Below are 107,968 nucleotides of genomic sequence, written 5' to 3' on the forward strand. Positions count from 1 at the left end.
GTTTTGAAAGGCCCTCAAAGAGGGCGCTCCAGAGCTTTAACGGCGTGAGTTCTGTGAGCATAAGCAGGCCGAGGAGCACGAGGATTACGCCCAAGGCCCGCTCCCACTTTGCTTTGCCAGACTTGCCTAGGCTTATCCTCCCGGAGAGGAACTTCCTGTTTATCCAGTCCCCCAAGTCCTTCGAGGAGACAATCAGGTAAACCGTCAGCCCCATGCCAAGGCCGTAGGTTCCCATCACGATTATTCCTTTGAGTGTGTCCCCGCTTAGTGCGGCAGTAATGACGGCGAAGCCGACGTAAGGGGCTATGCAGCCGAGCCATGTGGCCCCCAAGGCCGAGCCGAGGGCGAAGTCATACAGCTTTCCTCTCTTCGACGCCACCTTATCCGATGCCGAAAAGCTCAGGAACCTCTCAAGCTTGGCGCTTACGCTCTCGCTCAGGAAGCCCAGGCCAATCACTATGAAGCCGAGACCGCCTATGAGGTACAGGGCTCCCCTTATCTGGGCCGCGTAGGAACCAAAACTACCCGCCAGAGCGCCCAGGAGGGCGAAAGATAACACCATGCCAGCTATTATCAGCTCCACGCTCCTCCTCGCGAAAGTGAGGGAGAAAGTGCCAACTATGAGGGGCAGAACGCAGGGTGAGAAGACACTCAGTATTCCAGCCGAGAATATCGGCAGGAGAACCGCGAGGGTTAGGTTTGTGTTATCTTCCTGGGCACGGTGCGTTGCAGTTTCCGTGGTTTGAGTTTGTTCCCCTCCTTGGGGTTTTTCATCGTTTCCCACCGCGGTCTTCACGAAGAACTCCAAACCATTAGGATTGAGCGCACCGATCGCTACTCCCTTCAGGATTTTGGTGCCATTCTCGACCTTGAATATCACCATTGTTGGTGTTCCCGGAACGCCGACACTTATCTCTTCTCCCAGAGTTTTTGGCCTGTAGTAACCGGCGTTGTCGGGCTGGATGACCACAACGTCATCGTAAACCCTGTATCTGAGCGTTGTAAGGGAGCGCGCTTTGTAAACGTCGATGGAGACAAGGTTTAATCCCAAAAGGGTCTCCTTGGATTTCTCAGTCGGGAAAACGCTTGTCTTCATGTAGTTGCACGCTGGACAGCTCTCCGAGTGGTAGAAGATGAAAAAGTACTCGCCCTCGTGGGCCCTGATTAGGCTATCCAGCTCTTCCACGGTTGAGACATCGTGAAAGGTTAGCTCGCCGTATTTTACCTCACCGGCCTTAGCAAATCCAATCGAGAGCATGAAAATGAATATGATTGGGAGCAACTTCCTCATAAATATCACCCAAAATAATAAATTTACGGGATAAAAACCTTTTCTTGAAGCTTTTTTCATCAAAAAGTCATCGGGACGTAACCTTTTTCGAGGTAGTCCGCTATTATCTTCCCCACGTATTCCACTCTGGTGTACTTTTCCAGCTTTACTGCAAAACCTCCATCCTCGGCTATCCTTTTGCACGAAAGGGGAAGCTTGCCCAGCTCCCTCAGCTTCTCAATCCACTGAAGAAATTTCCTCTCCCCCTCTGCGATCTTCCTTTCGATTGGTCCAAAAAGTATCACCTCAACGTCTTCCACCCACTTGTATTTCAAAGCATTGGTGGCCCACATGAATCCTACCAGAGCTTTTTCGTCCTCACTGGAGATTATAACAAGCGCTTTTACCATCTCTACCCCTCCAGGGCCTTTATGAATTCTTCAAAACTCCTTGTTGAAATCTCCCTTTCCATAACTATGACGTTTATGTTGCCGCATTCATATTTGGCGCACAAACCGATGCATTCCTCAACGCTGACTTCATAGCCCTTCTCTTGGAGGAGCTTGACCACTTCCTCTAGGTAATCACCAGCACAGAACTTGCAAACCTTGGCTTTCATCTTATCACCCAAAAGTGTTTCGGAAGTACATCTTTTTTGGTCTCACTATTTCTAATGTGAAAAGTCTCCAAGTTTTTCAGTTTTCAAAATGTAAAGGAGATCGGAATGCTTTCATTTTTCAAATGGCATGCCAAACCTGTTATAGCTGACCTTCCCCCACTCGAAGATCTCTTCGCCGTGGGGCGGCTTATTCTCCGCTGGATAGCCAACGCCAATAATGCATAGAACGCGGTAGTTTTCTGGAATGTCCAAGAGCTCCCTCACGTATTCCTCGGCGCTCTTCTCCTCGTTGTGCATCCTGTTCCTAATCTGCACCCAGAAGGATCCCAGACCCAGGGCAACGGCCGCGAGATGTATATGCTCGGCCGCTATGGAAGCGTCCTCGATCCATACGTCGCTCTTCTCACCATCCACCGTCACGACGATGGCTAAAGGTGCCGTCGCCAGTCCAGAGGCGCCTAACTTTGCCTTTGAGAGCCTCCGAAGCTTTTCCTTATCATCAACGACTATGAAGTGCCAGGGCCTTTTGTTGTATGAACTCGGTGAAAGGAAAGCAGCCTTAAGAAGCTTTTCTACCAGCTCCCCCGGGACTTTCTTATCCTGAAAGCGCCTTATACTCCTCCTTTTTCTCAACACTTCGAAGAACTCCATGCCACCACCGACAAGAATTTCCTGGAATCCATTAATATCCTTTTCCGAAGTTGGTATTTCCCAGAACTGTCCAGAACTTTTGGTTTTCAAAAGCCTTTTTTGAGCCTCGTAGAAGCCTCCAATGGTGGGAGCATGGTGGATGTAAAGATGGACTTTTCGAGGCACTTCCCGATAATCGGTATGGATGGCCAAAGAAAGCTCGGCGAGAGCACGGTTGCAGTTGTAGGTGCCGGAGCACTGGGGAGCTGGGAGGTCTACTTCCTCCACAAACTGGGCGTTGGAAGAATAATAGTGGTAGACAGAGACTTCGTAGACGAGAGCGACCTTCCGAGGACTATATATACGAGTGATGATGTAGGAAAGCCCAAAGTGGAAGTCCTGAAGGAGCGCTTTGAGAACGTTATTGGCTACTTTGAGGACTTAAACCCGTCAACGGTGCACCTTCTGGACGAAGCTGACCTCATTATAGACGGAACGGACAACATTTACACGAGACAGGTAATAAACGACTATGCGGTGAAGAGCAACAAACCGTGGATTTACGTCGGTATCTTGGCGACTTACGGTAACTTGATGCCCATAATTCCAGGAAAGACTGCCTGTTTCCGCTGTTTGATGCCGAAGCTGCCCTCAAGACCCATGCCAACGTGCGCCGTCGCAGGGATTATGAGCTACGTTCCTCCCCTGGCTGCTTCGCTGGCCGTCACTCTAGCGGCTAAGATTCTCTTAGGTGGGGAAGTGAAGAGTGAGCTGATTTTCTTCGACACCAAGACACTCGACTTTGAGAAGGTGGAGATCCCGAGGAGGGAGGACTGTGAGGTCTGTGTCAGGCACAACTTCACGTTCCTGGAGAAGCAGATGAAGATAGAGCACATGTGTGACGGTTCGATTCAAATAACTCCCCCCGAAAGGATGAGTGTAGACCTTGATGAGCTCGCCAAGAGGCTCGATGCCCTCGGCATTGAGTACATCAAGACGTCGCAGTTCATCCAGTTCGAGGACGACTACGCTGAGATCCTGATATTCAAGGGCGGACGGATGGTAGTTAGGGGAGCGGAGGACGAGAAAGAGGCTAAAAACTTCTTCGCGCGCTATTTGGGTGGTTGAGATGATACTGGTACGCTATGGTGAGATAGCAGTAAAGGGGGGCAAAAGGAGGGAGTTTGAGAGGAGGCTCGTAGAGAACATCCTCGCTGCCTTGGAGAGGAAAGGGATTAAAGCAAAGGCGAGGTTGATTAGAGGACGAATCCTCATTGAGGCCCCCGATGAAGCGGCTGAGATTATTGCAAAAGTCCCGGGCGTTGTTTCGGTTTCGCCTGCGAGGGAGATGAACTACGAGGAAGTGCCGGACTATCTGAAAGAAGCCCTGAAAGGCCTGAATCCGAGAAGCTTTAAGGTGGAAACCCAGCGGCTGGATAAGGCGTTCCTCAAGACTTCTGTTGAGGTTAACAGGGAAATAGGGGCGTTCATTGTGAGAGAATTCGGCTGGAAAGTAGATCTGGAAAACCCCGAGCTCACGATAGGAATTGAAATTATAAAGGGAAAGGCCTACGTCTTCTTTGAGAAGATTAAAGGAGTCGGTGGGCTTCCAGTTGGCACGCAGGGGAAGGTTGTGGTTCTGCTCAGCGGGGGCATAGATTCACCCGTTGCCGCATTCCTCATGATGAAGAGGGGTGCAGAAATAATAGCGGTCCATTTTGACCAGGGAAAGAACGCAAAGAATGTTGTTGAGAAAACCGTTGAGATACTCAATGATTACTCCCCAAAAGACATTGAGCTCATTGTGGAGAACCACTTTGAAGTTCTGAGACCCTACGTGGCCGTCCTCAGCAGGATAAACATGCTGGAATGGACATGCGTCCTGTGCAAGGTCGCTATGCTGAGGAGAGCCGCGGAGATAGCAAGGGAAGAAGGTGCGCTGGGCATTGTTACTGGGGATTCCCTTGGCCAAGTGGCTTCTCAGACACTGGCTAACCTTTACTTTGAGACCATGAGCGTCCGCTTTCCAGTACACAGGCCGCTTTTAGGTATGGACAAGGAAGAGATAGTTAAGATAGCGAGGGAAATTGGCACATATCAAGCCTTTTTAGAGTACCCTTACTGTGATTGTCCCTTCAGACCAGAGAGAGTTGTAACTCAGGGGAAGTATGGGGAATTCTTGAAGATCTTGGATATTTTGGAAAAGGAAGGAATAATTTAAAGTTTTTCAAAAATCTGAGGAGAAATCTTTTAAAGTAACCGGGTGTAACTATAGGAGGGTGATGGCCATGCTGAGTGAAAGAATGTTGAAAGCTCTAAATGAACAACTTAACAGAGAACTTTATTCTGCATACTTGTACTTTGCAATGGCAGCCTATTTCGAGGACCTTAACTTGGAAGGGTTTGCCAACTGGATGAAGGCCCAGGCCGAGGAGGAACTTGGCCACGCCCTAAGATTCTACAACTACATTTACGACAGAAATGGGAGGGTCGAGTTGAAGGCCGTAAAGGAGCCACCGAAAGAGTGGGAGTCTCCGCTGGCAGCATTTGAGGCGGCATACGAGCACGAGCAGTTCATAAGCAAGTGCATAAACGAGCTCGCTGCTCTGGCCGAGGAGGAGAAGGACTACTCAACGAGGGCATTTTTGGAGTGGTTCATCAACGAGCAGGTCGAGGAGGAGGCAAGCGTCAAGAAGATCGTTGATAAGCTCAAGTTTGCAAAGGACAGTCCGCAGGTTCTCTTCATGCTCGACCAAGAGCTCGGCCAGAGGAAGCCGCAGCTTCCGGGCCTGCTCCTCCAGTCAGAGGGCTAAATCCTCTGCCTGTCTTTTCCACTGCCTCTCTTTTGCATTTTGCATTGGTTCTACCTTTTCTGGATTTCTTAAGTATACAAATTTGTGAAGAAAGGTTTTAAAAGTGTGCGTTTCTACACAAACTCGGGTAAAGAAAGGACGGTGATGGTTATGCTAAAGGTGGAAAATCTCCATGTTAAGGTTGCGGACAAGGGAATACTCCGGGGAGTAAGCTTTGAACTGGGTGGAGGAGAGCTTCACGTGGTCATGGGACCCAACGGAAGCGGAAAATCTACTTTAGCCCTCACGATTGCCGGACATCCGAAGTACGAGGTTGTCAAGGGAAGGATACTCTTCGAAGGAGCGGACATAACCCACACAAAGCCGGAAGATAGGGCTAAGAAGGGCATATTCCTCAGCTTCCAGCACCCCGTCGAAGTCGAGGGGGTTAAGGTCATACAGTTCTTCCAGAGGATGCTCAAGAACCTCAGGGGCATTGACGAGGTTGAGGCCTACGACATGATATTTAGGGCCGTTGAGGAGCTTGGCTTCGACAGCTCGATGCTCTCAAGGGAGCTCAACGTCGGCTTCTCCGGCGGTGAGAGGAAGAAGCTTGAGATGCTCCAGGCGTACCTTGTGAAGCCGAAGCTTCTTATCCTCGACGAACCCGACAGCGGTGTTGACGTCGATTCTCTCAAAGTCATAGCGGGAATAATAGCCAAACTCCACCGCGAGGGGACGAGCATACTCCTAATCACGCACTACGGCAGGATACTAGAGTACCTCAATCCCCAGAGAGTTCACATCATCAAGGACGGGCGGCTTGTCGTTTCTGGCGGAATGGAGCTTGTAAAACTCATTGAAGAGAAAGGCTTCGCGGCGGTGAAAGACAATGACAGGGCAGACAAGGCTTGAGGAGATCCTCAAGGCCGGCTCGCTGGAGGAAATCCTTGGTACGGCAGTGCCATATCCTAAGGAAATCGAGCTGAAAGGCGAGCTGACCAGGGACATGATAGAGGAGCTTTCGCGCATAAAGAACGAGCCAGAATGGATGCTCAGGCACAGGCTCAAAGCTCTTGAGCTGTTCCACAAGCTCCCCATGCCTAAATGGGTAGTCGGCGTTGAGGAGCTCGACCTTGAAAGCCTCACCCTATACTCCAAGCCCGAGATCGGCAACGAGGTCAGGGACTGGGAGGACCTGCCCGAGAACATAAGGAGAACCTTCGAGCGCCTAAACATTCCTGAGATAGAGAAAAAGTTCCTCTCTGGCTTAACGGCTGTCTTCGACAGCGAAAGCGTCTACTCCAACCTCAAGGCCGAGTTCGAGAAGATGGGCATAATCATGCTCCCGATGGAGGAAGCCGTCCAGAAATACCCTGATCTCGTAAAGAGGTACTTTGGTAGAGTCTTTCCGGCCGGAGAGCACAAGTTTTCGGCACTGCATCACGCTCTCTGGAGCGGTGGAGTTTTCGTCTACGTCCCGAAGGGCGTTAGGATACCTTTTCCGGTTGAGGCATTCTTCGTAATAGGCTCGGCTTTGGAAGGACAGTTTGAGCACACTCTCCTAGTTGCTGACGAGGGGAGCTACATCCACTTCATAGAAGGCTGTTCTGCGCCGATGTACAAGGGCTTCTCCTTCCACGACGGAATGGTCGAGATATACGCCCACAAGGGAGCGACCGTCAAGTTCACCACGATACAGAACTGGAGCAGGAACGTCATCAACTTCAACAACAAGCGCGCGATAATCGAGGAGAACGCCTACGTCGAGTGGATTGAGGGGAGTATAGGAAGTAAGATAACCTACACATACCCGTCGAGCGTCCTGAAGGGAGAAGGGGCGAGGACGGCTCAATATGTCGTTTCGCTCAGCAACGGGCCCTTCATGAAGGACACCGGGGCCAAAACCTGGCACCTCGCACCCAACACTAGCTCCAAGATAGTCTCGAAGAGCATAAGTGCCAACGGCGGAATCAACATCTATCGCGGACTGGTGAGGATCTTGAAGGGAGCTAAAAATTCGACGGCGACGGTATCTTGTGACTCACTCATACTCGACGAGGAGAGCAAGGCCTACACCTATCCACACAACCAGAACGACGAGCCAAGCGCGAGCATAATCCACGAAGCCACCACTGGAAAGCTCGGCGAGGACAAGCTCTTCTACATGAACTCGCGCGGAATAGGTGAGGAGGAAGCGAAGAGCCTTATAGTGCTTGGTTTCATTAGCGAAATCCTTGAGGGGCTGCCTTTCGAGTACGTTGAGGTGCTCAAGAAGGTCATAGAGCTGGAGTTCAGTGAGGTTGGGGGTGTTGGCTGATGCATTCCATGCTTCCAAAAATAACTCTTGAGAAGCTTGAAGCCCTTGAGTACCAGAAGTACGGTGACAGCCCGACCATAAAGAGCTACACCAAGTGGAAGCTCTTCGAGGAGAACTCACCACTTGGGCTTCCGACGGAGGCAAAGGCCGGAGAAGTGAAAATTAAGGCGCACGTCCTCCTCTCAGGAAGTGTAGCGAGCTTTAACCTTCCAGCCGGCGTTGAGCTAACTGAGGGGACGCTTGGCCTCTCAAGTCCGGAGGAGTCAAGAATCCTTGGCTTCCACTTTTATGCACTCAAGAAGTCCTACAGGCTGAGGATAACCGAAGACCTCCTCGAGCCGCTTGTGGTAGTATCGCACCTATCGGAGAAGGCCTTCATTAGCCACCACATCAGCATAGAGGCCGAGGACGTGAAGGCGCCGATAATCATCCACGATTTGAGCGAAGAAGGAACAAAATCCCTAGTGGTCGAGCTTAAAGCCAAAAACGCCGAGCTTGAGATACTCACTGTCGGGAAGCACAAAAGCTTGTCGCACTACCTCCTGAGGGCGAGCCTCAGCGAAGGAACCAGAGTCAAAGCCTTCACCGTTATCAGCGGCGGCAAGATGAGCCACCACCGCGAGGACTACTCTCTAGAAGGAGCAAAGAGCGAGCTTATCCTGAGGGGCATGCCTATAGCGGTGGGCTCTTCCGTTGACTACCTCACTAACGTCCTACTGTACGGCGAGAGAACCATCAGCGAGACCAGGGTTCACGGGTTCTCTTACCAGAACGGCTGGGCCGTCCACAGGGGCGTCGCGAAGGTCTTCGAGAGTGCGAAGAACTCGGTGAGCGAGGTAATTTCGCAGATAACCATCATGGACGAGGGCTCCCTCGGTGTGAGCGTGCCGATGCTTGAGGTCGATACCGGAGAAATCGAAGCCGCCGTCCACTCATCCGCGGTGAGGCAGTTCGATGAGGATGCCCTCTTTTACCTCCGCTCGCGCGGACTTGAGAGTGAGGAGGCATTGAACCTATTCATTCACGGCATCGGTGAGGCCTTGAGCGACCACCTGGAGCGCCTCAGGGGCAAGGCCAGGGGCAACATATTGGAGCTCATCGAGGGCCTGCTTTGACTTTTTCTTCTTTTGTTCCGTATTCACACGGAACGCGCTTATACCAGGTGACGGCAAACCTACCCTGGGGTTTTGGGGTGAAGACGCTTAAGTACTCCGGAATCGCCGGTCTGATAACCTACTGGCTCTTCGTAGCCTAGAGAATAAGCAGGAATCAGTGGTTTTCCTTCTTCCATAACCCACTCAGCGACTTGGGCGACCCATCCAAGGCGGTCTCTCCGTGGATATACAACTACGACCCCATAGTTCCCCGCTCCTTTTCTCTGGGTTTTTCTCTTACTTCGTCCCTTATCGGCTTCAGGGCCTTTGCGTACTTTTCGAGAGTCCCGAAGAGCCTTCCAACCCTCTCCTCATACTTCTCGCCCTTTAGCTCTTCGCCCTCGAATATGTCGTCCACGTTGTAGAACCGAACCTGTGCAACTGGGAGCATGCGGTAGTTAAGCGACGCGGTTCTCAGCTCCATCAGCAGCCTAACGCCGCCGGTAACGCTTGAGACGGTACATATTCCAACCGGTAAAGCCTCGTACTCGTCGTAAATTGTGTCCAGGAGTATCTTGAGCTCGCCGGGATAGCTCCCGTTGTACTCGGGTGCGACTATGATAAGCGCATCCGCTTCAAGAATCTTCTCCCGGTATTTTTTCATCTTCGGTGTGATCCTCCAGCGGTGGGTATAGGCGAGGAGGTAATCGCGGACGTCTATCAGCTCAGCGTCCCAGCCGAATTCTTGGGCCTTCTTCACGAGGTACCTCGCAACTTTCTCGCTTTTCCTACCTTCCCTTGCCGTTCCGAGAACTATCTTAACCTTCATCTTATCCCCGGACGAAGTTCGCTTTTGGGATATTTAAATTTGTCCTCCAAAATGCAATACTTTCGATTTTGGAACTTTTCACTTTGTTAGGCAAACCTATATAAGTTAGGTTTCCCAACATAGTCCCGAGGTGTTTGAAAGATGGTGAAAGTTGGAGAAATCGTCCCGGACTTTGAGGCAGATGCTTACCTTCCGGAAAAGGACGCAATAGAGAAGGTTAAGCTTTCGGACTACAGGGGCAAGTGGGTTGTTTTGGCGTTTTATCCGGCTGACTTCACCTTCGTCTGCCCGACGGAGCTTGAAGAGCTTGCTGAATACTACGAAGAGTTCAAGAAGGAAGGCGCCGAGATCCTGAGCGTTTCAACGGACACTGCCTACGTCCACAAGGCCTGGCACGACACTTCTCCCGCGATCAAGAAGATAAAGTACCCAATGCTCGCTGACCCAGCGGGAAAGATATGCCGCCTCTTCGGCACTTACATCGAGGACGAGGGCGTCTCCTGGAGGGCGACCTTTATCATAGACCCTGACGGAAAAGTCGTCCACATGGAGATGCACGATCTGAGCATAGGCAGGAGCGCGAAGGAGATACTGAGAAGGCTCAGGGCCTCTAAGTATGTGAGGGAGCACCCTGGACAGGTGTGCCCGGCTAGCTGGGAGCCCGGTAAGGAGACCCTCGAGGTTAGCCTCGATCTAGTTGGAAAGATTTAACTCCCTTTTCCATTTTGTAAATTTTGAGCCGTTTCTTTCTCACATTAAGCAGGTGACAGACATGGGCATGCCCATACCTGGGCAATTATTGCGAATTGTCTGAAACTCAAGTTCGATATCCAAACCACTGGGTTTTGCTTTTGAAGTGTCTCCCCTCCTGAACGCAGGCGTTTTCATCCCTACGTCCGAAACTTCAATTTGGCAAAGATAAACTTCATAAGTTATCCGAGAGATTTTAGACTGGCCTAAAAATTTTGGGGGTGGAGTAATGAACGCTGGCGCTTTCCTCATAACCTTCAGAGAGGCCCTCGAGGCCGCCATAATAGTCGCAATAATAGTTGCCTATTTAAGGAGAACCAACCGGACTGAACAGATAAAAAACGTCTGGATCGGCGTGGGACTTTCCCTGCTGGCTAGTATTATCCTCGGAGCCGCGATACTGGGGCTCTATGGGGGCCTAGAAGAGAAGGAGCTCTTTGAGGGCCTGGCTTCCTACCTGGCTGTGATAGTCCTCACGAGCATGATATACTGGATGGCTACCAAGGGGAAGAACATCCGGACCGAGATAGAGAGCAAGGTGAGCACCGCGATATCTCCCTTGGCATTAATCGGCTTTACATTCATAGTTGTCTTCAGGGAGGGACTTGAGACTGTCCTGTTCCTCACGCCCTTCATGACTCAAGACTTCGGCGGCACGCTCCTTGGCCTTATAACTGGCTTAGTCAGTGCATTTATACTCGCATACCTCATCTACGGAGTGGGCATGAAGATAAACCTGAGGACATTTTTCTACTACAGCTCGATACTCCTTGTCTTCGTCGCTGCTGGCATGGCAGGTTACGGGACCCATGAGCTCATAGAGTGGGCTGAGGAGGAAGGAATGGATTTGGGATTTATAGGTGAAACCGCGTACGACCTCGGCATTCCAAGCGACAGCGTGTGGCACCACAAGGGAGCAATAGGTTCCCTCTTTGCAGTGCTCTTTGGATACTCGACGAGCATGGAGTGGGGAAGGATAATAGTGCAGTTTGGTTACCTCCTCCTAGCCCTGTACCTTGTGCTCAGGGCCTACAGGAAGGAGCCTTTGTTGAATCCTGAAGATGCAGGACTCAAAAGTAGCGTTTAGCTTTTTTACTCATTTTTGTCCAGCAATGCATAAAAAGCATGAATCTGAGTTCAAGTCAGGTGAAGAAAATGGGCGTGCGGAGTTTTAAGCGGATCGCCCTGGTGGGGGCAAGCCCGAATCCAGCCAAATACGGCAACATAATCCTAAGAGATTTAATGAGAAAGGGCTTTGAGGTTCTGCCCGTTAATCCCAACTACGACGAGATTGAAGGATTAAAGTGCTACAGAAGCGTTAGGGAGCTCCCGAAAGATGTGGATGTGATAGTCTTTGTCGTCCCTCCCAAAGTTGGCATTCAGGTGGCAAAGGAAGCCGTTGAAGCCGGTTTCAGAAGGCTGTGGTTCCAGCCAGGAGCTGAGAGCGAAGAGATTAGGGAGTTTTTGGAGAGCCAAGGCGTGGAGTACAGTTTTATAAAGTGCATAATGGTGGAGACAGGGTGATAGTGATGGAGTTCTACTACGTCAGGAGGTTTGATGAGGATCTAGATTTCGTATGGGAGCGCTTTAAGGAGAAGCTCGAGGAGGGGGGGTTCCTTCTGATAGGCGAGAGGATTCCGGTTGCAATAACCGAAGGTGAAAACGGCATAATAGCGGACTATCACCTGCTATTCATCTGCCACAGTGAGCTGGTGGAGGAGCTCGTGAAGATTGACCCAAACATCGGCGCCCTCCTACCCTGTACTGGCTTTGGCTACCGGAAGGAGGACGGAAACTATCTTGGAGTCGCTCTGCCAAGCATCGCTTGGAAGGTAGCCGGGGAGAAAGTCGTGGAGCTTATGGAGCCAATAGAGGAAAAGCTCAAGAAAATCATTGACTCCCTGTGATTTTCAGTTTTTGAAGTTTTCTCTCCATCCTCTTTTCACCCTGTAAAGAATAAGGACAATAAGCTTTCGCGCTTAGTTAGTACAGGTGATTGAAATGGCGAAAGTTGTTTTGAAGATTAACAATATGAGCTGCGGGCACTGTGTGATGACCATCAGGAGGGCCCTGGAGAAGATTGGCGCCAAAGCAGAAGTTAGCCTCGAGAACAAGACCGCGGTCGTCGAGTACGATGAGTCAAAGCTCAAGATCGAGGATCTAATCAACGCCGTAGCGAAGTTCGGCTATGAGGTGGAGGTGGCTTAAGATGCCCACAGACCCAGTCTGCGGAATGGAAGTTAGTGAAGAGACCGAGTTCAAAGTAGAGTATGGTGGAAAGACTTACTACTTCTGCTCTTCACACTGCAAAGCTCAATTTGAAGCAAATCCTGAGAAATACGTCAAGGAAGAGGGAATGAAGCACGAGTACGGTATGCATTCTCATAGTCATAAACATGGCAGAGGGCACGGCTGTTGCTGCCATTAATCTTCTTTTCTTTTATCTTCTTTTCTTTTATGAGGTACTGTTGATGAATGGACATGCATTATTAATATTATAATATATTATTATCAATTGGCGGTAATGCTCTTTCTGCCGACTCTGGTTTGGCGTGGAATTCTTTGCTGATTAGCGTGACACTTTAGCTGAAAGAGTGCAATTTTGTATTACCTTTCTCTTTTTCGTGTGAACTAAACTTATAAGGGCTTTATTTTAGATTTACTACATGACCCACCATTATGGCTATGTGAGCGCTCTCTTAGCAGCACTGCTCTTTGGAATAAGCTCAACGCTGAACAAAATCTCCCTTAGAGATGTCCATCCAATGATTGTAGCAGGGAGCATTTATCTAACGGCTGGAATAGTTCTAATGCTTCTCCGTTTCACACCACTTAAGGATAAAATCCTTGAAAGGCTTGAATTTAAAGTTAAAACCCAAGGACACTTCTCAAGGCGAGACCTCCTGCTATTAGCTTTTATAGTGCTCTTTGGCTCTTTTTTGGCACCACTCTCCTTTATGTTTGGACTTGATAAAACAACAGCGGTCAATGCATCCCTTCTACTCAATACTGAAACATTGTTCACAGTTTTAATCGCTCTCTTAATCTTTAAAGAGAAGGCTTCAAGAAGAAGCATTCTCGGAATTCTCTTAATCTTAATTGGAGCTGCTGTAATCTCGACGGAAAACTTTAGGGAAGTAGAGCTGAGCAAAGGCATCCTTGGGAACATTTTAATAATCTCGGCAGGTCTTTCATGGGCGATAGACAATAATTTGAGCAAGTTGCTAAGCGTTAAGAGGGATTTGCTCTTGGTAACTTCACTAAAGGGACTGTTTGGAGGGAGTGCGCTATTAATTTTGGCTTCTCTAATTGGGATTCCCTTCTATATCCCGCTTCAAAGCTTTCCATACATTTTAACTGTCGGTGCGTTTAGCTTAGGCTTCTCCATCGTGCTATTTCTATTTGCTCTAAGAGAAATTGGGGCTATGAAAACAGGGGCAATTTTTTCAACTTCCTCACTAATTGGTGCTCTCTTTGCTTTTTTAGTCCTTGGGGAGAGCTTTACAGCAATTAAAGCATTTTTTGGCGTTTTAATGCTCTTTGGAGTATATCTGCTCTCTTTAGAGTGACTTTACTTACTTCTGTTCAGAAATCTTTATAATAATATTTCTTTGACGCTTTAGGCAACCCCACAAGGCTTAAGATACTTTTCGCACTGCTGGAGGATGAACTCTGCACGTGCGATTTATCGAACATTACCGGCCTGTCAGTTTCAGCTATATCTCACCAGCCTAGAATCTTGAAGGATAGAAAAATCGTTACATACAGGAAGGACGGAAAAAACGTCTTCTATCGCCTGGATGACGAGCATATAAGGGAGATTTTGAAGGTTGCGCTTAAGCACATGGAGGAGTAAATAATCTGGAATACAAAACTACAAAAGGTGAACAGAATGAATTCAAAAAATCGCAAGGTATTACGGGTATATAGAACAAGGCTCATGCAAAAAGGCTTACGATAAGATCATCCGATTTTACGATTGTTTTGCATTATTTGAGAAAAATATAGGGACAGGGCATTGGAGCTGTTGGACATTAAAAAGGGAAATCGTTCTGGAGATTGGCTTTGGAACTGGGCACTGCTTGAAGAAAATGGCTGAGTTAGTGGGGGAGGAAGGAAAGGTTTACGGTATTGACATTTCTTCTGGGATACTGGAAGTTAGTAAACGGAGACTTGAAAAAGCTGGACTTTTAGATAGAGTCGAGTTGTATTGTGAAACGCATCAAAATTGCCCTATGAAGACAATAAATTCGATGCTGTTTTCATGAGCTTCACCCTTGAACTTTTTGACACACCCGAAATTCCAAAAGTTCTTAACGAGATTAAAAGGGTTCTAAAACCTGGTGGGAGGCTTGGAGTTGTCAGCATGTCAAAAGAAGGTGGGAATGTTTTGCTGAGGCTTTATGAGTGGCTTCACGAAAAATTTCCCCAATATATTGACTGTAGGCATATCTATCAATAAGAGAGGCTGGATTTGAGATAAAGTACAAAGAAGAGGTGAAATTATTTGGGTTGCTCGGAGAGATTGTTATTGGAATAAAGCGTGATATACAGTAGGTATATGTGACAAACCGGAATGTTATGCCAAATTCAAAAATGCTTTTATCGGTAGGTGCTCACTTTGGAAACTTTTCTCTTTATTTCTTGTGCGCCGGTCCGGCTTGGATTTTCCATTTTGTATGAAAAATGGTTAAATATTTTTTGTTAGTTAGAAATTAATGATGGTGATTAATATGGAAGATGAAAAAAAGGCTCACAATGAGCACACCCATGAAGAGCACAAAGAAATGATGATGCACCAACATGAGGAAAGCGAAAAGCATGAACATATAGAACATGGAGAGCATGAAATGCATAGACACAAGATGGAGGAAGAAAAGCATGAACACGCTGCTCATGAACCTGAGCATGGAGAACACAAGCATTCGCATGCGGATCACCATAGAATGATGATGGAGGATTTTAAGAAGAGATTTATAGTTTCTGCCATACTTACGATTCCAATACTGCTCCTATCTCCGCTGATTCAAAAGTTCCTTGGTTTTACATTCACGTTCACGGGCGATAGATATGTTCTCTTTGCGCTATCGACAGTGGTCTACTTCTACGGTGGGAAGCCATTCCTAACGGGAATGAGAGATGAACTTAAGAAGAAAACCCCAGGAATGATGACGCTAATTGCTCTGGCAATCACAGTTGCCTTCTTTTACAGCTCTGCTGTGACCTTTGGATTGCCCGGAAAGACCTTCTACTGGGAGCTTGCGACGCTTATTGACATTATGCTTTTGGGGCACTACATAGAGATGCGTTCTGTTCTCGGCGCTTCGAGGGCTTTAGAGGAGCTAATAAAGCTCATGCCAACTGGTGCCCACTTAATAACTCCTGAGGGAATAAAAGACGTCCCAGTGAGCCAGCTTAAGAAAGGAGATATAGTCCTAGTTAAACCTGGGGAAAAGATACCCTCTGATGGCATCATAATTGAGGGTGAGACGAGTGTAAACGAGGCAATGCTCACCGGTGAGTCAAAGCCTGTCTATAAGAAACCCGGCGACATTGTTATAGGTGGTTCAATAAACCTAGAGGGCTCGATTAAAGTCAGGATCGAGAAGACTGGAAAAGAGACCTACTTGATGCAGGTGGTTGAGCTTGTAAAGCAGGCCCAAGAAACGAGGTCGAGGACTCAAAATTTAGCTAACAGGGCAGCTTTTTGGCTTACACTCATTGCAATAACCGCTGGAAGCGTAACTTTAGGAACTTGGCTCTACTTAGGGAAGCCGTTTGTGTTCGCTTTGGAGAGAATGGTCACCGTGATGGTAATTACATGCCCCCACGCTTTGGGATTGGCTGTTCCTTTAGTAGTCTCAGTGTCAACGTCAATATCAGCGAGGAAGGGAATACTCATTAGGAATAGAGAAGCCTTTGAGAGGGCAAAGGATGTTCAGGTAGTTGTCTTTGACAAGACGGGAACCTTGACCGAAGGAAAATTCGAGGTAACAGATGTAATTCCACTGGATGAGCTGGAGGAGGAAGAAATCCTGCGGTACGCGGCAGCGCTGGAGAGCCACTCATCACACCCGATAGCGCAGGGGATAGTTGAGAGGGCGAAAGAGCTCGGGCTTGAGCTCTACAATGTTGAGCAATCTAAAGTGCTGCCGGGCAAGGGTGTCCAGGGGACCATCAACGGCAAAGAGGTTCTCGTCGTAAGCCCTGGCTTCCTGGAGGAAAACGGACTCTGGGCTGAGGACGAGCGCGTTAATAAAGTTCTGGAGCAGGGCAAAACTGTTGTGTTCCTTGTACTTGAGAGAAAGCTGGTTGGTGCGATCGCCTTAGCGGACAAGATAAGACCTGAATCAAGGGAAGCCATAAAGAAACTTCACGAGATTGGGATTAAAGCTTACATGCTCACAGGAGACAACGCTAAAGTTGCAAAGTGGGTTGCTGAGGAGCTTGGTCTGGATGGCTACTTTGCAGAGGTTTTGCCCCATCAGAAGTCAGAGAAGATTAAGGAGCTCCAAGAAAAAGGCTTCGTCGTGGCAATGGTTGGGGATGGAATAAATGATGCTCCAGCACTAATCCAGGCTGATGTGGGTATAGCAATCGGAGCAGGAACCGATGTGGCAATAGAGAGTGCCGATATAATCTTGGTTAAAAACGATCCGAGAGACGTCATAACAGCGATACACCTTGCAAGGGCAACCTATAGGAAGATGGTGCAGAATTTGGCATGGGCAACTGGCTACAACACATTCGCAATTCCTTTGGCAGCAGGGGCGCTTTACAACTATGGAATACTGTTAAGTCCAGCAGTAGGTGCTTTGCTGATGAGCTTGAGCACGGTGATAGTCGCTATAAACGCGAAGTTTTTGAAAGTCTGAGGCAGTCTTCTTTTTCTTTTTTTTGAAATTTTTGGATGCTATATTTCACTTCTGTAAAGAATAAGAGCTATATCCTTTGTCAATGAGTAGTAACTGAGGCGATCAAAATGATGTTTGAAAGCGTTAACTCGGGTTTTTTAACCTACGTTTGGAGAAAGTGAATGGGGGTGGCACGACATGATTGGATTTGGCTACTTCGGCTGGTTTGGGGCAATATTCATGCTCCTGTTCTGGATACTGATAATAGTTGGGGTAGTGTGGCTCATTAAGTGGCTCGTGGAGCAGAGCTCAAGCGGAATCACAAAAACGTCAAAAAAGAGCGCCCTTGAAATACTCGATGAAAAGTACGCAAGGGGAGAGATAGACGACGAGGAGTATGAAAGAAGGAAGAGAAAGCTCTTAGAGGGCTGAAGGCTCTCTTTTAAACTATTTTGTGGCAACAATTAACCTCACGATGTCGAAGAAGAGATCTTCAACCTTTTCTATCCTGAAGCCAGCCTTTTCAATATTCTTTTGCGTTTCTCTCACCATCGAAGTGCCCACTAGGGCTTTCATTATCGGATCCATCAAGTAGAGTGGAATGTTCAAAAGCTTTGACTCACTTTTCATATGTTCCAGAAATATTGCCTTCCCTCCAGGTTTTAAGACTCTATAGGCTTCTTTCAGCCCTTTGACGGGGTCTGGAACTGTACAAAACACGAAAGTGCTCACAACCGTGTCAAAAGTGTTGTCTTCAAACTCTAAATTTTGGGCGTCCATTAGGAGGAGCTTGACATTTTTTAAACCGAGCTCTTTTCTCCTTCTTTCCGCTTTTTCGAGCATCCCTCTGCTGAAGTCTATGCCAATTACTTCGACATCTTTAGGGTAATATGGAAGATTCTTTCCAGTCCCAACTCCTATCTCGAGGACTTTTCCTTTAGCAATACTTAGGGCTTTCTTTCTGTACTTTGAGAAAGCCATCACTTCCATTGGGCTCTCGAAGAGGTCGTAAATTTTTGAAAACCTATCATATTTTTTGGCAGTCTTCTCCATTTTCATCATGTTGTAGTCGTGAAAACTTTTAATTGGGTTTATTCTTACACTTCAGCAAATTCTCTCAAAATCATTTCTCACATTGCAAATAATAAGCCTATTAGCCTTTCCCTCATAGGGTACTATGAAAACAACAGAAAGGTGATGCAAAATGGAGTGGAAGTCACTGTTGATCGGATTCATAATTGGGGCTCTCATTGCGGTCCCATACGGTCTAGCGCATTCAGGGCCGTTCAGCTGGGATGGAGACAGGAGCTTCCCAGGAGGCTTTGGTCCAATGATGGGCATTGCTCATGGACCGGGCATGATGGACGAAGACATCTATGTGGAAATGGTGCAGTACATGGAGAGTGGGGACTTCGCCGAGATTCATGAGGAGATGGAGGAGGAAATGGAGTCAATAATGGAGAAGTACATGGGAAGCTGGTGGAGGGAGAGGCACGAGTACTGCGAAAGAGTAATGGGTATTGAAGATTGGGAAGAGTAAGCGAACTTCGCTCTAAATCATTTCTTTTTTATTTAATGCTTATGGTGTTCATGACTATGTTCTATTTCGTGTTCTTTTAGCTTGAGCTTTTCTATGTTCTCCCTTGTCCTCTTGAATTCTCTCAAACAGGTAGGACAGCAGAAGAAGTAAACCCTGTTGCGATATTTGTAAACTATCGGCTCATCGACTATCTCCTTGCCGCAGTAGTCGCATTTGAATGGAACCTTGACCTTGGGAGGATGTTCTTTCTCAATGCTCTCTAGGATAGGCATTATCTCAAGTACCTCAAAACCGGCACCTTCTATTACGTTTCTCAGTCCCTCCATATCTTCGACAGCCACTTTTATGAGATACTTCTTACTCGTGAAGCGGTTGATCTCGATGATTTCCTCGAACTCTTGAAGCTTCTCTGGCTTGTCAGTTTTGATTATCAGGGCAACGACGTTGTGGGCCTTCTGGAGTTCTGGGTGGAGTTTAATCGTGTAACGCTGAATAATTCCTTCTTTCTCAAGTTTTTCTAGCCTCGTCTTAACAGTTGGCCTGCTGACGCTGAGTCTTTCCGCGAGTTCGGAGATGCTTAATCTTGAGTTGTCCATGAGAAGATATATCAGCTTCAAATCCAGTTCATCTAGCTTTGTCATGATAAACACCTACGAGTCGTTTGTTTTCAAAATATAAAAATTCTTCGGTTAGCGTTTACACTTTGGTAGAAATAATGCCCTTAAAGTGTGCTGTTAAGTAAACATCGGTGATAGTTATGAAGCTTACGCTTAAGGTTAATGGGATGACGTGTGCCATGTGCGTAAAAACCATAGAAACAGCTCTGAAAGAGCTTGAGGGGGTTAAAGACGCCAGAGCCAATTTAAACTCTGAGAATGTTTACGTGGACTTCGATGAGTCAAGGGTCAGCCTGAATCAGATTATAAAAACAATTGAAGAGCTTGGCTATCAGGTGGTTCGAGAAAAGAGAGACGCGATAATAAAGATCGGTGGAATGACCTGTGCAATGTGTGTCAAAACCATTGAAGTAGCTCTTAAAGAGCTCCCTGGAGTTTTAGATGCTCAGGTCAATTTGGCAACTGAGAAGGCTAAGGTAAGCTATGACCCAAGTTTAGTAAGCATAGAAGATATTAAGAGAGCAATTGAAGAGGTTGGCTACCAATTCTTGGGAGTTGAAGGTGAGGAAAGCCATGATGTAGAAAAAGAGATTCGAGAGAAGCACATGATGGAAATGAAGAAAAAACTTGCCGTTGCTTGGGGAGTAGGGTTAACTCTCTTCGCCTCAATGCAGCTTCACAGATTCGGGATTGAAATTCCCAACTTAATTTACGTTCAATTCCTGCTGGCAACTCTGGCAATAATCTACGCTGGAAGGGATATCTTTGGAAAGGCTCTCAATTCATTAAAGCACAAAAGCTTAAACATGGAAGTCATGTACTCCATGGGAATCGGTTCTGCCTATTTTGCAAGCATTTTAGCTACGATAGGAATTATTCCAAGGGAGTTCAACTTTTATGAGGCAAGCGTTTTGCTAATGGCCTTCCTCTTGCTTGGACGCTACTTAGAGACTTTGGCCAAAGGAAGAACGAGTGAGGCAATTAAAAAGCTCATGGGGCTTCAAGCTAAAAAGGCAACCGTAATTAGGGATGGAAAAGAGATTGAAGTTCCAATAAGCGAAGTTAAAGTTGGCGATATTGTCATAGTCAAACCTGGAGAGAGGATTCCGGTTGATGGAATTGTAATTGAAGGAGAAAGCTACGTTGACGAATCGATGATCACCGGAGAACCAATTCCAAATTTAAAGAATAAGGGCGACGAGGTTATTGGTGGAACGATTAACAAGAACTCCGTGCTTAAAATCGAGGCAAAGAGGGTCGGAAGAGACACAGCTCTGGCACAAATAATTAGGCTCGTTGAGGAGGCACAAAATACAAGACCACCGATTCAGAGATTAGCGGATAAAGTCGTTACATACTTCATTCCAGCCGTTTTAACAATAGCACTAATCTCCTTTGGATACTGGTACTTCATAGCTGACCAGCCCCTGCTCTTCGCCTTCACGACACTGCTCAGCGTTTTGGTGATTGCCTGCCCATGTGCCTTTGGCTTGGCAACTCCAACGGCTTTAACAGTTGGGATGGGCAAAGGTGCCGAAATGGGGATTTTAATCAAGAATGGTGAAGTACTGGAAATAGCGAGGAAAGCCACAATAGTTCTCTTCGATAAGACGGGGACGCTAACAAAGGGGACGCCTGAAGTTACAGATGTAGTGACTTTTGGCATGGATGAGAAAGAGCTTTTGGGCTTAGTAGCTTCAGCTGAAAAGCGCTCAGAGCACCCACTAGGAGAGGCCATAGTTAGGAAAGCTCAAGAGCTCGGATTAGAGGTTAAAGAGCCCCAAAGCTTTGAGGCAATAACCGGCAAGGGAATAAAAGCCGTAGTGGATGGGAAGGAAATCTTGGCCGGAAATAGAAAGCTGTTCAAAGAGAATGGTTATCCAATAGACAGAGAGGTTGAAAAAGCTCTCCTTAAGCTTGAAGATGAAGCTAAAACGGCCATAATAGTGGCAGTTGACAGAAAAATAGCGGGAGTTATTGGAATAGCGGACACAATCAAAGAAGGCGCGATAGAAGCGATAGAAGAGCTTCACAAAATGGGCAAGAAAGTTGGGATGATTACCGGCGACAATAGAAGAACCGCAGAAGCGATAGCTAGACAGCTTAACATAGATTACGTTTTAGCGGAAGTTTTGCCCCAGGATAAAGCAAATGAAGTAAAGAAGCTTCAGGAGAAGGGAGAAGTGGTCATTTTTGTCGGGGATGGGATAAACGACGCTCCCGCTTTGGCTCAAGCTGACATAGGCATAGCGGTAAGCTCCGGAACCGACATAGCAATGGAGAGCGGAGACATCGTCTTGATTAAAAACGACTTAAGAGATGTGGTTAGGGCAATAAAGCTCAGCCAAAAGACGCTCTCAAAGATTAAGCAGAACATCTTCTGGGCGATGTTCTACAACACCATCCTAATACCCTTCGCCGCTGGACTGGCCTATGTTCTCTTTGGAATCACCTTCAGACCAGAATGGGCTGCTGGAGCTATGTCATTGAGCAGCGTGAGTGTCGTCACAAACTCCTTGCTTTTGAAAAAAGCGAAGATTTGAGGTGGTTAAGATGATCAGGGAGTTTGATGGAGACTTTGGAAAAGTTGAGAGGGCAAAATATGCCCTCCTTTGGTTTTCTTCTCCTGGCTGTCCGCCGTGCAGGATGATTGAACCGTTTATGCACGAGCTGAGCGAGGAGTATAAGGAAGTGGAGTTCTGGGAGGTTGACGTGGAGAAGCATCTTCCGCTTGCGGAAAAGTTCGACGTCATGAATGTGCCCACACTGATTTATCTCAAAGAAGGAAATGAAATCGCAAGGCAGAATCTGGTGAGGAAGAAGGAAGAGGTCGAGGAGAAGCTAATGATGCTTCTGGGTTCTGACTCCTGAAGTTTCTGGGCTCTGCTTTTTATCTTGTTCTCTTTGATGGAAAGACAATAACTTCCCCTTCTAATTCCCTTTGAGTGCGTATGAAACGAATAAAGGTCGAAATTCTTCACGACCACCATCGACTTAGATTTGGATAAGCTCTATTTTAGAAACCCGATGAACGAACGTTTCCGGGGTTTCATTCTGGAGTTAGCAGGCCTAGTGGATTGAAATGTCAGAGCCACCAGAACAAGTTAGCGGACATCAGGTTTAAGTTCCTTCAAGCGTTTCAGCTGCCAGAATGAGCCAAGATACTGGACGTTGGCTGCGGTGTCGGAAGGCACTCAATAGAGCTCGCAAAAAGGGGCTACAAGGTTACAGGAATTGAGATATCCCAGGGAATGCTTGAAGAAGCAAGAAAACGAGCTCAAAAAGAAGGTGTTGAAGTGGAGTTCATAAAAGTAGACGCCACGAAGTTTAAGCGTGAGGAGGAATTTGACGCTGCCATATGCCTCTGCGAAGATGCCTTTTCACTAATCGGTTCAAGTGACGACCCAATAGAGCACAACTTGGCGATACTCAAGAACATTTATGAATCCCCAAAGCCCGGCGGGAAGTTTATTTTGACTGTCCTGAGTGCCCTTTCAAGAGTTAAAGGGGCATCAAACGAGGACATAGTCAAAGGAACTTTCGACCCAAACGCTATGACGTTCTTTGAAGAAATCGAGGCACCCGATGGCACAAAATTCCCGATTAGCGAACGCGTTTATGTCCAAAAGGGTTGGTTTGAAGTAAAAGCCATCTGGGGAGGCACTGCTGGAAGATGGGGAAAGGGGAAGGTGGATTTCGACGACATTGAGATGATGGTTATTAGGTGAAAAGCCCAGAAGGGAGGGGTAAAATTCGAGGCTCACATTTTCTTTTTAAAATGAAAGAGTGTATCACGTCCGTGTATAGAGCGGGGGTCAAGGTTAAGTAGTTTTCCACCGTAATCACTCCGGTGAGAGCATGCCTGTTATCGAGGTCGAAAACATTAGGAAATACTACGGCAAAGTAAGGGCCGTTGAAAACCTTAGCTTCTCCGTTGAGGAAGGGGAAATCTACGGCTTTTTGGGTCCCAACGGGGCAGGAAAAACGACAACAGTTAAAATCTTAGTCAAGATAATCAAGGACTACGAAGGCGAGGTTAGAGTCTTTGGAAAAGACTTGAGAAAGTGGAGCAAGGACTATTACCAGAAAATAGGCGTCTCCTTTGAGTTTCCCGCAATTTACTCGAAGCTCACGGCCCTTGAAAACCTTGAGTTCTTTGCCTCCTTCTACAAGAAGCACCTCGACCCCATGGATGTGCTCAAAATGGTGGGCCTTGACAAGGAAGCAGACCAGTTGGTTGGAAACCTTTCCAAGGGTATGAAGAAGAAGCTTGACCTAGCGAGGGCCTTCCTCCCTGATCCGGAGATACTCTTCCTCGATGAGCCTTTAGAGGGTCTCGACCCTGGAAGCGCAAGGAAGATTAAGGACATGCTCCTGGAGATGCGAGAGAACGGAAAGACGATTTTTCTAACGACACACAACATGTACGTGGCGGACGAGCTCTGCGACAGGGTGGCCTTCATAGTGGACGGTGCTGTGAGGCTCGTGGACAGCCCGAAGGAGCTCAAGGTCAAGATGGGTAAGAGGGTTGTGAAGGTTGAATATGCCGCCAGTGGCAACGTTGAGGTTAGGGAATTCCCGCTAGAAGGTTTGGGTCAGAACGAGGAGTTCCTCGAAATCCTCCGGAACCATGAGGTAAGAAGGATAAACACGGAGGAGCCTACGCTAGAGGAGATATTCCTAAAGGTGACGGGGAGGAGGCTCGTATGAGCTTTGCCCAGCTGATGAGGGTCGAGTTCAAGGTGGGCATGAGGAACTACACCTACCCCATATACTTCCTCGCGGCTCTGGCTTACGGCGTTGTGCTGGGAGCCTTCCCGGAGGAGTACGTCTCGACGATGGCACCGCTTTTCATATTTATCGACCCAGGTCTGCTCGGCTTTATGTTCATTGGAACCTCGATATTCTCCGACAAGAAGGACGGCACTATTGGAGCGCTCTCCGTGACACCGATGGAGTGGCGCGACTATTACCTCTCCAAAACGATCATCATGGCTTTACTGGCTCTTATCGGGGCGCTAGTGATAGTGGTTGTCGGCGCTGGCTTCAACGTCCAAATCGCCTACGTGCTCATAGGAACTCTGCTGGTCTCAGTGGTCTACACCCTCCTCGGCATAGCGATAGCTGCAAAATACAGGGATCTGGACGACTACTTCGTGCCCCTGCTGGCCGTCATGGTGCTTTCCTTCCTGCCCTTTGCGGCATACCACGGGCTCATAAGCGGCCCATGGGGGAAGGTGCTCTACATTATACCGAGCTATCCGGGACTCTATTTCTTCCACGCGGGCTTCGAGGAGATAGCGAGGGAAACGCTGATGTGGTCGGGCATTGCCCTTGTAATCTGGGGCATCGTAGCATACAACCTCGCTAAAATCCGCTTTTACAAATACGCCGTGGAGGGATTGAGATGAGTTTTGTGAAGAAGTTCCTCGCCATTTACAGGATTGACTGGAAGATGCTGAAAAGGGACCCGATGCTCGTTTACAGCATCATCATTACCATAATCCTTCTTTTCGTCGTCCGCTACTTCAAGGACCGGCTGGGGGTTCTCTATCCGCCCGCAGCAATCTTTTCCATCATCTTCATTCCCCTCATCTTCGGCATGATTCCTGGCTTCATGATGGCCAACGAAAAGGAAGAGAAAACTATAGAGGCCCTTCAGGTGATTCCGATATCGAGCGAGGCCTTCTTGACATACCGGCTCCTCTGGGCGTCTGCTGTAACGGGTATCCTCACGGGCCTAGCGCCGAAAATTCTTGACATAACGGTTCCGTGGAAAGGCCTCCTGGCGCTCATGGCACTTTTCATCATTGAAGTGTGGACCTATGCGCTGTTGATAACTGACTTCTCGGAGACTAGGATGCAGGCTTTGACAGTTTCAAAAGTCGCCGGCTGGCTGCTAATCCTTCCGCCGGCCATAAAGTTCATCGTGATCGCCAGGAACATATCAACTGATTGGAGCAAGTTCACGGCCTTTCTTCCGACCTACTGGATCCACAGGCTCTTCGAGGGGATTCCTTTCAACGACTACGGCGATTTCTGGCCGGGGCTGGCGGTTCACCTAGCGTGGCTTGTCCCACTTGTAGTGCTGTTCAAGAAGAGGGTGCTTTGAAAATCCTTGCTTTAGCTTTTATTTTGGGCTTTACAGCCCAACAGAAGAGAAATCAGAAAAGAAGGGCAAAAGTCCATTTTCACTCAAGCTTCTTGTAACAGAACCACCAGTCGTAGCACTCGATCTCGCCCTTGGCCTTGGCTTCTTCGCGCTTCTTCTTCTCTTCGATGGTGGCAGCCGGCGGGATGATGACCTTGTCACCGATGAGCTCGTTGTTCGGCCACTTGTGCGGCAGAGCAACACCGTGCTCGTCGCTGGTCTTGAGGGCCTTTACGAGCCTGAGTATCTCATCCCAGTCCCTGCCGACCTCGGCCGGGTAGTAAACTATCGCCCTGATAACGCCCTTGTCGTCGACGACGAAGACTGCCCTAGCAGTAATAGTGGAGCCGCTCGGGATCATGCCGAGCTTGTCGGCGAGCTCACCGCGGTCATCGGCTATGATGGGGAAGTCGATCTCGACGCCGAGGTTATCCTTAATCCACTCCATCCACTTGATGTGGCTGAAGACCTGGTCAACGCTCAGTCCGATGGGCTCGACGCCAAGCTTCCTGAACTCCTCGGCCCTCTTCTGCATGGCGTAGAACTCGGTGGTACAGACCGGGGTAAAGTCAGCCGGATGACTGAAGAGTATGAACCACTTACCCTTCTCAGCAAAGTATTCCGGAAGCTTTATCACTCCGTGGGTGGTCTTAACCTCAACCTCTGGGAACTTTTCTCCTATGACGACCATCTTTCTTCACCTCCAATTTTTGTGTGTCGTCTTCACTATAAACCTGTTGGGTTCGAATATATAAACCTTTTGGTTCTGCTAACGGCACCAAATTTGACTAATATCCAATCAACTTAATAAGCTCGGGGTTGTTCGTGCAAAAAATACACTCATTTTACTGCCATTTTGTGATTAAAGTGCTGAGGAAACTTGTCAGAAAGGGGGAATTCTAGGCATAATCTTACCTCAGACTTTTCTCACATCAACCCAGGTTGAATGATAGGCAGACCCGTTGCCATATTTTTCGACGGTTTCATCGCTTGTCAAAAAGTTCACGTTCCAGCCGAGCAAAGAAGGCCAGAAGGCCTTATAGAGCAGGACGACGCCTTTAGGAACGTCATCACTAAGTTTCACGGTCGTTTTGATCCTCCCATTGTCGTTGAAAACCTCTACGGTGTCTCCGTCGCAGATTTCCCTCTCCTCAGCATCATCTGGGTTCATATAGAGGCTTGGGTCTATTATCCCGTAGGTGTTGTGGTACTGGCTCGTTATCGTCATCCTGTGCGTTGGACTGAGCAGGCGGAGTGGGTAGTTGCCCTGTGGGGACTTGTATTCCGGAAACGGTGATAGACCGCGCTCAGTGGCCCTCCGAGAGTAGAATTCGATTTTGCCACTCGGTGTTTCCCACTTCCTTGGCTTTTCTGGAACCTTTACGAAGCCCTTAGCTTTCAGCTCCTTCCAGCTTAGGTTGTTGATCTCCAGAACCTTCTGTATTACCTCCTCGTCGCTCTCGTAGAGGTGAGGGTTCTCGATGCCAAGGGCTTTGGCCAAAAGCCTCGTTACCTCGCTGTTGGATTTCCCGTAAAGCTCTGCAACTGGCTCGTTTAGAGCGACGTGGCGGTGATAGTAGGAGTCAACTATGTCGAGCCTCTCAAAGAAGGTGTTCGCCGGCAGGACAACGTCAGAGAATAGGGCTGTGTCAGTCAGGAAGATATCATGAGTAACAATAAAGACATCGTTTTCTATCAGGGCTCTCCTGAGCCTGTTCTGATTCGGCAAACTTGCCAGCGGATTGGAGTTGTAAACGTAGAGGAACTTTATCTCGCCCTTCTCGATGTATTCGGCAAGCTTCATCTGCGGGATTCTCTTTGCAGGCTTCGTGCGCAGGAAAGCCCCTTCGGCATAGCTCTTGTCTATCGTTTTCATGTCGTAGATGAAGCCGAAGCGATGACCGACTAGGGCCGGGAGAATTGAGATGGCCCTCACTGCCTCTCCACCACCCAAGGACCTCTGGAAGCCGTATCCGATGTGTATAACACCTTTTTTCTCAGCGAAGTCGAAGGCAAACTCCTCAATTTCTTCGCAGCTCAAACCCGTTTCGCGCTTCACGAAGTCAAGGTCCAATTTAATTACATAATTCTTGAATTCCTTAAAACCATAAACGTTCTCGCGGACGAAGTCCTTATCATAGAGCTCATTCTCTATGATGAGCTTCGCAACGGCTAGAGCGAAGAGGACATCGGTATCGGGCATTATCTGGAAGAACTTGTCGCTTCTCTTTGCTGTCTCGGTTCTGACGACGTCGACGGTCCAGATTTCAAGGCTATGCTTTTTGGCCAGCATAAAGCCGTGAAGGTTAGTCCAGAAGGCGTTGATTCCCCAGTACACGATGAGCTTCTGCCTTTTTAGCTCCTCGGGATCCATCCCAACTGCCGTTCCATAGACGTCCCCCAAAGCCTCCTGGCCGGCCCGGTCGCAAATTCCGTAATCAAGCATCGCAGTGTTCAGGTAGTGGAAGAGCCTGAGCGGGAAGGCATAGTTCACGATGCCCCTATCCCCCGCGTACTGGTAGACGAGAACGCTCTCGCTTCCGTACTCATCTATCGTCTCCCTCAGTTTTTGGGCGACGAGGTTGATGACCTCCGCCCAGCTGGCCTCTCGGAATTTTCCACTTCCTCTCTCGCCCGCTCTAATGAGCGGAACCTTAAGCCTGTCCTCCGCGTGGAACCACTTGGGCAGAAGCGCGCCCTTTGGACAAAGGAACCCCTCTGTTATTGGATGCCTGGGATTTCCTTTGACAACTAGGCGCCCGTTCTTAACCTCACTTATCATCGAGCAGGTGTCGTAGCAGTCCCGCATGCAGGCGGAGAACGGCATAACCATCACGGGGATATCTTGATTTTTTCTGCAGCTTCCCTCTCGATGAGAACCTTGGCTATCTCCCGGGGTAGCGTCACCAGATCGCCCGCTTTAAACGGCCCGTATTCTTTCAGCTCGGCGTCGAGGATTTTGGGGAGGTCGATCTTGATTATGTACGCCTCTCTGGAAATGGTTTTCCCTAGTGGTTCTGCAGCGGGGATGCTCTCGGGAACCTCAACGGCTTCGGCTGGAACCTCGACCGGGATCTCCTCACGCTCTATGAATGCCCTCAGAATGGTGAAAATCCTCTTCTCCTCGGCTGTCATCTCTTGAGGTATTCCTTCAACGGCCAGATCTACGATTTTATGGAGCCTGATTTTGATTATTTCGCGCATTAACTTCTCGGCGATATTGAGCTGGGCGAGGTAAAGGCGCTCCTCGATGTCCTCACCCCTCTCGCGGGAGCTCTCAGCGCTGAGCTTAAGGGCTTTTATCAGACTGTCAAATTCCCTGTAGAACTCTTCGTCGAGCTCTGTGAGGTCCGGAGATGAAAGCTCCCCCTCCAGCAGTTCCCTGAGCTTAACGATGTCCACGCTCTCACCAGCCTAAATGGAGAAGGAAAAGAAATCAGTCCTCGACGCGCGGAGCGAGGAGGAATATCAACTTACCCTCGTCCCTTATCGGATACTCCATCTGGAGGGGCATCTCGTTGCCGAACCTTATGATGACCTCGTCGGCCTTTCCGATACCTTTTATCATGTCGGCGAGATAGCTGATTCCGTATGCACTCTTGGTCTCCTCCTCAACCTCGAGGTCGAGCAGGCCCTCGTCCTCAAGGGTGAGCTTTATCTCAACCTCGTTGGTCTCGCCCTCTGCCTTCATGATGAACTCGTTCTCCCTTGCTATGAACTTGAGGGCGTCGCTGACGAGGGAGGCGTCCTTAACGGCCTCCTTGAGAACCTCTCCGAGAACAACGACCTTTGCTGTGAACGGAAGCTCCGGAAGGTCGAGCTCGAGTTCCTCAACCTCGATAAGTGGCAACCTAAAAGTTCTCTTGGCGGTTCCCTCGAAGGTGATCTCGAGGAAGTTCTCGTCGCCTTTCCTGAGGATGAGGGTGTCCTTGTTCTTGCCGCGCTTGAGTATCTTCTTGAAGTGGTCCATGTTGATTCCAACTGTCTCCTCTTCCTCGACCTCATACTTGGAGAATATGCTCTCCGGGAGGTTAAGATCGATGAGAACGACCCTGCTCGGATCCATGGCGCGCATGCTTATTCCTTCCTCGGTTATCTTGAAAGCCGCCTCGTCAATCAGGTTGCTTGCGGTGGCTATAAGATCGGCGAAATCTTTGGCACCATCAAAAACTATCTCGAACGGCATTTTTATCCCTCCTTCAGTATATTGAGCATCAGCCTAACTCTTTCTTTCCCCCGGAATAAATAAGCTTTTCCGTTATCTGTATCGGGCAGTCTTTTATAGGCCTCCTCAAGCTCCTTAAGAGCCTTTTCGGCGAGGCGCTTTAAAACTTCAAGCTTCTCCTCCTCGTTCACTCGTAGGACCTCCATACGTGGCCGCACTTGGTGCACTTGTAGAATATCGTGCTCGGCTCATCGCCGGCCCTCGTCTGGAGCTCCCACCAGTAAGCCTCGTCGTTGCCGCACTTCGGACAGGTTATCTTAACCTTTGGAAGGGTTGCCAGATCCTGTTCAACGACTATTATTCCCTCATCGGGCTTGTGTTCGACCTTCTGGGTTATTCTTGTCTTCTCCCTGTCCTTCTCCTCGTCGAAGGGCTCTTCATAACCACACTTTCTGCAGACCCAGACCTTTCTCTTCCTATCCGGGAGCATAAGGTTACCGCACTCTGGACAGAACTTCATTTTCTCTCACCCCTACAGCCGGGGGTGAGGTATGTGGTTGGGGGATAAAAAGTTTTGCCAAGAATTTAGTCCGCTATCTCAAACTCCATGCTAGCGTTCACGCATCCCCGCGGCCAGCCGCAAATTTCCTTGACGACCTTGTATCTCCCGGGAGGGAGGTCAGGATAGAAACGAGGGTCTCCTATGGATTCTTTTTCAGGCAGGTATTTCAGGGTTATCCGCTGCTTCCATGAGCGGAAAGGTGTGAGGACTATGAGGTCATCTGTAAAAATCAGTCCAGTCCTAACTCGAACCCAGCTACCGTTATCCCAGCGGTAGAGGAGGTATCCCCGGCCAAGTTCAATTGGCATAAGTCCGATGTTCCTTACAGTCAGCTCGGGCCGTTCTTCCTGAGCGTAAGCTTCCTTATCGAGGCTGATCATGAAGTGTGGACCGGTAGCACCCCAGAGAAGAAGGATAAGGAGAGAGACAAGGGGACCCTTTCTCAACTCTGCCACCCCCAGCCGGTGATGTCGAACTCGGCCTCGGGCTTTACCGTCACGTTGCCCACGAAGACGCTCTTGACTATTTTGTAATGTCCAGGCTCGAGGTTGAGCTTAGACAGATCTATACTTTGCTCCCAGCTCTTGCCGGGCTCAATGATGATTGCGATCTCAATAAAGGCTATGTCCAGCTTTACCTCTTTCCAGTTGCCGTTCTCAAGTCTGTAAAGCTGGAATGCATAGCCGGTAGTTGCTTCCGAGTCAGCGTTGTTAATTACTGTCAGAACCATAGTCTCATCCGGAGCATAGCTCGTCTTGTCAAGTTTCAGAACGACATCTGGGACGTCTGGAGTACCGTCCGTTCCGCCGTTGTCCCCTTCTGCGGGGGATGAAGCCATGAAATAGGCTATGGGAATTATTAATAGTATCAGTAGCACAGGGACTGCCTTTTTCATGTGAACCACCGGAGAAGTGTCAACTTTCAGGTTTTTAACGGTTGCCAAAGCTTCAAAAGAGATTGAAGTGATCAGTTGGAGGTTATTTGAGCTTCTTTATTTTAGCAGAGATGGAAAGGAAGCAGGACTTATTCAAAGTCAATGTCCAGTTTGAACTCTGTGGCTTTATTCGTCTAATTTTAGCCCCTTATTTGAGCCACTTATTTAAAGTGGATTACGTAATGTTCACGATGTCCAGCCATATTCTACGAATGAATTAAACACAAAGGCCAGACATCACTTTAATTTACTGGAAAAGCGAGTTTATAACTTTTTCTGCGATAAAATATGATGAAAAAACGTTAAGTTTGGATATAATCTAGCATTACGGTAGATTTAGTGGATAGGCCCCAAAACCGCCCTGGAGAAATCTTGATTACTAACTTGCGAAATTGAAAAAATAAGGAAAATTATTCCTTCATTGGGAGGCCGTGGTCAAAGGAGTAGTAGACCTTCTGGTACTCCTTCCTGTACTCGGCAACTTCCTTCTCGACCTTCTTCGGATCCTCCTTGTCGATTAGGACCCGCCTCATAAAGACGGCGATGTCCTTCATATTGTCCTCGAGCATTCCAACGCGGGTCATCTCCTGAACGCCTATCCTGAGTCCGCTCGGGGTGTTAACTTTCTCGAGCGGGTCCCACGGCAGGAGGTTCTTGTTGAGGATAATTCCTGCCTCCTCAAGCAGCGGAGCAGCCCATCCGCCGGCGGCCTCGTGGAGATCGCTAACATCGACAATGACCTGGTGGCTCTCGGTGTAGCCTTTGTCCTCGCCGATGACCTTGAAGCCCTCCTCGGCGAGGGCCTCGGCGAGGGCCTTGGCGTTCTTGACAATCTGGGCCGCGTACCTCTCACCAAACTCGAGCATCTCCGCAGCGGTGATGACCTTTCCGGCCATGTGATGGAGGTGGTGGTTGCTGAGGACACCCGGGAAGATGGCCCACTGGAGCTTGGCGACGTCATCACCGAAGTTCTTGTAGAGGATTATACCGCCCTGCGGTCCTGGGAAGGTCTTGTGGGTCGAGGCGGTCATGATGTCAACGCCCTCCCTGAGTGGGTCCTGGAACTGCTTTCCGGCAATGAGACCGAGCACGTGGGCTGCGTCGTACATGACGTAAGCACCGACTTCCTTAGCCACCGGAGCAAGTTCCTTGACCGGGTGTGGGAACGGGAAGAGCGAACCACCGAAGACGACTATTCTTGGCTCGAGCTCACGAATGAGCTGAGCGGCCTTGTCAACGTCGATGTTGAACTCCTCGTTGTCAAAGGGCCAGGTATGGACTTCAAGGCCCCTCATTCCAGCGGCTCCGAAGGGCATGTGGCTTATGTGGCCACCATGGGAGGTGTGCAGAACGATAGCCTTGTCTCCCGGCTGGGTGAGACCGAAGAAAACTGCCTGGTTGGCGTTGGTTCCGGATATAGGTCTGAGGTCAGCAAAGTCGCTTCCAAAGAGCTTGCAGAAGAGGTCAACACCGATGAGCTCGACCTCATCAACGTACTTACAGCCCTGATAATACCTCTGTCTGGGCCAGCCCTCGGCGTACTTGTGCATGAAGCCGCTAGAAACGGCGCGGTTGACGCTTGGGGAGGTTACGTTCTCACTCGCAATCAGGTTTATGGTTGAGCTCCTCCACTTCTCGTGGGCCTCCAGATACTCAATAACCTCGTCTCTGTAGGTTTTGTAGCCGTTCTCCATGGGAAACACCTCGATGAGGATTTGAACGGGGGGAATATAAATCTTACCGCAGAATTGAAGGCTTATTCATGTGCTTTCTTTTCCATTCCGGCTGGTAGCCGGGAATCCTTTCGAAAAAGGATAGAAAAAAGCAAAGGATTACTTCCTGAGCTTGCTGGCAAGGTAAATAAGAATCGGCAGCACTATGAACGCCAGGAAATCACCGGTGTCGCCGGCGAAGGCCAGCACATCGGCGAAGTTCTTGACCCCTGCAAAGTAGAGTGTAGCCGGCGGTATAACCGTCAGTCCCCATGCTATCGGCTTCTTGAGTCTCATGAACTCAGCATTGTTGCTCTGCTGAGCTAGGGCGATGCCTATATAGCTCGTGGTTATGGCCAGCAACGGAATTAGGTTGCCTACGAGCTTGCCAACGTGTCCATAGAGCAGCTCGAGCCCCTGAGTGGCGATTTGCGGGGTGTTCTTTCCAAAGGCGAGAAGGAATGCTGCCATAAAGACAGCGTAAATGGCCGTTGGAATGAGGAACGCCAGGATAATGACCTTCTTGGTCTCTTCGTAGCTTCCGAGTCCCTTGTAGACGTCGGGGATTATGGTATGGCAGCCGAGGGCGAAGATGGCAACGCCGGTTATGCTGAGTATTCCCGAGAGGTCGGTGTAGAGGCCGTTTTCGAGCTCTGCGTGGGGGGTGAGCATCAGGGTAACGCCGATGAAGAGGGCGAGCATTATGTAACTCATTATGAGCTCGGTCTTTCCGCTGGCTTCGAGTCCGTGGTAAACTACGAGCGATGCCAGAACCCAGAATATGAGCGCTCCAAGCGTGTCGCTTATACCGAAGAGGCTGGAGAAGACGCTGCCCATTCCCGCTATGTAAGCGAGGAGCGCGCCGAAGCTCATTATGAATATGCTGATGTACATGAGCCAGCCTCCTGCCTTTCCGAGGGTTCTGTTGGCTATGGTGCTCATCTGTGCTCCGCCCATCTCGGCGGAGAACTTCAGCACTATGAATGCCGTCGCCAGCATCAGAAGCATCACTCCTAAGAGAACGCCCAGTGCTGGGATCAGGCCAACCTTTGAGGCTGCATAGGGAAGTCCAAGCACCCCTGCCCCTATCTGTGTTCCCACGAGTATTGCCAGGGCCTCGTTCTTTGTGATGCGTGCCTTTTCGACCTTTATCGTGGAGGTTCTCAAAGCTACCGTGGCTTTTCTTCTCCTTAGGTTCTGGATGAGGGTGACCTTTTTACGTCTCCCTGCAGCTAGTCTCCCCACATAATACCTCCCGTGTGAGGTGGTGACTTTTCTCCGGGGGGTTCCATCAGTAACGGGCATCTCTCTCACCTCTGTAAAATGTACTCATGGATACAATTTAAAGGCTCGCACGAAAATGTGAAACCTGCTTCAAAGATTATTCGGCGTAGATGGGAAAAGGGCTCAAGGTCAGGCATGATTTTTAAAGATAGCCGAGTAAGTATAATCATGATAGAGGAAGCCTCAAAACTGCTCGCCCGCTCGAGGTTTGCCATAGCCTTTACCGGGGCCGGAATAAGCGCAGAGAGCGGTGTTCCAACCTTCAGGGGCTTTAACGGCCTCTGGAAGAAGCACAGGCCGGAGGAGCTGGCAACGCCAGAAGCCTTCAGGAAGGACCCTCACCTCGTCTGGAGCTTCTACAAGTGGAGAATGGGGCTCATAATGAAAGCCAGACCCAACAGGGCTCATTACGCTTTAGCTGAGCTCGAGGAGATGGGCATTTTGAAGACTGTGATAACCCAGAATGTTGACGACCTCCATCGTGAGGCCGGCACAAAAAACCTCATCGAGCTCCACGGCAACATCTTTCGCGTTAGGTGTACTTCCTGTGGCTATAAGGAAAACCTCAAGGAGAATGGTCACTTGGAAGAGTTCCTGGTCCAAAAAGACCTGCCAAAGTGCCCAAACTGCGATTCGCTTCTGAGGCCTGACGTGGTGTGGTTTGGCGAGCCGCTGCCGAGGAAAGCCCTGGACGAGGCCTTTAAGCTCGCGGAGAAGGCAGACCTGGTTCTAGTGATTGGTACCAGCGGTGTTGTCTATCCCGCAGCTTACATCCCCCAGATCGTTAGGGAAACTGGGGGCAAAGTCATTGAGGTAAATCCTGAGGAAAGCGGGATCACGCCCATAGCCGACGTCTTCCTGCGCTGTCCGGCTGGTGAGGCTATGGAAAAGTTGATGAAGAGGATTAAGGGGCTGATATGATGGGTGGAAAGGTTCTCCTCATTGGCTTTAATGAGGATGAGGTCGAAAAGATAATGGATGTCCTAAACGGCCTGGATGTCTTTGAGGTTCCCGAGTATTGCCGGGGCTGGATCGTTGGAGAGATAGTTACTAAAGCCGAAAAGCTGAGAGGTTCGAGCTACTGGCATCTCAGAAAGTTCGTGATAATGCATGACGTTGACAACGAGACGCTGAAGGGGGTAATAAAAGCAGTCCGCTCCCTCGACCTTGGGAGGGTAATATTTGCCACCACGACGGAAACGTCCCTTACCTGGAAGCTCGAAGATTTGCTCAACGAGCTTATGGGGGAGGACGAGTACTTTCAGGCCATGAGGTGGGCGAGGAGGCAGGTGGGTGAGAGGAAAGGCCCGTTCCTCGGCCTTGGGAAGGATTAAATAGGAGAAAAGCGTAGGGATGGTGGTGACTAGATGATAAGAGTCGTGTTCTTTGACCTCGACGACACGCTCGTTGACACGAGCAAACTCGCCGAGATGGCCAGGAAAAACGCTATAGAGAACATGGTACGCCACGGGCTTCCCGTTGATTTTGAAACCGCTTACCATGAGCTCCTCGAGCTCATAAACGAGTACGGAAGCAACTTTGGGAGGCACTTCGACTACCTCCTGAGGAGGCTTGACCTACCGAACAACCCCAAGTGGATAGCCGCAGGAGTTATAGCGTATCACAACACCAAGTTCGCCTACCTCAAAAGCGTCAAGGGCGCTAGAAAAGTCCTCCTCGAGCTCAAGAAAGATGGCTTTGGCCTCGGGGTGATTACCGACGGCGACCCCATAAAACAGTGGGAAAAGATACTCCGCCTCGAGCTCGATGAATATTTTGATGAGGTCTTTATATCCAACTATCTCGGCGTTAAGAAGCCTCACAGAAAGATATTTGAGAAGGCCCTGCGGAAGTTCAACGTCGAGCCCCACGAGGCGCTGATGGTCGGTGACAGGCTGTACTCGGACATCTACGGGGCGAAGCAGGTTGGCATGAGGACAGTATGGTTTAAATATGGGAAGTACGCCAACCGCGAGCTGGACTATCTGGAGTATGCGGACTTCACGATCAAGTCATTGGAAGAGGTTCCGGAGATCGTTAGGGGGCTGAACCTTGAAGAGAAAGAGCGTGCAGATAAGGAAGTTTATGCTGATTGACAGCGCCTACAAATCAAGGATTCTCAGGGGAGACAAGGTCACAACGATAAGGTATGGGGACTACGAGGCCAAGCCTGGAAGCGAGATTTACCTAGTCATCACGCCTAGCGATACTGCCATAGCCAAGGTCAGGATAACCCGCGTCGAGAAAAAGAAAGTTAAGGAGCTCACCAACGGAGATGCTAGGCTTGACGGCTTTTCCGACGTCAGGGAACTCGTCAGAGAGCTGAGCAAAATCTACGGGGAGCTCTACGGTGACGACGAGGTTACGATAATAGGCTTTGAAGTCATCAAGCGCTTCGAGGACGGAATACCTCTCAAGTGGCTCAAGGGCCTCAATTACCGTGAACCTGGGGAGATAGCGAGACTCTACCTTGAAAATAAGGAGAAGGTCAACCTAAGCCGCGAAACTGACTTCATACTGCGCAGAATATACAACGAGGGCCTTGGAAGGGCCGTTAGAACCTTCGGGCCGAAAAAAGTTCAGCAGGCGCTGCTCAAGGCATATCATGCGCTCTACGGGGCTGGCATCATCTAAGGAAAAGCTTTATCTATGTATTTCCGTTCTTTTCTCCATGCCTATGAACGAGAGAAGGAAGCTTGGGATACTCACGGGCATGCTCATTGTAATCTTTATAGCCCAGCTTCTTGGTTTATTGGGCGATATTAACACATATGTATATGCCCACACTCCATTTGTGGACTCCCTTTGGATAACTCTAATCACAGATTCTGCCAGCTTCGGAATTTTTGCGGTTTATGTTCTTCTCTTCGTATTATGGGACCTCAGAAGAAGCAGGAAGCTAAGCCGTTCCACTTTAAATTTCATAGTCTCGATCTTTCTTGGCATGGCAATTGTAGGCGTTTTGAAAGTCTTAACTGAGGTGCCACGACCAGATGAAGCTCCTCTATCTTTACCATTCTTCCAAGCCCTGTTAAACGCTGATTATTTCGCCTTCCCCTCTGGACATACAGCGAGAGCTTCTATTCTGGCGTGTTTCCTGGGTGAGCGTTTCCCCAAATACAAACTTATCTGGTGGGGTTATGCCCTTTTAGTTGCCTTTTCAAGGCTGCTCTTTCACGTTCACTGGTTCAGCGATGTTCTCTTTAGTTTGATCCTTGGCCCGTGGGTTTTTATAGTGGTAGCGTCCACAGAAAGCATGTGGCTTCCAATCTACAGGGCCTTTATTGAAAAGCTCAAACTGGAGGTGTTTGACGTTGAATAACCTCCTTGAGGTTTTCATACTATCTCTGGTTCCCACATTCGAGGGCCGATATGCCATCGTTTACGGCATAAGTAAAGGTTATCCCTTGTGGAAGACCCTTCTGGCAGCTTCTCTTGGCGTTCTGCTTCTCTCGCTCGTCCTTCCGGCGGTCCTACCCTACATAGACAGGCTTATGATCTGGCTTGAGGGAACCTTCCTTAGAAAAATAGCACACCTATATCTCTACTACGTCGAGCGGGTCAGGAAAAAGGCCCATCCCTACGTCGAGAAGTGGGGCTTCCTTGGACTGACAATCTTTGTGGCGATACCCCTCCCCGGAACGGGCATATGGACGGGAGCTCTGGCTGCGTACCTGTTTGGCATCGAGAAGAGGCAGACGGTTCCTGCTCTAATCCTCGGCGGGTTGCTCAGCATGGCAATAACTGTACTTCCGGCGTTGGGGCTGTTTGGGTGAAAAAAAGAAAGGGCTCAGGTAAGCTCCTTCCCCATAGTCTCCTCGCCAAGGATCAGAACGTCCAGAGCGCCTATTATTGAGACCACCGCTATGACCAGAACTGCCAGGGCAGCTCCGCTAACCTCCATGATCCTCCCGGCCAGTATCGGCGCTATCCCGCCGCCTATCCTGGCCATCGCCCCAGCCCAGCCGGTGCCGGTTCCGCGCACGCTTGTGGGGTAGAGCTCCGGCGTGTAGGCGTAGATGGCGCCCCAGGCGCCGAGGTTGAAGAAGCTGAAGAGTATGGCGCTCGAGAGTATCATAGCCTCGTTGGCGGAGCTTGCGGCCAGGTAGAATGCTACCCCTGCAATTCCTGATAGAAACAGGTACGAAGAGAGAGTCTTCTTCCTCCCGATGCGCTCGATAAGATATGCGGCGCTCCAGTACCCCGGCAGCTGGGCTATGGCGGTTATGATGAAGTACTGGAAGCTCTTAAAGACGGTTATTCCAAGCGTAGCGGAGAGGAACTTGGGAAGCCAGATGAAAAAGCCGTAGTATGCGAAGGCTATGCTGAACCACGCAACGGTCAGCATGAGGGTTCTCCTTGAGTATTTCCTCCAGAGATCGGCTATAGAGGTCCTCTTCTGCTCCTCGCCGGGTTTCTGGAGCTTTACATCAACGCCGAAGATCCTCCTCAGTATTTCCTCGGCCTCCGAGATTCTTCCCTTCACGAGGAGGAACCTGGGAGATTCAGGCAGAGTCAGCAGGAGAGGCAGAATAAGGAGGATCGCTCCACCGAAGAGCAGGATATTCCTCCAGTCTGCCCTCACAAGAAGGGCCACCACTCCGATGATTATGGTTCCTATTGCCCAGAAGCTCTCAAGGATTGAGATCATTGCTCCTCTCACGGACTTCGGCATGAATTCGGCGAAGTAGGAGCTGGCAACTGGCAGAGAACCTCCGAGTCCAAGCCCCACGATGAACCTGAGGGCTATGAGCTCATCAAGACTTCCCGCAAAGGAGCTGACTATGGAGCCGAGCGAGAATGTGACGACGGCCAGGGTCAGAGCTTTTTTCCTTCCTATGCGATCCGCGAGGATTCCGAAGAGCCACGCCCCAAAAAGCATTCCGAAGAGGGCCGCCGAGCCAAGAGAACCGAGTTTGGCGAGGCTACCCTGGAAAGCAGGTTCCTCCTTCAGCAAGGGTATAATCAAGCTCGCGGCTATAGTGTTCACAGCAATGAACGCCCATATCGCTCCGAGGACTGCCAGAAGCCTGTAGTGAAAGCTCTCTAATTTGGAGTTCTCGATGACTTCCATCCTGATCACCTCAAAGACCAGCTTTTCGGCTATTAAGAAGGTAGAATGGGGGGCTTTAAGAGTTTTTAGATTGTTTAAGGGTTGAACAATGTCTGCATCAGACATCCCTTTGAAAGGTATTCCCTGGATAAAAACGGGGGATAAAAACGGGCACTTTGGCCTCAGAGATATCATTGAGAAATTTTAAAAGGATTCAGACAGAGTGGTAGTAGATTATCGAGACCTCCGGGTCGTCGTAGACTTCCTGTGGAGCAACTGCATACCCATAGGTCCAGCTCCAAGCACCATCGTTTTCGTCAATGTTTATGCTGTATCCAGATGCCCACATGTATGCTGCCCAGACGAGCTGGGAACAGTAGTAACTGTCGCTGTAGATGTCGGGCTTGCTGAGGTAGTTCCAGTTGTACGGCTTGCCATACTGGAGATAGGCGAAATATGCAGCATAATAGCGTATGGTAGCATCAGCGGTTATAACCCTGCCAATGGCAACAGTATCGTACCTGCTCAGGAACTTGCTGAGGGGGGTAAATGTCACGCCGTTACTTGTAGTTGCTTCAATGACTATCCAGTCTCCTATGCCACTGTCGTACCACCCAATTATACCCACGTGTGTCCAGAACCCGGGTATAACCCAATCGGTCACACCTTCTGAGTGGCCGAAAACAAGGTCGCCCTGCACTATGCCCGAAGGATAGGGATGCACATAGGCACTACTATCTCCACTGATGCTGGCCGCAGCTACGGGACTAACAAACGCAGCTAGTACAAGAATCACGCTCAGGATTCCGGCAACCCTTTTCATTTAACCCACCCCCAATTTAAACTATCATAGAAGTGCACTATGGTCTAATAAAGGTTTTCCTTTACCATTATAAATTGTTAGTGTACATTTCTTTGCATTGAAGAACACTTGGGGTGGCAGAAGAAGATAAACGTTTCAATTTTTCAAAACGAGTCCAAACGACTAAGTCAAGATTTAATCCTCTACACAACACTTCCACGGTTATAATAAAGGAGAACGGCAACTTGAAGGATAAAAATAAAATAATAACGATGTCACTTTGTTGCTCTCGTTATTCCCACGTCCTTCACGACCACGTATGGTGTGAAGACAGGAGTTCTGACCTCCCACCAGTGGATGTGGTGGATGTCCTTCCCGAGGGCAGAGATGTTCTCTAGAATTCTCTGGAAGTTGTCGCTCACGCGGATGTTCCTTATGGGCTTCAGCTCGCCGTTTTCGACAAGGAAGATGCCGTCCCTCGGGATGGTCGAGAAGTCGCCGGTAACGTAGTTCTGGAAGCGGGTGTACCAGACATTGGTGATGTATATGCCCTTCTTGACCTCACTGAAGAGCTCCTCCTTGGTGTAGTCACCTGGTTCAAGCAGGATGTTCCAGGCATGCGGCATGGCGAGTCCTGCGTTGGCCGTTGTTTCGGTTTCGTACTTCTTGGCTAGGCTCGTGTTGAGTAGGAATGTTTTGAAGGTTCCGTTCTCGATTATCATTGTTTCTCTCGTCGGAACGCCTTCATCGTCGAACTTTCTGGTTCCGTAGGCGTTGGGCATGTTTCCGACGTCTTTGATGGTAACGTCCTCGTTTGCTACTTTCTGCCCGAGCTTGCCAGCGAGGAAGGAGAAGCCTGCCTCGGCGGCATAGGCCGACGTCATGAAGCTCATATAACTGAGAAGATTGGCGAAGGCCAGCGGGTCAAATATCACATCGAACTTTCCTTCCGGTCCCTGCTCCGGGTTCTGTGCCATCTTGGCTATCTCACCGGCCTTTCTTCCCGCACTTTCGGGATCGAACTTCTTGAGAATCCTCACCGAGTTAGTGCCGTGGCCGCTCTCAAGGTCGCCGATGAAGGCTCTAACGCTTATCTCTATTCCTGTTCCTTCGTCAAAAGCCTCGACGCCGTTGCTCGTGGTGAGATAGATCCTGTTGTGGTCAGTGTATAAAACACCGGCGACACGCTTAGCCCTCTCCTCGAGGGCCGCGTTTATGGCCCTCTCAACGTACTCGTTCGGCTCATCGAGCTCGACTATGGCTTTATCGAAGGTCTCGGGTATATCTATGTACTCGAAGGGCCCCTCTGCTATGCCGTAGTAGTCCTCCTTCGGGGCCATGTTCTTTAAAGTCGAGAGCAGGGCCTTGAGCGTCCTCTCGATGTTCTCCTCGCTCAGCTCAGTGATGCTTGTTCCCGCGATCCTCTTATCAAGCTCGACGAAGAGCTCCACCTTCCTCTCGTGCCAGTTCTTGGCGACAGTTATCTCGTTGTTGGCGAAGCGCACCTGGCGCCTGTCCATCTCGTAGCCGAGGACGACAACATCGCCGAAGCCAAGCTCTTTGGCCTTCTTAAGGATGAATTCGTTAACGTCAAACATCTCCACCACCTCATGGCCTCCTCAGCGGTATCCCCCTGAGCCTCGCAGGGGCACCTCCCATCCAGACAGGAACGCCCTGGCCAGGCTCGCCCTTACCGCAGGTTCCTGGGAAGTACTCAACCTCTTTGCCAACGGCATCGACGCTGCTCCACAGTGCCTTGGTGGTTATCTCCAGAATCGGTCTCCTCACGGGGTGCTTAATCTCGCCGTTCTCGATGAGATAAGCCTCTCTGCCGATGTAACGCTGCTGATAGCGTCTGTCGTCTATGTTCCACTCGTTGAAGGAGACCATGTAAATGCCGAGCTTTATGTCCTCTATCAGCTCATCAAAGCTGTAATCTCCGGGGGCTAGGTAGGTGTTGGCCATTCTCACTATCGGCTCGCGGTTGTAGTTTATCGCCCTGGCTGAAGCGTTGGAGCGCTGGCCGAGTTTGGCTGCGTACTCCCTGTTTGTGAGGAACTCGGTTATAATCCCATCTTTAATTAGGTAGCGTGGCCTTGCCTTAACACCCTCGTCGTCGTAGAGGTAGAAGCCCCAGCTGTTGGGTATCGTTGGATCCTCTATGACTGTGACGACTTCGCTTCCAATCCTCTCACCCAGCATCTCTGGCTTTACGAAGCTTTCACCGGCCTGCGCCGCCTCCCTACCGAATATTCTATCTGCTTCATAGGGATGCCCGACGCTCTCGTGGACGGCTATGCCAGCTACCTCTGGGCTTATGACTACATCTACTTTTCCTTCGGGCGGTTTCCTACCCTCGCGTATGAGCCTTTGAAGAGCCAAAACGTCTTTAACCGCCCACTTCCAAGGCTCGTCCTTTTCAATGAGCTCCAGTCCACCTGAGAAGGCCCTCTGCACGAAAGGTGCCTGCTCCATCTGGCCGTTCTCGGAGACAACGAGGTTGTACATCATGGAGACGCGCGGGATGACGCTCTCAACGAGTGCACCTTCGCTGTTCATGAATATCTTGTGCCAGATCTGGTCAGAGTACCTGAGGAAGCGCATCGGTGTCTGTGCACCAGCCTCCAAAACATCCTCCTCAACTTTTTTCAGGAGCTCAAGTTTTTCCTCCACCGAAACGTCGCGGAAGTCCTTCCTCATCTTGACTTCGTAGTAAACCTCGTGAAAGTCTTCATCGCTAAAGCGAATAGGCTCATTCCTTACCTTCGAAGCTGCTTTAGCGAGCTTGACAGCTTTTTTAACCGCTTCGGCAACGCTTTCTTTGGTGAGGACGTTCGTTGAGGCAAATCCCATGCCTCCATCGACCAGAATCCTCACGCCAATTCCCCTGTCTGAGATGACTTCAAGGCCTTCAGGATTGCCGTTCTTCATTGCCAGAGAAGTGCCATTCTTCTCCTCGAAGCGAGCCTCGGCATAACTCGCCCCGAGCTCTAAAGCCTTTTCAACGGCGAACTCAACGAGTTCATGCATGCACATCACCTCAGCTTACTGCATAGGGAAGTGCGCTCGGAGGTATAAAAGTCTTTCCGCTTCGATGACGGTCGAAAAAAGGCTTTAATCTTCGGTCTGTTATGCGTACTTTTAGGAGTATGAAATCACGGAGGGTGGCGATGGACTGCATTAAACGCTTCTACCTCGCGGGATTCCTCTACATTGCCCTTTATGCAGGCTTCTATCAGGTCTACCTCCAGAGCTTAGGCCTATCTAAGGGGCAGATTGGCCTGCTGGCGGCGGTTTCTCTACTCCTTGTGGCCTTCCTTGAAGTTCCAACTGGAGTGGTGGCGGACAAGATTTCAAAGAAGACAAGTGTTCTGGTGGCGAGGGCCCTTTTTCTTGCCTCTCTTCCCCTGCTCTATTTTGCTAATTCTTTTGCTGACGTATTCCTTGCTACTATCATAGGTGCCCTCTCAACGGCTTTTACCACTGGTGCAGAAACAGGCTGGCTCTATGAGCTTTTAAAGAGAGACGGACGAGCAGATGAATATCCGAGAGTTTACGGAAGACTAAGATCCTTTGAAATGGCCGGCGGTTTCGTTGGAACTCTTACAGGGGGCATCCTTGCGGACTTTGCTGGCAGTATGAGGCTTCCAATAATCCTGAGCCTTCCCTTCGTTCTGACTTCGCTCTTAATACTCGTCACGATTCCAAAGGACACCGTGAGAAGCGGGCTTCCATACGGTCACCACCTTCTTGAGAGCATCAGGTTCGTCTGGAACTCCCGCGAAGTTCTCTGGCTTTTCATCTATGCAAACATCATTGGCCTTCCCGTGACCCTCTTCACGGCTTTCATGCAGCTCTACTTCTATGGATTCCTCGCGTCCGTTCTCGCTGTTTCGGGTGTTGTGGCACTTCACATGACCATCAACAGCATTTCATGGTACATTGACGTAGGGGATAAAGTGAGGGAGAGGCTTTACCTCTATGCGGGGGATTCTTCTTCCGTTCCTCTCACTTCTCGCGGGACTGAGCGGCTGGTTCGGGCTCATCACGCTGGTTCTTGAAACGTTTATATTCGCCCAGGCTTTCAAGGAGTGGCAGGGAAGGTTTCAGAAGGCGATCCCCGATGAGAAAAGGGCCACTGTTGGTTCCCTTTACTCCCTCATAGCGGCTACACTAATGGGGTCCTCAACGCTGTCCTTGGGTGGCTCTTTGATTATGTGGGCATAATGCGTGGGATAGTCCTCGCATCGGTGTTCTTTTTGGGGTTGAGTTCTCTGGCATTCACTAAAAAGATGAGAAATCTCTAAAACTTCTCTTCACATTCACATGGGTTCTTTCCGCAGTAGGGGCAGACGCCCGGGTATTTCTTATTCGCCGCTTCCTCCAAATCAACGCCAACTAGGTTTGCTAAACTTGAAAGCCACGCTAGAACGTCAGCGAACTCCTCCTCCATCGCCTCCATGTCCTTCTTCCTTATCGCCTCCGCTAACTCGCCGACTTCCTCGACGAACCAGAGGAAGGTCCTGTCTATGCTGCGTTTTGAGTCCTTATGAAAGTAAATCTCCCTTATCATTTCCTGGAACTCGCGAATCTCCATATCTTTTCACCCAACGAAGGGGAAAGAAAAGGGTATAAAAATCACTCGCTTGCCAGCTCTATGAGCTTCCTCATGTGGATTTCCGCCGTATCGAAGACCTCAATGCTAACGTCTCCAGCCTTTATGGCCAGGGGAAGCTCCGTGCAGCCAAGGATTACTCCTTTGACTTTCTCTTCCCTCGCATACCTCTCGATTAGTTCGACTATCCAGGCCTTGTTTCTGAAGTTTTCGAAGGCCAGCTCGTTGAAAATTATCGAGTTGAGCCTCTCCTGCTCCTCCTCGCTTGGAACCACGACTTCAAAGCCCTCCTCACGGAGCGCGTTGACGTAGAAATCGGAGCTCATGGTTGTTTTAGTTCCGAGGAGGAGAACGCGCTTTATCCCTCTCCTCTTGATTTCTTCAGCAACTGCCTCTATTATGCTCACCATCGGAACGTTTACTTCTTTCTGAACATCGGGGAAGACTTTGTGAGGAGTGTTTGCGGACATCGCTATTATTTCCGCTCCTGCCCTCTTGAGGGCCTTGGCAGCGTTGATTAGGATCTTCTTCCTCCCCTCCCAGCCTTCGGGGTTCTCGAAGAACTCCTTGAAGTTTATGGAGTAGATTATGAGTTCTGGATAGAAGTGCTTCCCAAACTTCTCGCGACTTATCTCGATGTATCTGCGGTAGTAGTAGCAGGTTGATTCTGGGGTCATTCCGCCGATTATGCCTATCCTTTTCATCAGAATCACCAAGAACTGGGAGGAAAACAAACTTTATGAGGGTTTCGGGGCATTAAACGAAAAGTTCTTCAATTGTGTAAGCTATCTCTGTTATCACTCCAAGATCATCGCCCCACTCACATACGGGAGTGCCAGTGTAAGTGCTTTCCAGTATGAATGGATCATAGGGTATTGTTCCCAGCAGAGGCACTTCAAGCTCATTAGCTATAAACCTCTCGAGGGAGAGGAGGGCCTTCTTCGGAATGAGTGGTTTGTTAAGCACGACCCAAAGGTTTGGATGCCCCAAGTGGAGGAACTTTCCCACTATCGACCCCACCCAGTCCCGGAGATTTCTGAGAGGAACGGTACTGGGGTCTATTACGAGTATCTGGTAATCCAGCCCGCTAATTAAGGGCCGGGCGGCTATCGGCAGACCCGATGGAAAGTCGATCAAAACTACACCGTAGTACTCTTTAACGTACTCAACCAAGCCAGTAAGTGCTTCGAACGAAAGCCTGCGGTGTATTTCCTCATTCGGATCGCCTGGCATGAGGTAGAGGTTTTTGATGTGCCTGTGGGGGAATATCAGCCACTTTATCTCCATCTCGTGATCCTTGAGGTAGGAATGTACTGTGTACTTTGGGTTTATTCCAAGATGAAAACCTAGGTTGGGAAAATACAGATCCGCATCAACAAGAAGAGTCCTGATCCCCTGCATAGCCAGGCGTGCCCCTATATTCGCGGTAAGGGCAGTTTTGCCCGTTCCTTCCAGGCCGGTTATTCCTTCAACCACCATTTTGGCTCACTCTGTAACAAAACTTTGCAATATTGAAACCAGACGGTAAAGTTCAAAAATTTCTTTAGTGGGAAAAACAAAAGCCCTTATCCTGACATCTCCCGGATATGGACATCCACTTGCGGAAACGGTATTTCGATGCCCTCTTTGGTGTAGAGTTCATAGATGCCCCTGGTCAAGTCTCCCTTCACTTCCCAGTAGTCCTCGGTCTTGGTCCAGGCCCTGAGCTGTAGGTTTATGGATGAATCTGCCAGAGCAGTTATGACGACGCTTGGCTCTGGCTCATTGAGAACCTTGGGATGACTCTTCATGAGCTCCATTGCGAGCTGTATAGCCCTATCAAGGTTGGTTCCATAGGCGACACCGATATCAATTCCGACCCTTCTCGTGGGCATACGGGTGTGGTTGATTATTATGGCTCCCCAAACGAGCCTGTTTGGGATCATTATTATGGTGTTGTCTGGGGTCAGTAGCTCAGTGGCCATAAGTCCTATGCTGTTAACCTTTCCGGTCTGGCCCGATATGCTCACGACCTCGTCGATGTCTATCGGTCCGAGGGCCGCAATCCAGAGGCCGGCTGCAAGATTCATCAGCGTATCCTGTAAGCCAAAGCCCAGAATCAGGCCTATCACCGCCGAGAGACCGAGGATAACCGGTCCGATAGACACCCCCAGAACTCCCACGGCTACGAGAATTACTGAAACATACAGCATGGCGCTGAAAAACCTCGCCAGAAACTCAACAACGAGCAGCGGGAGCTTGGTTTTTCTGAGGCTGTTCTTGAAGAGTCCCACTAGGATCTTGGTCACGATGTAGCCGACCACTAAGGTGACCGCTGCCGCTGTGATCTGGAATGGCGTTATCCCAATGTATGGCAGTGATTTATCAAGACTAACCGTTTATATCACCCAGGTCGTTCTAAGAAAAATTTGAGGAAGATGTTAAAAAGGTTTGCGATGTTTAAAGAATCCTCTGAAGGATCTCGTCCCAGAGCCTCTCCGCCAGCTCGCGCTTGCCCATCCTTGGCAACCTTTTGACATCTTCTTTTGTTACGAGAAGCACCTCGTTCTCTTCGCTGCCGAAGGCCTGGAGGGTGTTGGCAACAACGAGGTCGCTCTTTGCCCTCTCCATCTGCTTTCTGGCCGCACTTATCAACTCTTCCTCACCTAGACCAGTCTCTGCCTTGAAGCCCACGAGGAAAACATCCGGCTGAAGCTCCTTAACGCGGTCGATTATCTTAGGCGTCGGCTCAAGCTCCAGAACGAGCTCTTTGCCACTCTTTATTTTGACGCCAGCCCTGTTCTTAACCCTAAAGTCGCTTACAGCCGCGGTCAGAACAACAATGTCGTACTTCTTGCTCTTCAGCTCATTTTCTATCGCCTGGAGCATCTCCTCGACGGTCTCGACTTCGATCTGGTTCTCGACGAAACTTGGAACACTGCCTTTGGTTCTTATCAGCGTAACCTCCGCGCCTCTGAAGTCTGCCTCTTCGGCCATTGCCACACCCATTTTTCCGGAGCTCGCGTTGGTTATGTAGCGTATCGGGTCTATGTACTCCCTCGTTGCCCCTGCAGTTACCAGAACGCGCTTTCCTTTCAGATCTTTCTGGTGGAGTTTCTTGATGACGCGGTATACTATTTCCTCCGTCGTTGCCACTTTCGCCTTGCCCTCCTCGAAGCGCGGGCCGATGAACTCTATTCCAAGTCTCTTGAGCTTTTCTATGTTTTCAGCCACTATCGGGTGCTCGTACATCGTGGAGTGCATGGCGGGTGCTATCATTATCGGCGTGTGGGCAAAGGCAGTCGTTACGACCGTCGTAACCGGTGTATCATCTATGCCACAGGCTATCTTCGATATGGTGTTTGCCGTCGCTGGACAGACTAAAACCAGGTCTGCCTTGTTCTCGTGGTCTCCTGCCAGCTCAACGTGTTCGATGAAGCCTGTGATTTCCGTAACAACCGGGTTCCCCGTGGCGAACTCCATGGCGTAGGGGTGGACTATCTTCGTGGCGCTCTCGCTCATGACCGCGTGAACCTCAGCTCCATGTCTTATCAGCTCCCTCGCGAGCTTGACGCACTCGACGGCGGCTATACTGCCCGGAATTGCCAAAACGATCTTTTTACCAACGAGCTTCCTACTTTTGGTTGCGTAAATTAACTTAACGTGGTGTAGCATGGAAACACCTCCAGAATCAATTTGAAAGTTTAATTAAAATATTACCGCAGAATCCCACGCCTTTCCTGGGGGCTTAACTTACGGTTATGAGGCATCTTGGATGGTTCCCTCACTTGTCTGAGTTTTCAGATGTATCACCACGGCGTTATCCTCTACGACACGCTTAACCAGTCTGGCGGTGGATATCTGAACCCTGCCGATAGTCAAGTTCAGGACGGCCTTCAAGAGGTCTGGTGGTGAATTAGGGAGCATCGCTATTGTTATGTCTGTGGGATAGAACTTGCTATCCCGGTATTTAAAGAGCACAGAAACTGGATAGCTACCGGAAGGCATATCTACGCTGATTAGAAAAGCCTCGTGGATGTAAGTTTTTGTCTTCCTCTTTTCAACGACGGTTACTTCTATTTGCCCAGCGGCCACCGCGAGTTGAAGAAGGTACTTCTCCAGACAATCATCAGGAACAGAGAGCCTGAAGACTGCACTTCCCCTTGTTTCATTATAATAGACCCACTCTAGGGACATCTCGCTCCATGTTATCGTATCCATAACTTGATTAAAGCGCTCCATTGGGACCTCAAATTCGAGTGTGAACATGCCTGGGCCCCCATCTACAGGAACATAGTGTCTATTATTTTTATAATTATTGTAACATTTTCTCCTTATTAAGTTAACGGATATCACTGTATGGATGGGGAAAGCACATAGGTGTGCGTCAGAGCTCCCTCACGGCATCGTCCTCAAACCTTTTCACTTCCTCTCTTGTGCCAACCCATACAACTATCGTAGGCTCGACAGTTATCATGCCGTCCTTTATCATGGGCTTAATCTCGTGTATGGCCTTTTCAATCTTGTATCCCCTGTCCACGACCTCGATAATGATGGGCAAATCAGTAGAAAGCCTCATTACATCTGTGGAGTGAATTCTGCTCTTCTTCCCGAATCCGTAAATACCGCGGTAAACGGTTGCTCCTGCTATTCCCATCTCGAGGAGCTTCTCCACTATGGCCTTGTAGAGCGGTTTCCCCTCCCAGCGGTCGCTCTCACCTATGTAGATTCTGAGACAAAGCGTGTTCCAGTGCTCGACCTCAACCATAAGCTCACCTCCTTGCGAGAATGAATCCGATGAAAACTAGGCTTACCGTGATTATAACGTTTGCCGAGATGTTTAGGGCGGCGAGGAAATACTCCCTTTCACGTAAGAGCGAAAAGGTCTCGTAGGAGAACGTCGAGAATGTGCTCAAGGCACCACAGAAGCCTGTTCCGAAGAAAGCCCTCCAGTCTGCCGGAACATCGATTCCCCAGAAAAGGAGACCGTAGATGTAGCCAAGGATGAAGCTGGCTATGCTGTTGACGAGCAGGGTTCCAACAGGAAAGTCCTTATAAACAGGCAGTATTCCCGAGATGTAAAAGCGTGCCAATGCTCCGAGTGCACCGCCGAGTGCTATCGCAACCGCTATCCTGCCGTTCATTCCATCACCGCCGAACCATGTGTAGGGTCTCTTTTAATCCTTGTCCCCGAAGGCCATGTAGTAGTGAATCAGCTCCTTAACTTCCGAGAAGTCCCTTTCCTCCTTCCCGAGTACCTTTCTCAGTCTCTTGTTCTCCGCGATCATTCCGGAGAGCTGGATTCCGAGGTTCTGGTTGTCGAGTGCTATATAATAGGAGCGGAACTTCAGGGACGACCACTTCCCTTCAAGCTTATACAGCTCCTTTTCAAGAGCATCTATCTCCTTCTCAAGCTTTTCAAAGGCTTTCTCGTCGACATCGACTCCATCATCCACGTAGTCATGGAGGAGTATTATCCTCAGAGCCTCATCCAACCTGAAGCCGTAGCGCTCGCACAGTTCCTCTATCCTTTCGAGGGCCTCATCTGGAACCCTGAAGGTAACCCTCCGCCAGCCCCTCCGCGGCTTAACGGTTATTTTCATCTCTCTTCCCCTAGCTCTTTTCTAAGGTTTTTGTTCTCATCGCTGAGTTCCTTCCTAAATGCCATCAAAAACTCCTTATCCCTCTTTGCCTTATCTTCGAACTCGAGCATCTCGCGATAGTTCTGCCTCATCTCGCTGAGCCTCTTCTCCAGCCTGGCCCTCTGCTCCAAGAGGAACCGCAACTTGAGGGCTTTTAGGGTTCTCTCAAGCCCTTCTAGGTCTCTGAAGCGTCTCTCTATCTCCCGTTGGTTCTTCCGTATCTCAGCCAGCTCCTCGGGGCTTACTTCTATCTCCATAGCAAAACTCCCCTTGTCCGCTTTTTTCGTTCCTTCTTCCTTAGGGTAGCTCCGTTTTCGAGCCCTTTAAGCGCCTCTATAGTCATTGGGAGGGATGAAACCTCTCCTCTTGTGGGCCTTTCGAGTGCCTTATAGTCGAACTTGTTTATGAAAGAGTTCATCCTTTCCCTGAGCTTCTTCAGCTTCTCCAGCTGGACTTTTCTGAGCCTCTCCGCGCTCTGGGGATTTTTCTTCCTGAGGATTGAGTCTATCATCTCGTGGTGCCTTTTGCAGAGGATTGCCTCCGATGACTCATAAACGGGAAGGAGCTCCTCAATCTTCTCCGTGATAGCCTCCACCGTGTCCTTTTCCTTTTCCTCCACGAGAAGGCACAGGAAGCACTCGCCTTCCTTGACTTTCTCCCAGCTTTCGAGGATTTTGATATAAGTTGAAAGCATGTGCTCGTAGATTATTGCCACTCCCAGCGGGCCAAGCAGTGGGTTCGAGTAGGCCGTTTTGAGGGTTTTCCAGGCGTGGTAGGTGCAGAGACCAAGGCTCTCCTTGAACTTAACCCTAACAGTGGGGTCGTTCACGTGCTCGTAGAGGATTGTATTGATTTCAGACTCCTCGTACTCCCCGAGTATCCTGCAGACTGGGCAGCCCTCCTTCATAGCCTCCCTGAGATATATTCCCACGATATCCATCAGTACCACTTCAGGAGTTCGTCGAGGGCTTTCACGGCTCTGTACGTGTTCTGGAAGTTCGATATGCCCATCTCCAGCGAGCGCCTGAAGCCTCCGTTGGGGTTCTGCAGTGCCCTGATGAACCTGATGTGGTCTCTTATGTAGCGCGCCCTCTTGCCGAGCAGACTGAGACCTCTTATGGCATAGAACGTCGGTTCTAGATAGGGGGGCAGCGAGTAGGGCACCTCGGTAAAGCCGCCGTAGACCTCGCATCTGTAGAAGTGGGTGGTGTCTGGGACGGCATAGCCAAGGCCCTTGAGGGTGAAGAGGGCCTGGTAGGTCATGGTCGTGGTGGCCCCCTTCACCCCGAAGCCGTCTCCCTTGCGGAACCCCATCACAAACTCGCGTATCCTTTCCCTGGTCTCGCCGTCCATACGGTAACCCACGGCCGCCAGCGCCCTCGTGGCCCAGTAGGTTGCCTCCAGGGGAGTAGCCGTTCCGAACTCCTCACTTCCGCCGAGGCCAACGGCGAACTTCCCTTCTAGCGGGTTGTATTTGGAGAAGAGCAGGTCCAGCTTTTCCCTTGCCAGATCTCTCGCCCCCAGTAATGACAGTGCCTCGATGGCCATTGCAACGGCCACCACCGCGGTCTGCATCTGGGCGGAAGTGTAAAGGAACTCCACTGTCTTCTCCCTCTCGGGAATTTCGAGCCCGAGCAGGTCGTAAATCTTTACCGCGTAGTACGTGTCGTTAATGTTGGTCTCGTCCAAAACGCTCACGAAGCAGTAGCCGCCGTCCTCGTGGCGCCTCTCCTCAACGTAGCTGATGAGCGCATCAGCGTTAATAAACCTGCCAATCTCACTCAGCTTCGAGCCCATTCTACCGCCTCCTGCTATATCTGGCAGAGAACAGGCGTCATCAGCCCAAAACGGGCGGTTCGGCTCGAAGCCCGGGCGGACGCCATCGCCCGAAAAGCCATCAGAAAGGCGGTTAAAAACGTTTGTGGTTCAATCACCTAAAATTTAATAAGTTTGAAACGGTCTCTCATTTGTGGTGAAATCATGGAGTTTATCGCTTTCACCTACGTCGGGAACTTCGTGGACAAAGAAATAATAACCGACGTTCTATTCAACGTTTTCGACGATGCAAACCGCTTCTTCCACCAGAATGAGATTCCCGTGAGGTTCCTCTACATAGGAAAACTTGAGCTGGAGCCGGGTTACCTGATAAACCTCAACACACCGGAGGGCAGGATAAGGGTCTATCCGCTTGAGGCCCTCGTTGAGGTTCTCTACTCCAGACTGCTCCAGGAAATCAACGAGAAAGAGGACATCAAAATGAACAAGATATTCGCCCTCACCACCTTTCCGCTCGTTTCTAGGAATCCTTACTTTGACTTCTACGAGAAGTTTCTGGGCATTCACGAGGTCATCACCGGCCTTAGGATTATGATACTGTCGATGAAGCCCTTCGAGGTTCCTATAACCCCCGATGATTCTCCCCATGAGCGCAGGAGGAAGCTTGAGACGTTCAAAAGCAGGCTCCTCAAGGGTATCCTCCACGAGGTTGGGCACAGCTTCGGCCTTGAGCACTGCAACAACCAGTGTGTCATGCATCCCCCCACCAACATAGAGGACTGGGACGGCCGGATTCCAGGCTACTGCGACGAGTGCCTCCTCAAGCTGAGGGCCGCCTTGGAAAGGTAATCGACAAGTGTTTTAACTATGAGGACCTATTAGATGGTGATGTGGTTCAGGAGGATAGAGATTAGGGAGATTGAAGGGGCCGTAAGGGCAATGCCCCACTACTTCGCGATTCTTAGGGGAGATGAAGTGCCGAACTTCTTTCTATCAAAACGGGTTGGAGTAAAGTTTGACGAAGATGCGCCATTGGAAGAGCTTTGGGAGATTCACGAAGAGGCTATGGACAGATTGAAGGAGAACGACCTCAGCGAAAGCCCAGAGAAGAGTCTCCTCGACCTCAAAGCGGTTATAGCTGATAAGATCCTCGAGAGCTGCGAGCTCTGCGAGTTCAAGTGCCGAGCGAACAGAAAAAGGGAACTCGGCTACTGCAGGGTGAAGGAGAGCCTCGTTGCGAGCGAGTTCCTCCACTACGGCGAGGAGCCGGAGCTGGTTCCTTCCTACACGGTCTTCTTCAGCGGCTGCAACTTCCGGTGCGTCTTCTGCCAGAACTGGGACATCAGTCAGTTTCGGGCCGGAGTTGAAAATCCACCAAATGAGATGGCGGAAAAGATAACCGTGGCCTTCGCACAGGGAGCAAAGAACGTGAACTTCGTCGGCGGCGAGCCTACTCCAAACCTTCCCTTCATCATCAAGACCCTCAGGCACGTCAAAGTCCCGATTCCAGTAGTCTGGAACTCCAACATGTACATGAGCGAAGAGGCAATGAAGCTTCTCGATGGGGTTGTCGATGTTTACCTCGCCGACTTCAAGTGGGGAAACGACGAGTGTGCCCTGAAGTACTCAAAGGCCCCTCGGTATTGGGAGGTTATCACCAGAAACTTCCTCCTCGCCAAGAGGCATTACAAAGCCGAGTTCCTGATACGACATCTCGTTATTCCTGGTCACCTTGACTGCTGCACGAGACCGATACTAAAGTGGATAGCCGAGAACCTCGGGGAGGATGTTAGAATAAACGTGATGTTCCAGTACCGGCCAGAATACGAAGCAGGGAAACATCCAGAGATCAGCAGAACCCTCAAGGATGAGGAGATGATTGAAGCCGCACGGCTCGTGAGAGAATTTGGGTTCAAGAACGCACTGGTGGGCTAACCGCCAGCTCTTGCCAGTCTGAGGACATCCATGAACTTCTCTATCTCTTCGTCTGCCCCTTCCAGAAGCACTCTGTACCTCGGCATGCCGTGGAATGGTTCTGCCTCTGAAATGGTCAGCTCAATCTTTGCCCCAGATTTTCTCAGGATAATCTCTATTTCGTCTGGGGGGATTGCGGTTATTAACTCCCTCCTCATGGCATCAGTCCTCTACGGTTTGAGGTTTTATAGCTTTTCGACACCGAAAACTTTATAAAGAAATCCAACATATGTAATATTGAAATTACACATGGAGAGGTGATATGACATGAAGAAGTGGTTGGGAATTGGTTTGATGGTGTTGGGTCTCTTCGGCCTGGTGTTTGGAGCGGTAGCTGCCTACCAGGGTGTGCCAGGACCAAACCCAGAAGTTGAGAGGGGCACCACTCCTATGGCCTATGCCAAGGGCTGTGGCCACGCAAATGGTGGCATGATGGCTGCTGGTGGGGGTGTTCCCTACATGGGGCTTGGAGTTAAGTCCACGAATCTGACCGAGGTCAGCATCGACCCTGCCGAAGTCCAGGACTATCTGGGCCAGGTCTCAGTTGAGGAGTTCACTAACCCGCGCGGAGTAACCGTCCAGAAGCTCGTCTACGACGGCGACTATGTTGGCAAGGTCGTTGGTGACTACGACCTCAGCGAGCTGGACGTTTACGCCGCCTATGAGACCCTCAATGGCGTTAAGGTCTTCCTCGCCTATGAGGGCAACATAGTCGGCTTTGTGCTCATGAAGTGAGCATCCTTATCCCTTCATTTTTTAAGCTTTGAGAGGTGAGAACGTGAGAATCGTTGGGATTATTGATCGTTTTCTTTCGAGGTTCGAGCCGGGGAAGAGAGAAGAACCCTCGCCACAGCCCGAGATAGTGCTAGGAAAAGAAAAGGACGAATAAAATAGCCTCAGCTTTCTTTCACGAGTTTCTTTGCTTCTTCTAAGACTTTTGCTGCGTGTCCCTTTGCTCTAACATTAATTTTCTTCCAGACTATCTCCCCTTGAGGATCTAGAATGAAGGTGCTTCTTATGACACCCTCGTACTCTTTACCGTAGCGTTTTTTCTTACCCCATGCGCCTAGAGCTTTGATAAGCTCGGCGCTGGGATCGCTCAGGAGCTTTATCTTTAATCCATGCTTCTCTTTGAACTTCCGATGAGAGTTAACTGAATCCTTGCTTACCCCAATCACTTGGAAGCCAAGCTTCTCGAACTCGGGAAGGAGTTCTGTAAACTCTTTTGCCTCAGTGGTGCATCCAGGGGTGTTGTCTTTGGGATAGACGTAAAGAACCGTCCACCTTCCGAGAACGATGTCCTTGAGCTGGACTTCTTTTCCATCTTCGCTAAAAACCCTAACTTCAAGGGGGCTCATGCAATCACCGAGATAATTAGGTTCTCCTAATTTATTAATGTTTCGTGGGATAAGATTATTTAAGGTTAAGTTAAAGTTCCCCCTTAGGTGAACGACATGAAGCTGCCACCACACAAGACGAAGATTATAGCAACCGTCGGACCGGCGTCGCTCAATAGGAAAACCCTCAAGGCTATGATAAAAGCAGGAATGAGCGTTGCGCGCATAAACTTTGCTCACGGAGACTCCGAGCAGCACGCCAAGACGGTTGAGCTGATAAGAGAAGTCTCAGAGAGGCTTAACAGACCCGTTGCTATCCTCGGAGATCTTCCTGGAGTGAAAATACGAGTTGGTGAGATTCAAAATGATTCCGTGACGCTGAGGCGCTGGCAAACGATAACCCTTACCACCCGTGACGTTGTGGGCAATGAGGCAGAGATACCTGTGCAGTTCAAGGACTTTCCTAGAATGGTATCCAAGGGGGATGTCATCTACCTAAGCGACGGCTTCATAGCACTTCGTGTCGAGGAGGTCCGCGATACTGACGTGGTCTGTAAAGTCCTTGTTGGGGGCACACTCTTCTCACACAAGGGTATAAACGTCCCGAACGCAAGGATAGCAATAGATGCCGTGACGGAGAGGGATCTGAAGTTCCTTGGGTTTGCCATTGAGCACGGTATCGATGCAGTCGGTATAAGTTTTGTTGGCTCGGCCTACGACGTCCTCAAGGTTAGGCGCTTCGTAGAGGAAAGGAACGGAAAGATGTTTATAATTGCTAAGATCGAGAGGCCCGATGCGGTGAAGAACTTTGACCAAATATTGAGCGCTGCCGATGGGATAATGATAGCTAGGGGCGATTTGGGAGTAGAAATGCCAATTGAGAAGCTTCCGGTGCTCCAGAAAAAGCTCATAAAAAAGGCCAACATGGCGGGCAAGCCTGCAATAACCGCCACCCAAATGCTTGAGTCGATGACCCAAGAGAAGCTCCCCACACGGGCAGAGGTTACAGACGTAGCCAACGCCATTCTCGATGGAACGGACGCAGTTATGCTCTCGGAGGAGACTGCTGTGGGCAGGTATCCCATCGATACGGTGAGGATGATGGCCAAGATAGCAAAAACCACCGAAGCCTACCGCGATTCCCTCTGGTCAGCGCGCGTTGTGGAATGGAAGGGCCGGATGCCAAAGAAAGGGACGATAAAGGACACCATAACGAGGAGCATCATAGAGGCCCTCAACTCGATAGACATCAAATACATCCTAACCCCCACAAGAACTGGTGAAACCGCCCGCTTAATATCCCGTTTCAAGCCGAAGCAGTGGATTTTAGCTTTCGCCACTGACGAGAAGGTTGCCAATAGCCTCATGTTCTCATACGGAGTCTATCCATTCCTCGTCGAGGAGACCAGCGAGCGCGAGATACTGGGTCTTATCAAAGGTCTGGGCCTAGTGAACGAAAACGACACGGTTCTGCTGACGAAGGGAACGCCGATAGGCAAAACTGTGGGGACAAACACGATACGGATATTTACCGTTTGAGAACTTTTTCTTCCCATCGACATATTTTAAAAGACTCCTGCGGTTAACACTACATTCGCACAGGGGTGGAATCTATGGATCTCGATCAGATAATTGGAATAACTCTCATTTTCGGCTCTTACGGAGCTATGCTGGCTCTTCTCATGAAATCAAATTCAACAATCTCCGAGATGAAACGCCAGAGAATTGAGAAAAAACGCAGGTATGCCAAGAAAAAGATTGGTCACGTTCTCGAGGTTCAAAGGGTTACAAGGCATAGGAGGAGATGAGTATGGAACATGATGGAGAGAGAATAGAACTATCCCGCGGTCTGTCACTGATGCACCTCATGATGATGGGAATGGGAATGATGATCGGTGCCGGTGTTTTTGTTGCCACCGGTATCGCCATCGGTTTCGCCGGTCCCGGCGGCATACTCATTGCCTTTGCTCTCAACGGTCTCATCGCTTTCTTTTCCGCCATGTCTTTCGCAGAACTCGCCTCAGCACTGCCAACGGCGGGTGGTGCTTACACTTATATAGACGAGGCTTTCAAGGGCTTGGTCGGCTTTATTTCGGGCTGGATAAACTGGTTCGCTCTGACAGTTGCGGGCAGCCTCTACGCCATAACCTTCGCGACATACACGGTTTTTCTCCTCGAGGGAACTGACTGGTTCATCAGTCTAGGCTTGGAGCACGAGCTGATAATTAAGCTCCTTGCCCTTGGGATAGCCATCGTTTTTATAATCATCAACTACCTCGGCGTCTCCGAGACTGGCAGCATCGAGAACCTCATTACTCTTGGTCAAATGGGAACGCTGGCTTTCATCGGTCTGTTCTCAATTTATTACATAATAGTGCATCCAGAAAAGCTTGCCCACTTCAACGACTTCGTCCCCAACGGATGGGATAAAATTCTTATGGCGATGGGGTTTACTTACGTGGGCTTTGAGGGCTATGAAGTAATAGCCCACGCCGGTGAAGAGGCAGTCAATCCTAAGGAGACCGTTCCAAAGGCTATACTCTATTCTGTTGCCGCCGTTACCGCAACGTACCTCCTATTTGCCTTCGCTGCGATAGTCGGCGCCGAGCCCGGGAACATGCCATTGAGCCAGTGGTTCGCTGAACTCGGACCTGTGGGAATGGGCGAGGCAATAAAGGACCTCATGCCCTATGGCGGCCTTCTCATCACGCTCGCTGCTATATTCTCCTCAACTTCTGCCCTCAACGCTACTATATACTCCTCCACAAGGGTCCTCTTTGCCATCAGCAGGGATGGCAGACTGCCCCCAATATTCTCCAGAATCCACCGGGTTAGAAGGGTGCCTCACTACGCGCTCTTTGCATCCTCACTCATAGTCCTGACCGTTGCCCTCATCTTCCCGATTGAAGATGTAGCAGCGAGTGCTGACATAGTCTTTCTCCTAATTTTCCTCCTAGTCAACGCCGCAGTAATAAAGATTAGAAACGAACGTGGAGATGAGCTAGACTACGGCTTTCTAATGCCTTATTTCCCCTACATCCCGCTGTTGGCGATATTCTTCCAGGCTATACTTTCAGTGTGGGTCTTTAATGTCAGCCCCACCGCCTGGGCCATAACGCTGACATGGGTGGGTATAGGGCTCGTCGTTTACGTCACCTATAAGGGCGCCAAAGTTGAGCCAACTAAGTTCGAGAGGGAGACAGTCTTTGAGGAAGCTGGTGAGGAAGGAAGGTACAGGATAATGGTGGCTGTGTCGAATCCGAAGAACGCAAAGGTTCTGACCAAATACGCCGAGAGAATAGCGGAGGAAGTCAACGGGGAGCTGCTCATTGTCAGCGTCGTGACGGTTCCGGAGCAGACACCGCTCGAGGAGGCAAGACAGTTCGCGGACGAGGCTATAGCAGTCGTGAGGAAGGCAAAGTCTTACACTAATGGGAGAGTGAAGGTAGAGGGCCTGATATACTACGCTCACAGCGTTTACAGAGGGATAATGAGTGCAGTGAGGGACAAGAAGGCTGACCTTCTCATCCTCGGCTGGGAAGGGCGCTCGAGGTGGAGTAAGTACGTCATGGGAAGCAACCTCGACAAGATAGTTGAGAACGCTCCGTGTAACGTGTTGGTCATCAAGCCGGGCGACACCGAGGAACGCGGAGAAATTAAGAGCATTCTCTTTCCGACGAGGGGAGGAAAGCATAGCGCCATCAGTGCGGAGCTCGTCTCGATCCTCGCCGATGCGTACGGTGCAAGAGTTACTGTGCTCAGCGTCAACACCACCGGCAAGCTGGAAGAGAAGGTAAGGGCACAGTTGAAGCCGGTAATGGAGAGGATCGAAAACGCGGAGCTGAAGATAGTGAACAAAAGCGACGCGGTAAATGCGATACTTGATGAGTGCAGGAAGCACGACCTCGTGGTCATGGGGGCAACGAGGGAGGGCCTTTTCAAGAGGCTACTCTTTGGGGAAGTGCCTGAAAGGGTAGCGAGCAAATGCCCGAAGACAGTTATGCTTGTGAAGGGCAACAGAGGCATAAGGGCGAGAATAAACCGCTTGCTCGGAAGGAGGATGGAGTAAAAGCACTTTTCACTTTTTGGTTTCTTATTTCTTGTTGAAACTACCTCGCGAAAACCTCGAGCAGTCCGTCATCATCGTTATTTCAATTCTCTTAGAGTCTTATTGAAACATTAAAAAGAGTGTCCCGTCCTACTACCTTTAATTGTCTTTCAATTCTCTTAGAGTCTTATTGAAACTGTATTTTGAATACTTGTTTAGCACAGAGGGGGTGACATTTCAATTCTCTTAGAGTCTTATTGAAACGGTTCGGATACTTTATGACAGGGTCGAGGTCGTAAAGACTTTCAATTCTCTTAGAGTCTTATTGAAACCCCAACCTTGTTTATCGGCTCTTCTTTTTCCCATATCCTTTCAATTCTCTTAGAGTCTTATTGAAACACAGGTTGCAGCTGTTACGCTGCACATCAAAAACCCCTCTTTCAATTCTCTTAGAGTCTTATTGAAACCTGGAGGTCTGGAGGGAGTCTCATGAGTTCCTCTTAACTTTCAATTCTCTTAGAGTCTTATTGAAACAGGCTGGCTGCTAGGAAAATCATCACGTGGTTGAAGCACTTTCAATTCTCTTAGAGTCTTATTGAAACGTACACCCAGTGGTCGCCACGTGTATGGGTGTTTGTCTTTCAATTCTCTTAGAGTCTTATTGAAACAGGAGCTGGACGGCACGAACTACGGGGCTACGGCTGAGCTTTCAATTCTCTTAGAGTCTTATTGAAACTTCAACAGCACGACGGGGTATCCGAGATTGACGACCTTTCAATTCTCTTAGAGTCTTATTGAAACTTTGGAAGGATTATATTGCGCTCGATGACACTATAGTGCTTTCAATTCTCTTAGAGTCTTATTGAAACCACCTTCGCCGCATGGCTATACCGCCACCTGCCACGCTTTCAATTCTCTTAGAGTCTTATTGAAACTGGATAACCAATAAGCTAGTATCACTGCTTGTGAATTCTTTCAATTCTCTTAGAGTCTTATTGAAACTCGGACCCAAATCACGGGATCACCCCCAGCAGAGCCAACTTTCAATTCTCTTAGAGTCTTATTGAAACCGCAAGCTGATGGAGTTGTACGACTACCTCGTCGAGGTCTTTCAATTCTCTTAGAGTCTTATTGAAACAAAATGAATTCAAGCTCTCCTGGCGTGATTTCATCCACTTTCAATTCTCTTAGAGTCTTATTGAAACCTACATCTCGCAGAGGATTATTTACTCGGCTGGTTTTCTTTCAATTCTCCTAGAGTCTTATTGAAACGACGTTAAGACCTTCATGAAGACCCTCGAGGTAATCCTTTCAATTCTCTTAGAGTCTTATTGAAACGCCGAAGAGCCCTGATTATAGCGATTCGCTTGTTTTAGAATTTCAATTCTCTTAGAGTCTTATTGAAACGAGGCACTATAGATACGCCTGGCGCCACTATAAGCGCATTTCAATTCTCTTAGAGTCTTATTGAAACCTGGTCTATGAAGCGAGCCGTACCCCGAACGGTGCCGATTTCAATTCTCTTAGAGTCTTATTGAAACTCTCATAATGGTTGTGGATAAGAGGAGGAAGTTATGGATTTCAATTCTCTTAGAGTCTTATTGAAACCCACTATGTACGATATAGCCACCCATCACCCAATAGGGATTTCAATTCTCTTAGAGTCTTATTGAAACGACATGGATCTCTTGTGGGGGTCTGAATATAGAGTTGTATTTCAATTCTCTTAGAGTCTTATTGAAACTTTATTTGGATTGAAGTTGCCTCCAGGCGGGTTGGCAGATTTCAATTCTCTTAGAGTCTTATTGAAACGTCGTCAAGGAGAACATCAGGGAGTGGCGAGTTTTTATTTCAATTCTCTTAGAGTCTTATTGAAACATGAGAAAAGCCCTCGCTGGTGCAATAATCAAGAGCATTTCAATTCTCTTAGAGTCTTATTGAAACTTGAAACACGGTTTCGCCACGGAGGAGGATATAAAGGAGATCTTATTTCAATTCTCTTAGAGTCTTATTGAAACGGTAGAAGTCGTCTGACAAGGACGCCACGACTTCTCATTTCAATTCTCTTAGAGTCTTATTGAAACCGGGAGATGCTCAGGGAAAACGCAATGCACCTCCTACATTTCAATTCTCTTAGAGTCTTATTGAAACACTGAGATGCGGATAGCGCTTTGGGAGTATTCGTACCACATTTCAATTCTCTTAGAGTCTTATTGAAACCTCGCTTTACTAAGGACTTTAAGCGGAAGGTGGATCCCATTTCAATTCTCTTAGAGTCTTATTGAAACTTTGATGTTGTGTTCTACACTCTTGAGCACGCAGCAATTTCAATTCTCTTAGAGTCTTATTGAAACCTCCAGAGGCCTGAGTTCCGGAGACCCAGTAGTGCCTATTTCAATTCTCTTAGAGTCTTATTGAAACTTGAGCATCTGCGCCACTGCGGTGACGGTGACACCTTCCTTATTTCAATTCTCTTAGAGTCTTATTGAAACCAGCACATCGATAACAAAATTTAGAATTTCCCACCTGTAATTTCAATTCTCTTAGAGTCTTATTGAAACGACGAGAACGGGAAGGAGAAAGTCTTGATTGAGATAAAATTTCAATTCTCTTAGAGTCTTATTGAAACCTTATTCATAATATATAATATGAATAAGATTAACCCGATTTCAATTCTCTTAGAGTCTTATTGAAACTCGCTAAATACCATATATTTTCTATCTTCACGGGAGCTTATTTCAATTCTCTTAGAGTCTTATTGAAACACTTCGAAAACAAGGCGAAGCCCCTTGTGATATACTATTTCAATTCTCTTAGAGTCTTATTGAAACAGGGCAGTTTTTTCCTTATTTCGTCTTATAGGGGTATAAAATGCCTTAAATCTTATAAGTTTTTCTGCGGAGGGGTAGTTTCAGCGCTATGAGGATTCTTTCATTGAGATCTTTCAAGAACCTCCTCTAAGAATTTCAGGCCTGCACAGCTTAAAAAATCCTGTGAACAAGAATGTTTACGAGACTTCCAAAGCCCAAAGAAAAGAGAAAAATTAATCTCCAGACTTCAAAACCATGCAACAGTCAAAAAGAGCAGTTTCCCTTAGAAAATAGGCTGGAGACCGTCGCATCATGCTCTTCTCAACACTCTGAAAAAATTTCGTTACATTCCAAGATGAAAATCGTAACAAAAAGTCCGATAATTACCAGGCGTTACTAAAGACTTCCAAACACTTCACCGTCCCGCTTTCCCAAAGCTCTGGACGTTGAAGTGAGAGGGCCAAAGATGCCGCAGTATGAATCTGCTCCGAAAACCCTTCGGGCAACGATTATAAGCTCCCGTCCAAATCCTCAACCATGAGAACCTTCATCATCAAGGCGAACAAGGCACATACAAAAGCGGATTTCAAGCTCAAGGATCTTCCCGGGACAAGCGGCAGGATAGACCTCCTTTGCCGCGTGCTTAACTCTGCCTTTCTCCTCTCGCATGGCTTCAGAAAGAACGTCCGCGTGTGGCTGAGCCTCTACGGCCCGCCGAACCCGCCGAAGGCGATAAGGTTTGAGGGGCAGGGGATGAAGCCTAAAACACTCAATCCAGACGAGCTGAGTACGGCGAAGCTGATAATCAAAGCTCTGAAGGTCGGGGAAAATCTCCGCGAGCCGAGCAAAGAGATCCAGGTTCTCCCTGGGATTTATGTGAGCAATCTAACCTTTGAAGACATCATAAGGAGAACCCTGAAAGGTGCGACCCTCTACTACCTCCATGAGGAGGGCAGGCCCATCGAGAGGGTGAACTTCTCCCAGAACGTCGCCTTCGTCCTCGGCGACCATGAAGGATTAACTCCGGAGGATGAGGCCTTCCTTAGTGGGATAGCCGAAAAAGTGAGCATCGGGAGGAAAAGCTACCTTGCCTCCCATGTCGTGGCCTACGTCAACATCTTTCTAGATTCCATCACTTCTCCGCCTTGAGCCTGAGAGATGTGTGCTCCTGCTTGAGCTCCTCCAGCTTCTCCAGTATTTTCTCGCTCATCTCTCTGAGCTGAAGGGTGAGCTCCTCGAGCTCCTTTATCTGCTCTTCGAGGGCTCTCTCGCGCTCCTCGATTTCCTCCATAGCTTCGGCCAGCTTTGCTTCGTCTTCCCTCTTGTAGACCTCTATTTTGAGTCCCCCATAGTGCCACTTTATCTTTCCACCCTCAATGCTGAATGGGACGCTTATCCTCACGACGTCTCCCTTGTTCACCCCCATCTCCTGGAGCTTTTCAAAGACGTACTGGTTGAGCTCCGCTGCAGCCCTAACGACTTCTTCTGGCTCCACCCTCCCGCGTGTTATTGCAAATAGCACGCGCCTTACCTTGTATGCGTAGCCGGATGCCCGAACAAAGCCTGTGCTCAGTTTCATGACCACCACCGTAATTGTTTTATCACTCAGGAGATAAATAACTAGCGGTGAGAAAATGAACATCCTGATCTTCGGACCACCTGGGAGCGGCAAATCAACCCACTCAAGGACGATAACGGAGCGCTATGGGCTGACGTATATCTCCTCGGGGGACATGATACGGGCGGAGATTGAAAAGGGAAGCGAGCTCGGGAAGGAGCTGAAGAAATATCTCGCGAAAGGAGAGCTCATTCCGGACATCGTCGTCAATACCCTTGTGATTTCTCGCTTAAGGCGCGACAGGAACAACTTCATCATCGATGGCTACCCCAGAACGGCAGAGCAGGTTCTCGCGCTTGAGAACTACCTATACGACCACGGCATAAGGATAGACGTGGCGATGGAGATTTTCATCTCTAAGGAGGAAAGTGTTGAGCGCATCTCTGGGAGAAGGATATGTCCCAAGTGCGGTGCCGTTTACCATCTTCGGTACAGACCCCCAAAGGTTCCCGGTAAATGTGACCTATGTGGCTCCCAGCTCATCCAGAGAGAGGACGACAGGTCAGAAATAGTGGCGAAGCGCTATGACCTCTACGTCAAGAACATGGAGCCGATAATCAAGTTCTACAAGAAGCAGGGCATCTACGTTAGGGTTGATGGTCACGGCAGTATAAACGAAGTCTGGGAAAGGATAAGACCACTCCTCGACTACATACACAACCGCGAAAAGAAACGGAAAGAAAACGAGTAAAGTTTTTAGTCCTCTTCTTCCAAACTTTTTTAGGTGGTCTTATGAAGGTCAAGTTCTATGCGACATTTCGTGAACTCATCGGAAGGAAGGAGATAGAGGTTCACGACATAAAGACTGTTGGGGAGCTTATTGATTATCTAGCCAAACACTATAGTCCAGAAATAAAGAGGGAGCTCCTCGAAAGCCCCCGCGTCAAGGAGGCAGGAAAGGCCATAGACGGAATGATCCTCGTGAACGGCCACAACGTCCTGCACCTTAAAGGCCTCGACACCGAGCTGAAGGACGATGACGAGGTGCACATCTTCCCGCCCGCGGGGGGCGGCTGATGGCAGTAGCGGAGCTTTGTCTTTTTCCCCTTGGAACAGAAAGCCCGAGTGTGGGCAAGTACCTCGAACCTGTCATCGAAGTCATAAAGGCGAGTGGCCTGAAGTACCAGGTCTGCCCGATGGGAACTATGGTTGAAGGCTCCGTAGAGGAAATCCTTAAGCTCGTCAAGGCTGCCATGAGGCTATCCTAAAAGCGTGGGCAAAGCGCATCGTCATAAGCCTCAAGATAGACGACCGCGTTGATAAACCTCTCACCATAGAGAGCAAGATGGGTGTCTGAATGGCCGAGTACTTCAACAGAATTGCCGGGCGCTACGACGACTGGTACAGGACGAAAACCGGTCAGTACGTAGACAGAACCGAGAAGTGGTTAGTCTTCTCCATGCTCCAAACGAAATCAGGTAAGGCCCTCGATTTAGGCTGCGGCACCGGAAACTACACTCTCGAGCTCAAAAGGCGCGGCTTCGATGTTATCGGCCTCGACGTGAGCGAGGGGATGCTTGAGATAGCCATGGCGAAGGGCCTCAACTGCATCAAAGGCGACGCCTATAGTCTGCCCTTTCCGGACGAGAGCTTTGACCTCGTGCTGAGCGTGACCATGTTTGAGTTTATCCACGAGCCGGAAAAGGTAATCGCCGAGATCCACCGCGTCCTCAAGCCCGGCGGTGAAGTTCTCATCGGCACTATGAACGGGAGGAGCTCGTGGTTCTTCTTCAAGCGCCTAAAGAGCCTCTTCGTCGAGACGGCCTACCGCTATGCCAGGTTCTACACCCCCAGGGAGCTTGAACTTCTCCTGAAGAACGGAGGCTTTACTGAGGTCGAGAGTGCGGGGGTTATCTTTTTTCCCTCCTTCTGGCCCTTCTTAGACGTGGCCGAAAGGATTGACAAAAAATGCCACAGGAAGTGCAGAAACCTCGCCGCCTTCATAGCCGTCAGGGGAGTAAAGTCTTGAGGAGGACAAAGCTCATAACGAGGGAGGAAGCCTTCAGGCGCGCCGAGCGCATAAAGGACGAGTACAAAGCCATCTATGGCATCGAGTTTGAGCTTGAAAGGGCCTTTATTCCGCTGGAGCAGGTTGTTCCCACTCAGAGGGAGCTCAGCGAGGCCAAGCTGCTGGTCGTCCTTCAGGAGATAAAGCACGGCTACGACGCGCCTATAGTGGTCATACCATACGGCGGGAAATACTACGTGCTCAATGACCACCACAGGGCGTTTGCCCTTAAGAAGCTCGGCTTTACCGAGGTCGAGGCCATTCTTCTGAGACCAAAAAACGGCTTTGTTCCTGGCGTTGTAAGAACGGTGGAAAAAGGAGGGCTGAAAAAGCTGGAGGATGTAAAAATAGTGAGGGATTAACCCTCCCAAATCACGTACTCCTTCTTTGTAATGAACACTGGCTCTATCCTCTTCTTGACGATGACAACCTTGTCCTCGCCGTACTTCTTGTAGAGCTCCTGGATGTAGCTCTCGAAGACGTTTTCGGGCATACTGGCCTGGGCAACTATCGTGTTGTTACCCTCCTTGACACTTATACCCTCCTTGACGGGGACGTAGGTTATGATGTCCATGTGTGGCTCTAGACGGAAGTTCGGCTTGTTTATGTCCTTGCCGTTGGGGGCTATGTAGTAGACTATGCTCGCCCTGAGGTAGAGGTCAACGGTGTATTCCTGCCTGAATGCTGCTATGAGCTCAAGTTGGCCGCTCTGGCCCTCATCAAGGATGTAGCTTGGGTTAACGATCTTTCCATCGACCTTCGGCTCGCCGTTGAGCACTCCCACCGGGCCGTCCTGGATGAGGACGAAGCGGTACTTGGTCGCGTTCGGTATCATCAGGCTGATCTCAACGGGGGTCTCGTTGAGGTGGTTGATGTTGAGGTTCTCTGCCAGAACCTCCCTCTTGATGAGCTCGGTTCCGTTGTAGGCCTCGAAGACGAGGGTCGCGTCCTTAACGTCCCTGCCGAATGCTGAAATCCAGAGTCTGAGCTTCTGCTCGCCGAGTGGAAGCTTACCGCCGGCGGTCGTGCTGTAGAATGCCTTCCATGTGCCGTTCTCGTACTTGTCAATCCTGTAAACTGCGAAGGGCCTGAACTCGTAGGTCGAAACTCCGCCGTTGGTGTATACCGGCTTGAAGTTGGCGAAGAGCATCTGGGCATCCCACGGCTCGAATGAGTAGGGTACGTGGAACGCCAAGCGCACGAAGTTGCTGAAGGCTATGCTCTGGTAGGCTAACATGCCGTAGCCCTGGAAGACGTAGAGAACGTAGGGTATGTCTCCCCTGCCCTGTATGACCTGTCCCTTGGTGAGGTCAATGGTCATCACCGGCTGATAGGCGTACTGGCCTGTGTTGATATAGACGACGGTTTTGCCGCTCTCGTTGACGTACTGAATGTACTGCGGGTATATCAGCTGGAACATCGGGTTGTTCTTGTACTCGCCATAGGTTATTGCTCCACCAAGGTAGCTTATGGCGTTGAACTTGTAGATGTCCTGCTGCCAGACTATCATGTAGTTGAGCTCCCAGGCCTCGAAGTCCTGCTCGCTCTCGTTGCCGTAGTGGGCGAAGAAGTCCGCAACTATGTAGCGCCTGTCGTAGGCGTGACCACCGTCGGTGGCGGAGCGCCTGTTGCTGAGGAGGCTTGACTCGATCCAGTAGCCGTAGTCCCACCAGCTGGTGGCACTGTCAAGCGGGTGGCTGTTCTCCCTGAGCCAGGTGAGTGTGTTCACCCAGTCGGCCGGGACTGAGCCCTGGGCCTTTGATGTGTTGATGGCCACGTTGTTCATATACTGGGCACCTATGATTGGGAGCGGCAGGAACAGGAGGATGAGGAGCATCGCGTAGAGGGCCTTAGTGCTGATGCTATCTTTCATGTTTTCAACAAACAGGAACACCTCTCCAATTGCAACGCCAGCCAAGAGGAGTATAGCGCCCGAGGCCTGGAACACGAATCTAACCGCCATGAGGAGCAGGTAAACCGAGCCAATGTAGTAGGTCACGAGGAAGACTTCCTTATAACCGGTGAGGTCGCTTTTGAGGAGCTTTCTGATGAACCTGACAAGCACTATGATGAAACCAGCAAGTGAGAGCAGGAAGATAATTCCGTCTTTGGTCTTGACACTGTAGTAGCCGGCTATTGTCTTCCAGTTAGTCTTTGCAAGTTCAGCAACAGTCTGGTAGAGCGGGTTGGACTGGTACGCGGCGCCCATGTACTTCAACAGGTCAGGACCGAGGTAGAGGTAGGCGCCGAGAAAGCCAACCAGGCCGATCGCGAGAACGGTTCCAAAGCGGTGCTTTCTGTCGGAGTAGCTAAGCCCGACCCGCTCACCATACAGCATTATTGCAACGAGCACGGAAAGCCCGATGAATGCCTGAAGGGAGAATATGAGGAAGCCCCTTATTCTGACGAAGCCCGTCGGGTACAGTGCTATTCCGATGAGTAGTGACAGCGCGTAGATCGGGTAAAATTCTTTAACAAAGCGCTTGAGCTCTTCAATCTTTCCGAATACGAAGAGGATTATCGTGTGCGCTGCCGCGAAGAGGAGGAGTATTCCGACACCGAACTGGCTTCCGAGCCAGACGCCCATGTAGAGGACGCTGGTCATCAGGAAGAACACTCCTGAGAGTATCTTCTTCCAGTTCCACTCTTTTTCGTCGAGGTACATTATGAGCAGCAGCACGGCGTAGAGGAAGAACATCATGAACGGACCTTCACCACGGTTGTTGCCCGAGTAGGTCTTGCTGAAGTTGGCGTAGGAGAACATCATGAACGCCGCCGCCCAGACGCCCGCCCAGTTGGAGTGGAGCTTTCTTCCGAGGAGATAGACCGCTATGATGGTCATTGCTCCAACGAACGGTGGCCAGAGCTTGAAGGCATCCATGACGTCGTAGCCGAGCGGACTAACCAGCTTGTAGAAGAAGGCCTGCACCGCGTAGAGGCCGAGAGATTCGCTTATCTTGAGCCCAGTGGGAGGATTGGCCAGTGGGAAGTACTTGGGGAGCCACTCCTGGATGGCCAGCTTGTAGAGCTCGTAGTGGTAGAAGGTGTCCGGATCGAGGAAGGTCTTGTAGTTGGACGTAACGGCCCTTATCTTGAAACCGATGTACGCCAGTAGGAGGACTATCAGCGGAAGCCCGTAGGCCTTGAACTTCTGATAGTACTCGGGAAGGGAGGATTTCTCCTCCTTTTTCTTTCGTTTTTCCTTAACGTCGGTTTTCACCATTCAAACCACCTCATTCAACGGTAACTGACTTGGCCAAATTCCTCGGCTTGTCGGGGTCGTTGCCCCTGAGGACGGCGAGATGATATGCAAGGATCTGGAGCGGGACGACGTAAACTATGGGGGTAAGCAGCTCGTCCATTGGAGGCATCTCTATGAGAACGTCCGAGACTCTCTTAAGACTCTCATTATCGCCTAGGGCTATTATGTATGCGCCCCTCGCCTTCGATTCCTCTATGTTTGACACCATCTTGTCAAAGGTCTTTCCACTGGGGGCGATTGCAACCACTGGGACCCCGTTCTCAAGCAGTGCCAGCGGGCCGTGCTTCAGCTCACCCGCGCTCAGTCCCTCGGCATGGATGTAGCTTATCTCCTTGAGCTTGAGAGCTCCTTCCAGGGCGGTGGGGACGCCTATGCTCCTTCCGATGTAGAAGAAGTCCCTCTTTTCCTTAAGTTCTTCGGCGAGCTCCCTGAGTGCGCCGTCGTGCTTGAGAACTTTCTCAACCAGTTCTGGAACTTCTTTCAGCTTGCTCTCAAGCTCGTTCAGGTATTCCTCGCTGGCGGTTCCAAGAACCCTTGCGAGGGCTGTGGCGAGCATGGTAAGAACGGTAAGCTGGGTGGTGTAGGTTTTCGTCGCGGCTACGCCTATCTCCGGCCCCGCGTGGGTGTAGAGGGTTAAATCCGCTATTCTGGTTGCCATGCTGCCGACAACGTTGACTATGGCAAGGACTTTTGCGCCCCTAGCTTTTGCCAGCTTCATTGCCGCTAAAGTGTCTGCAGTCTCGCCGCTCTGGGTGATGGCTATGACCAGGGTGTTCTCGTCTATCAGGTCTTCCATTTCATAGCGGAATTCGCTGGCCTCTTCAACGATTGGAACCTTCTTCGCCAGGCGCTGGAGGAGGTATTTCCCGACCAGAGCGGCATGGTAAGAGGTTCCCATTGCAACGAAGAAGATTTTATCGTACTTCGCTATCTCCTTGGCGACATCCTCTATAACTCCGGCGTTGCCGTGGATTGCATCCCTTATCGCCCTCGGCTGTTCGTATATCTCCTTGAGCATGAAGTGTGGATAACCGGCCTTCTCGGCCATCTCGAGCGTCCACTCTACCTCGTAGACTGGCTTGTCAATGACTTCACCGGTCGAGAGCTTTTTAACGACGTGGGAGTCCTTCGTTATCACTGCGTATTCCCCATCGTCAAGGAAAACGGCCCTGTTGGTGTACTCCAAAAACGCAGGCACGTCGCTTGCTGCGAAGTTCTCTCCCTCACCTATGCCCAAAACGAGCGGGCTCTCGTTCCTCACGAAGTAGAGCCTGTCCGGCTCTTCCGTGTAGATTATCCCCAGAGCGAAAGAGCCCTTGAGCTTGAGCAGGGCTTTTCTCATGGCTTCTTCAAAGCTCTCGCTCGACTTAAGCTCCTCTTCGATGAGGTGAGCGATGACCTCGGTGTCGGTGTCGCTCTCAAAGCGGTGCCCCTTTGCCAAGAGCTCCTCTTTTATCTCGCCGTAGTTCTCGATTATGCCGTTGTGGACGAGGGCGATTTTGCCCGAGCAGTCGGTCTGTGGATGAGCGTTAACGTCGTTCGGAACACCATGAGTCGCCCAGCGGGTGTGGCCTATGCCCCTTTTTCCGGGCATCTCAAGAAGGCCGAGCTTTTCAGCGAGCTCGTCTATCCTCCCGGCACCTTTCTTAATGTGAAGCTTACCGTTTTCCTCGGTGACTATCCCAACAGAATCGTAACCTCTGTATTCGAGGCGTTTGAGCCCCTTAACAATAACCTGACAGGCAGATCTTTCGCCTATGTATCCGATTATGCCGCACATTACTTTCCACCCGCCTCTGTTACTCTTTCCCTAAATAAATCCCGGAAGTTAAAAGCGTTTCTCAACGGCCACATTAATCCCGGGCGACCGTTGATATATCCTTTGGTGCAACTGTCGATGGGAGGAAAAGCCTTTATACCCAGCGGTCTATCCCATTTGGGTGGGCCAATGGACAGGAAGCTTGACGAGTTCATAGCCAACGCCGCGCCGAAGGTTTCCGGAAGCGATACCCCCCGCAAAAAGAAAAAGCGCCTAAAATCCACAAGCCTGGAATCTTTTCTGCCTGAGGAACATGTGGTTTACTTCAAAAAGCTCCGGATAGGTTCGAAGAAGATAAGGAACGCAAAGATAGAGGAGTTATAGGGCCTCGGCTATTATCGCCCTGTCCTTGAACTGGAAGATAAAGGCCCTTCTGTCACCCTTCAGGTTTGCCTCGATGCGCTTCCTGAACCGCCAGTACTCGTTCTCAGGGATGCTTATCCTCAGCGTGGCCCTTCCAAAGCCTTCTCTCCTGAGGAAATCGTTGATTCTGAGCGGGTGGAATTTTGTGACTCCAACGACGGTGTAGGAGCGCTTGAAGTAGTCGCTCTCAACTCTCTCGTCGCTCGTCGCCAGAACGCGCCTCTTCTCGCGGAGGAGCATCTTCAGCTCGCCATTGACGCTATGAAATAGTTCGTTCAGCAAATCGGCGTAGTCTACCGCCTGCGGAATCTCATAGAGGTACTGCTTAGGCTCCTCAGTCCAGGTTACGATGTCCTCGAGATTGGGATTGCTCTCAAGGCGAACCCCTTTTGGCAGAACTACCGCGCTCCGCTCTGCCTTTGCCAGGGGCTCCGTGTAGAAGGTCAGCCTGTTCAGGTGGCCGAACAGGTCGATGTACTCGAACTCGCCCTTCCAGGGAACCTTTTCGCGCCTTATCTGCGGCGGAAGGTCGAAGATGAAGGAATCGGTTTTGTGCTTGTATGATTCATAAATCGCCAGGGGACTTGGAAGTAAATCCTCGAGCCTTCTCTCCGGCATCTCCGGAGGACGGGCTGGGTCAGAGAAGATCACCTCGGCATCGATGCGTTCTATCGTTTCGGGTGCGAGGGAATCGGCGTTTATGAACTCGATGTTTCTAACGCCGTACTTCTCGGCGTTTTTCCTCGCGAACTCTATCTTCTTGGGGTCTATATCAACTCCGTAGGCCTTCTCTACCTTCATCGCGTAGAAGATGAGCTGTATGCCTATTCCGCACGAAACGTCGGCTATGCTTTTAACTCCAAACTCTGCCAGCCTCTCGGCGCGGTATTTTGCAACAACTTCATGGGTGGCGTAGCGGAGGCCTTCCAGATCCATCCAGAGGTCGTCACGCGAGAACTTGTCTTTGGCCCTTATCCTCGCGCGGGCTATCTCGACTATTTCCTCCCAGTTCTCGCCAAGCTTGGCGCGAATCTTTCTCTCGTCCAGGCCCTTCCTGATCATCTCGACGGCGAGGCCTATCTGTTCCTCGGTTATCTCGCTCATGTTTCTAACCTCGGGGAGAGGCTTAAAAACGTTGCCGCGCTAATCTTCTCGGTGATATAATGGACTGGAAGAGAACAGCGTTCATTCTCATCTCTGGCCTCCTAATCATCGGCTCCTTCTGGTACCTGTACGACTTCGCCTCTCAGCCGAAGCTGAGGGATTACATAGGCGACGAGGTATGGTACGTCCCGGCCTCTAGGAACGTCCTCCACAGGCTCGGCGTGGAGCTGCACTACATCAACGAGACAACTAATTCTGCAGGGGTTAACATAATATTCATCAACACAAGCATGCGGATAAAGTACCAGTATCCCGTTGAGAAAATTGCCCTCCGCTACAACGCAACCTATGAAAAGGAGTATCTCAAGTTCCCGGCCGTTTACTTCGAGATTCCGGTTGAGAACCTTGAGCCGTTCCTCGATGAACTCTCGAGCGAGATTCCTTCGGACGCGTATTACGTCGTCCCAGGCTACTGGTATCCGGACAAGAATAACATCCAGAACTATCTCAACCTGGAGCACCCGTTCCTTGGGAAGGACCTCATAATGCTCGGCATGATTCTTGAGGACAAACCCATCAACTGGCGCCTCCCGGGCCTTATCGCCTTTGCCATTATCCAGATTCTCATCGTGCTCACCACCTACAGGATAAGCAGGAGCTATCTCGCTTCGCTCATAGCGCTTCTCTTTTCCGCTGCAGACCCGACGCTTCAGGCGACTGCAGTGGCTGCGATGCTCGACATCCACGTTGCCCTCTTTGTGGCGCTCTTCATGGCCCTGCTCGTCTTTGAGAGGAGACGTGCCTCGGGTTTTGCCATTGGTTTAGCCGCGGCCGCAAAACTCAGCGGTGCCTTTGGCTGGCCGGTGCTTTTGGTAAGGGCATTCAAACGGGAAAACAGTCTCCCGGGATTTCTCCTCACGATAGCGGTCTTCCCGGCCATCGGCTTCATTCTGCCAAACGTTCCTGCTATGGTGGCTGTTGGACCCCAGAAGTGGTTCGGGGAGTTCCTCGGTAGCTTCCGCTGGCACCTCAGTTCCAAGGGCGGCCACCCTGCGGCTTCCCCGTTCTGGCAGTGGTTCATAAACAAGAAGGCCTTTGCACTCCACTATGACCCCAATATCTTTGCCCAGACGGATCCCTTCCTTCTCCTTGGAATGGTGCTCTTCATATTCTCCATGCCGTGGTTGTACAAGAGGAAGCCCGGAATCCTTGCCCCCTTTGGCGTCTTCTGGAGCACGGTAGGCCTTTTTGCCCTTCAGTACCTCCTTGGGGGGACGACGCAGTTCAGCTTCTACGCAACCGTTCTCGTTCCGCCCGCGGCCGTGGTCATGGGCGTGGCACTGAACGAGCTCCTCAAGTGGGAAGCCTTCAGGGAGTCGCTGTGGATATATCTGGAGTGGTTGCTGGATGTGAAGGACAGAGTAAGGTCGAGGCTGGGAAGGTGAAGAAAGACTAAAAAGCGAAAAGAGTACATTACTTGCCGAAAAACTCCTCCAGGCTCGTCTGTCCCCTTCTCTTCTTCATCTCCTTTGCAAGCTTTTCCTCTATCTTCTTCAGCGTCTTCCAGGTGCGTCTTACTATTGGCGGAAACTCGCCGTGCTTGCGGTAGTATTCCTCCAGAAAAGTCCTCGTCCTCGGGTCGCTTGGATAGCCGGAGCCTATCTCGCCGTACTGATCTTTCAGCTTTTCAATCGCCCTGTCGCGGGCAACTTTGGCGAGGATTGAGGCCGCAGAAACCGGTACGAACTTGTCGTCGGCCTTGTGCTCGGCTATTATATCTGCTTCGAAGTCCAGCTTTGCCTTTATCTCCTCGCCGAAACGGGCTTCCTTAACGTCGGCGGCATCTATGTAAACGACGTCAGGCTTGACCTTGAGGGAGTTGAGCGCTTTAACAAAGTTCTCGACTTCGAACTCGTTGAGCGTGCCCTCACGGGAGTCAATCTCCTCAGGCCATAATTCCAAAATTACATAATCATCTAAAAGCTGCACTATCTCATCGAACAGTCTTTCTCTCCTCTTTGGGGTGAGCTTCTTTGAGTCCTTAACACCGAGTTCCTCGAGTTTAGGGACGTTCCCTTCATCCACTACAACCGCTGCGATGACCATCGGGCCGAGAACAGGCCCCCTGCCAGCCTCATCTATTCCAGCGAGCTTCAAGCTTTCACCTCCTGAAGAGAAGGGAGCCGTATATTACTCCCAGCATTATCGTTGCTATTCCGCTCGGCGGTATGTCTGTGAAGTAAGCGAGGATGACTGAGGACAGCTGTATTCCGAGGGTAAGGAACAGGCTAACCGCGAGTATCTTCCTGATGTTGTCGCTCACCATTAGGGCTATCGCTCCGGGCAAGACCGCGACCACCTGGAGGGTTATCAGGCCCACCGTCTGGACGATGAGCGCTCCAATGGCCCCGACGAGGACGTATAGAATCATGAGATAAGCCCTAGCTTTGCCGCCGTAGCTCTCCAGTCCCTCGGGGTCGAAACTTAGATAGAGGAAGTCGCGGTAGAGAGAGAGCATAACGAAGAAGAGAACTGTCCCACCGAGGACGAGGATGGTGAGGTCATTTAGGGTTATGAGGAAAATCTCGCCGGTAAGGTAGGAAACGATACTCTCGCTGAGAGGGAAGTAGGGCCTCGTCGCCATCACCTTGTAGAGTACACCAAAGCCGAGAACCGTCAGACCAGCCACGAAGCTGGCCACTATACCAACAGCAGAATCGGGGGAAAAACCAAGCTTTTCGAGCTGGGCGATTATGATGACGATTGCAACAGTAACAATAAGCGCAACGAGCATAATGAGTTCCAGGTTCTCGAAAAACAGGCCGAGAATCATGCCGAGAACCGCTCCAAAGAGGAGCGCGTGGAATATGGCGTGAGTGAGAAAGGCAAGCCCCTTTGTGTTGATGAGCGGGCTGAGCATTCCGAGGAGGACGCTCACCATTACGCTCGCTAGGATAGCCCTGATGAGGTACTCGGGGATCATATACCGCCACCCCCATGTCTGTGGAGGTGGGTGTCGCCCGTGATGCAGAAGAGTTTACCTTCAATGGGGATCACTCTAGCCAGCGGGCCATAAACAGTCTTGATTATTTCGTCGCGGAGAACTTTGCTGGGCGTTCCAAAGGCTATGAGGCGCCTGTTGAGAAGGAGAACTTTATCTCCAATGTCTATCAGCGGATTGACATCATGAGTGGTGATTATCATCGTTATTCCGCTTTCGTGCTTTATCTTGTCCAGAACGTTTGCCACCTCGACCCTTGCGCTCGGATCGAGGGCTGAGAGTGGTTCATCGAGAAGAAGAAGCCCTGGATCGCTTATGAGTGCTCTCGCGAGAAGAACCCTCTGCTTCTGGCCGCCGCTCAGCTCTCTAAAGAGCCTGTCTTTAATGTGAGCCAGTCCAACGAAACCGAGAGCTTCCTCGGCTTTCTGGAGAATTTCCTTTGGGATCTTGAAATGGACGAAACCTTTCCTATAGATGCCGCCCATTGCAACTACCTCAATGGCAGTAAGCGGGACCCGCTCGTTGAGGACGTGGCTCTGTGGTACATAGGAGATAAGATCCCTGGCTTCTTCAGGTTTTCTGCCGAATACTTCAAGCTTTCCCGTGTACTCCCTGTGGAACGCCGCTATGGTTCTCAGAAGTGTGGTCTTTCCTGCTCCGTTGGGGCCGAGTAGAAGCATTGTCTCTCCTTCATCCAGCTCGAAGGTCACGTCTTCCACTGCCCGCTGTCCCTCGTAGAGTATTGTTAGATTTTCTGCTTTTACTGCCCTCATGGTTATCTCCAAAGTGTACATTAGCGGGGTGCGCTTTTAAACTTTAATGTGTCATCAGTGGGCAGTTCTGAGTAATCTTCGTGCAAAAATTTTAAAAGTCTGTCGCCTAAGGGCCATTGGAAAATTTTTGCAAGGCTTAAGCTTATAAGGGCTCAATCCTAGGGGGAGGAGGTGATGCTCATGGCCTACCATAAGGGTGGTAAAAAGAAGAACAGGCAGGTTCAGGGGGATGAGGTCATTCGTGTTCCCCTTCCAAAAGAGGGACAGCTGTTCGGAGTTATCGAGCAGGCTCTCGGAGCCGGATGGATGGACGTTCGCTGCTCCGACGGAAAGGTCAGGAGATGCAGGATACCCGGCAAGCTCAAGAGGAGAATGTGGATGCGCGTCGGCGACGTCGTCATAGTCCAGCCCTGGCCGGTTCAGACGGACGAGAGAGGGGACATAGTCTACCGCTACACTAAGACACAGGTTGACTGGCTCCTGAGGAAGGGCAAGATAAGCCAGGATTTCCTCACGGGCGGCGAGCTGCTCTTCTGAGCTCTCAAAACCCTTTGAGTGATAGCGATGCGCGAGGAGTTCATCGAGCGGGAAGTCGAGGAGATGCTCGGTCTCACGGAGAGGCGCGAAAAGGACAGCGAGCTCTACAAGATAGCCAACGAGGTCTTTGACAGGACGACCAAGGAAACCCTCGCCTATCTCCACCGCAGGGGTAAGATAGAGAGCCTCTACGGCGTGATAAGCACGGGCAAGGAGGCCAACGTCTTAGCTGGAGTAGACAGCGAGGGCAACAGGGTGGCGGTGAAGATATACCGGACCTACACCACCGAGTTCCGCAGAATATGGGAGTACCTAGCTGCCGACCCGAGAGTTGGCTACTTGCCCAAGGATATGAGAAAGCTCGTCTTTGTCTGGACGAGGAGGGAATATAAAAACCTCCAGAGGGCGATTAAATACGCGGTCCGCGTTCCCGAGCCGATAATCTTCCGCAACAACGTCCTCGTCATGGAGTTCATAGGCGAGGAGCTTCCTGCTCCCCGCTTGAAGGACGTCGAAAGGGAGCTGGCTAAAGAGGACTTCGAGGAGCTCTACGACTTTACGATGGGTGTAATCGAGCGCCTCTGGAAGAGGGGAGACATGGTGCATGGGGACCTGAGCGAGTACAATATCCTGCTCCATGATGGCCCTGTGGTTATAGACTGGTCCCAGGCGACCGTGAAGAGGAATAGGATGAGCGTTGAGCTCCTGAAGAGAGACTTGAGGAACATCATCAATTACTTTGGTAAAAAGGGCGTTGATGTTGATGATTTCCACGAGAAGTTTAAGGAACTCGTTGAGAGCGGGTGAGAGGTATGGACGAGTTTGAGAGACTGCTCAAGAAGTACGAGCGCGTTGATAAGGACGGAAGACCCCTCAAGAACAATGAGGAAGAGGAGATAACCTATGCCGCCCTGGGCGAGCAGGAGGAGTTCGTTAGGATTCCGAAGGACAGGGTGGCGGTTCTGATAGGAAAGAAAGGGCGGACTAAGAAGGAGATAGAGAGACGCACGAAGACGAGAATCGAGGTAGACAGTGAGACTGGGGAGGTTTTCATCACCGCCACGAAGGAGACAGACGATCCCTTAGCAGTCTGGAAGGCTCGCGATGTTGTTACCGCCATCGGTAGGGGCTTCTCGCCAGAGAGGGCCTTCAGGCTCTTCAACGAGGGTGAGGTTCTTGAGGTAATCAACCTCACCGACATCATCATAGGCAACGACAAGAACGCTCTTCCGCGCGTTAGGGGAAGGATAATCGGTCGAAAGGGCAGAACAAGGGAGATAATAGAGGAAATGAGCGGTGCCGACGTTAGCGTTTACGGAAAGACGGTAGCTATAATCGGCAACCCGATTCAGGTTGAGGTTGCCAAAACAGCCATAGAGAAGCTCGCCAAGGGTTCGCCCCACGGGGTGGTTTACAAGTATCTTGAGAGGCGCAAGAAAGATTTGGAACTTGAAAGCGTCACCTACTACGAGGCCCTTGGCGGCTCTGAAAACTTTGAAGGCTTTGAGGAGGAGTGAAAATGGCCGAGGCAAGTCAGCTGTTTAAGGAGTTCAAGATTCAGAGCGTCAGCGAGTTCTTCAGAAGAAACGCTGCAATGCTCGGTTACACGGGCAAGATACGCTCCCTCACGACAGTCGTCCACGAGGCAGTCACCAATTCCCTCGACGCCTGTGAGGAGGCAGGTATTCTGCCGTACGTCCGCGTTGAGATTGAAGAGCTAGGGAGGGAGCACTACAAGGTTATAGTCGAGGACAACGGTCCCGGAATCCCTGAGAAGTTCATAACCCACGTCTTTGGAAAGATGCTCGCTGGAACCAAGGCTCACAGGAACATACAGAGCCGCGGTCAGCAGGGTATAGGTATATCCGGTGCGGTAATGTTCGCCCAGATAACGAGCGGAAAGGCCACGCGCGTAATCACCTCAACCGGAGGCGACATAATCGAGGCCTGGGTCAAGATCGACGTCGACAAGAACGAAGGTAAGATAGTCAAGAAGGAAAGGCACCCGAATCCAAAGGGCTGGCGGGGCACTAGGATAGAGCTTGAGGTTAAAAACGTCCGCTACGTCCGTTCCAAGCAGGGTGTCTACTGGTACCTCAAGCTCACGGCCATAGCCAATCCGCACGCCCACATAGAGCTTATCGAGCCGGACGGGAAGCTCATAGTCTTCCCGCGTTCGAGTGAGGAAGTTCCAAAGCCGCCCGTCGAGATGAAGCCCCACCCGAAGGGAGTTCTCACGGATGACGTTTACAGAATGGCCAAGAAGACGAGGAGAAACACCGTCAGGCGCTTCCTAATAGGCGAGTTCTCGAGGATAAGTGACAAGAAGGTCGATGAGTTGATAAAGTACATCGCCGCCCTCAGGCTCATTAAGACAGAGAGGGACAAAGCGGTTCAGGATCAGCTCTACGAAAGGCTGATGAATGGTGAGGTCGATAAGGTTCTGCGTTCCTTCAAGGGCTACACCAAGGTCGTCAAGCAGGTGGCAAAGCTCATGGAGAAGCCGCCAGAGAAGCTCAGCTGGCACGAGGCTGAGGAGATAGTCGAGGCATTCAAGTATATGAAGTTCCTCGCTCCACCAACCCACGGCCTCAGACCGATAGGCGAGGAGAACATCGAGAAGGGTCTCAAGGGAATCCTCAAACCTGAGTTCGTCACGGCGGTCACGAGGCCTCCGAAGGTCTACAGCGGTGGAATTCCTTTCCAGGTTGAGGTCGGCCTGGCCTACGGCGGGGAGATAAGCAGCGGCTTTGACCTTCTCCGCTATGCCAACCGCGTCCCGCTCCTCTTCGATGCGGGCTCGTGTGTGACCACTTTGGCGGCTCGTTCCATCGACTGGAAGCGCTACAAGGTTGACGACCTCGAGCGTGCCCCGGTAGTGCTCATGATAAACGTCATCAGCGTCCACGTTCCCTATACCGGAACCGGAAAGCAGAGCATAGCCAACGTTGATGAGATACACAACGAGATCAGGCTGGCGATAATGGACGCGGCGAGGAGGCTCCAGACATACCTGAGTGGCAAGCACAGAAGGCTCTACCAGGTGAAGAGGAAGAAGACCTTCGAGAAGTACGTGCCCGAGATAGCTAAGGCCCTGAGTATATTAACAGGCGAGCCCGAGGAGGAGGTTAAGAACTACTTCCTGAGGTTCATCGAGGAAAGGTTCGCCCAGAGCGAGGTTGAGGCAGAGGAGGTGGCTGAGAATGCCTAAATCCAAGGCCGTCAAGAGGAGCCAGCCAAGGGAGCGCTTCTCCTATGACCCCACTAAGGTGCTCAACAAGCTGGAGGAGTACGGAAGGCGTGTGCTGGAGGACATAAAGAGCGGTAAGAATCCCTACTTCGACATACCCATGCGCGGGCTGAGCAACGTCTACTTCGATGAGAAGAGAAGAGTCATCAAGATGGGCGACAAGCTCTCCAGAAGGTACTTCCTCAACGTCGCCCACGCGAGAAAGTTCATGCAGACGCTGCTCATAATGGCCTACGTCAAAAGGCTCGTCAGCGAAGGGAAGCACGCGAGCCTCCGTGAAGCCTACTACGCCAACAAGCACACCATTCCGGGAACGAAGGAGAACACCTTCGAGGACCAGCGCGAGAGTGACCCGATTATCGAGGATCTTGAGAGAATGCTCGGCGTTCTTCGTGAGGAGATGCATCTCACAGCCGACAGGCGCGGCTACATATACGGCGACATCGTCATACGCGACGGCGAGGACGAGTTCAACACCAGCAAGCTCGGTATGGGTGGCTGGGCAGTCCCAGGAACGGTTGAGCACCTCCAGTTCGTCGAGGTCAACGTAGATTACGCTTTGGTCGTCGAGACGGCAGCTATGGCCGACCGTCTCATCGAGGAAAAGTTCCCGAAGAAGGAGAACGCCCTAATCATAGCAACGCAGGGACAGGCCTCTCGTGGAGTCAGGAGGCTCATCCACAGGCTCCACTACGAGGAAGGACTGCCCATCATAGTCTTCACCGATGGAGACCCCTACGGTTGGTACATCTACTCCACTATAAAGCAGGGCTCCATTAACCTCGCATACCTCAGCGAGAAGCTGGCAACGCCGGAAGCTAAGTTCGTGGGCATGACCATGGACGATATAGAGCGCTATGGCCTCAAGAACGTTACCGAAAAGCTCAAGGGCATACCACCAAACAAGAAGGGCGGTCCAACGGGCGACTACAAGAGGATCATCGAGGAGATGAACTACCCATGGTTCCAGAACAAGGAGTGGCAGAGGCAGCTCCAGCTGGCCCTCAAGATGGGCGTCAGGATTGAGCAGCAGGCTCTGGCCAACAAGAGCCTTGAGTTCGTGGCGAAGAAGTACTTGCCTGAAAAGATAAACAACGGTGAGCTCCTGCCATGACGACGACGGAAGAGCTCGTCGCGCAGGTGAACAAGATACTTGACGACATCGGAATAGACATGGACGGGTTATTCGAGACTTTCGACGTCCCGTCCATTTCTTACCGTTTGAAGGAGAACCTGTCTCTCCTCCAAGAGCTTGAGGAGGATTTATCAAGGCGCGTCGGTGAGGCTACCCCCTCGGTGGGAGGCTTCGACAAGAGGAACAAGGATCCTCACATCCAATGGATATACAAGAAGAAGCGCAACCGTGTTTTGGCCCTTGAAAGGCTTCGCTCGGCCATTACCGCCCACAAGATGGCCCTAGCGTTGATAGCGGCCAACTATACTTTTACTCATGGAAAGAGAGAGCTCTCAATCAGGGAGCTCAAAAGGGAGGATCTTCCAAAGGTTAAGGTCATCCAAAAGCCCGTCCAGCTTGGACGCGTTGAGGTGCTTCCTTATTTGGCGTATTCCGGTGACGTACTTCGCCTTCTGGCAAGGGAGAGCATCGAGGTCAGGGAGGCTTTCAAGTTCATAAAGGGCAAGCTCCGTGAGAAGGGGACAGTGAGAACGAGGGGACTTCGCATCGAGGTCGAGTACTGGGAGAACAACAGACTCAAGAAGGCGCGCATCGATTTGCCCACCGATGCAGACATAGAGGCTGAGCTGAGGCAGCGCTACGGAAGAAGATTCCGCTGGAGAGTTCTCAGCTTCGTCAAGACGAAGGGCGTTCTCATAAACAACCACTACACTGTTGACAACCTTGCCTTAGCGTATTCCGTCCTCGACCCCGAAAAAGGAGCAGAGCTTCTGGGCCTCGACCTCTTCCGCTACTACTTCCTCACCTCCGAGAACGATAGGGAAGGCCTGGGCCTCTACCCGGATATAAAGCTTTGCATCGACTGCCACTACTCGATCTTCGATCTTCCCTTCAGGAACGAGCCCGGCTTCAAGACAGGCCATGGAAGCATGATGCTCATACGGAAGTGTGAGATGGAGAAGGCCCTCGTTGGCAGGAGGAGAGACATAACCAACATCCCCAACTATTTACTCGGCGGAGTTCTGCTCTACGGCATGAGCGACTACAGCGAGGAGAAGGTGGCCCAGCTCCTCGGTATTCCCGAGGACGAACTTGTCGAGGCCATAAAGAAGTTCGTGATTTCAGGCCTCCACAAAACGCTCTTCGCCGACACCAAGAAGTTCGAGAAGTTCATGCCCAAGAGCGACAGGGCGAAGCAGTTCCTAGCGCTCCTCCAGGGGTGAGGACATGAGGGTGGAGATAAAGGCCAGAAACAACGCCGAGCTCATAATGAAACTCAATGAAGTCTTAAACGACGAGGTTACCGAGGTCTACATCAACCTCCGCCCGACAAAGGAGATACTCGTGAGGATACTTGAGCGTGCGCCGAACGTTAGGAAAATCTCCTGTCCGCCGAGTCTCTATCCCAAGGTCTCGAAAAAAGCGATAAACGCCCTTGCGCAGATGGGCATAGAGCTCGTTCCCGAGGGCTATCCCCGTGGAAGGCCGCGGAAGTACGATGAGCGGACTATCCGCGAGGTTTACAACCTTATACGGAAGGGTATAACCCCCAAGGAGATAAGCTCCCGCATGGGAATTCCGCTAAGGACGGTTTACTACATGATCGAGCAGATAGGTGCTCGGCAATGGAAAGAATGAAGGCCCGCTACGGGGTCCTTTTCTCCACTCTCCTTATCACCTTAGCCCTTCTCGGAAGCACGGCCGTTTACGGTGGCGTCACGGTGTTCAACATCGAATGGCTCTTTTTCTTTGTGAACCTTATCCTCCTGGGGATGGCCGGCTACGTCATCAGGCTCGTGCTTGAGGAAAGCCTTGAAAGGGGCGGCAGGGAGACCAAGAGAGGCAACGTCTTGACCGGGGCTATAACACTCCTCGCCATCTTCGTTGTCCTCAAACTGTTCTTCGAGAAGAAACCGGAAAAGCTCTTCGAGGGCGGCGGTGCGGTTAAAAGCATTGAGGGCGTCTGGTACTACGTCACATCCGGCGATTTTCCGGTCGTCCTGAAGGAGCTTCCGGCGGTTTTTTAACTTCCTTCCATTCATCGTCTTTCTGATTCTGGTTATCACAGTGAAACGGCGGAAAAGAAGCAAGTTGCGTTCGAGATGAAGTTTAACTTCCGAAATGCGCTACGAAGCCCTTGAGGGAACCACCGCCAAAAGGGTCATAAAGATGTACAAAAACGTCGTTGCCGGTCTCATCATGAAGGGCTACCCCTACAGGAAGAGCTGGACTCATAGGGAGCATTAGAAAATGTTGAGGGAGATTTTCCCGGATCTGGAGGACCTCGATGTCCTCATACGGATTTTTGAAAAGACTAAATACGCTGGAAGGCTGAACGACGACGATGTAAAGCTCGCGAGGAAAAGCTACGAGAGGCTGATGAGCCTGCTGAGGTAGGTTTAAAAGGGGCCCCGATTAGATAACCCTAAAAAGTTCAGGGTGATACTCATGCCGATATTCGAGACCCAGGAAGAGATTCCCGAGATTAGAGAGCGCCTTCACCGTGTCGGAATAACAAATCTCCGAACGGTGGCAAAGATAAACTGGAAAGGAAGGGTGTACACTTTCCTCCCGCTCTTTGAGATAACTATCGACGTTCCGGAGGAGAAGAAGGGCATACACATGAGCAGGCTCGTGGAGAGCATAACAGAGGCGATGAGCGAGGCCGTTGAGGAAGAGGTGATGGAAGCTCACAGCTCGCTCGAAGAGCTTGGGAAGGCAGTCATTTATAGGCTCGAAGGCAAGCACCCACACAAGAGGGCTGAGGTCTGGATAAGGACTCACCTCATAATCCCTCGCGAGACGCCGGCGAGCAAAAAGACCACCTACGAGCCCTATGACGTTGAGGTCGGAGTCATCAAGAACGAGGACGGAAGCTTTGAGAAGATTCTGAGGGTTAAGGTTATCGGAAACACCGCCTGTCCGCACGCTATGGCGAACAACAACGGCAAGACGCACATACAGAGGGCGATAGGCGAGCTTGAGGTAAGAACGGCCTTTGACGAGGAGATAGCACTTGAGGATATGATAGACGTCGTTGAGAGCTCCTTCAGCCACCCGACCTACACGCTACTCAAGACGGTAGATGAGAACGCCGTCGTTCAGGGCATGTACAGGAACCCGAAGTTTGTCGAGGACGTTGCGCGCGAGATATTCGCCAAGGCGAAGAAGCGCTTTAAGGGCAGGATTCACGTGAGGGTCATCAGCAACGAGAGCATCCACAAGCACGACGTCATAGCGGAGACGTGGAGCTGACTTTCTCAATTTTCGGGGTGTTCCTTGTGAAAGTCATCCGCGACGCCATTCACGGAGACATAGTCCTGGACGAGTTTGCGCTGAGGATTGTTGACACGCCCGAGTTCCAGAGGCTGAGGAGGATAACCCAGCTTGGGCTGGCGTACCTTGCATATCCATCGGCGAGGCACACGCGCTTTGAGCACTCCCTGGGAACGTTCTGGCTCGCGAAGAAGATAGCGGAGAACAACAGGGATACAGTTGAAGGGGCAGTGGCGTACGCCGCACTGCTCCATGATCTCGGGCACTATCCATTCTCCCACACCCTTGAGGCACTCTACGGGAGCCATGAGGAGAACACGAGGCGGGCTCTGAAAGAGGGCGAAATCCGAGATGTCATAGGGGAGCGCTACTCTCTCAAAGAGTTCCTCAGCCTTCTCAAGCACCCGATAGTGAGCGGGGACATAGACGCCGACAGGATGGACTACCTCGTGAGGGATGCCTACTACACCGGCGTTGCATACGGACTCGTCGACCTCGACAGGCTTATAAGAAACCTCCGCTACGACGGCGAAAAGCTCATCATCGGGCAGAAGGGGATAATGGCCGCTCAGTCGCTGCTCCTCGCGAGGAGCATGATGTATCCAACCGTCTACCAGCACCATGTTTCCAGGATAGCGTCGGCGATGCTCATCAAGGCAGTCGAGCTTGAGAGAATACGTGAGAAAGAGGTCGCCACCATGGACGAGGTTGATTTAATCGCTCGCCTTAGGGGAAGCGAGCTCGATGAGGTCAGGGAGCTGGTGAAGGCCATCGATGACAGGAGGCTCTATAAACGCATAGTTTATACTAATGAAGAGTTCAAGAATGTCGAGGAGCTTAAAAAGGCCCTTGAAGATGAGTTCAACCACTTGGCTATCCTCGACTACCCACCGAAGCCGAAGTTCGAGGAGAAGAACGCATTCGTTGAGGGAGGCCAGAGGTTAAGCAATGTCTCCCCTCTCGTCAGGAGCCTGGTGGAGCTCAAGGACACGCACTGGCGCTGGGGGGTTTACGCAAGGGAGGACGTCAGGGAGGAGGTCAGGCAATTCGTGATGGACTTCCTTGGCTGAAGTGGTTGGATTTTCTTTTTGCTTCCAAAAACCTTAAGTAGTTTAAACGTTTTCGCCTGACCTCGATTTTGCGCTGGGAAAGATTTATAACCGCACCTTTTAAGTGAGTGGTGAACAAGCTCATCAGGTTAGAAGGTGGTGTAAATGGGAAGAAGGGAAGAGATGATTGCAAAGATTAAGGAGCTCATGACCCAGCCCGAGAGGATTAGGAACATGGGTATTGCTGCTCACATTGACCACGGTAAAACTACACTGAGCGACAACCTGCTCGCTGGTGCAGGCATGATTAGCGAGGAGCTCGCTGGAAAGCAGCTCGTCCTTGACTTCGACGAGCAGGAGCAGGCGAGGGGAATCACCATCAACGCTGCAAACGTCTCAATGGTCCACACCTATGAGGGCAAGGAGTACCTCATCAACCTCATCGATACCCCCGGTCACGTTGACTTCGGTGGTGACGTTACCAGGGCCATGCGTGCCATCGACGGTGCGATCATAGTCGTCGACGCCGTCGAGGGTGTCATGCCCCAGACCGAGACCGTTCTCAGGCAGGCCCTCAGGGAGTACGTTAAGCCGGTCCTCTTCATCAACAAGGTCGATAGGCTCATCAAGGAGCTCAAGCTCGGTCCGAACGAGATCCTCAACAGGTTTGCCAAGATCATTACTGACGTCAACAGGCTCATCAAGCGCTATGCTCCAGAGGAGTTCAAGAACCAGTGGCTCGTCAAGGTCGAGGATGGAAGCGTCGCCTTCGGTTCAGCTTACTACAACTGGGCCCTCAGTGTTCCCTACATGAAGAGAACTGGTGTCACCTTCAAGGACATTGTTGAGCTCACCAACGCCGGCGACCTTAAGACTCTCAGGCAGAAGGCCCCGCTCCACGTCGTGGTTCTTGATATGGTCGTCCGCCACCTCCCGAACCCGCTCGAGGCCCAGAAGTACAGGATCCCGCACCTCTGGAGAGGCGACATTAACAGCGACGTCGGCCAGGCTATGATAAACTGCGACCCGAAGGGCAAGATGGTCATGGTCGTCACCAAGATCATCCTCGACAAGCACGCGGGTGAGGTCGCGACCGGCCGTGTCTGGAGCGGTACCGTCAAAACTGGCCAGGAGGTTTACCTCATCAACAGCAAGAGAAAAGCTAGAATCCAGCAGGTCGGTATCTACATGGGTCCCGAGAGGGTTAACATGGAGGCCGTTCAGGCCGGTAACATCGTCGCCGTCACAGGACTGCGCGACGCCATGGCCGGTGAGACTGTCTCAGTTGAGCAGATTGAGCCGTTTGAGGCCCTCCACTACACCAGCGAGCCGGTCGTTACCGTTGCCATCGAGGCCAAGAACGTCAAGGACCTTCCGAAGCTCATCGAGGCTCTCAGGCAGCTCGCCAAGGAGGACCCGACCCTCCACGTCAAGATCGACGAGGAGACCGGCCAGCACCTCCTCAGCGGTATGGGTGAGCTCCACCTAGAAGTCAAGCTCTACAGGCTCAAGACCGAGTGGAAGCTCGATGTTGATGTCTCACCTCCGATCGTCGTCTACCGTGAGAGCGTCACCAAGCAGAGTCCGATAGTCGAAGGAAAGTCCCCGAACAAGCACAACAGGTTCTACATCACCGTCGAGCCGCTCCCAGACGCTATATACGAGGCCATACGCGAGGGCGAGATACCAGAGGGCAGGCCGAAGGACCCGAAGGCCGTCGCCAAGAAGCTAGCCGAGCTCGGCCTTGACTACGAGATTGCCAAGGGTATCGTTGACGTCTACAACGGCAACATATTCCTCGACAACACCAAGGGTATCCAGTACCTCAATGAGGTTATGGATCTTCTTGTTGACGGATTCCACCAGGCAATGGACGAGGGCCCGCTCGCCAAGGAGCCGGTCATGAAGGTTATGGTCAGGCTCCACGACGCTAAGATCCACGAGGACAACGTCCACCGCGGTCCGGCCCAGATCTACCCGGCCATCAGGACTGCCATCCACTGTGCCATGATGAAGGCAGGTCCGGTGCTCTACGAGCCCTATCAGAAGGTCATCATCAACATACCCTATGAGTACATGGGTTCCGTCAGCAGGGAGATCAACCAGAGGCGCGGCCAGCTCATTGACATGAGGCAGGAAGGAGAGGTTATGATCATTATCTCAGAGGCTCCGGTTGCAGAGATGTTCGGATTCGCCGGAGCGCTCAGGGGTGCCACCAGCGGAAAGGCCCTCTGGAGCACCGAACATGCAGGCTTCAAGCGTGTCCCGAACGAGCTGGCAGTCAACATTATCAGGCAGATCAGGCAGAGGAAGGGCCTCGACCCGAACCCGCCGAAGGAGCAGGACGTCTGCCCGCAGCAGTGAGGGCTTTCTGCCCTCTGAACTTTTCTCTTCCTCGTTTCTTCGTTGTGTCATTTTCTGAGTTTCCAAAAGTGGTTTAGAGTTCGGATCGTGGTTCTCAATCCACCGAAATTCTTGAAGATGATAATGTGCATTATGATAATGGTGATTATCATAATGAACCGCTTCGTGAACAGGGAGGTCGAGCTGAGGGCCATAAAGGAGAAGTTAATGAGTGGGAAGTTTAAACTCATCGTAATATACGGAAGGAGGCGTGTTGGAAAGACCCGTCTCGTACTTGAGGCCGTTAAAGACTTTCCTCACGTGTATTACTTGGCGGTTGAAGGCGACAACCTCAGGCACTTTCGAGGGACTGCTGAAAGGGTGTTTCTCAAGGTAAGGTACGCCCGCGAGGACTGGGAAGGACTTCTGCACGCGTTGAAGGGGAAAATAATAATCGACGAGTTTCCTAACCTGATCCAAGAAGATCCTGAAGTACTCTTCCTGTTTCAGAGGGCGGTTGGCCTTGATCTCTCGGGGTCAAAGACTAAACTGATACTCCTTGGTTCTTCAGTGAGTATGATGACTGAGAAGGTGTTGAGTTACAAAAGCCCACTCTACGGTAGGAGAACGGGCTCCATGAAGTTAAAACCGATGAAGTTTTTTTACCTTGAGGGAGTTCTTTCCCAGGGCGAGCTTGGAAGAGCTCGTTGAGATTTTGAACTTCCCTTTTGGGAGTGGCTTGAAAAGGAACTACTCAATCCGGTGAGCTTTTTTAGGGAAGAGGTTGATTTTCTCCTCAGATATGAGTTCACTGAGATCAGAACATACAAGCGCATACTTGAAGCTATTGCACTGGGCAAAACAACTCCAAAGAAGATAAAGGACTTCACTGGAATGAAACACTCTGACATAACCCCTTACCTGCGCAACCTTATTGAAACGGGATTGGTCGTGAGGGAAGTTCCAGTTACAGAAAAGCCCTCATCCAAAAGGGGACGCTACTACGTTGCGGACAACTTCTTGGCCTTCTGGTTCCACTTTGTTTACCCGAACCTGTCGAGAATCGAGGAAGGGACCTTTGAGGTTTCGGAGATTAAGGAGGACTATCCTCACTATCTTGGCTGGGTGTTTGAAAAGGTGGCAAGACAGTTTCTGGTGGGGCTTAACAGGAGGGGGGAGCTTCCGTTTAAGTTCACGAAAATCGGAAGGTGGCGGCACAAGAACGAGGAAATTGACTTGGTTGCCCTGAACGAGCAGGAGAAAAAAGCGCTCTTCATAGAAGTCAAGTGGGAAGAGTTGAACGAGAGGGAAGCGAGGGGGAATCTTGAAGGATTTGGAGCGGAAGGCAGAACTTATTGGCTTGCACAATTGGGAGAAGAACTATGGAATCATAGCGAAGAGGGTTGGGGGTAAGGCTGAGCCAAGGGCTGAAGGTGGCTCGTATGGGATTTGAAGGATTTTGAAAGCCTGCCCTGAAAATTGACAAATCCCTGCCCAACGGCGATTAGTTAAGTTTTTAAACTCATTCCTCAAGTTCACTCCGAACTCATGAGGCTCCCCCGAGAAAAAGGCGGGTTTCCCGCCCGAGGGAGCCGAAGTTCGAAAGATTTAAAAAGCCATCCTAGTCAAACGAGACTAGACCAAAATTTGGAGGTGTTTGGAAATGGCAAAGGAGAAGCCACACGTTAACATAGTCTTTATCGGCCACGTCGACCACGGAAAGAGCACCACCATCGGAAGGCTGCTCTTTGACACCGCCAACATACCGGAGAACATCATCAAGAAGTTCGAGGAGATGGGTGAGAAGGGTAAGTCCTTCAAGTTCGCTTGGGTCATGGACAGGCTCAAGGAGGAGAGGGAGAGAGGTATCACCATCGACGTCGCCCACACCAAGTTCGAGACCCCGCACAGGTACATCACCATCATCGACGCTCCGGGCCACAGGGACTTCGTTAAGAACATGATCACCGGTGCCAGCCAGGCCGACGCTGCCGTTCTCGTGGTTGCTGCCACCGACGGTGTCATGCCGCAGACCAAGGAGCACGCCTTCCTTGCCAGGACCCTTGGTATCGGCCACATCATCGTCGCTATCAACAAGATGGACATGGTCAACTACGACGAGAAGAAGTTCAAGCAGGTCGCCGAGCAGGTTAAGAAGCTCCTCATGATGCTCGGTTACAAGGACTTCCCGATCATCCCGATCAGCGCTTGGGAGGGCGACAACGTCGTTAAGAAGAGCGACAAGATGCCCTGGTACAATGGCCCGACCCTCATCGAGGCCCTCGACCAGATCCCAGAGCCGCCGAAGCCGACCGACAAGCCGCTCCGCATCCCGATCCAGGACGTCTACTCCATTAAGGGTGTCGGTACCGTTCCGGTCGGCCGTGTCGAGACCGGTGTCCTCCGCGTCGGTGACGTCGTCATCTTCGAGCCGGCCAGCACCATCTTCCACAAGCCGATCCAGGGTGAGGTTAAGAGCATCGAGATGCACCACGAGCCAATGCAGGAGGCCCTTCCGGGTGACAACATCGGATTCAACGTCAGGGGTGTCGGTAAGAACGACATAAAGCGCGGTGACGTTGCTGGTCACACCAACAACCCGCCGACCGTTGTCAGGCCGAAGGACACCTTCAAGGCCCAGATCATCGTCCTCAACCACCCGACCGCTATCACCATCGGTTACACCCCGGTCCTCCACGCCCACACCCTCCAGGTCGCCGTCAGGTTCGAGCAGCTCCTTGCCAAGCTCGACCCGAGGACCGGTAACGTCGTCGAGGAGAACCCGCAGTTCATCAAGACCGGTGACTCTGCCATCGTCGTCCTCAGGCCGACCAAGCCGATGGTCATCGAGCCGGTCAAGGAGATCCCGCAGATGGGCAGGTTCGCCATCCGTGACATGGGCCAGACCGTCGCTGCCGGTATGGTTATCTCCATCCAGAAGGCCGAGTGAAGGCCTTCTCCTTCCTTTACTTCCTTAGCTCTTAGGAGGGACGGAAATGCAGAAGGCAAGGATTAAGCTCGCAAGCACTAACATTAAGGCCCTCAACGAGGTCACCGACCAGATAAAACAGATAGCCGAGAGGACCGGCGTTAGGATGAGCGGTCCGATCCCGCTCCCGACCAAGAGGATCAGGATCACCACCAGGAAGAGCCCGGACGGAGAGGGCACCGCCACCTTCGACAGGTTCGAGCTCCGCGTTCACAAGAGGCTTGTCGACATTGAGGCCGACGAAAGGGCCATGCGCCAGATCATGAGGATTCGCGTCCCTGAGGACGTCACCATTGAGATCGAGCTCATCTCGTGATTCTCCCCCCTTTTTACGCGCCGGGGTAGCCTAGCCTGGGAAGGCGCGGGCCTGGAGAGTCCGTGGGCGTTAGCCCGCCAGGGTTCAAATCCCTGCCCCGGCGCCAAAACCCTTCTAACAAATTTTGCTTGCGCGAAGTTTGATCACGGCTAGCATGTCCTTCTATACTTGCAAGATTTTCGAAGAGGTTTTGTCGTTCAATTAGGCGGTCTTGCAGAGTTTCATTATCACAGAAAGTTTGAACTCAATGAAAGGGCATTGTCAAAGAAGCAAGAAATCTCAGCCCCCGCTCAAAACCGGCATCACCTTGATCTCATCGCCGTCGATAACCTCGGCGTCGCCTCTTGCAGGTTGCCCGTTGATGAAGATGATCTTCTCCTTGAACTCGTCGTACCTTGGAATTACCTCTCTCAGAATCTCGTCCACAGTTTTCTTGTCCTCTATCCTCACGTTGAGCTCCCTCGCCTTTGCTAGATAAGCGAAAACTCCCATTAGTCTGATCCTGATCATTTTCACCACCGCGCCAACTTGGACTCCGAAGGGTAAAAATTTGCTGGAGAAGAAAAAGAGGAAATCACTCGAGCTTGGTAACCTTCTCGAGCTCCGGGATGACGAAGTCGAGGCCGAGCTCTTTGAGGGTTTCCTTCTTCGGGATTCCGCGCTCATCCCATCCCCTGAGCCTGTAGTACTCGCTGAGAAGCTTGTCATACTTGTCCTCCTCGAGATGCATGCCCTTGTACGGGCCGCTCTTGAGGCCCTCAATGAACCACCTCTTCGGCGGATAGTCCCTCTTCCTGTCCCAGTTTCCGTTGAACTCCCTAACCCAGTAGGCCCTAATGAGGGCGTAGACCCTGTCAGCTGCCCTGTAGAGGTCGTCCCAGGTGTACTTGACGCCGGTGATGGCCTCGAGGAGCTTCGGATAGTAGTCGAGGCTTAGGCCGACCTCGACCCACGGGAGCCTACAGGCGGTAAGCATCTCGAAGAGACCGCCCCTGAGGCGCTGGAGCTCGATGACCTTGGCGGCCTTCTCCGGTTCGTAGGTGATCTTGTACTCGACCCTCTTAGCCTGCTCGCCTTCAATCGGTGCGGTACCGATCTCCCAGGCGATGACCCATGCCTCCTTGTGGTGTGCACCGATTGAACTGGTACCGAAGGCAAGCGCCATGGCCGGGTAGATGAAGCAGTTGTAACCGCTCGTCTCAAGGCCCTTGACGTGCATGGCAAAGCTGTCATCGCCGAGCTTCTGGCTCATCCTCATGACACCCTCGGCGGCGAAGTTGCCGAGTTCACCACGCCTGAATGCTATGTCCTCAATGAGCTGCTTAGCGCCCTTGAAGTCACCGAAGGTCGGACCCTCCTCAAGGAGTCCCCTTTCGACGGCTTCCATAACGAAGGATATCGAGACTCCGAGGGAGATCGTGTCGAGACCGTACATGTCGGCGAGCCTGTTGAGGACGGAAACCTCGTTGAGCTTGCCAAGGCCAAGGTTTGAGCCGAGTAGGGCAACATTCTCGTAGTCAAGCTCGCTCTCTTGGGCCTCGGCGTCGAGGACAACGTTTCCACAGGGCATGTTACAGTAGGGACATCCGCGTTGCTTGACCTTCATGCCCTCAAGGGTGTATCCGTCTATCGAGCGGGCAAACTCGAAGGAACCGTCGCTGAAGTTCCTGGTCGGCAGAGCCGAGTTCTCGTTGGTCCATTCAACTGCTGCCATGGTTCCCTGTCTGTGCCAGAACGGATAGGCCGGTGAATTCCGGATGGCCTCATAGGCCTCCTTTGAGAGTTCTCTGAGTTTTGCCTTATCCGCGACGGGTATCTCCTTGGTTCCCTTTATGACGACGGCCTTGAGCTTCTTGCTTCCCATGACGGCACCCATACCGGGCCTTCCAGCGGCCCTGCCCTCCTGGGACATGACAACGGCGTAGCGGACGAGGTTCTCGCCACCGGGGCCGATGCTGAGGATTCCGACGTTCTTGCCGTGTATCTTTTTGAGTTCCTCTTCGGTCTTGAAGGTGTCGAGGCCCCAGAGACCTTCAGCGCTGAGTATGCTGACGTTATCATTCTCTATGTATAGGTAAACCGGCTTCTTGGCCTTGCCCTCAACGACAATAGCGTCGTAGCCGGCCTTTCTCAGGTGGACGGTCGCCATGGTACCGAGGTTACCATCACCGTAACCGCCGGTGAGCGGGCTTTTCGCTGCCACAACCATCTTACCGCCGCTTGGAGTCGGAAGACCGTTGAACGGTCCAGAAGCGAAGATGAGTTTGTTTTCCGGTCCGAGCGGGTCGGCACCTTTGACTTCATCCCATAGGATCTTGATTGCGAGACCCCTACCACCGATGAACTGCTGGGCAATTTCTGGAGAATACTCCTGCACCCAGACCTTGTTGTTGGTCAGGTCAACCCTGAGGATCCTTCCCCACCATCCCTTCATTGCCATGTTAGAATCACCTCGAAAGATTTTCGGTTTGGTGGATATAAGGTATTCGCAAAAGGATGCATTTCACAGAACATGTTAAGTTAAGCCCATCTGTTAACTGTCAGGAACTTGAAAGAACAGGAACGACCAAAAGTTTATGTGGAGGCGCGTAAACTTTCATTGGTGAACTCTGTGGATGATAAGTTAAAGGCCTGCAAGAACTGCCTCTGGTTCGGCGCAATCGACTCATACTTTCCGATGCAGGGGATATGCAGAAAGCACATGAGGACCGTCCATATGAACTTCATCTGCGACGACTGGAAACCGCTGTGGAATGGATTTGAAAAAGCTTGATGAAGACAACCGCTGATTTTGTATGATGGAAATTATTATAATCGCAGTTATACCAATCGGAGTTATACTACCGCTTGAACACCTTTAAATCCAGAACCACGTGCCACACGCCCGGAGCGTAGCGCTTGATTATCAGCTCGTTGAGCTTCTCGACCTCATAGCCGTATTCCCTGGCCGTTTTCTTGAAGGTTTCGAAGGGTTCCTTCGGCATCAGCCTTTCGGGAACGGTGTTGTGGTAGTGGATTATAGCCTCGTCCTTCGCTATGCTCAGGGCCTTGGGAATGAACTCGTGGGTTTTCACTACATAACCCATTAGGATTCTGTCGGCGATGTTTTCACCCGGAAAGTCGCGGTTGTCGATGTTGTAGGCTGTCATCCTGTCATGTACTTTGTTGAGCTCGATGTTCTCAACTAAAAAGCGGAAGGTGTAGGGGCTCTTCTCTATGGCTATTACTCTAGCTTTTCCGTGAACTGCCATTGGGAGGCTGAGGTGACCGATTCCAGCGAACATATCGACAACCAGCTCGTCCGGCTTGGCAACCTTCGCCATTCTCACCCTTTCCTTGACGTTTGCCGGCGAAAACATGATTTTAGCGACATCGAGCTTGTATCTAATCCCGTTCTCGATGTGGACTGTTACGGTGTCGCTCCCGTAGAGAAGCTCGTAGTTCGTCTCCCGGAACTCGCCGCCTATTCTGCCCTTTCTGAGGACGGCTTTAACGCCGAGAACCTCCGCATAAACCTCAGCTATCCGGTGTTTGTATGGCTCCAGTTCTGGCCTAAGCGGCAGAATCAGAACGTCCCCTATCTGAACCCAGTGCTTTGGGAGCATGGAAACTAACTCCGGCGGAAGTTCGCGTGAGAGAATCTCTCTGATTCGGGGTTTTATGAGCTGTGTCCTCACCATCGGCCTTACTCATCAAGAAAACCTTAAAAGCCTTCCTCTCGCCATTTCGGCAAAAAGCGATGAGAAAGCCTTAAAAACATAGAGGGCGAATATAAAGTGAGAAGTCCTCCGGAGGTTGATGGACTCTATGGATGAAGAACCCCCGAATAGTTGGCTGTCTAGATTGTTTAAGCCACGTGAAAAACCCGCCCTTCTTGAGCAGAAGTTAAGCAAAGAAGCCTACGAAGATTACCGGCGGCTTTTGATGAAGGCCCGCCCAGAGGTCGACGGCTCGAAGCTCACAATCAGACTATCCAATGGAACCGTCGAGCTTGAGCGTGATGTTCTCCGCGTTAAGGCAAAGAACCGGAAGACCGCGGAGAAGATACTGCGCAACCTGCACCACTACAACCAGCCGCCGAGCCTCTGGCCAGCCTACGGCTTAAGCTACTCGCTCAAGCGGAAGAAGGGGACTATTTTCTGATTTTCCCCTCCCCCTTCGCTCCCCAAATTCTTCCCCAAAGCTTTAAATGGTGGGTAAGCTTTAACTCTCCAAGCGGATGACGACCCTTGCCCAGTCTGATGGGTGATGACGTCGGTATTAGCTGACGCAGGGGCGGCGAGGTTCGCGGGCCAATGACCCGCCCTGTTTCCTGGAGGGACATAAATGACGAGTCTTAATCAGCGCCAAGAGAACGATGGATTCCTGGAGTTTTACGCGAGCGAGGCCCTAACCTGCCCGAGAAGGATATACTTTCGCCTGAAGGGCTACCCCGAGAAGTGGCCAGAGTTCGTTAGAGTGAGACTGAACCAGGGGATAAACACCCACAACGTGCTCGGTGAGATTTTAAAGAACCGCTTCGGCTTCGAGCTTGAGAAGCACATGATTCTCCGCTCCTCCAGGCTCGGCTTCGAGATACACGGAAGGGTGGATGCTATAAGGGACTTTCCCATCGAAATCAAAGGCAAGACGAGTCTGCCGAGAGTCCCATACGACTATCACCTTGCCCAGCTCAACATATATCTCCGCTGGGCTGAAGCCGAGTACGGCTATCTCTACTACATTAAGCTCCACGAGGAGCCTATGAAAATTATCCGCAAAATCGACTTTTCCCGCTTCCCCATCGTCAAGGGGCCGAACTTTAGGGCTTTTGAAGTGCCCTACGACGGCAAGCTGTTCCGCGAAACTCTCAAGCACTTCTACAACGTCAAGAGGCATTACGAAAAAGGAAAGCCCCCCAAGGGCTGGAATGACTACGCCTGTAAATTCTGCCCGTATCGCTACCTCTGCTATTCGGACGGTGGAGAGTAGTTGAGGGCCACAAAACTCACCCTTTCCTGACCTTCCACTTTAGCCCATTATCCACTGTTGCCTCTATTACACCCTCATTGTAGAGCTTCGCCACAAAGGCCCTCAGCGGAACGAGGTTAAGGGCGAGCTTCTGGGGCGTAATCTCAATGCCGTAGTGCCTCATTATCATGAACGCCAACTCGTCGAGGCTTCTTGACGTTCTGAGGAGCCCTAAGATAAGCTCTTCGGCTTCCTCAACTCTTTTGAGGTTGAAGTCAAGAATTTCAAGCGCCTCTTTACTACTAACGGCCTTTCCATGGGAGGGAATCAGGGTATAGCCCTTTTCTGCATAATTCTGTAATTGCATAATTGAGGCTTTAAATAATTCTGGCTCGACCAGATATGGAAGGCCGACCGCTTCTATGACTCTCTCGCCGAAGAAGGCGTCACCGGCGTAGATCAAGCCGTTTTCCTCGTCGAGGAAGCCTGTCATTCCCGGCGAGTGGCCGTTTAGCCTTATGGCTTTAACTCCGAAGAGTTCGTCTCCCCATTCGAAGACTGCGTGAACCTTTACCTCCTCAGGGAACTGGAAAACGAGGAAACCTTTTGGCGCTTTCGAGCCGAAGGTTAAGAGCTCCCTATTGAGCGGGTTCTCGGCTATGGAGAACTCGAAGCGGTGCATGAATAGCGGAGCGTCTGTCCCTGGTGCAACAGAGACGTGGTCGGCATGACCGTGAGTGGCTAATTGGGCTTTAATCTCCAGCCCGAGCTTTTTTACCGCTATTTTTAAGTCCTTGTGCCTTCCGCTCCCGTGACCGGGGTCAATAAGAACCGCCATACCATCAAAGATTCTGATGAGGGTTGACGGACTGCCCGGATAAAGATAAGCTGAATCTCCAAATTTTCTCAGCCCCATGATACCACCGGGAAAGTTAGGCACCTACGAATAAAAGCTCACCGATTCATTAAAAGAAGGGAAAGAAAAATCAGACGTGCCTCGGGTAGAGGGTCTTCTTGCCTTCGTCCTTGGCCCTCTTGACGGCCTTCTCGATAAGAATCTTAATCTCGGCCTCAAGAGCCTCGTAGAACTCCGGGTTAATTCTCATCTCGGGGTCTATGGCCTTCACGGCTTCCTTAACTTTGGACTTAACTATCATCTCAGCCATTTTTTACACCTCCAGATAGACACCACCAAGGTGGTCGTCGTATTACTATGGTGTTTTGAAGGTTTATAATCCTTCCTGGGAACTCCCAAGAAATTCTTCCCTGGCAAAGGTTAAAATCCCCTTGGGTTTAACTGAGTACGGTGATGGTATGAAGCTGGTCTTGATTGACGGCGAGCACTATCCTGACGTCATCTCATGGGCGATAAAAAAACTTGGTGACGTCTGTTGTGCCGTTTTCCTGGGTGGAAGTGAGAAGATTGGGAGCATTGGGGAAGTTGAGAGAAAGATTGGGGTTAAAGTTTATCACTCACCCAACTATCTCGACGCCCTCAGAAGGGCTCTGGAGGAGAACAAGGTCGACGAGGTTGTCGACTTAAGCGATGAGCCCGTCCTCAACTATGAAGACCGCTTTAGGATTGCTTCACTGTGCATGCTCTATGGTGTGTCCTACCGGGGAGCGGATTTCCACTTCAAGCCAAAACCGCTCAAAAAAACCAAAAAGCCGAGCCTGGCCGTTATAGGTACGGGCAAGAGGGTTGGGAAAACAGCCGTGAGTGGCTTCATCGCGAGAACTCTGAAAGAGATAGCAAAGCCTGTGATAGTTACCATGGGCCGCGGCGGCCCTGAAGAGCCCGAACTGATAGAGGGCGATAAGTTCGAAATAACTCCCGAGTTTTTGCTCAAGTTTGCCGAGAGTGGAAAACACGCCGCCTCCGACCACTTCGAGGATGCGTTAACCTCACGCGTAACAACCATTGGCTGTAGAAGATGCGGTGGTGGAATGGCCGGCTTTCCTTTCTTCGACGTGGTGGATGAGGGTGTGAAGCTTGCCGAGAACTTGCCCAACGATTTAATAATCCTCGAGGGCAGCGGGGCGACGTTTCCCCCTTACAGGGCGGATAGATACGTTGTCGTGGTGGGCGCCAAGCAAAAGCTCGACTTCGTCAGGGGATACTTCGGTACCTTCAGGGTCTCACTGGCGGATATAGTGGTTGTTACGATGGCTGATTCCGTGGGCGAAGAGAGGTGGAAAGCCCTGAGAGATGCCATACTGGAGATCAACCCCGATGTTGACCTGCACTTTATTGCCTTCCGCCCGAGGCCACTCGGTAATGTTTCAGACAAACGGCTCGGCCTGGTGATGACTTCCAGTGAGGCCCTGCCAAAGGCGAAGAAACATCTCGAAGGGCTCGGTGCAGAGGTGCCCTACACTTCGGACAACCTTTCGAAGAGACCCCTCCTCTGGAGGGACCTCGAGGGCTTTAGAGGCATAGATGCAGTCGCAGTTGAGCTCAAAGCCGCCGCCGTTGATGTGGTGACGAGATGGGCACTGGAGCAGGGAATCGAAGTCATTTACCTCGACAACGAGCCCGTCAACATCGATGGAAAAGACCTGAGGAAGGCCGTTCTTGAGCTCGGCCGCGCCCTGCTGGGGGGGAGAGCATGATAATCGTGACAGACCCCGAGAGGAAGATACGCCTCCCCTTTTCGAGGGGCATACTGACGCGCTCTATAACACTCGCCGGGGTTGACGTTGGAATAGCCTATATCATAGCTACCGAGGTTCAGAAGGAACTGATGGAGAGGAAACTCAAACTAGTGACCACTGAGGAGATACGCGAGCTGACTTATCAGAAGCTCCTCGACCACGGGCTTAATGAGGCTGCGAAGCGCTATTTATTCTGGCGCCAGTTCCGGAAGCTTAAAATCCCAATAACAATCCTCCTAGGTGGAGCAACGGGCGTTGGAAAGTCCACCATAGCGACCGAATTGGCCTTCCGTCTTGGAATACGAAGCGTGATAGGTACGGACACCATAAGGGAGGTTATGAAGAGGATAATAGCACCGGAACTTCTCCCTGATTTGCACACATCATCTTTTCTTGCATGGAAGGTTGTGAGCTTGCGGAAGAGCGATAATTCTCCCCTCATACGGGGATTTGAGAATCAGGTTCAGCATGTTTCCGTCGGTGTTAGTGCCGTTCTTGAGAGGGCCTACAAAGAAGGTTTCAACACGATAATCGAGGGCATTCATTTAGTCCCAGGGTACATCAAGCTCAATGAGAACAGCTTCATGTACGTGATAACCGTCAAGGGCAAGAAGGACTTTGAGGCAAGGTTTTACGAGAGAGCCCGCTACAGCAAGAGATCGGCTGACTACTACCTTAAGCATATAGACGCCATCCTGGAGATACAAGACTTCATAGTCGGGAGAGCAAAGGAGTACGGGATACCGATAATAAACAACGTTGAGCTCGAGAGCACCGTCAACGCGATAATGGAAAATATAATGGAGAGGCTTATGGAACAAATAGATGAAATGGTCAAAGATTGAAGGGCCCCTTTATTTTCCATATTCCTAGTAGCCTCCCCGAGCCCCAGGTTGCCTGAACCTCGAAGACTACCGCCATGTCACGGTAGACATCGATTAGGTTGAATGTGTTTCCATAGGGGTTCCTGTGGAGCTCCCAGCTGACAGAGCCGGCGTTGACTAACGGAGTTTTCTCCACTTTCACACCGAAGGAGTTGCCTCCGTGACCTGTCAAAACGAGATTTGCTTTTTCTCTCGTCAGAACCTTAAGCACATCGCCAGCATCCTCCAGGAAGCCTACTTCCCTGCTCTTTGGAATCGGCACTATGTTGTGATGCATTACTACAACGGTGAAGCTCTCGCTGTAGTCCTCGAGATGTCTGGCGAGCTTTTTCTGGCCTATCCTCCCTACGACACCTATTGGCGTCTCGTACTGGGCACTTATCACAGGGATGAACGTGAACTTTCCGAGTTCCAGTATTTTCGGCTTGCCAAAGTACTCCTTAAAGAGGTCGTAGCCGAGATAGGTTATGTCATTGTGTCCAGGAACGACCAGCTTTTCTGCCCCTATCTTCTCATAGAACTCGTAGGCCTTCTCGTAATAGCGCTCTATACCCATATCGACGACGTCGCCGCAGTGGATCACTATATCCGGCTTCAGCCTCTCGTTTATCGTTCGTATGACGTTCTCGAGAACCTTCCGCCTGAAATAAATCCTGTCCGAGACGTTGCTCTCGCTCATCTGGACTATCCTCAAAAGCCTCTTGCCCCGGGGAACGAATATCTTCGGCCTTACAGGTGGGTACTCCTTCTTCAGTTCTTCCCCCGTAACGCGTCTGATCGTTACCTCTATCCTCCCGTCGTCGTGGAGGGTTATGATGTTGTAGCTGTTAACATCGCCCTTTCGCGTCTTCCTGCAGGAAGTACAGCCCGCGTTGGCAACTACCATGTCCTCCACGCGATAGACGTTGGGAACATGTTTATGCCCGCAGGTGTAAAGGTTCACCCCGTGTCTCAGGAGCAGATCCAAAACGTCACCTGCGTTGAATAGCACGTTCCTTTCCCTACCAGTGTCCGGCAGTGGGACGATGTGGTGGTGAGAGACAACAATTTTGAACTTCCTGTCCGAGTACTCCTCAAGTCTTTTTTTGAGCCACTTGAACTTGTAGCCGCCTATTCTGCCATCGCTCAGATCCGGGATCGTTGAGTCCACCCAGAGTATAACTCCATCCCTGAACTCAAAGACACCGTTTAGGGGCCCGATGAACTTCTCGAAGAGCTCGTAGCCGACGTTTCTGACGTCGTGGTTGCCTGGAATAACAATGAGGGGTTTCTGAATCTTCTTCAGCTCGTAGGAGGCCCTTTCGTACTCCTCACGCAGCCCTTGGTTGGTCACATCCCCGGTGTGAATAACGAAGTCGAAATTTCCGTGGTTTATCTCGTTCACGATGAGGTCGTAGGCGTAGCCCTTGTACGCTGACTCACTTGTTATGTGTGTGTCGCTTATGTGGGCAATCCTGATCATAGGCATCACTCAGCCGCTATGGCTGTTTCAAGTCGTCTCCTGCTGGCGGTAAGAAGATCGCTCAGACTGAAGATGCCAATTATCTCGTTGCCCTCCTTGATGAGCATGTGCTTGACGCCCTTCTTCGCCATCAGGTCGAGTACCTCTCTCACCGGGGTGTTTGCGCCAACAGTTATCAGCTCGCTGCTCATTATCTCCTTGACGGGTGTTGTGTTTGGTAAACCTGGAATTACAACGCGCCTTATCACGTCGCTCTTCGTGAAGAAGCCGATCACCTTCCCTTCATCAACGACAACCAGAGAACCGATGTCGAACTCAACCATGACCTCGCAGGCCCGCTTTACGGTGTCATTCGGTTCAACACCTATGAGCTTCCTCGTCATATAAACTTTAACCGGGGCGTTTTCCTCCATGCCACCACCCAAAAAGAGAATGGGGGGACGTTCTATATAACCTTTCACAGGTGAACAGTTTCGACTTCCACGTTCTCTTCGAGTACCTTAACGTAGAGGGCCGTCTCGTTTGGTATAACTTCATAATGAGCCTTGTGGTAGAGCTCCACCGTGGAAGAAGCGACCGCAAAGAGGTTCTCTTCCCTCAGGAGAAGCAGCTTTGAGTAGTCGTAGTGCTCCGGTTTCTGGAGCAGTTCATCGACCATCTTGGCTGTTATGAAGGCACTGAAGTCCCCTTCAGAACTCTGAAAGAGTGTCATTGTATTAAAAACGCTCTTGGTGGTCTCCTCTATTATCTTGTAGTGAATTAGAAGATCCTCGAGCTTCGGACTTGGAAGCCTTCTGCAGAGGTAAGTGGCGAAGGTGTAGCTGTCGGAGGCGTTTCTCAGGTCTTTCTCATCAAGCTCGGCGAGCTCTATAATCTTCGCCTTGTCGAGGTCGCCGTTGTGGAGAAGCCAGAAGTTGAAACCCCTTCTTGTCGAGAAGGCAAAGGGCTGGACGTTGAAGAGATTTTTAATCCCCTGGCTAGCTGCCCTCGTGTGGATCATCAGCACGGAGAATCCCTTGAGCCCGGCCTTTAGGGATTCAACTGCTTTGAAGTCTTCAAATATTGGCTTCATACTTCTGTAGTGTCTCACGCTCCCGTCTTTCAGCAGGACGTAGCCCCAGCCGTCCTTGTGCTGTCTTCCCTTTCCCCTGCGCTCCTTATATGGGTCGTTTTCCGAGGCCTTAACGATTGCGTCGACTAGAGGTATGATTCCCTTTCCATCGCCAGCCGCAAAGAGTATCCGGCACATATCTTCCACCATAAGAGCCTAGCCCAAGAACCCCAAAAGCTTTTAGGTCTCGTGCGTAAATGTCCTCATGCTGTTACGGGAGATAAAACGGAAGGCACTTACCCTAACCAGGGAAGATTTCAGGCTGATTGACTTCTCCTTTGCACTGCCGTATACTTATGTTCTGATAGAGGGTGAGCGCGGGAAATCCATCGGCGTCGCCATGACTCTGCCCGAGGAGGTGGGACGGTACAGGACTTCAATCGAGGAGCCCTCTCTGGAGGCGTTCATCGAAAAAGCCGACAGTCTGAACATCATCGAGAGGACGCTCGCCCTGGCCGCTATAAACGCGGTTTCTCAGTACTACCTAGATCTCTCTGAAGCTCCGAACGTGGACGTCGTTGAACTCCTGGATGAGAGTTTTGAGAAGGTGGCCGTTATCGGCAATATGCCTCCGGTGGTAAGGGCCCTTCAGGGGAAGGGTTTTGATGTCCTCGTTTTCGAGCGCAACCCGAAGCTCTGGGACAGGAACACCTTCAGCGATGCCCTTGAGTACTGGCTTCTGCCAGAAGTCGATGCCGTAATAGCGAGCGGTTCTGCAATTCTAAACGGTACCCTCGATATGATGCTCGATAGGGCCAAAAAAGCAGAGCTCTTCGTGCTGACCGGCCCTACGGCCCAGCTCTTACCGGAGTTCCTGAAGGGTACGGGAGTTACTCACCTGGCGGCAATGAAGGTAATCGACGTTGATGGGGCCCTCACCAAGCTCAAGCTTGGCTCATTTAGGGGTTTTGAGGCTGGAAGCAGGAAGTACATCATCGAGGTCGGTGGGTGATATGGACGAGCTGAGAAGGGCCGTTTTGAACGTTATCAGAAAGATCCGCTCTCACAGAGAGCTCTACGTGAAGAACGAGGAGGCTGTGAAGCAGCACCTAATAGGCGAGATTTTTCAGGCCCTCGGGTGGGACTGGAACAACCCCGAGGAGGTTCGTCCAGAGGAGAGAACCGAGGAGGGGAGGGCTGACTACGCGCTCATTCTGAACGGGGGGGTCTTCGCCTACGTCGAAGCTAAGAACCTTGGTGTGAACATTCTCAAGCGCGAGGAGCCTCTGAGGCAGCTTGCCCGCTACTGCTTCAACTCAGGTGTTCGCTACGGCATTCTCACCAACGGTGCGATGTGGATAGCGGTCAAGGCATTTGAAGAAGGCTCTAGGCTGAGGGACAGGGTTCTGCTTACGGTCAACGTTGAGGAGGAACCCGTCGAGAAGGCCGTTCTCAAGCTGTCTATCCTGTCGAAGTCCCGCATAGATGACATCGAGAGACTCTCGTCTCTTCTCAGGGCGATGGAGTTGAGCTTCATAGGGCTGAAAAGAGAAGGCTACCCTGAGAAGATGCTCATCGAGTATCTGACCTCAAAAGAGGGATCAAATACCGTTCCTGTGGAGGATCTGACAGGCGACGAAACGCCCAAAGCAGCTTACGTCTATGACAGTGGCTGGAAACTCCTTCCATTGCCGGAGAAGAGCATCAAAGGTGTTCTGCTTGCGGTTCTTCTCTACATGGAGCGCAGGGCTCAAGGCTACCAGCGTGAGGAAATAAGGAAGGCCTACGAGCACCTCAGGACGATGCCCCTGAACCCAAAAACTGCTCTAGAGATACTGAGAAAGCTCGAGGAGGAAGAAAAGCTCAGAATTTCCGTGGAGCTCTAAACGACCTTCCAGAGCTCGTCGCTCTCTGGCCTCTCCAGAGGCTTTTCCTTTCCGTTATCAACCATTACTCTCGATTCTTTGTCTTCTAGGAACTCCCCGATTACCGAGGCGTTTATGCCCTTCCTCTTGAGGGCGGAGATTATACTATCTGCCTTTTCTTTGGGGGCGGCTATCATGAGCGCGCCTGAGCTGATGAGGGCGAGCGGATTGAGGTCATAAAACTCACAGATTTTCAGTGTTTCTTTCCTTATCGGAATCCGCTCTGCGTAAACGCGGAAGCCGAGTTTGGCAGCGTCGGCCATCTCGTGGAGGCCGTTCGCCACACCGCCTTCAGTGGGGTCGTGCATAGCATTGACGCCGATCTCGTTGGCAGTTAAAGCGTCTTCCACGACACTTATCATCTCGATGAGGGACTGTGCTTTCTCCACGAACTCCTTTCCGAAAGCTTTTTCGAGCTCCTCACTCCTCTCGCTTGCTATTATGGCCGTTCCCTCCAAACCGGCCCACTTAGTGAGGATTATTGCATCGCTTGGCTTAGCTCCGTTCGAGGTTACGAGCTTTTCTTTCGGAACCTCTCCCAGCATGGTGCCTGCGACTATCGGCCTATCGAGGCCGGGAGTTACCTCCGTATGACCGCCAACTATTGCGACGCCGAGTTTACTGGCGCTCTCGTGGAGTTCATCCATGATTTTGACGAGCAGGGCATCATCTGAGTTCTCCGGAAGGAGAATTGAGACCAGAAACCACTTTGGCTTTGCCCCGAAGGTGGCAACGTCGTTAGCGTTGATGTGAACCGCATAAAATCCTATTTTCTCTTCGGCTCCTGTGATAGGGTCGGTTGAGGCAACTAAAACGGAAGAACCGAAATCAATCGCAGTGGCATCTACACCTAGGTCTGATTTGGCTATTACCCTCTCCCCAGGTGCCCCTAAGCGGTTGAACACTATCTCCCTGAGTTTTTCTGGGGGAATTTTACCTGGCGGCAGCATTTCAGACTTCCTCAAGCTTCTTCTTGACTTCCTCAGTGTGTCTCTTGGTCTCCTCCAGAGTGTTCCGCAGGTTTGACAGCTCGAGTTTCAGCTCACCCAGCGTCTTGTTCATTTGGTAGAAGGCGAAGACCATTATGGCTATCAGGATCAGTCCGAGAATTATGGATATCCACCCGCTCGGGGCTGAGTTATACGGCATCATCACACCTCCTTCAGGTTTTTCACAATCTCGTTATCGATGACGAGCTTGAAGGGCTTTGCCCGATAATACTTCTTTGCCCTTGGATCGTTTGGCTCGAGGCGAAGCTCGCTTTCGACGAGGTTTGCCTTTTCCAGCTTTTTCAGATGGAGATAAAGCAGCTGGCGAGAAATGCCCAAGGTCTTTGCGAGCTCGTAAACGTACCACTCCTTCTCGCAGAGCATCTTGAGTATCCTAACTCTGATTGGAGAGCTCAATGCCTCCGCGATCACTGCCAGTTCTTGAATGCTTTCAACCATTTTCATCACGCTTGGCCTTCCATAGGGCAGGGGTTCTTACATAAGTTGGAAGGGGAAAAATAAAAAGCTTTCGAAATCAGCGCTTCAGGAGGGCGTAAAGCAGCGCCCCTACCAGGAGGAGGGGCAGGAGCAGGAATACCAAGCGCGCAAATATGAAAAAGATTGCAAATATTCCAAAGCCCCACCACATCCATCCGAAGCCCCATCTCCGCCTTCCGAACATTGGGCCCCTCATGATAGGTCCACCAAATCCCCTCGGCATTTTCATCCCTCCAGATAGAGCCATCCAACGATTGTTTCGCCGCAGTCAAGCGTTACTTTGATTCCAAACGGAGTCTGGTAAGCGCTTCCGATTGTAAGCTTATCTAGACTGCACCCGCCTACGACTTTTCCAATGTAGTTTCCATAACTGTCCATAAGCTTGAGCACAGTTCCGTGTGGTGTTTCGTACCTCTCAACTTTGGCACGCCTCAGCAGGGCAAGGGCGTTGTCTTTGACCTCATCAACGTCTATCTCTTCAACGGGAAACTCTCCAAATTCAACAAAGTGCCAGGCTTTGACCTCCATACTCAAGCCTTCTCGATTTCCACCACATTAAGAGGGAAGAAAAAAGAAAGGCTTCAAATCGGCATGCCGAGTCTCTGGACCAATCCGTTCATCCAGCTCCAGGCGTGCCTGAAGGCATTTACGATGCCCGCAATAATGCTGGTGTCCTGAACCGGCTCCTGCGCGGCGCTTCTCCACATTCCGTGGCCCCTGACAACGTCGCCCATCGGGTTGCCAAAGCCGTGGCTGTTTGCCGAGCTGATGACCTCTTGGTAGTAGTCTTCGCTGACCACCTGCGGTTCGTAGATTACCCCGTAGTTCTCGAGGGTGCTCGTGAATGCTCTGAGGTGGTTCTCGCTTCCGGCCTTGAGGCTTTCATAGACTTGGATTATGTCGGCGTTGTCGGTCTGGGCTATCCTCTCCTCGAGGTCCACTATGTCGGTCTCCTCTATCAATGCCCCAACCTTGAGGGCGTCGACGAGGCTCTGGCTGCCCATCTCGATGAGCTGGTCATAGAGGGCCTGAAGCTCCGGGTTCTTGAAGACACCTATCTCGTCGGTGGCCGGATCGGTAAGGTTGTATTTCTCTATCAAGGCAAGCACTGTGTCAGTGTGCGTCTGCTCGCTCTGGGCTATGTTGTAAAATATTGGCAGTCCATACATCTCGTAGAGCGTGAGGTAAACGTCCCTGGCGAGCTTCTCTTCTTCTCTCATCCAGAGCAGGCCATCTATTTCCTCCTGGCTCAGATCAGCGTAGTAGGTGGTGAGTGTGCTGTCCATGAGGGGTGCGGTCTCCTGAACCGGCATCCTTGGACCAGCCCAGCTCGGCATTGCCGCGACCGCTCCAAGGGTCATTCCAACCAGCAGGGCGAGGAGCCCAACTCCAAACAACTTCATATTTATCATGTTCTCAACCTCCTCCATGTGTAAGTCTAATATTACATATGTCGGAGACTTTATAAAGTTTTCGGTGGAGATACAGTTAAAAACGTAGCCTTAGGCCCATACCCCATGCGGCTCAAGCTGAAGAGAATACTAATTGAGGAGTGGTTGTTTTCTCTCTCGGTCTCTGACTTCCATATTTAGGGCGACAAGAAGTCAGATAAATAAAAAGGATCAAAAACAAAATTAAACATCATGGGGCCCCGCCACGGGCAAAGGGCATAGCGTGGGCCTTTAAGTGGGACTTGCCACCCATGAAGAGCTCCCTAAGAGACTCTTCGATTTTCATGAGGAGGGCGTTGACCATTTCCACGTCGTTGTTCTGGATGGCGACCTTGAGCTGCTCAACCAGGCTCTTTAATTCCGAGACATCGATCCCAGCATTTTCTAGGACTCTTATCTGGGCTTCCAGGCGGTGGAGTGTTACATTGGCCCTCATCATGGGGTTGAGCCCCATCCTCATGCTCCAATCGCTGGAGGCTATTCTTATCACGAACTCCGCGTGGGCCTTCGCCGCTATCGCCATCCCGTAGGCCTTTCCGTATTTACCTTCGCTGTAGGCTTCTTTGGCTTCTGACAGCTCTTTCTCTGCAAGCGTCAGCATCCTCTCCACCAGTCTCTCCTGCATTGGAGTGAGGGTCGCGTTCTCAAGGAGGGCTTTGGCGGTGCTGATCTTCTCCTCACCCGCGTTTATCGCCTCGAGAGCTATCTCCGCAGTTATGTTGACATGAACACTGGTACAGTTGCACTCCCTGGACTGGTTTCTGAGCTGCTCCCTTACCCTGAGCAGAGTTCTGTTCATAAAGGGAGTCCCAACGATGGTCACGTTGCCGGTTCTGACCTGAAGCTTCAGCATCAGCTTGGTCACATTGGTTGTTTCATTGACGAATGCAATCATCGCTCTCTCTCTGACCGCTATCTTGAGGGCAGCCTTTATTCCGGCCGTGTCGTTGCCTGGAACCATGATGAGCTTATCCTTGAACTTAAGGCCGAACTTGATTTGGGCTTGGGTCATGACCATGAGGTTTGTCTCGTACCTGTTCTGACCACCCCAGCGCTCCACCGTAATACCCAGCTCTTGAAGATCATTAACGTACTCCTCCA

The 107,968-nt window shown here is 50.8% G+C and carries 121 protein-coding genes, 1 tRNA gene, 4 pseudogenes, 1 CRISPR repeat array and 1 riboswitch (1 of these 128 cut by a window edge); of the genes and pseudogenes, 69 read left to right on the forward strand and 57 right to left on the reverse strand.

The genetic code is table 11. The features are described from left to right. The 4 genes from E3E33_RS02765 to E3E33_RS02780 all read right to left on the reverse strand — a co-directional run. A protein-coding gene (locus tag E3E33_RS02765; RefSeq protein ID WP_167711888.1) for a cytochrome c biogenesis protein CcdA crosses the window boundary here: on the reverse strand, positions 1 to 1,291 show its 5' portion. 5 nt of this gene lie to the left of the window's left edge; only the first 1,291 of its 1,296 coding nucleotides appear in the window; its start codon is at positions 1,289 to 1,291; its stop codon lies beyond the left edge, outside the window. Between the two features lie 59 nt (positions 1,292 to 1,350). Beyond that, positions 1,351 to 1,680, reverse strand: a complete 330-nt coding sequence (locus tag E3E33_RS02770; RefSeq protein WP_167711889.1) for a hypothetical protein — start codon at positions 1,678 to 1,680, stop codon at positions 1,351 to 1,353. A gap of 2 nt (positions 1,681 to 1,682) precedes the next feature. Next, complete coding sequence (locus E3E33_RS02775) at positions 1,683 to 1,889, reverse strand: hypothetical protein (protein ID WP_012571816.1); 207 nt, start codon at positions 1,887 to 1,889, stop codon at positions 1,683 to 1,685. 111 nt (positions 1,890 to 2,000) lie between these two features. Continuing rightward, complete coding sequence (locus tag E3E33_RS02780) at positions 2,001 to 2,540, reverse strand: nitroreductase family protein (protein WP_167711890.1); 540 nt, start codon at positions 2,538 to 2,540, stop codon at positions 2,001 to 2,003. Between the two features lie 132 nt (positions 2,541 to 2,672). Between E3E33_RS02780 and E3E33_RS02785 the strand changes: the two genes are divergently transcribed. From E3E33_RS02785 to E3E33_RS02810, 6 genes are all read left to right on the forward strand, one after another. Then, complete coding sequence (locus E3E33_RS02785; protein ID WP_167711891.1) at positions 2,673 to 3,647, forward strand: HesA/MoeB/ThiF family protein; 975 nt, start codon at positions 2,673 to 2,675, stop codon at positions 3,645 to 3,647. A 1-nt stretch (position 3,648) separates the two neighbouring features. After that, positions 3,649 to 4,740, forward strand: coding sequence for a tRNA uracil 4-sulfurtransferase ThiI (gene thiI / locus E3E33_RS02790; protein WP_012571813.1), 1,092 nt, complete (start codon positions 3,649 to 3,651; stop codon positions 4,738 to 4,740). 67 nt (positions 4,741 to 4,807) lie between these two features. Then, on the forward strand, positions 4,808 to 5,332 hold the full coding sequence (locus tag E3E33_RS02795) for a ferritin (RefSeq protein ID WP_167711897.1): 525 nt from the start codon (positions 4,808 to 4,810) through the stop codon (positions 5,330 to 5,332). A 150-nt stretch (positions 5,333 to 5,482) separates the two neighbouring features. Beyond that, the gene (gene sufC, locus E3E33_RS02800) at positions 5,483 to 6,226 is read left to right on the forward strand and encodes a Fe-S cluster assembly ATPase SufC (protein ID WP_012571811.1); all 744 of its coding nucleotides are present in this window, start codon (positions 5,483 to 5,485) and stop codon (positions 6,224 to 6,226) included. Then, positions 6,204 to 7,631, forward strand: coding sequence for a Fe-S cluster assembly protein SufB (gene sufB, locus E3E33_RS02805; protein ID WP_167711892.1), 1,428 nt, complete (start codon positions 6,204 to 6,206; stop codon positions 7,629 to 7,631). Before sufC ends, sufB begins: the two co-directional genes overlap by 23 nt. Beyond that, a complete protein-coding gene (locus E3E33_RS02810) occupies positions 7,631 to 8,746 on the forward strand; it encodes a SufD family Fe-S cluster assembly protein (RefSeq protein ID WP_206203394.1) in 1,116 nt (371 codons plus the stop codon). The genes sufB and E3E33_RS02810 overlap by 1 nt, the downstream gene beginning before the upstream one ends. Before the next feature lie 232 nt (positions 8,747 to 8,978). Here the strand turns inward: E3E33_RS02810 and E3E33_RS02815 are convergent, their stop codons facing one another. Further along, entirely contained in the window at positions 8,979 to 9,554 is a 576-nt protein-coding gene (locus tag E3E33_RS02815; RefSeq protein WP_167711893.1) for an NADPH-dependent FMN reductase, read from the reverse strand. 141 nt (positions 9,555 to 9,695) lie between these two features. On the opposite strand from E3E33_RS02815, the gene E3E33_RS02820 reads away from it, so the two are divergent. From E3E33_RS02820 to E3E33_RS02870, 11 genes and pseudogenes are all read left to right on the forward strand, one after another. Then, positions 9,696 to 10,265 carry a peroxiredoxin gene (locus tag E3E33_RS02820; protein WP_167711894.1) on the forward strand — a complete coding sequence of 190 codons (570 nt, stop codon included), beginning with the start codon at positions 9,696 to 9,698 and terminating at the stop codon, positions 10,263 to 10,265. Between the two features lie 268 nt (positions 10,266 to 10,533). Then, entirely contained in the window at positions 10,534 to 11,391 is an 858-nt protein-coding gene (locus tag E3E33_RS02825; RefSeq protein ID WP_012571806.1) for an FTR1 family protein, read from the forward strand. Positions 11,392 to 11,459: 68 nt separating this feature from the next. Then, a complete protein-coding gene (locus E3E33_RS02830; RefSeq protein WP_012571805.1) occupies positions 11,460 to 11,828 on the forward strand; it encodes a CoA-binding protein in 369 nt (122 codons plus the stop codon). Between the two features lie 5 nt (positions 11,829 to 11,833). Continuing rightward, positions 11,834 to 12,211 carry a DUF302 domain-containing protein gene (locus E3E33_RS02835; RefSeq protein ID WP_167711899.1) on the forward strand — a complete coding sequence of 126 codons (378 nt, stop codon included), beginning with the start codon at positions 11,834 to 11,836 and terminating at the stop codon, positions 12,209 to 12,211. A 94-nt stretch (positions 12,212 to 12,305) separates the two neighbouring features. Then, the gene (locus E3E33_RS02840) at positions 12,306 to 12,512 is read left to right on the forward strand and encodes a heavy-metal-associated domain-containing protein (RefSeq protein ID WP_012571803.1); all 207 of its coding nucleotides are present in this window, start codon (positions 12,306 to 12,308) and stop codon (positions 12,510 to 12,512) included. A 1-nt stretch (position 12,513) separates the two neighbouring features. Continuing rightward, positions 12,514 to 12,732, forward strand: a complete 219-nt coding sequence (locus tag E3E33_RS02845; RefSeq protein ID WP_167711895.1) for a YHS domain-containing protein — start codon at positions 12,514 to 12,516, stop codon at positions 12,730 to 12,732. Positions 12,733 to 12,970: 238 nt separating this feature from the next. Then, on the forward strand, positions 12,971 to 13,873 hold the full coding sequence (locus E3E33_RS02850) for a DMT family transporter (RefSeq protein WP_167711757.1): 903 nt from the start codon (positions 12,971 to 12,973) through the stop codon (positions 13,871 to 13,873). A 38-nt stretch (positions 13,874 to 13,911) separates the two neighbouring features. Further along, positions 13,912 to 14,160, forward strand: a pseudogene (locus E3E33_RS02855) (ArsR/SmtB family transcription factor); the annotation flags it as partial. Positions 14,161 to 14,395: 235 nt separating this feature from the next. Next, positions 14,396 to 14,766: pseudogene (locus E3E33_RS10915) on the forward strand (class I SAM-dependent methyltransferase). Positions 14,767 to 15,154: 388 nt separating this feature from the next. Next, positions 15,155 to 17,179: a heavy metal translocating P-type ATPase gene (locus E3E33_RS02865; protein WP_240912003.1), complete on the forward strand. Its 2,025-nt coding sequence runs from the start codon at positions 15,155 to 15,157 to the stop codon at positions 17,177 to 17,179. Positions 17,180 to 17,356: 177 nt separating this feature from the next. Next, a complete protein-coding gene (locus E3E33_RS02870) occupies positions 17,357 to 17,590 on the forward strand; it encodes an SHOCT domain-containing protein (protein ID WP_167711758.1) in 234 nt (77 codons plus the stop codon). 15 nt (positions 17,591 to 17,605) lie between these two features. Here the strand turns inward: E3E33_RS02870 and E3E33_RS02875 are convergent, their stop codons facing one another. Then, entirely contained in the window at positions 17,606 to 18,211 is a 606-nt protein-coding gene (locus E3E33_RS02875) for a class I SAM-dependent methyltransferase (RefSeq protein WP_167711780.1), read from the reverse strand. A 151-nt stretch (positions 18,212 to 18,362) separates the two neighbouring features. On the opposite strand from E3E33_RS02875, the gene E3E33_RS02880 reads away from it, so the two are divergent. Further along, the gene (locus E3E33_RS02880; protein ID WP_167711759.1) at positions 18,363 to 18,698 is read left to right on the forward strand and encodes a hypothetical protein; all 336 of its coding nucleotides are present in this window, start codon (positions 18,363 to 18,365) and stop codon (positions 18,696 to 18,698) included. A gap of 32 nt (positions 18,699 to 18,730) precedes the next feature. Here the strand turns inward: E3E33_RS02880 and E3E33_RS02885 are convergent, their stop codons facing one another. Then, positions 18,731 to 19,339 carry a TRASH domain-containing protein gene (locus tag E3E33_RS02885; protein ID WP_167711760.1) on the reverse strand — a complete coding sequence of 203 codons (609 nt, stop codon included), beginning with the start codon at positions 19,337 to 19,339 and terminating at the stop codon, positions 18,731 to 18,733. Between the two features lie 116 nt (positions 19,340 to 19,455). Between E3E33_RS02885 and E3E33_RS02890 the strand changes: the two genes are divergently transcribed. The 6 genes from E3E33_RS02890 to E3E33_RS02915 all read left to right on the forward strand — a co-directional run bounded on the left by E3E33_RS02890 (position 19,456) and on the right by E3E33_RS02915 (position 25,427). Then, a complete protein-coding gene (locus tag E3E33_RS02890; RefSeq protein WP_167711781.1) occupies positions 19,456 to 21,858 on the forward strand; it encodes a heavy metal translocating P-type ATPase in 2,403 nt (800 codons plus the stop codon). Positions 21,859 to 21,868: 10 nt separating this feature from the next. Next, entirely contained in the window at positions 21,869 to 22,186 is a 318-nt protein-coding gene (locus E3E33_RS02895) for a thioredoxin family protein (RefSeq protein WP_012571794.1), read from the forward strand. 326 nt (positions 22,187 to 22,512) lie between these two features. After that, entirely contained in the window at positions 22,513 to 23,043 is a 531-nt protein-coding gene (locus E3E33_RS02900) for a class I SAM-dependent methyltransferase (RefSeq protein ID WP_370520406.1), read from the forward strand. 130 nt (positions 23,044 to 23,173) lie between these two features. After that, positions 23,174 to 24,025 carry an ABC transporter ATP-binding protein gene (locus E3E33_RS02905; protein ID WP_167711761.1) on the forward strand — a complete coding sequence of 284 codons (852 nt, stop codon included), beginning with the start codon at positions 23,174 to 23,176 and terminating at the stop codon, positions 24,023 to 24,025. Then, positions 24,022 to 24,726 carry an ABC transporter permease gene (locus E3E33_RS02910; protein WP_012571791.1) on the forward strand — a complete coding sequence of 235 codons (705 nt, stop codon included), beginning with the start codon at positions 24,022 to 24,024 and terminating at the stop codon, positions 24,724 to 24,726. Before E3E33_RS02905 ends, E3E33_RS02910 begins: the two co-directional genes overlap by 4 nt. After that, complete coding sequence (locus E3E33_RS02915; RefSeq protein ID WP_012571790.1) at positions 24,723 to 25,427, forward strand: ABC transporter permease; 705 nt, start codon at positions 24,723 to 24,725, stop codon at positions 25,425 to 25,427. The genes E3E33_RS02910 and E3E33_RS02915 overlap by 4 nt, the downstream gene beginning before the upstream one ends. Positions 25,428 to 25,506: 79 nt before the next feature. On the opposite strand, the gene E3E33_RS02920 is transcribed toward E3E33_RS02915, so the two are convergent. The 10 genes from E3E33_RS02920 to E3E33_RS02965 all read right to left on the reverse strand — a co-directional run bounded on the left by E3E33_RS02920 (position 25,507) and on the right by E3E33_RS02965 (position 34,144). Then, complete coding sequence (locus E3E33_RS02920; RefSeq protein WP_012571789.1) at positions 25,507 to 26,157, reverse strand: peroxiredoxin; 651 nt, start codon at positions 26,155 to 26,157, stop codon at positions 25,507 to 25,509. Positions 26,158 to 26,382: 225 nt separating this feature from the next. Continuing rightward, positions 26,383 to 28,293 (reverse strand): molybdopterin-dependent oxidoreductase, encoded by a 1,911-nt coding sequence (locus E3E33_RS02925; RefSeq protein WP_167711782.1) that lies wholly within the window; start codon positions 28,291 to 28,293, stop codon positions 26,383 to 26,385. A gap of 5 nt (positions 28,294 to 28,298) precedes the next feature. Further along, positions 28,299 to 28,868 (reverse strand): hypothetical protein, encoded by a 570-nt coding sequence (locus tag E3E33_RS02930; protein ID WP_012571787.1) that lies wholly within the window; start codon positions 28,866 to 28,868, stop codon positions 28,299 to 28,301. Between the two features lie 34 nt (positions 28,869 to 28,902). Next, the gene (locus E3E33_RS02935) at positions 28,903 to 29,652 is read right to left on the reverse strand and encodes a DNA polymerase sliding clamp (RefSeq protein ID WP_012571786.1); all 750 of its coding nucleotides are present in this window, start codon (positions 29,650 to 29,652) and stop codon (positions 28,903 to 28,905) included. A gap of 2 nt (positions 29,653 to 29,654) precedes the next feature. Next, positions 29,655 to 29,837, reverse strand: coding sequence for a hypothetical protein (locus E3E33_RS02940; protein ID WP_048055050.1), 183 nt, complete (start codon positions 29,835 to 29,837; stop codon positions 29,655 to 29,657). Further along, a complete protein-coding gene (locus tag E3E33_RS02945; protein ID WP_012571784.1) occupies positions 29,819 to 30,151 on the reverse strand; it encodes a transcription factor S in 333 nt (110 codons plus the stop codon). Before E3E33_RS02945 ends, E3E33_RS02940 begins: the two co-directional genes overlap by 19 nt. A gap of 65 nt (positions 30,152 to 30,216) precedes the next feature. Then, the gene (locus tag E3E33_RS02950; protein WP_167711762.1) at positions 30,217 to 30,639 is read right to left on the reverse strand and encodes an immunoglobulin-like domain-containing protein; all 423 of its coding nucleotides are present in this window, start codon (positions 30,637 to 30,639) and stop codon (positions 30,217 to 30,219) included. Further along, a complete protein-coding gene (locus E3E33_RS02955) occupies positions 30,636 to 31,088 on the reverse strand; it encodes an immunoglobulin-like domain-containing protein (RefSeq protein ID WP_012571782.1) in 453 nt (150 codons plus the stop codon). Before E3E33_RS02955 ends, E3E33_RS02950 begins: the two co-directional genes overlap by 4 nt. A 449-nt stretch (positions 31,089 to 31,537) precedes the next feature. Then, a complete protein-coding gene (glyA, locus tag E3E33_RS02960; protein WP_167711763.1) occupies positions 31,538 to 32,821 on the reverse strand; it encodes a serine hydroxymethyltransferase in 1,284 nt (427 codons plus the stop codon). Positions 32,822 to 32,959: 138 nt separating this feature from the next. Next, on the reverse strand, positions 32,960 to 34,144 hold the full coding sequence (locus E3E33_RS02965) for an aromatic amino acid transport family protein (protein ID WP_012571780.1): 1,185 nt from the start codon (positions 34,142 to 34,144) through the stop codon (positions 32,960 to 32,962). A 147-nt stretch (positions 34,145 to 34,291) separates the two neighbouring features. Between E3E33_RS02965 and cobB the strand changes: the two genes are divergently transcribed. The 6 genes from cobB to E3E33_RS02995 are packed head-to-tail and all read left to right on the forward strand — an operon-like array spanning position 34,292 to position 37,899. After that, a complete protein-coding gene (cobB, locus tag E3E33_RS02970) occupies positions 34,292 to 35,044 on the forward strand; it encodes an NAD-dependent protein deacetylase (protein ID WP_167711764.1) in 753 nt (250 codons plus the stop codon). Continuing rightward, positions 35,041 to 35,457 (forward strand): DUF3783 domain-containing protein, encoded by a 417-nt coding sequence (locus tag E3E33_RS02975; protein WP_167711765.1) that lies wholly within the window; start codon positions 35,041 to 35,043, stop codon positions 35,455 to 35,457. The genes cobB and E3E33_RS02975 overlap by 4 nt, the downstream gene beginning before the upstream one ends. 33 nt (positions 35,458 to 35,490) lie before the next feature. Further along, positions 35,491 to 36,219 carry a TIGR02253 family HAD-type hydrolase gene (locus E3E33_RS02980; protein ID WP_167711766.1) on the forward strand — a complete coding sequence of 243 codons (729 nt, stop codon included), beginning with the start codon at positions 35,491 to 35,493 and terminating at the stop codon, positions 36,217 to 36,219. Beyond that, a complete protein-coding gene (locus tag E3E33_RS02985; protein WP_240912004.1) occupies positions 36,176 to 36,757 on the forward strand; it encodes an ASCH domain-containing protein in 582 nt (193 codons plus the stop codon). The genes E3E33_RS02980 and E3E33_RS02985 overlap by 44 nt, the downstream gene beginning before the upstream one ends. Before the next feature lie 37 nt (positions 36,758 to 36,794). After that, positions 36,795 to 37,445 (forward strand): phosphatase PAP2 family protein, encoded by a 651-nt coding sequence (locus tag E3E33_RS02990; protein ID WP_240910545.1) that lies wholly within the window; start codon positions 36,795 to 36,797, stop codon positions 37,443 to 37,445. Next, positions 37,438 to 37,899: a COG2426 family protein gene (locus tag E3E33_RS02995; protein ID WP_167711767.1), complete on the forward strand. Its 462-nt coding sequence runs from the start codon at positions 37,438 to 37,440 to the stop codon at positions 37,897 to 37,899. The genes E3E33_RS02990 and E3E33_RS02995 overlap by 8 nt, the downstream gene beginning before the upstream one ends. Before the next feature lie 14 nt (positions 37,900 to 37,913). Here the strand turns inward: E3E33_RS02995 and E3E33_RS03000 are convergent, their stop codons facing one another. The 4 genes from E3E33_RS03000 to E3E33_RS03015 all read right to left on the reverse strand — a co-directional run bounded on the left by E3E33_RS03000 (position 37,914) and on the right by E3E33_RS03015 (position 43,008). Beyond that, positions 37,914 to 39,197 carry an MFS transporter gene (locus E3E33_RS03000; protein ID WP_167711785.1) on the reverse strand — a complete coding sequence of 428 codons (1,284 nt, stop codon included), beginning with the start codon at positions 39,195 to 39,197 and terminating at the stop codon, positions 37,914 to 37,916. A gap of 193 nt (positions 39,198 to 39,390) precedes the next feature. Further along, entirely contained in the window at positions 39,391 to 39,999 is a 609-nt protein-coding gene (locus E3E33_RS03005) for a YiiX/YebB-like N1pC/P60 family cysteine hydrolase (RefSeq protein ID WP_167711768.1), read from the reverse strand. 254 nt (positions 40,000 to 40,253) lie between these two features. After that, positions 40,254 to 41,576 (reverse strand): TldD/PmbA family protein, encoded by a 1,323-nt coding sequence (locus E3E33_RS03010; RefSeq protein ID WP_167711769.1) that lies wholly within the window; start codon positions 41,574 to 41,576, stop codon positions 40,254 to 40,256. 10 nt (positions 41,577 to 41,586) lie between these two features. Continuing rightward, positions 41,587 to 43,008, reverse strand: a complete 1,422-nt coding sequence (locus E3E33_RS03015; protein ID WP_167711786.1) for a TldD/PmbA family protein — start codon at positions 43,006 to 43,008, stop codon at positions 41,587 to 41,589. 140 nt (positions 43,009 to 43,148) lie between these two features. On the opposite strand from E3E33_RS03015, the gene E3E33_RS03020 reads away from it, so the two are divergent. Beyond that, positions 43,149 to 44,039 carry an MFS transporter gene (locus E3E33_RS03020; protein WP_240912005.1) on the forward strand — a complete coding sequence of 297 codons (891 nt, stop codon included), beginning with the start codon at positions 43,149 to 43,151 and terminating at the stop codon, positions 44,037 to 44,039. Between the two features lie 242 nt (positions 44,040 to 44,281). Here E3E33_RS03020 and E3E33_RS03025 read toward each other — a convergent pair whose 3' ends face one another. The 12 genes from E3E33_RS03025 to E3E33_RS03080 all read right to left on the reverse strand — a co-directional run bounded on the left by E3E33_RS03025 (position 44,282) and on the right by E3E33_RS03080 (position 52,011). After that, the gene (locus E3E33_RS03025) at positions 44,282 to 44,575 is read right to left on the reverse strand and encodes a MazG nucleotide pyrophosphohydrolase domain-containing protein (RefSeq protein WP_167711770.1); all 294 of its coding nucleotides are present in this window, start codon (positions 44,573 to 44,575) and stop codon (positions 44,282 to 44,284) included. A 41-nt stretch (positions 44,576 to 44,616) separates the two neighbouring features. Next, entirely contained in the window at positions 44,617 to 45,297 is a 681-nt protein-coding gene (locus E3E33_RS03030; protein ID WP_167711787.1) for an aspartate/glutamate racemase family protein, read from the reverse strand. 52 nt (positions 45,298 to 45,349) lie between these two features. Further along, positions 45,350 to 46,072 carry a MinD/ParA family protein gene (locus tag E3E33_RS03035; RefSeq protein ID WP_167711771.1) on the reverse strand — a complete coding sequence of 241 codons (723 nt, stop codon included), beginning with the start codon at positions 46,070 to 46,072 and terminating at the stop codon, positions 45,350 to 45,352. Positions 46,073 to 46,158: 86 nt separating this feature from the next. Beyond that, positions 46,159 to 46,950, reverse strand: a complete 792-nt coding sequence (locus E3E33_RS03040; protein WP_167711788.1) for a mechanosensitive ion channel family protein — start codon at positions 46,948 to 46,950, stop codon at positions 46,159 to 46,161. Positions 46,951 to 47,032: 82 nt separating this feature from the next. Further along, on the reverse strand, positions 47,033 to 48,247 hold the full coding sequence (gene coaBC / locus E3E33_RS03045) for a bifunctional phosphopantothenoylcysteine decarboxylase/phosphopantothenate--cysteine ligase CoaBC (protein ID WP_167711772.1): 1,215 nt from the start codon (positions 48,245 to 48,247) through the stop codon (positions 47,033 to 47,035). A gap of 84 nt (positions 48,248 to 48,331) precedes the next feature. Beyond that, complete coding sequence (locus E3E33_RS03050; protein WP_167711773.1) at positions 48,332 to 48,841, reverse strand: hypothetical protein; 510 nt, start codon at positions 48,839 to 48,841, stop codon at positions 48,332 to 48,334. A gap of 118 nt (positions 48,842 to 48,959) precedes the next feature. Continuing rightward, positions 48,960 to 49,340 carry a DUF190 domain-containing protein gene (locus E3E33_RS03055; RefSeq protein ID WP_012571756.1) on the reverse strand — a complete coding sequence of 127 codons (381 nt, stop codon included), beginning with the start codon at positions 49,338 to 49,340 and terminating at the stop codon, positions 48,960 to 48,962. Between the two features lie 4 nt (positions 49,341 to 49,344). Further along, positions 49,345 to 49,716, reverse strand: a complete 372-nt coding sequence (crcB, locus tag E3E33_RS03060; protein WP_012571755.1) for a fluoride efflux transporter CrcB — start codon at positions 49,714 to 49,716, stop codon at positions 49,345 to 49,347. Positions 49,717 to 49,749: 33 nt separating this feature from the next. Continuing rightward, positions 49,750 to 50,175, reverse strand: coding sequence for a hypothetical protein (locus tag E3E33_RS03065; RefSeq protein WP_167711774.1), 426 nt, complete (start codon positions 50,173 to 50,175; stop codon positions 49,750 to 49,752). Beyond that, positions 50,172 to 50,471 (reverse strand): hypothetical protein, encoded by a 300-nt coding sequence (locus E3E33_RS03070; RefSeq protein ID WP_012571753.1) that lies wholly within the window; start codon positions 50,469 to 50,471, stop codon positions 50,172 to 50,174. The genes E3E33_RS03065 and E3E33_RS03070 overlap by 4 nt, the downstream gene beginning before the upstream one ends. Further along, positions 50,462 to 51,154, reverse strand: a complete 693-nt coding sequence (locus tag E3E33_RS03075; RefSeq protein ID WP_240912006.1) for a DUF6062 family protein — start codon at positions 51,152 to 51,154, stop codon at positions 50,462 to 50,464. The genes E3E33_RS03070 and E3E33_RS03075 overlap by 10 nt, the downstream gene beginning before the upstream one ends. Next, the gene (locus tag E3E33_RS03080; RefSeq protein ID WP_167711775.1) at positions 51,154 to 52,011 is read right to left on the reverse strand and encodes a prenyltransferase/squalene oxidase repeat-containing protein; all 858 of its coding nucleotides are present in this window, start codon (positions 52,009 to 52,011) and stop codon (positions 51,154 to 51,156) included. Before E3E33_RS03080 ends, E3E33_RS03075 begins: the two co-directional genes overlap by 1 nt. A gap of 24 nt (positions 52,012 to 52,035) precedes the next feature. Beyond that, a riboswitch (Fluoride riboswitch) is annotated at positions 52,036 to 52,110 on the reverse strand. Positions 52,111 to 52,194: 84 nt separating this feature from the next. Here E3E33_RS03080 and E3E33_RS03085 point away from each other — a divergent pair. Both E3E33_RS03085 and E3E33_RS03090 read left to right on the forward strand, forming a co-directional pair. Next, on the forward strand, positions 52,195 to 52,839 hold the full coding sequence (locus E3E33_RS03085; protein ID WP_167711776.1) for a peptidase M54: 645 nt from the start codon (positions 52,195 to 52,197) through the stop codon (positions 52,837 to 52,839). Between the two features lie 33 nt (positions 52,840 to 52,872). Further along, positions 52,873 to 53,925: a radical SAM protein gene (locus E3E33_RS03090; RefSeq protein ID WP_167711777.1), complete on the forward strand. Its 1,053-nt coding sequence runs from the start codon at positions 52,873 to 52,875 to the stop codon at positions 53,923 to 53,925. Here E3E33_RS03090 and E3E33_RS03095 read toward each other — a convergent pair. After that, entirely contained in the window at positions 53,922 to 54,122 is a 201-nt protein-coding gene (locus E3E33_RS03095) for a TIGR04140 family protein (RefSeq protein ID WP_012571748.1), read from the reverse strand. The genes E3E33_RS03090 and E3E33_RS03095 overlap by 4 nt on opposite strands. 109 nt (positions 54,123 to 54,231) lie before the next feature. Here E3E33_RS03095 and E3E33_RS03100 point away from each other — a divergent pair, with 109 nt between their 5' ends. Then, the gene (locus E3E33_RS03100; protein ID WP_012571747.1) at positions 54,232 to 54,699 is read left to right on the forward strand and encodes a hypothetical protein; all 468 of its coding nucleotides are present in this window, start codon (positions 54,232 to 54,234) and stop codon (positions 54,697 to 54,699) included. 161 nt (positions 54,700 to 54,860) lie between these two features. Here the strand turns inward: E3E33_RS03100 and E3E33_RS03105 are convergent, their stop codons facing one another. Further along, positions 54,861 to 55,322: a peroxiredoxin gene (locus E3E33_RS03105; protein ID WP_167711778.1), complete on the reverse strand. Its 462-nt coding sequence runs from the start codon at positions 55,320 to 55,322 to the stop codon at positions 54,861 to 54,863. Between the two features lie 96 nt (positions 55,323 to 55,418). Between E3E33_RS03105 and pyk the strand changes: the two genes are divergently transcribed. From pyk to trmY, 4 genes are all read left to right on the forward strand, one after another. Continuing rightward, the gene (gene pyk / locus E3E33_RS03110; protein WP_167711790.1) at positions 55,419 to 56,840 is read left to right on the forward strand and encodes a pyruvate kinase; all 1,422 of its coding nucleotides are present in this window, start codon (positions 55,419 to 55,421) and stop codon (positions 56,838 to 56,840) included. Positions 56,841 to 56,914: 74 nt separating this feature from the next. Next, entirely contained in the window at positions 56,915 to 57,109 is a 195-nt protein-coding gene (locus tag E3E33_RS03115) for a hypothetical protein (protein WP_012571744.1), read from the forward strand. Further along, complete coding sequence (locus E3E33_RS03120; RefSeq protein ID WP_240912007.1) at positions 57,106 to 59,370, forward strand: amino acid permease; 2,265 nt, start codon at positions 57,106 to 57,108, stop codon at positions 59,368 to 59,370. Before E3E33_RS03115 ends, E3E33_RS03120 begins: the two co-directional genes overlap by 4 nt. An 80-nt stretch (positions 59,371 to 59,450) precedes the next feature. Next, positions 59,451 to 62,180: a CRISPR direct-repeat array (repeat unit 29 nt; unit sequence TTTCAATTCTCTTAGAGTCTTATTGAAAC). 516 nt (positions 62,181 to 62,696) lie between these two features. Further along, a complete protein-coding gene (trmY, locus tag E3E33_RS03125; protein WP_167711816.1) occupies positions 62,697 to 63,308 on the forward strand; it encodes a tRNA (pseudouridine(54)-N(1))-methyltransferase TrmY in 612 nt (203 codons plus the stop codon). On the opposite strand, the gene E3E33_RS03130 is transcribed toward trmY, so the two are convergent. Further along, entirely contained in the window at positions 63,292 to 63,738 is a 447-nt protein-coding gene (locus E3E33_RS03130) for a single- stranded DNA-binding family protein (RefSeq protein ID WP_167711840.1), read from the reverse strand. The two genes, trmY and E3E33_RS03130, sit on opposite strands and share 17 nt — an antisense overlap. Before the next feature lie 55 nt (positions 63,739 to 63,793). Between E3E33_RS03130 and E3E33_RS03135 the strand changes: the two genes are divergently transcribed. The 5 genes and pseudogenes from E3E33_RS03135 (at position 63,794) to E3E33_RS03155 (ending at position 66,147) form a co-directional block, all read left to right on the forward strand. Then, a complete protein-coding gene (locus E3E33_RS03135; RefSeq protein WP_012571740.1) occupies positions 63,794 to 64,468 on the forward strand; it encodes an adenylate kinase in 675 nt (224 codons plus the stop codon). A gap of 41 nt (positions 64,469 to 64,509) precedes the next feature. Further along, positions 64,510 to 64,794 (forward strand): ubiquitin-like small modifier protein 1, encoded by a 285-nt coding sequence (locus E3E33_RS03140; RefSeq protein WP_012571739.1) that lies wholly within the window; start codon positions 64,510 to 64,512, stop codon positions 64,792 to 64,794. Continuing rightward, positions 64,794 to 65,074, forward strand: a pseudogene (locus E3E33_RS03145) (MTH1187 family thiamine-binding protein). Before E3E33_RS03140 ends, E3E33_RS03145 begins: the two are co-directional and overlap by 1 nt. Beyond that, positions 65,075 to 65,746: a class I SAM-dependent methyltransferase gene (locus tag E3E33_RS03150; RefSeq protein WP_167711817.1), complete on the forward strand. Its 672-nt coding sequence runs from the start codon at positions 65,075 to 65,077 to the stop codon at positions 65,744 to 65,746. Further along, complete coding sequence (locus E3E33_RS03155; protein WP_240912008.1) at positions 65,743 to 66,147, forward strand: ParB/RepB/Spo0J family partition protein; 405 nt, start codon at positions 65,743 to 65,745, stop codon at positions 66,145 to 66,147. The genes E3E33_RS03150 and E3E33_RS03155 overlap by 4 nt, the downstream gene beginning before the upstream one ends. Here the strand turns inward: E3E33_RS03155 and E3E33_RS03160 are convergent. Continuing rightward, positions 66,144 to 69,008 carry an STT3 domain-containing protein gene (locus E3E33_RS03160; RefSeq protein WP_167711819.1) on the reverse strand — a complete coding sequence of 955 codons (2,865 nt, stop codon included), beginning with the start codon at positions 69,006 to 69,008 and terminating at the stop codon, positions 66,144 to 66,146. The genes E3E33_RS03155 and E3E33_RS03160 overlap by 4 nt on opposite strands. Positions 69,009 to 69,018: 10 nt before the next feature. Then, complete coding sequence (glmS, locus tag E3E33_RS03165; protein WP_012571734.1) at positions 69,019 to 70,827, reverse strand: glutamine--fructose-6-phosphate transaminase (isomerizing); 1,809 nt, start codon at positions 70,825 to 70,827, stop codon at positions 69,019 to 69,021. 168 nt (positions 70,828 to 70,995) lie between these two features. Here glmS and E3E33_RS03170 point away from each other — a divergent pair, with 168 nt between their 5' ends. Further along, complete coding sequence (locus tag E3E33_RS03170) at positions 70,996 to 71,190, forward strand: PCNA-inhibitor (protein WP_012571733.1); 195 nt, start codon at positions 70,996 to 70,998, stop codon at positions 71,188 to 71,190. Here the strand turns inward: E3E33_RS03170 and E3E33_RS03175 are convergent. Beyond that, complete coding sequence (locus E3E33_RS03175) at positions 71,185 to 72,333, reverse strand: class I SAM-dependent methyltransferase (protein ID WP_167711820.1); 1,149 nt, start codon at positions 72,331 to 72,333, stop codon at positions 71,185 to 71,187. The genes E3E33_RS03170 and E3E33_RS03175 overlap by 6 nt on opposite strands. 59 nt (positions 72,334 to 72,392) lie before the next feature. On the opposite strand from E3E33_RS03175, the gene E3E33_RS03180 reads away from it, so the two are divergent. Further along, entirely contained in the window at positions 72,393 to 73,778 is a 1,386-nt protein-coding gene (locus tag E3E33_RS03180) for a membrane-bound dolichyl-phosphate-mannose-protein mannosyltransferase (protein ID WP_012571731.1), read from the forward strand. Positions 73,779 to 73,806: 28 nt separating this feature from the next. Here the strand turns inward: E3E33_RS03180 and rnhB are convergent, their stop codons facing one another. Genes rnhB through E3E33_RS03195 form a run of 3 tightly spaced genes read right to left on the reverse strand, consistent with a single transcriptional unit; the run spans position 73,807 to position 76,107 of the window. Next, on the reverse strand, positions 73,807 to 74,490 hold the full coding sequence (rnhB, locus tag E3E33_RS03185) for a ribonuclease HII (RefSeq protein WP_012571730.1): 684 nt from the start codon (positions 74,488 to 74,490) through the stop codon (positions 73,807 to 73,809). A 4-nt stretch (positions 74,491 to 74,494) separates the two neighbouring features. Then, on the reverse strand, positions 74,495 to 75,316 hold the full coding sequence (locus tag E3E33_RS03190) for a metal ABC transporter permease (RefSeq protein WP_012571729.1): 822 nt from the start codon (positions 75,314 to 75,316) through the stop codon (positions 74,495 to 74,497). Beyond that, the gene (locus tag E3E33_RS03195; RefSeq protein WP_167711841.1) at positions 75,313 to 76,107 is read right to left on the reverse strand and encodes a metal ABC transporter ATP-binding protein; all 795 of its coding nucleotides are present in this window, start codon (positions 76,105 to 76,107) and stop codon (positions 75,313 to 75,315) included. The genes E3E33_RS03190 and E3E33_RS03195 overlap by 4 nt, the downstream gene beginning before the upstream one ends. Before the next feature lie 180 nt (positions 76,108 to 76,287). Here E3E33_RS03195 and eif1A point away from each other — a divergent pair, with 180 nt between their 5' ends. The 17 genes and pseudogenes from eif1A (at position 76,288) to E3E33_RS03275 (ending at position 91,108) form a co-directional block, all read left to right on the forward strand. Then, the gene (gene eif1A / locus E3E33_RS03200) at positions 76,288 to 76,644 is read left to right on the forward strand and encodes a translation initiation factor eIF-1A (RefSeq protein ID WP_012571727.1); all 357 of its coding nucleotides are present in this window, start codon (positions 76,288 to 76,290) and stop codon (positions 76,642 to 76,644) included. A 27-nt stretch (positions 76,645 to 76,671) separates the two neighbouring features. Next, positions 76,672 to 77,451: a serine protein kinase RIO gene (locus tag E3E33_RS03205; protein WP_167711842.1), complete on the forward strand. Its 780-nt coding sequence runs from the start codon at positions 76,672 to 76,674 to the stop codon at positions 77,449 to 77,451. Between the two features lie 5 nt (positions 77,452 to 77,456). After that, entirely contained in the window at positions 77,457 to 78,161 is a 705-nt protein-coding gene (locus tag E3E33_RS03210) for a KH domain-containing protein (protein ID WP_167711821.1), read from the forward strand. 2 nt (positions 78,162 to 78,163) lie between these two features. Then, complete coding sequence (gene top6B, locus E3E33_RS03215) at positions 78,164 to 79,855, forward strand: DNA topoisomerase VI subunit B (RefSeq protein ID WP_167711822.1); 1,692 nt, start codon at positions 78,164 to 78,166, stop codon at positions 79,853 to 79,855. After that, positions 79,848 to 81,008 carry a DNA topoisomerase IV subunit A gene (locus E3E33_RS03220; RefSeq protein ID WP_012571723.1) on the forward strand — a complete coding sequence of 387 codons (1,161 nt, stop codon included), beginning with the start codon at positions 79,848 to 79,850 and terminating at the stop codon, positions 81,006 to 81,008. Before top6B ends, E3E33_RS03220 begins: the two co-directional genes overlap by 8 nt. Next, positions 81,005 to 82,252, forward strand: coding sequence for a DUF530 family protein (locus E3E33_RS03225; RefSeq protein WP_167711823.1), 1,248 nt, complete (start codon positions 81,005 to 81,007; stop codon positions 82,250 to 82,252). The genes E3E33_RS03220 and E3E33_RS03225 overlap by 4 nt, the downstream gene beginning before the upstream one ends. 4 nt (positions 82,253 to 82,256) lie before the next feature. Continuing rightward, positions 82,257 to 82,667: a DUF1699 family protein gene (locus tag E3E33_RS03230; RefSeq protein WP_167711824.1), complete on the forward strand. Its 411-nt coding sequence runs from the start codon at positions 82,257 to 82,259 to the stop codon at positions 82,665 to 82,667. Beyond that, positions 82,655 to 83,056 (forward strand): hypothetical protein, encoded by a 402-nt coding sequence (locus E3E33_RS03235; RefSeq protein ID WP_167711825.1) that lies wholly within the window; start codon positions 82,655 to 82,657, stop codon positions 83,054 to 83,056. The genes E3E33_RS03230 and E3E33_RS03235 overlap by 13 nt, the downstream gene beginning before the upstream one ends. Before the next feature lie 94 nt (positions 83,057 to 83,150). Further along, entirely contained in the window at positions 83,151 to 83,276 is a 126-nt protein-coding gene (locus tag E3E33_RS11060) for a hypothetical protein (protein ID WP_012571719.1), read from the forward strand. A gap of 3 nt (positions 83,277 to 83,279) precedes the next feature. Further along, positions 83,280 to 83,426 carry a hypothetical protein gene (locus E3E33_RS03240; protein WP_167711826.1) on the forward strand — a complete coding sequence of 49 codons (147 nt, stop codon included), beginning with the start codon at positions 83,280 to 83,282 and terminating at the stop codon, positions 83,424 to 83,426. Positions 83,427 to 83,477: 51 nt separating this feature from the next. Beyond that, a complete protein-coding gene (locus tag E3E33_RS03245; RefSeq protein WP_012571717.1) occupies positions 83,478 to 84,284 on the forward strand; it encodes a GTP cyclohydrolase IV in 807 nt (268 codons plus the stop codon). Positions 84,285 to 84,310: 26 nt separating this feature from the next. After that, positions 84,311 to 85,375, forward strand: a complete 1,065-nt coding sequence (locus E3E33_RS03250) for an HD domain-containing protein (RefSeq protein WP_167711827.1) — start codon at positions 84,311 to 84,313, stop codon at positions 85,373 to 85,375. Positions 85,376 to 85,519: 144 nt separating this feature from the next. Next, the gene (locus E3E33_RS03255) at positions 85,520 to 87,718 is read left to right on the forward strand and encodes an elongation factor EF-2 (protein WP_012571715.1); all 2,199 of its coding nucleotides are present in this window, start codon (positions 85,520 to 85,522) and stop codon (positions 87,716 to 87,718) included. 153 nt (positions 87,719 to 87,871) lie between these two features. Beyond that, a pseudogene (locus tag E3E33_RS03260) lies at positions 87,872 to 89,173 on the forward strand (ATP-binding protein). A 187-nt stretch (positions 89,174 to 89,360) separates the two neighbouring features. Further along, positions 89,361 to 90,647: a translation elongation factor EF-1 subunit alpha gene (gene tuf, locus E3E33_RS03265; protein WP_167711828.1), complete on the forward strand. Its 1,287-nt coding sequence runs from the start codon at positions 89,361 to 89,363 to the stop codon at positions 90,645 to 90,647. Positions 90,648 to 90,693: 46 nt separating this feature from the next. Next, positions 90,694 to 91,002 carry a 30S ribosomal protein S10 gene (rpsJ, locus tag E3E33_RS03270; RefSeq protein WP_012571711.1) on the forward strand — a complete coding sequence of 103 codons (309 nt, stop codon included), beginning with the start codon at positions 90,694 to 90,696 and terminating at the stop codon, positions 91,000 to 91,002. Positions 91,003 to 91,021: 19 nt separating this feature from the next. Further along, a tRNA-Ser gene (locus tag E3E33_RS03275) sits at positions 91,022 to 91,108 on the forward strand. Between the two features lie 173 nt (positions 91,109 to 91,281). Here the strand turns inward: E3E33_RS03275 and E3E33_RS03280 are convergent. Further along, the gene (locus E3E33_RS03280; protein ID WP_167711829.1) at positions 91,282 to 91,512 is read right to left on the reverse strand and encodes a MoaD/ThiS family protein; all 231 of its coding nucleotides are present in this window, start codon (positions 91,510 to 91,512) and stop codon (positions 91,282 to 91,284) included. A gap of 64 nt (positions 91,513 to 91,576) precedes the next feature. Further along, positions 91,577 to 93,436 carry a tungsten-containing formaldehyde ferredoxin oxidoreductase gene (gene for, locus E3E33_RS03285; RefSeq protein ID WP_167711843.1) on the reverse strand — a complete coding sequence of 620 codons (1,860 nt, stop codon included), beginning with the start codon at positions 93,434 to 93,436 and terminating at the stop codon, positions 91,577 to 91,579. A gap of 177 nt (positions 93,437 to 93,613) precedes the next feature. Between for and E3E33_RS03290 the strand changes: the two genes are divergently transcribed. Continuing rightward, a complete protein-coding gene (locus E3E33_RS03290) occupies positions 93,614 to 93,775 on the forward strand; it encodes a hypothetical protein (RefSeq protein ID WP_167711830.1) in 162 nt (53 codons plus the stop codon). Positions 93,776 to 93,842: 67 nt separating this feature from the next. Here the strand turns inward: E3E33_RS03290 and E3E33_RS03295 are convergent, their stop codons facing one another. Then, positions 93,843 to 94,682, reverse strand: a complete 840-nt coding sequence (locus tag E3E33_RS03295) for a class I SAM-dependent methyltransferase family protein (protein ID WP_012571708.1) — start codon at positions 94,680 to 94,682, stop codon at positions 93,843 to 93,845. Positions 94,683 to 94,809: 127 nt separating this feature from the next. Between E3E33_RS03295 and E3E33_RS03300 the strand changes: the two genes are divergently transcribed. Further along, a complete protein-coding gene (locus tag E3E33_RS03300) occupies positions 94,810 to 95,145 on the forward strand; it encodes a hypothetical protein (RefSeq protein ID WP_012571707.1) in 336 nt (111 codons plus the stop codon). Positions 95,146 to 95,328: 183 nt separating this feature from the next. Continuing rightward, positions 95,329 to 95,973: a CRISPR-associated protein Cas4 gene (cas4, locus tag E3E33_RS03305; RefSeq protein ID WP_012571706.1), complete on the forward strand. Its 645-nt coding sequence runs from the start codon at positions 95,329 to 95,331 to the stop codon at positions 95,971 to 95,973. A gap of 16 nt (positions 95,974 to 95,989) precedes the next feature. Here cas4 and E3E33_RS03310 read toward each other — a convergent pair whose 3' ends face one another. Beyond that, on the reverse strand, positions 95,990 to 96,868 hold the full coding sequence (locus tag E3E33_RS03310; RefSeq protein WP_167711831.1) for an MBL fold metallo-hydrolase: 879 nt from the start codon (positions 96,866 to 96,868) through the stop codon (positions 95,990 to 95,992). Positions 96,869 to 96,938: 70 nt separating this feature from the next. Further along, a complete protein-coding gene (locus tag E3E33_RS03315; RefSeq protein ID WP_012571704.1) occupies positions 96,939 to 97,118 on the reverse strand; it encodes a hypothetical protein in 180 nt (59 codons plus the stop codon). Positions 97,119 to 97,266: 148 nt separating this feature from the next. Between E3E33_RS03315 and E3E33_RS03320 the strand changes: the two genes are divergently transcribed. Together E3E33_RS03320 and E3E33_RS03325 are read left to right on the forward strand one after the other, a co-directional pair. After that, positions 97,267 to 98,565, forward strand: a complete 1,299-nt coding sequence (locus E3E33_RS03320; RefSeq protein WP_012571703.1) for a 2,3-phosphoglycerate synthetase — start codon at positions 97,267 to 97,269, stop codon at positions 98,563 to 98,565. Then, positions 98,562 to 99,452, forward strand: a complete 891-nt coding sequence (locus E3E33_RS03325) for a 2-phosphoglycerate kinase (RefSeq protein WP_167711832.1) — start codon at positions 98,562 to 98,564, stop codon at positions 99,450 to 99,452. The genes E3E33_RS03320 and E3E33_RS03325 overlap by 4 nt, the downstream gene beginning before the upstream one ends. Here the strand turns inward: E3E33_RS03325 and E3E33_RS03330 are convergent. The 3 genes from E3E33_RS03330 to E3E33_RS03340 are packed head-to-tail and all read right to left on the reverse strand — an operon-like array spanning position 99,442 to position 102,202. After that, positions 99,442 to 100,953: a metallophosphoesterase gene (locus E3E33_RS03330; RefSeq protein ID WP_167711844.1), complete on the reverse strand. Its 1,512-nt coding sequence runs from the start codon at positions 100,951 to 100,953 to the stop codon at positions 99,442 to 99,444. The two genes, E3E33_RS03325 and E3E33_RS03330, sit on opposite strands and share 11 nt — an antisense overlap. 5 nt (positions 100,954 to 100,958) lie before the next feature. Then, positions 100,959 to 101,366 (reverse strand): cyclic nucleotide-binding/CBS domain-containing protein, encoded by a 408-nt coding sequence (locus tag E3E33_RS03335; protein WP_167711833.1) that lies wholly within the window; start codon positions 101,364 to 101,366, stop codon positions 100,959 to 100,961. Positions 101,367 to 101,410: 44 nt separating this feature from the next. Then, the gene (locus tag E3E33_RS03340; RefSeq protein ID WP_012571699.1) at positions 101,411 to 102,202 is read right to left on the reverse strand and encodes a class II glutamine amidotransferase; all 792 of its coding nucleotides are present in this window, start codon (positions 102,200 to 102,202) and stop codon (positions 101,411 to 101,413) included. Positions 102,203 to 102,269: 67 nt separating this feature from the next. Here E3E33_RS03340 and E3E33_RS03345 point away from each other — a divergent pair, with 67 nt between their 5' ends. Both E3E33_RS03345 and E3E33_RS03350 read left to right on the forward strand, forming a co-directional pair. Beyond that, positions 102,270 to 103,016 (forward strand): Rossmann-like domain-containing protein, encoded by a 747-nt coding sequence (locus E3E33_RS03345; protein ID WP_167711834.1) that lies wholly within the window; start codon positions 102,270 to 102,272, stop codon positions 103,014 to 103,016. A gap of 1 nt (position 103,017) precedes the next feature. Further along, positions 103,018 to 103,890, forward strand: a complete 873-nt coding sequence (locus E3E33_RS03350) for a type I restriction enzyme HsdR N-terminal domain-containing protein (RefSeq protein ID WP_167711835.1) — start codon at positions 103,018 to 103,020, stop codon at positions 103,888 to 103,890. Here the strand turns inward: E3E33_RS03350 and E3E33_RS03355 are convergent. The 7 genes from E3E33_RS03355 to E3E33_RS03385 form a co-directional block, all read right to left on the reverse strand. Further along, positions 103,887 to 104,879, reverse strand: a complete 993-nt coding sequence (locus E3E33_RS03355) for an AIR synthase family protein (RefSeq protein WP_167711836.1) — start codon at positions 104,877 to 104,879, stop codon at positions 103,887 to 103,889. The two genes, E3E33_RS03350 and E3E33_RS03355, sit on opposite strands and share 4 nt — an antisense overlap. 1 nt (position 104,880) lies before the next feature. After that, complete coding sequence (locus tag E3E33_RS03360; RefSeq protein ID WP_167711837.1) at positions 104,881 to 105,078, reverse strand: hypothetical protein; 198 nt, start codon at positions 105,076 to 105,078, stop codon at positions 104,881 to 104,883. Positions 105,079 to 105,080: 2 nt separating this feature from the next. Beyond that, positions 105,081 to 105,377 (reverse strand): winged helix-turn-helix domain-containing protein, encoded by a 297-nt coding sequence (locus tag E3E33_RS03365; RefSeq protein WP_012571694.1) that lies wholly within the window; start codon positions 105,375 to 105,377, stop codon positions 105,081 to 105,083. 76 nt (positions 105,378 to 105,453) lie between these two features. Further along, positions 105,454 to 105,612 carry a hypothetical protein gene (locus E3E33_RS03370; RefSeq protein ID WP_238516352.1) on the reverse strand — a complete coding sequence of 53 codons (159 nt, stop codon included), beginning with the start codon at positions 105,610 to 105,612 and terminating at the stop codon, positions 105,454 to 105,456. A 29-nt stretch (positions 105,613 to 105,641) separates the two neighbouring features. Further along, positions 105,642 to 105,944, reverse strand: a complete 303-nt coding sequence (locus E3E33_RS03375) for a hypothetical protein (RefSeq protein ID WP_167711845.1) — start codon at positions 105,942 to 105,944, stop codon at positions 105,642 to 105,644. A 53-nt stretch (positions 105,945 to 105,997) separates the two neighbouring features. Then, on the reverse strand, positions 105,998 to 106,828 hold the full coding sequence (locus E3E33_RS03380) for a DUF2202 domain-containing protein (protein ID WP_167711838.1): 831 nt from the start codon (positions 106,826 to 106,828) through the stop codon (positions 105,998 to 106,000). A gap of 229 nt (positions 106,829 to 107,057) precedes the next feature. After that, positions 107,058 to 107,968: hypothetical protein (locus E3E33_RS03385; RefSeq protein WP_167711839.1), on the reverse strand; the 911-nt coding region annotated here is incomplete at its 5' end.

Origin of the sequence: Thermococcus sp. GR5 (assembly GCF_012027535.1) — an archaeon.
Lineage (GTDB): Archaea > Methanobacteriota_B > Thermococci > Thermococcales > Thermococcaceae > Thermococcus > Thermococcus onnurineus.

Excerpts from the sequence above, each read along its gene's own strand:
- E3E33_RS02770 (WP_167711889.1), bottom strand. The coding sequence starts at position 1,680 with ATGGTAAAAGCGCTTGTTATAATCTCCAGTGAGGACGAAAAAGCTCTG.
- E3E33_RS02775 (WP_012571816.1), bottom strand. The coding sequence starts at position 1,889 with ATGAAAGCCAAGGTTTGCAAGTTCTGTGCTGGTGATTACCTAGAGGAA.
- E3E33_RS02780 (WP_167711890.1), bottom strand. The coding sequence starts at position 2,540 with ATGGAGTTCTTCGAAGTGTTGAGAAAAAGGAGGAGTATAAGGCGCTTT.
- E3E33_RS02785 (WP_167711891.1), top strand. The coding sequence starts at position 2,673 with ATGGTGGATGTAAAGATGGACTTTTCGAGGCACTTCCCGATAATCGGT.
- thiI (WP_012571813.1), top strand. The coding sequence starts at position 3,649 with ATGATACTGGTACGCTATGGTGAGATAGCAGTAAAGGGGGGCAAAAGG.
- E3E33_RS02795 (WP_167711897.1), top strand. The coding sequence starts at position 4,808 with ATGCTGAGTGAAAGAATGTTGAAAGCTCTAAATGAACAACTTAACAGA.
- sufC (WP_012571811.1), top strand. The coding sequence starts at position 5,483 with ATGCTAAAGGTGGAAAATCTCCATGTTAAGGTTGCGGACAAGGGAATA.
- sufB (WP_167711892.1), top strand. The coding sequence starts at position 6,204 with ATGACAGGGCAGACAAGGCTTGAGGAGATCCTCAAGGCCGGCTCGCTG.
- E3E33_RS02810 (WP_206203394.1), top strand. The coding sequence starts at position 7,631 with ATGCATTCCATGCTTCCAAAAATAACTCTTGAGAAGCTTGAAGCCCTT.
- E3E33_RS02815 (WP_167711893.1), bottom strand. The coding sequence starts at position 9,554 with ATGAAGGTTAAGATAGTTCTCGGAACGGCAAGGGAAGGTAGGAAAAGC.
- E3E33_RS02820 (WP_167711894.1), top strand. The coding sequence starts at position 9,696 with ATGGTGAAAGTTGGAGAAATCGTCCCGGACTTTGAGGCAGATGCTTAC.
- E3E33_RS02825 (WP_012571806.1), top strand. The coding sequence starts at position 10,534 with ATGAACGCTGGCGCTTTCCTCATAACCTTCAGAGAGGCCCTCGAGGCC.
- E3E33_RS02830 (WP_012571805.1), top strand. The coding sequence starts at position 11,460 with ATGGGCGTGCGGAGTTTTAAGCGGATCGCCCTGGTGGGGGCAAGCCCG.
- E3E33_RS02835 (WP_167711899.1), top strand. The coding sequence starts at position 11,834 with ATGGAGTTCTACTACGTCAGGAGGTTTGATGAGGATCTAGATTTCGTA.
- E3E33_RS02840 (WP_012571803.1), top strand. The coding sequence starts at position 12,306 with ATGGCGAAAGTTGTTTTGAAGATTAACAATATGAGCTGCGGGCACTGT.
- E3E33_RS02845 (WP_167711895.1), top strand. The coding sequence starts at position 12,514 with ATGCCCACAGACCCAGTCTGCGGAATGGAAGTTAGTGAAGAGACCGAG.
- E3E33_RS02850 (WP_167711757.1), top strand. The coding sequence starts at position 12,971 with ATGACCCACCATTATGGCTATGTGAGCGCTCTCTTAGCAGCACTGCTC.
- E3E33_RS02865 (WP_240912003.1), top strand. The coding sequence starts at position 15,155 with ATGCATAGACACAAGATGGAGGAAGAAAAGCATGAACACGCTGCTCAT.
- E3E33_RS02870 (WP_167711758.1), top strand. The coding sequence starts at position 17,357 with ATGATTGGATTTGGCTACTTCGGCTGGTTTGGGGCAATATTCATGCTC.
- E3E33_RS02875 (WP_167711780.1), bottom strand. The coding sequence starts at position 18,211 with ATGGAGAAGACTGCCAAAAAATATGATAGGTTTTCAAAAATTTACGAC.
- E3E33_RS02880 (WP_167711759.1), top strand. The coding sequence starts at position 18,363 with ATGGAGTGGAAGTCACTGTTGATCGGATTCATAATTGGGGCTCTCATT.
- E3E33_RS02885 (WP_167711760.1), bottom strand. The coding sequence starts at position 19,339 with ATGACAAAGCTAGATGAACTGGATTTGAAGCTGATATATCTTCTCATG.
- E3E33_RS02890 (WP_167711781.1), top strand. The coding sequence starts at position 19,456 with ATGAAGCTTACGCTTAAGGTTAATGGGATGACGTGTGCCATGTGCGTA.
- E3E33_RS02895 (WP_012571794.1), top strand. The coding sequence starts at position 21,869 with ATGATCAGGGAGTTTGATGGAGACTTTGGAAAAGTTGAGAGGGCAAAA.
- E3E33_RS02905 (WP_167711761.1), top strand. The coding sequence starts at position 23,174 with ATGCCTGTTATCGAGGTCGAAAACATTAGGAAATACTACGGCAAAGTA.
- E3E33_RS02910 (WP_012571791.1), top strand. The coding sequence starts at position 24,022 with ATGAGCTTTGCCCAGCTGATGAGGGTCGAGTTCAAGGTGGGCATGAGG.
- E3E33_RS02915 (WP_012571790.1), top strand. The coding sequence starts at position 24,723 with ATGAGTTTTGTGAAGAAGTTCCTCGCCATTTACAGGATTGACTGGAAG.
- E3E33_RS02920 (WP_012571789.1), bottom strand. The coding sequence starts at position 26,157 with ATGGTCGTCATAGGAGAAAAGTTCCCAGAGGTTGAGGTTAAGACCACC.
- E3E33_RS02925 (WP_167711782.1), bottom strand. The coding sequence starts at position 28,293 with ATGCCGTTCTCCGCCTGCATGCGGGACTGCTACGACACCTGCTCGATG.
- E3E33_RS02935 (WP_012571786.1), bottom strand. The coding sequence starts at position 29,652 with ATGCCGTTCGAGATAGTTTTTGATGGTGCCAAAGATTTCGCCGATCTT.
- E3E33_RS02940 (WP_048055050.1), bottom strand. The coding sequence starts at position 29,837 with ATGGAGGTCCTACGAGTGAACGAGGAGGAGAAGCTTGAAGTTTTAAAG.
- E3E33_RS02945 (WP_012571784.1), bottom strand. The coding sequence starts at position 30,151 with ATGAAGTTCTGTCCAGAGTGCGGTAACCTTATGCTCCCGGATAGGAAG.
- E3E33_RS02955 (WP_012571782.1), bottom strand. The coding sequence starts at position 31,088 with ATGAAAAAGGCAGTCCCTGTGCTACTGATACTATTAATAATTCCCATA.
- glyA (WP_167711763.1), bottom strand. The coding sequence starts at position 32,821 with ATGGAGAACGGCTACAAAACCTACAGAGACGAGGTTATTGAGTATCTG.
- E3E33_RS02965 (WP_012571780.1), bottom strand. The coding sequence starts at position 34,144 with ATGCCCGTTACTGATGGAACCCCCCGGAGAAAAGTCACCACCTCACAC.
- cobB (WP_167711764.1), top strand. The coding sequence starts at position 34,292 with ATGATAGAGGAAGCCTCAAAACTGCTCGCCCGCTCGAGGTTTGCCATA.
- E3E33_RS02975 (WP_167711765.1), top strand. The coding sequence starts at position 35,041 with ATGATGGGTGGAAAGGTTCTCCTCATTGGCTTTAATGAGGATGAGGTC.
- E3E33_RS02980 (WP_167711766.1), top strand. The coding sequence starts at position 35,491 with ATGATAAGAGTCGTGTTCTTTGACCTCGACGACACGCTCGTTGACACG.
- E3E33_RS02990 (WP_240910545.1), top strand. The coding sequence starts at position 36,795 with ATGCCTATGAACGAGAGAAGGAAGCTTGGGATACTCACGGGCATGCTC.
- E3E33_RS03000 (WP_167711785.1), bottom strand. The coding sequence starts at position 39,197 with ATGGAAGTCATCGAGAACTCCAAATTAGAGAGCTTTCACTACAGGCTT.
- E3E33_RS03005 (WP_167711768.1), bottom strand. The coding sequence starts at position 39,999 with ATGAAAAGGGTTGCCGGAATCCTGAGCGTGATTCTTGTACTAGCTGCG.
- E3E33_RS03010 (WP_167711769.1), bottom strand. The coding sequence starts at position 41,576 with ATGTTTGACGTTAACGAATTCATCCTTAAGAAGGCCAAAGAGCTTGGC.
- E3E33_RS03015 (WP_167711786.1), bottom strand. The coding sequence starts at position 43,008 with ATGCATGAACTCGTTGAGTTCGCCGTTGAAAAGGCTTTAGAGCTCGGG.
- E3E33_RS03020 (WP_240912005.1), top strand. The coding sequence starts at position 43,149 with ATGGACTGCATTAAACGCTTCTACCTCGCGGGATTCCTCTACATTGCC.
- E3E33_RS03025 (WP_167711770.1), bottom strand. The coding sequence starts at position 44,575 with ATGGAGATTCGCGAGTTCCAGGAAATGATAAGGGAGATTTACTTTCAT.
- E3E33_RS03030 (WP_167711787.1), bottom strand. The coding sequence starts at position 45,297 with ATGAAAAGGATAGGCATAATCGGCGGAATGACCCCAGAATCAACCTGC.
- E3E33_RS03035 (WP_167711771.1), bottom strand. The coding sequence starts at position 46,072 with ATGGTGGTTGAAGGAATAACCGGCCTGGAAGGAACGGGCAAAACTGCC.
- coaBC (WP_167711772.1), bottom strand. The coding sequence starts at position 48,247 with ATGCTACACCACGTTAAGTTAATTTACGCAACCAAAAGTAGGAAGCTC.
- E3E33_RS03050 (WP_167711773.1), bottom strand. The coding sequence starts at position 48,841 with ATGTTCACACTCGAATTTGAGGTCCCAATGGAGCGCTTTAATCAAGTT.
- E3E33_RS03055 (WP_012571756.1), bottom strand. The coding sequence starts at position 49,340 with ATGGTTGAGGTCGAGCACTGGAACACGCTTTGTCTCAGAATCTACATA.
- crcB (WP_012571755.1), bottom strand. The coding sequence starts at position 49,716 with ATGAACGGCAGGATAGCGGTTGCGATAGCACTCGGCGGTGCACTCGGA.
- E3E33_RS03065 (WP_167711774.1), bottom strand. The coding sequence starts at position 50,175 with ATGAAAATAACCGTTAAGCCGCGGAGGGGCTGGCGGAGGGTTACCTTC.
- E3E33_RS03070 (WP_012571753.1), bottom strand. The coding sequence starts at position 50,471 with ATGGAGATAGAAGTAAGCCCCGAGGAGCTGGCTGAGATACGGAAGAAC.
- E3E33_RS03075 (WP_240912006.1), bottom strand. The coding sequence starts at position 51,154 with ATGGATATCGTGGGAATATATCTCAGGGAGGCTATGAAGGAGGGCTGC.
- E3E33_RS03080 (WP_167711775.1), bottom strand. The coding sequence starts at position 52,011 with ATGGGCTCGAAGCTGAGTGAGATTGGCAGGTTTATTAACGCTGATGCG.
- E3E33_RS03085 (WP_167711776.1), top strand. The coding sequence starts at position 52,195 with ATGGAGTTTATCGCTTTCACCTACGTCGGGAACTTCGTGGACAAAGAA.
- E3E33_RS03090 (WP_167711777.1), top strand. The coding sequence starts at position 52,873 with ATGGTGATGTGGTTCAGGAGGATAGAGATTAGGGAGATTGAAGGGGCC.
- E3E33_RS03095 (WP_012571748.1), bottom strand. The coding sequence starts at position 54,122 with ATGAGGAGGGAGTTAATAACCGCAATCCCCCCAGACGAAATAGAGATT.
- E3E33_RS03100 (WP_012571747.1), top strand. The coding sequence starts at position 54,232 with ATGAAGAAGTGGTTGGGAATTGGTTTGATGGTGTTGGGTCTCTTCGGC.
- E3E33_RS03105 (WP_167711778.1), bottom strand. The coding sequence starts at position 55,322 with ATGAGCCCCCTTGAAGTTAGGGTTTTTAGCGAAGATGGAAAAGAAGTC.
- pyk (WP_167711790.1), top strand. The coding sequence starts at position 55,419 with ATGAAGCTGCCACCACACAAGACGAAGATTATAGCAACCGTCGGACCG.
- E3E33_RS03115 (WP_012571744.1), top strand. The coding sequence starts at position 56,915 with ATGGATCTCGATCAGATAATTGGAATAACTCTCATTTTCGGCTCTTAC.
- E3E33_RS03120 (WP_240912007.1), top strand. The coding sequence starts at position 57,106 with ATGAGTATGGAACATGATGGAGAGAGAATAGAACTATCCCGCGGTCTG.
- trmY (WP_167711816.1), top strand. The coding sequence starts at position 62,697 with ATGAGAACCTTCATCATCAAGGCGAACAAGGCACATACAAAAGCGGAT.
- E3E33_RS03130 (WP_167711840.1), bottom strand. The coding sequence starts at position 63,738 with ATGAAACTGAGCACAGGCTTTGTTCGGGCATCCGGCTACGCATACAAG.
- E3E33_RS03135 (WP_012571740.1), top strand. The coding sequence starts at position 63,794 with ATGAACATCCTGATCTTCGGACCACCTGGGAGCGGCAAATCAACCCAC.
- E3E33_RS03140 (WP_012571739.1), top strand. The coding sequence starts at position 64,510 with ATGAAGGTCAAGTTCTATGCGACATTTCGTGAACTCATCGGAAGGAAG.
- E3E33_RS03150 (WP_167711817.1), top strand. The coding sequence starts at position 65,075 with ATGGCCGAGTACTTCAACAGAATTGCCGGGCGCTACGACGACTGGTAC.
- E3E33_RS03160 (WP_167711819.1), bottom strand. The coding sequence starts at position 69,008 with ATGGTGAAAACCGACGTTAAGGAAAAACGAAAGAAAAAGGAGGAGAAA.
- glmS (WP_012571734.1), bottom strand. The coding sequence starts at position 70,827 with ATGTGCGGCATAATCGGATACATAGGCGAAAGATCTGCCTGTCAGGTT.
- E3E33_RS03170 (WP_012571733.1), top strand. The coding sequence starts at position 70,996 with ATGGACAGGAAGCTTGACGAGTTCATAGCCAACGCCGCGCCGAAGGTT.
- E3E33_RS03175 (WP_167711820.1), bottom strand. The coding sequence starts at position 72,333 with ATGAGCGAGATAACCGAGGAACAGATAGGCCTCGCCGTCGAGATGATC.
- E3E33_RS03180 (WP_012571731.1), top strand. The coding sequence starts at position 72,393 with ATGGACTGGAAGAGAACAGCGTTCATTCTCATCTCTGGCCTCCTAATC.
- E3E33_RS03190 (WP_012571729.1), bottom strand. The coding sequence starts at position 75,316 with ATGATCCCCGAGTACCTCATCAGGGCTATCCTAGCGAGCGTAATGGTG.
- E3E33_RS03195 (WP_167711841.1), bottom strand. The coding sequence starts at position 76,107 with ATGAGGGCAGTAAAAGCAGAAAATCTAACAATACTCTACGAGGGACAG.
- eif1A (WP_012571727.1), top strand. The coding sequence starts at position 76,288 with ATGGCCTACCATAAGGGTGGTAAAAAGAAGAACAGGCAGGTTCAGGGG.
- E3E33_RS03205 (WP_167711842.1), top strand. The coding sequence starts at position 76,672 with ATGCGCGAGGAGTTCATCGAGCGGGAAGTCGAGGAGATGCTCGGTCTC.
- E3E33_RS03210 (WP_167711821.1), top strand. The coding sequence starts at position 77,457 with ATGGACGAGTTTGAGAGACTGCTCAAGAAGTACGAGCGCGTTGATAAG.
- top6B (WP_167711822.1), top strand. The coding sequence starts at position 78,164 with ATGGCCGAGGCAAGTCAGCTGTTTAAGGAGTTCAAGATTCAGAGCGTC.
- E3E33_RS03220 (WP_012571723.1), top strand. The coding sequence starts at position 79,848 with ATGCCTAAATCCAAGGCCGTCAAGAGGAGCCAGCCAAGGGAGCGCTTC.
- E3E33_RS03225 (WP_167711823.1), top strand. The coding sequence starts at position 81,005 with ATGACGACGACGGAAGAGCTCGTCGCGCAGGTGAACAAGATACTTGAC.
- E3E33_RS03230 (WP_167711824.1), top strand. The coding sequence starts at position 82,257 with ATGAGGGTGGAGATAAAGGCCAGAAACAACGCCGAGCTCATAATGAAA.
- E3E33_RS03235 (WP_167711825.1), top strand. The coding sequence starts at position 82,655 with ATGGAAAGAATGAAGGCCCGCTACGGGGTCCTTTTCTCCACTCTCCTT.
- E3E33_RS11060 (WP_012571719.1), top strand. The coding sequence starts at position 83,151 with ATGCGCTACGAAGCCCTTGAGGGAACCACCGCCAAAAGGGTCATAAAG.
- E3E33_RS03240 (WP_167711826.1), top strand. The coding sequence starts at position 83,280 with ATGTTGAGGGAGATTTTCCCGGATCTGGAGGACCTCGATGTCCTCATA.
- E3E33_RS03245 (WP_012571717.1), top strand. The coding sequence starts at position 83,478 with ATGCCGATATTCGAGACCCAGGAAGAGATTCCCGAGATTAGAGAGCGC.
- E3E33_RS03255 (WP_012571715.1), top strand. The coding sequence starts at position 85,520 with ATGGGAAGAAGGGAAGAGATGATTGCAAAGATTAAGGAGCTCATGACC.
- tuf (WP_167711828.1), top strand. The coding sequence starts at position 89,361 with ATGGCAAAGGAGAAGCCACACGTTAACATAGTCTTTATCGGCCACGTC.
- rpsJ (WP_012571711.1), top strand. The coding sequence starts at position 90,694 with ATGCAGAAGGCAAGGATTAAGCTCGCAAGCACTAACATTAAGGCCCTC.
- E3E33_RS03280 (WP_167711829.1), bottom strand. The coding sequence starts at position 91,512 with ATGATCAGGATCAGACTAATGGGAGTTTTCGCTTATCTAGCAAAGGCG.
- for (WP_167711843.1), bottom strand. The coding sequence starts at position 93,436 with ATGAAGGGATGGTGGGGAAGGATCCTCAGGGTTGACCTGACCAACAAC.
- E3E33_RS03295 (WP_012571708.1), bottom strand. The coding sequence starts at position 94,682 with ATGGTGAGGACACAGCTCATAAAACCCCGAATCAGAGAGATTCTCTCA.
- E3E33_RS03300 (WP_012571707.1), top strand. The coding sequence starts at position 94,810 with ATGGATGAAGAACCCCCGAATAGTTGGCTGTCTAGATTGTTTAAGCCA.
- cas4 (WP_012571706.1), top strand. The coding sequence starts at position 95,329 with ATGACGAGTCTTAATCAGCGCCAAGAGAACGATGGATTCCTGGAGTTT.
- E3E33_RS03310 (WP_167711831.1), bottom strand. The coding sequence starts at position 96,868 with ATGGGGCTGAGAAAATTTGGAGATTCAGCTTATCTTTATCCGGGCAGT.
- E3E33_RS03315 (WP_012571704.1), bottom strand. The coding sequence starts at position 97,118 with ATGGCTGAGATGATAGTTAAGTCCAAAGTTAAGGAAGCCGTGAAGGCC.
- E3E33_RS03320 (WP_012571703.1), top strand. The coding sequence starts at position 97,267 with ATGAAGCTGGTCTTGATTGACGGCGAGCACTATCCTGACGTCATCTCA.
- E3E33_RS03325 (WP_167711832.1), top strand. The coding sequence starts at position 98,562 with ATGATAATCGTGACAGACCCCGAGAGGAAGATACGCCTCCCCTTTTCG.
- E3E33_RS03330 (WP_167711844.1), bottom strand. The coding sequence starts at position 100,953 with ATGATCAGGATTGCCCACATAAGCGACACACACATAACAAGTGAGTCA.
- E3E33_RS03335 (WP_167711833.1), bottom strand. The coding sequence starts at position 101,366 with ATGGAGGAAAACGCCCCGGTTAAAGTTTATATGACGAGGAAGCTCATA.
- E3E33_RS03340 (WP_012571699.1), bottom strand. The coding sequence starts at position 102,202 with ATGTGCCGGATACTCTTTGCGGCTGGCGATGGAAAGGGAATCATACCT.
- E3E33_RS03345 (WP_167711834.1), top strand. The coding sequence starts at position 102,270 with ATGCTGTTACGGGAGATAAAACGGAAGGCACTTACCCTAACCAGGGAA.
- E3E33_RS03350 (WP_167711835.1), top strand. The coding sequence starts at position 103,018 with ATGGACGAGCTGAGAAGGGCCGTTTTGAACGTTATCAGAAAGATCCGC.
- E3E33_RS03355 (WP_167711836.1), bottom strand. The coding sequence starts at position 104,879 with ATGCTGCCGCCAGGTAAAATTCCCCCAGAAAAACTCAGGGAGATAGTG.
- E3E33_RS03360 (WP_167711837.1), bottom strand. The coding sequence starts at position 105,078 with ATGCCGTATAACTCAGCCCCGAGCGGGTGGATATCCATAATTCTCGGA.
- E3E33_RS03365 (WP_012571694.1), bottom strand. The coding sequence starts at position 105,377 with ATGGTTGAAAGCATTCAAGAACTGGCAGTGATCGCGGAGGCATTGAGC.
- E3E33_RS03370 (WP_238516352.1), bottom strand. The coding sequence starts at position 105,612 with ATGAGGGGCCCAATGTTCGGAAGGCGGAGATGGGGCTTCGGATGGATG.
- E3E33_RS03375 (WP_167711845.1), bottom strand. The coding sequence starts at position 105,944 with ATGGAGGTCAAAGCCTGGCACTTTGTTGAATTTGGAGAGTTTCCCGTT.
- E3E33_RS03380 (WP_167711838.1), bottom strand. The coding sequence starts at position 106,828 with ATGATAAATATGAAGTTGTTTGGAGTTGGGCTCCTCGCCCTGCTGGTT.